Consider the following 115,343-nt stretch of genomic DNA (forward strand, 5'->3'; position numbering starts at 1 on the left):
ATCGGCCGCGTGATCCAGACCGTCGGCCTCGGGCCGCACCGCCTGAACCGGCAGATCCGCCCGAAGTGGTTCTTCGAGCGTGAAGCATACGGTGGTATCATCACCGATATCGCCAGCCACCAGATCGACCAGTTCATGTTCTTCACCGGTTCGACCGAAGTGGAGATCGTGGCCGCCACCGTTGCCAACTATGCCAACCCGCGCGATCCGGGCCTGCAGGATTTCGGCGAAGTGGTGCTGCGCGGCGACAAGGGCCACGGCTATATCCGTGTCGACTGGTACACGCCCGATGCGCTGCCGACCTGGGGTGACGGCCGCCTGACGATCCTCGGCACCGAGGGCTACATTGAGCTGCGTAAATATGTCGATGTCGGCAACAAGGAAGGCACCGACCGCCTCGTTCTCGTGAATGGCGATCGCTGCGAATATATCGACGCCTCTGGTGCTGGTCTGCCCTATTTCGGCCGCCTGTGCGACGATATCCGCAACCGCACGGAAACGGCGATGACGCAGGAGCATGTGTTCAAGGTATGCGACCTGTCGCTGCAGGCGCAGGCCAAGGCCGAGGGAGCTTCGAAATGATCGGTGTTGCCATCATTGGCGCCGGCATCGGCGCCCAGCATCTGAGCGGCTATCGGGCCCTGCCGAAGCGCTTCGTCGTCAAGGCGATCTGCGATCTCGATCTGGAGCGCGCCCGTTCCGTGGCGGGTGAGGATACGTCCATCCGCCTGACGACCGATCTCGATGAGGTTCTGGCGGATGAGAGCATCCAGCTGATCGACGTCTGCCTGCCGCCGCACCTGCATTTCCCCGTTACGCTGAAGGCGCATGCGGCGGGCAAGGATGTGGTCTGCGAAAAGCCGCTCGTCCGCTCGCTTGAAGAGGCAAATGCGCTCATCGACTCCGTTAAAAAGACCGGCCGTGGCGTGTTTCCGGTCTTCCAGTACCGTTTCGGACATGCGATGCGGCAGCTTCGTGCGCTCATCGATGCAGGCCTTGCGGGCAAGGCCTTCGTCGCGAGTTCGGAAGTTCACTGGAACCGTGGCGCCAGCTATTACGACATTCCGTGGCGCGGCACCTGGAAGGGTGAATGCGGCGGCGCGATCCTCGGTCACGCCATCCATGCGCATGATCTTCTCTGCCACGTTCTCGGCCCGGTCGAAGAAGTTTTCGCCATGGCCGATACGCGCGTCAACAAGATCGAAACCGAAGATTGCGCCGCACTCAGCTTCCGCATGAAAAGCGGCGCGCTGGCGACGAGCTCGGTGACGCTCGGTGCCGCCGAAGATACGTCCCGCCTGCGTTTCTGCTTCGAAGGCTTCACCGCCGAGAGCGGCACGCTGCCCTATCGCCCGGCCGAAGACACATGGCGTTTCATCGCCCGTGCACCCACCACGCAGGACCAGATCGACGCCGTTCTGGCAACGGTGGCCGATGGCGAAAACGGCTTTGCCGGTTTTGTCGAAGCGATCGCTGACGCGATGGAAGGGCGCGGCGGCAAGGAAGTGACCGTCAATGACGGCTTGCAGTCCATCGAACTCGTTACCGCCATCTATCGCTCGGTCAGGGAAGGAAAGCCGGTCCGCCTGTCCTATGCCGCTGAAGGCGAGTGGATCAAGGGCTGGGCTCCGCGCACATCCGCCAACGCATAATCATCTAAGGGAGGAAAAGAGATGATCGGTAAATACAGCATGGCATTGGCGCTCGCCATTGGCGCGGCGTCCTTTGCAGGCGCCGCCCAGGCGGCCCAGGAAGTGCGCTTCACCTGCGCTTATGACGGCAACGGCTGCGAAATTCTGAAAGACATTCTCGCGCGTTACGAAAAGCAGCATCCGGACGTAAAGATCGTCACTGACGTCGTGCCCTACAAGGCGCTGCTGGAAGGCCTGCCCGTGCAGCTTGCCGGCGGCAGCGGCCCGGATTTCGCAACCGTGACCGACCTTGGCGGTCTCAACCGCTATTATCTCGATCTCACGCCCTATGTGGACGCGAAATATTGGGAAGACAATTTCTCCAACGTGCTGAAATGGTACCGCAGCGGCCCTGACGACAAGGGCATCTACGGCATGCATACCCAGCTCACCATCACCGGCGCCTTCATCAACCGCACTTTGTTCGATCAGGCCAATGTCGCCGTACCCGGCAAGGATGCAACGCTGGACGACTGGGCGAAGGCCGCAAATGCCGTCGCCAAGGCAACCGGCACGCCTTACCCGATGGCCATCGACCGTTCCGGCCACCGCATTGCCGGCCCGGCCATTTCCTATGGCGCGAAGATTTTCGATGCTGATGGTAAGCCCATTCTCGTCGATGAAGGTTTCACGACCTTCGTGAAGAAATTCGTGGAGTGGAACAAGGACGGCACCATGGCGCGTGACGTCTGGGCCGGGCAGGGCGGCAATACCTATCGTGACGCCGCGCAGGAATTCATCAACGGCCAGCTCGTCTATTATTATTCGGGCAGCTGGCAGACCGCGCGCTTTGACAGCCAGGTCGGCGATGCGTTCGACTGGGAAGTCGTGCCGCAGCCCTGCGGCGGCGCTGCCTGCACCGGCATGCCGGGCGGTACTGGCATTGTCGGCTTCAAGCAGACCAAGAACCCGAAGATCGTTGCCGACATCCTGAACTTCCTCGCTCAGGACGAGAATTATCTCGACTTCACGGTTCGCACCCGCAACGTTCCCGCCCATAAGGCCGTGGCTGACAAGGGCGTGACCTATACTGGTGCGACGCCTGCGACGCAGAAGGCCATGAACGCCTGGCTGGACCAGATCCCCGGCCTCAGCCCGATTGCCTATACCTATCAGGGTTACAAGAACAATCGCGCCATGTTCAACATCTCCGTACAGCGCATCACGCAGGCCATCGTCGGTGAAAGCACCGTTGATGAAGCCATGGCCCGTGCGAAGACGGACCTCGAGGAAGCGTTGAAACAGGCGAAGTGATCCATCGCCTTCCGGCGCGGCGCATGCCGCGCCGCGCCGGATCGAAGGAGGACCCTCATGTATAAATTTCTTGCGCCCGTCATGGGCATCGTCGAACTGCCCTTTGCCTTCCTGCAGAAGGTTCTCGGCCATCGGCGGATCGCCTGGGTGTTTCTTACACCCAACCTGATCCTGTTCGCGGTCTTCGCCTTTCTGCCGATTGTGCTGAACATGGCCTATTCCGTGACCGGCAGCGAACACATATTGCTTTCCGAACGCCCTGCCGTGGGCGGCGAAAACTTTTCGGTCCTTCTTTCCTGTCAGAATTACCTCGACCCCAATTCCTGTCAGCGCGACCTGTTCTGGCGCTCGGTCTGGAACACGGTTTTCTTCGTGGTGCTGCAGGTCGGTTTCATGGTCGGCTTCTCGCTGATCACGGCCATCGTGCTTAACCGCGATATCCGGGCGCGCGGGTTCTTCCGCGCCGTCTTCTTCTTCCCCGTGCTGCTGTCGCCCGTCGTTGTGGCTTTGATCTGGAAGTGGATTCTCCAGCGTTTCGGCGTTCTCAATGCGGCGATGGAGGGGCTCGGCCTCGGCTCGGTCGACTGGTTGCTCGAAGCCAACCTTGCCTTCGGCTGGTCGGTCTTCTTCTCAGTCTGGGCGCATATGGGTTTCTACACGCTCATTCTTCTCGCCGGCCTGCAGGCGATCCCGCGTGATGTCTATGAGGCGGCGCAGCTCGACAAGGCAAGTCCGTGGCGCATCTTCCGGCGCATTACGTTGCCGCTGCTTGCTCCCACCATGCTCGTCGTTCTCGTCCTGTCGCTCATCAAGGGCGTGCAGACCTTCGATGAAGTCTTCGCCTTCACGGGCGGGGGCCCGGGTTCGGCGACCACCTTCATCATTCAGTTCATCTATCAGACCGGCTTTGCCGGGACGCCCCGCAATTTCGGGCTGGCGGCTGCCGCTTCGCTGCTGCTCGCCGTGGTGCTCGTGGTGCTGACCGCCCTGCAATTCCGGGCAAACAGGAGCAAGGTCGATGGCTAGGATTGGCGCATTTCTGACCCGTACGCGCGGCCGAAACGGCAAGCTGCACTGGACCGACTGGCTATCCTACGCCTATCTCGGCGTGGCCGTGCTGATGATGTTTGGTCCCGTCGTCTGGCTCGTGCTTTCCTCGTTCAAGACGGAGGCCGATCTCCAGCGCTTTCCGCCGCGCCTTCTGCCTTACACGCAGGAAACCGTGGTGGTGGACGGGCAGGCAGCGCCGCTGCCGGCCTATGTCGACAAGGATGGCCGCAAGTTCGGCATGGTTCGCCGCATCGGCCTCGTGGCCCAGGTGGTTGACCCCGCCAAGCCAACCGAAGTCCTGAAGATGCCGTTCAACGAGCTGAAGCCGGCTGAAAAGGTGGCGCTGGCCACGGAAAACTACACCGAGCTTTTCCAGCGCTTCAATTTTCCGCTCTATTTCTGGAACTCGACCTTCATCACGGTGACGTCAACTCTCATCATGCTGATCGTCAATTCCATGGCGGCCTTTGCACTCTCGAAATACCAGTTCAAGGGCAGAGGCGTGGTGCTGGCGCTGGTTGTCGGCACGCTGATGATTCCGCAGACCGTCGTGCTGGTCCCGCTGTTTCTCATCACCAGCCAGCTCGGCATGATCAACAGTCTCTGGGGCGTCATCATTCCAGGAGCGGCGACACCCACAGGCGTCTTCCTGCTGCGGCAATATATGCTGACGATCCCGGATGAAATCCTCGATGCCGCGCGCATGGACAAGGCCAGCGAGTGGAAAATCTACTGGCGCATCATCCTGCCGCTTTCGGCGCCGGCGCTTGCGGTGCTGGCGATCCTTGCGATCATGTGGCGCTGGAACGACTTCCTCTGGCCGCTGATCGTTCTGACGCGCAACGACAACTTCACCCTGCAACTGGCGCTCAACTCCTTCCAGGGGGAGATGACGACGGAATGGAGCAATCTGCTGGCCATGACGGTGCTGACACTCGCCCCGATCGCGCTGGTCTTCATGTTCCTGCAAAAATACATCGCCACCGGCATTGCATCGACTGGCGGCAAATAATCCTCAGGGAGGAAACACGACAATGGCAAGTATAGAGCTTCGTCAGGTCAAAAAGGCTTATGGTGCCCTCGATGTGATCAAGGGTGTCGATCTCGATATCAAACACGGCGAATTCTGTGTTTTCGTTGGCCCTTCCGGCTGCGGCAAGTCGACCCTGCTGCGCATGATCTCCGGCCTCGAGGAGCTGAGTGGCGGCGATATTGTCATCGGCGGTGATGTGGTCAACACGGTCCCGGCCGCAGATCGCGGGCTTGCGATGGTGTTCCAGTCCTATGCCCTCTATCCGCATATGACGGTGCGTGAAAACCTGTCCTTCGGGCTTGAAAATATCGGCACTTCCAAGAAGGATATCGCCGAAAAGATCTCCCAGGTTTCCAAGATGCTGCAGATCGACCAGCTTCTGGACCGGCGTCCCAAGGACCTGTCGGGCGGCCAGCGCCAGCGTGTTGCGATTGGCCGCGCCGTCGTGCGCGAGCCGCGCGTCTTCCTCTTCGACGAGCCGCTCTCCAACCTCGATGCGGAACTGCGCGTCGATATGCGTGGCGAGATTTCCAGCCTGCACCGGCGGCTCGGCAATACCATGATCTATGTTACCCACGATCAGGTGGAAGCCATGACCATGGCCGACAAGATCGCCGTTCTGCGCGCCGGCAGGCTCGAGCAGTTCGGCGTGCCGCTCGATCTTTACAATCGCCCGGCCAATCTCTTCGTGGCGGGCTTCATCGGCTCGCCGAAGATGAACTTCTTTGCCGGTGAAGTGACTTCGGATGCAACGCCGTCCCTGAAGATCGCGACCGGCGAATTGATCCCGCTACCGCAGGCGGGCTTTTCCTATAAGCCCGGCCAGAAGGTGACGCTCGGCGTCCGGCCGAACCATGTGGAGCCGGGTGATGGCGGCGCGCTGACCATGTCCGTGCGCACCGCCGAACAGCTGGGCGGCGAATCCTATCTTTACGGTACTCTCGGGGATGGCACGCGGGTGACGCTGCATCTTTCCGGCCAGACCTCGACATCGGCGGACGAAGTCATCCGCCTGTCGGCGCCGCTGGAACATATCCATCTTTTCGATACGACGAGCGGGCTGACGCTCCGGCAGGACTGACAGGCTTTTGGCGCAACCCGCAACGCAGGACCATTGACATGACCGATAAAAAACTCCGCTCCGACCGCTGGTTCGCACCCGATGACCTGCGCAGCTTTGGCCACCGCTCTCGCATGATGCAGCTTGGTTATGCGGAGGAGGATTTTGTCGGCAAACCCGTCATCGGTATCCTGAATACATGGTCGGAGCTGAACACCTGTCACTCACATTTCCCTGAAAGGGTGAAGGATGTGAAACGCGGCGTGTTGCAGGCGGGCGGCTTCCCCGTGGAGATGCCGTCGCTTTCGGTGGACGAGAGCTTCACCAAGCCGACATCGATGCTCTACCGCAACATGCTGGCGATGGAGACGGAAGAAATGATCCGCTCGCATCCGCTCGACGGCGTGGTGCTGATGGGTGGTTGCGACAAGACGACACCCGGCCTCGTCATGGGTGCGATCTCGGCCGGCGTGCCGATGATCTATCTGCCTGCCGGCCCGATGCTGCGCGGCAATTATGCCGGCAAGGTGCTGGGTTCCGGCTCTGACGCCTGGAAATATTGGGATGAGCGCCGCGCCGGCAACGTGACCGACGAGGAATGGCGTGGTGTACAGGGCGGCATCGCCCGCTCCGCTGGTGTGTGCATGACCATGGGCACCGCCTCGACCATGACCGCCATCACCGACGCCCTTGGCCTCACCCTGCCGGGAGCCTCCTCCATTCCGGCGGTGGATGCCGAACACCAGCGCATGTCGGCAGGTTGCGGCCGACGTATCGTGGAGATGGTGACCGAGGAGCTGACGCCGGACCGCATTCTGACCGCGCCTGCGTTTCGCAATGCTGCCATCGTCGCCATGGCTACCGGTTGTTCCACCAATGCCGTCGTGCATCTGATTGCCATGGCGCGCCGTGCCGGCGTGCCGATGACGCTGGACGAACTGGACGAGCTTGGCCGGGTAACACCGCTCATTGCCAATGTCCGCCCCTCCGGCAAAGACTATCTGATGGAGGATTTCTATTACGCCGGCGGCCTGCGGGCACTGATGAAGCAGCTCGAAAGCCGTCTCGACTGTTCGGCGCTCACCGTGACCGGTCGCAGCATGGGCGAAAATCTCGAGGGTGCGAAGGTCTATAATGACGATGTCATCCGCTCGCTCGACAATCCGGTTTATGCCGAAGGCTCGCTTGCGGTGTTGCGCGGCAATCTCTGCCCTGACGGTGCCGTCATCAAGCCTGCCGCCTGCGATCCGAAATACCATGTTCACGAAGGCCCGGCGCTGGTCTTCGACAGCTATCCGGAAATGAAGAAGGCGATCGACGACGAGAACCTCGATGTCACGCCGGATCATGTTCTGGTGCTGCGTAATGCCGGTCCGCTCGGCGGTCCCGGTTTTCCGGAATGGGGCATGCTGCCTATCCCCAAGGCGCTGATCAAGAAGGGCCATCGCGACATGGTGCGGATTTCCGACGCCCGCATGTCCGGCACTTCCTATGGGGCCTGCGTGCTGCATGTCGCGCCGGAAAGCTTCGTCGGCGGCCCGCTGGCGCTCCTGAAAACCGGCGATATCGTGCGTCTCGATCTGCCGCAGCGCCGGCTTGACATGCTGGTCAGCGAAGAAGAGATCGGTCGCCGCCGTGCCGGGTGGCAGGCGCCCGCGCCGCGTTATGAACGCGGTTATGGCTATCTCTTCTCCAAGCATGTCACGCAGGCCGATCAAGGTTGCGATTTCGACTTCCTGCAGACGGATTTCGGCCGCACCGCCGGCGAGCCCGATATTTTCTAAGGACGCCATCATGTTGAAGCGATTGCTCATCACCGGTGCTGGCGGCAAGCTGGGCAGCATGCTGCGGGGGCGGCTTGGCCATGTCGCCGAGACCATCCGCCTTTCTGATATCGTTGATCTCGGTTCACCCGCGCCTCATGAGGAACTCGTTCGTTGCGCGCTTGAGGACGAGCAGGCGGTTCATGATCTCGTGGGGGGCTGTGACGGCATCATCCATCTCGGCGGTGTTTCCGTCGAGAAGGCTTTCGATCCGATAGAGGCGGCCAATCTGCGCGGGCTCTACAATCTCTATGAAGCGGCGAGGGCACATGGCCTGCCGCGCATTGTTTTTGCTTCCAGCAACCACACGATCGGTTATTATCCGCAGGGCAAGCAGCTTACTCCCGAGACACCCTTTCTGCCCGACGGCCTCTACGGTGTCTCGAAGATTTTCGGCGAGGCGATGGCGAGCCTTTACCACTCCAAATTCGGCCAGGAGACGGCCATCGTCCGCATCGGCTCCTGCGAAGCAAAACCCACGAACTGGCGAATGTTGTCGACCTGGTTCAGCCATGAGGATTTTGTCTCGCTGATTGAGGCCATATACCGCGCACCGAAACTCGGCTGCCCGGTCATCTGGGGCGTTTCCGCCAATGACGACAGCTGGTGGGACAATTCGCACGTGGATTTTCTCGGCTGGCAACGGCGCGACAATGCTGCGCGCTACCGGGCGGAAATCGAGCGCGATGTGCCGCGACCCGATCCCGAGGCCGCAATCGCAAAATATCAGGGCGGCATCTTCATAGACGAGCCCATTCACAAGACATGAAACACATCCATCCGGTCATTGCGAGGAGACTAAAATGAACAGCGAAACGCGGGAAAAACTGATGACGATTTCCGTCGCCACGCTGGCGACAGCGCTTTACAAGCGCGGCCTGCGAAACCAGGTCATACAGGGCGTACATCCGCTCGGCTATAAGGGCACGAACATGGTCGGCCCGGCGTTTACCCTGCGCTACATGCCGGCCCGCGAGGACCGCAACCAGCTCGTCGAATTCCGTAACCCTGCACATCCGCAGCGGGTGGCGATCGAAACCTGCCCTCCGGGTCATGTGATGGTGATCGACAGCCGCAAGGATGCGAGCGCTGCCTCGGCCGGCGATATTCTGGTAACGCGCCTTATGGTGCGCGGCGGTGCCGGCATCGTCAGCGACGGCGGTTTTCGTGATGCCGCCACCATCGCCGAACTGGATATTCCGGCCTATCACACCCGGCCTTCCAGCCCGACCAACCTTACCAAGCATGAAGCCATCGAAATAAACGGACCTATCGGCTGCGGTGACGCCCCGGTCTTTCCCGGCGACATCATCGTCGGCGACGCCGATTGCGTCATCGTCATTCCCGCCGGCATTGCCGACGAGATCGCCACCGAGGCGGTGGAAATGACGGCTTACGAGGACTTCGTGGTGGAGCAGGTGAAGGCCGGCCAGACGATCATCGGGCTTTATCCCTGCACCAAGGAAGAACATCAGACGGCTTTTGCCGAATGGCGCAAGAAGAACAATCGCTGAGCCTCACAGCCAGCCCAGTGCTTTCGCCGCGCGGATCGCTTCCGCGCGACGTTTGCAATCCAGCTTGCGGAACAGGTTGCCGAGGTGAAACTTCACCGTCACTTCCGAGATATTGAGCGTCTGGGCGATCTTCTTGTTCGACATGCCGCTGGCGAGCAGTTGCAGCATCTGCGCTTCCCGCTGCGAAAGCCCGCCATGCAGGGCGCGCGCCTGCGGCGAATTCACTGAAGCGGCGAAAATCGACAGCGCGGTGCGGACATCGGACGAGGTTTCGATGAAGCTGCGGATGCGGCGATTGTTCAAAAGCGGCGACAGGAAGACGCGCTCCTCCGACAGGACGCCATTGCAGCCAAGACGGGTTGCCGATTCAAGAGCGGTGAGGATATGGGCGCGTGCGGCGGCGTTGTCGCGGCGCTGGTGCGCGGCATAGCTCTGCCAGATCCTCAGCGCGACCTTCTCACGATTGGTGACCTTGGGATTGGCGATCATCGCGTCGATCTGCCGGGAGAGATAGGCGCGCGGCGTGAAAAGATGCACCGCATCGCGCAGCCATGCCATGACATAGGCGATTTCGTCCCGGCGTGTCAGCCGGGAAAGATCCTCATGCGCACTTTCCACCCAGTTGCGGCCCATCGGCATGCGGATTGCCGAAAGCGTCGCGGCGGCATCCGCCCAGCGGTTGGCGTTCTGATAGGCGAGGGCCGTCCTGATTTCCATCATCGCATGGAATTGCAGCCCTTCCGAAAGATGGATCCACAAGCCATCGAGAAAACCGGGGCGAACGGTCATCGGAAAATGATCGATCAACACCTGTGAGGCGTAAAACAGGGCAAACTGCATCAGGCTCGGCCAGATCTCGGCAGCGGCGAAGTGATCGAATTCGTGCTCGACGAAATGCAGAAGGTCGCGCGGCTTTCCCGCCTCATAGGCAAGGCAGGCTTCCGCCAGCCGCAACATCCGGAACTCCTGCACGGCATCATGCGGCACCTGTTCCAGCCGTGCGCGCGCCTCCTGCGCCGCCCGGCGGGCCAGAAGCACATCACCGCTCATCAACCGCAGCACGATCTGGTGAAGATGGATGAAGAACTCGAGCAGGGGCTGCCCGCCCATCTTGCGCAGATAGATGAGCGCGCGGGCCGCTGCCGCCTCCGCCTCGCGGAAATTGCGGCGGCGGATTTCGAATTCCAGCAGCGCATTGTAATAGGCCGCCCATTTGCCGTGGTCGTCCATGGGATAATCGGCCATGAACTCGGCGAGACGCGTTATCACCGCGTCATTGGGGGTCAGATCCTCGGCAATCATCAGGTTCAGCCGGAAGGTGCGGGCGGCGAAGGAAAACCGCGAACCACGGGCAAGCACCTTCAGCGGATCGAGATAATCCGATCCGAGGCTTTTGCCGAGCAGATGGCGCACGCGTTGCAATTCACCCTGTTTCAGCAACGCGCGGGTGACGGCGAAGAGCACGGTTTCGTTCGCTGCGATCATATCTTGCGAAAACCGCATGATGATTTCGCGAAACCGGTCGACGCTGCTCCTGTAGATCAGCTCACGGCCATCGGCGCGCTCGAGGATTTGCGCGGCATGGGTCTCATAACCGCGGTCCAGCAGCATGGCCATGGCGGCCAGCGAACGCCCTGCCTTTTCAAACGCCGATGCGACCTCCACCACGGCGCTGCCGGCCTGCAATGTGGCGAGGCGTTCTTTTGCCGCGACCGTCAGAAGCCTTATCAGCGTGCGGTGATTGTCTGGCTTTCCCGTCAGAAAGGGCGGCAGAAGCCTGGTCCAGTCCGCATCGGGCTCTGCAGAGGGATTTTCGAGCCAGAAGGACAGTTCGACCGTTTGGGCAGGGGAAAGATGCGGCAGATAGCTTTCCCGCAGGTAGTCGGCGCATAGCATTTCATCCGGCAGGCGCGCCAGCGACAGAAAGGCCGGCCATCCCGCATAATCCTCGAGTGCCAGATGCTTCTGTTCGGGCGGAAGGCCATCCGCCTCATCTGGCCGTAGGGCCAGTTCGTCCGCCCCTATGGTGAGCGAGCCGCGATGCAGGATGTGCCGCGCCATGCCGCTGATCCGCTGGTCTGGCCGGCAGGCGATGACGACGAAACGCACCGACTCCAGAATGGGGGCGGGCATGCGTACCGCCCGTGCAAAGACTGGAACGTCCCAGAGCAGACAGCCATTTGTCACGTCGTCGCCTTGAGGCTGGTGCGTGCGGCATATCTGCGCTCCCAGTTCTTTTGCTAACATCTCCAGCAGCACGCTTTTTCCGGCACCCGCCGGCGCGCGCACAAACACCACGCCAGCGGTTTCACTGGCAATGCGGTGGCAGAGGCGGGGGCGGGGCAGGAGTGTCATCGGGAAAGGGATAGGGTATCCAGATATAAAAACCTATACTCATTCTTCAAAAAACTATACCTTTCGGCAATTGTTCAAACCGACATGTGGTGAAAACTTGTGCTCAGGCAACTGATGCACAAGGAACGTTCCACCTATGCAGCAACATCCGCTGGTCGCGATTTTGAACAGGCTCGGCGCTTTCGTGCCGGTCATGATCGCCCTGTCCATCATGATTTTCGCTTTGGCCCGTGTGGTGCCGGGCGATCCCGCCCGCATGGCGCTGGGGCCTGCGGCAACGCAGGAGCAGGTGGATGCGCTGCGCGGCGAGATGGGTCTCGACGAGCCGCTGGCCGTCCAATATCTCGACTATATCGGCAACGCCCTGCACGGTGATCTCGGTTTCTCGCTGGTGTCGCAGCGTCCCGTTACCACCGATCTGGCGCAGACCGTTCCGGCCACCGTCGAGCTGGTGCTGGTCTCGGTCATCTTCATGTTCGCCGTCGCCATTCCGCTGGGTGTTATCACCGCGCATTATCGCGACCGGCCGCTCGACCATATCGGCCGCATCCTCTCGCTCACCGGGGTAACGATCCCGAGCTTTCTCTTCGCCATCACGTTGCAATTGCTGGCCGCCCGGTTTCTCTCCGGCTGGCCGATCATCGGCAGGCTTGACCACGGGCTTGGCTGGCAGGGTGGCCCGACGGGCTTCATCCTGATCGACGGCACGCTGGCCGGGCGTTTCGATGTGGTGCTGGATGCGCTGAAGCATCTCGCACTGCCGGCCTTTGCGCTTTCCATGGCCGGCATCGGCCAGATCACCCGCATCACCCGCTCCTCGATGATCGAAAATCAGCGCAAGGACCATGTGCTGACGCTCCAGAGCTTCGGCGTGCCGGAACGGGTGATCATCTTCCGTTACCTGCTGAAACTCTCCTCAATCGCGCCGCTGACGATCATGGGTCTCGAATTCGCGTCGTTGATCGGCAATGCCTTTGTGATCGAAATGGTCTTCGCCTGGGGTGGGTTTGCCTCCTACGGGCTGAACGCCATCCTGCAGAAAGACCTCAATGCCGTGACCGCCGTGGTGCTGGTGGCCGGCCTGTTCTTCATCGTTGCGAACCTGATCGTAGATGTCCTGATCTCGATCATCGACCCGCGCCTGCGCCGCAAGGAGGCTCGCTGATGGCTGATATGAAAATGCTCGAACCCACCGATCGCGGTTTAAGCGCCGGTTACATGATGTGGTATCGCTTCAGCCGCAATCCGGCAGCCGTCATCGGCTCGCTGATCCTGTTATCGGTGCTGGTGCTGGCGGTCTTTGCGCCCTGGCTCACGCCCTATCCCAAACATATCGGCGCCGTCGTCGATTTCCGCGCCCGCCACATGCCGCCGGATCTGGAACACTGGTTCGGCACTGACAAGGCGGGGCGCGATATCTTTTCCCGCACCATCTTCGGGCTGCGTGTTTCTCTCCTTCTCGTCATCGGCGTGCTCGGCATTTCGGTTCCCGTCGGTACGGTTCTTGGCCTGATCGCCGGCTATTTCGGCGGTTGGACCGAAAAAATCATCAGCGGCCTGACGAATGTGATGCTGGCCATGCCGCCTCTCGTCATGGCGCTGGCGGTCTCCAACCTCTTGGAACCGACGCTGACGAACGCCATGATCGCGATCACGCTGCTATGGTGGACCTGGCACGCGCGGCTGATCTATTCGGTGTCGAAGTCCATCGCCTCTGAAGACTACATCGAAGCCGCGCGTCTTGCCGGCGCCGGGCCGCTGCACATCCTCTTCCGCGAAATCCTGCCCAATTGCGTCTCGGTCATATCCGTCAAGACGACGCTGGATGCGGCTTTCGTCATCCTCTTCGGTGCGACGCTGAGCTTCCTCGGTTTCGGCGTTAAGCCGCCGACGCCCGACCTGGGATCGATGGTTGCTGACGGGCGCCAGTTCATGCCGGATTTCTGGTGGGAAGTCCTCTGCCCCGGTGCGGCCGTGCTTTACGTGACGCTGGGTTTCAACCTGCTGGGCGACGGCCTGCGCGACATGTTCGACGTGGAAAGCTAAAACCATGACTGAACCGCTTCTCAAGGTCGAAAACTTCAACGTCACCTTCACCAATTACGGCCGCACCCGGCAGGTGCTGCGCAATGTCGCCTTCACGGTTGCTGCCGGTGAGCGTGTGGCGCTGATCGGCGAAACCGGATCTGGCAAGTCCGTCACCGCCAAAGCGATCATCGGCACCCTCCCGAAGAATGCAGCGATCACCTCCGGCGCCATCATCATCGATGGCCGCGATGTGCTCGCCATGCCGCGCAGGGAGCGTGAGGCGCTGAAGGGCACGGCGTTTTCGTTGATCATGCAGGACCCGCTGTCCTCCTTCAATCCGGTCTTCAAGATCGGCACGCATCTCGACGACGTCATGCGCTTTGCCGACAAGCGCGATGGCATCAATTCGTCGAAGGCTGCGCGTCGCACCCGTATCGCAGCGGTGCTGCGCCGGGTGCAACTTGCCGATACCGAGCGGGTGATGAATGCCTATCCGTCCGAGCTTTCGGGCGGCATGCGCCAGCGCGTGCTGATCGGGCTTGCCCTGCTGCACCAACCCAAGCTCCTGATCGCCGATGAACCGGGCACGGCGCTGGATGTTACCACGCAGGATGAAATCCTTAACCTCATCAACCAGTTGGTCGCCGAAGAAAACATGGCGCTGTTGATGATTACCCACAATCTCGGCGTCGTGCGCAAGGTAGCGGACCGGGTCGTGGTCATGCACCACGGCGACATTGTCGAGACCGGTCCCTGCACGCAGATCCTGCATGCTCCTGCCGAGGATTATACGCGTTCGCTGCTGGATGCCGTGCCGCCGCTTTATGGCCCGCGCGTCACCGATCTGGCGCAGAGCGAGCGCTCGCCCATCGTCACCATCGAAGGGCTGAACAAGATTTACGGCAGGCGCAACGGTTATCATGCCGTGCGCGATGTGAACCTGACGCTGAAGGAAGGCGAGGTTTTCGGTCTGGCGGGCGAATCCGGTTCCGGCAAGACGTCGGTTGCCCGCATGATCATGGGCCTTTCGCGTCCCACCTCCGGCAATCTCGTCATCGACGCCCCGGCGCCTGAGCGCGGCAAGCGGCTGACGCAGATCGTCTATCAAAATCCAGGCACCTCGCTCAATCCGAAGCGCACGGTGAAACAGACGCTTGCCCTGCCGCTGAAATCCATCGGCATGGATGGGCAGGCGCGGGAAAGCCGGATGCAGGAATTGATGGGGCTGGTGCGGCTGCCGCAATCCTATCTCGGCAAATATCCGCATGAGCTTTCCGGTGGGCAGAAGCAGCGCGTGGCGATTGCCCGTGCGCTGGCCGCCGAGCCGAAAATCCTGATCCTCGATGAGCCGACGGCAGCGCTCGATGTTTCGGTGCAGAAGACGGTGATCGACCTTCTGTTGCAGCTGCGCGAGGAGCTTGGCCTGACCTATCTGATGATCTCGCACGACCTGTCGCTGATGCGCAATTTCTGCTCGCGCATCGCCGTCATGCTGCGCGGCGAGATTGTCGAGGAGGGCGTGACGTCGGCGGTCTTCGCCGAGCCGGCCCATCCCTATACCCGCGCCCTGATCGCGGCCATCCCCGTCGTCACCGACGAGGAAGAACGTCTCAAACCCACCGTGACCGAGGAAGAGCGCATGCGCTTCCTCGTAAAAACGACTGATTGATGAAAGAGGAGCCTGACGTGTATCGCGTTGGAATTGACGTCGGCGGCACGAATACCGATGCCGTTGTGTTGCAGGATAAAACCGTTCTGGCGGGGGTGAAGGCCTCCACGACAGAGGATGTGACGTCCGGTGTCATCGAAGCCCTTGAAAAGGTCATCGAGGCGTCGGGCATCGACAGGGCGCGCATCGGCGCCGTGATGATCGGCACCACGCATTTCACCAATGCGGTGATCGAGCGCCGGCATATGGACGAGGTGGCCGCCATCCGTCTCGGCTTGCCGTCCGGCGCCGGCCTGCCGCCCATGGTCGACTGGCCGGATGATCTCCGGGAAATCGTCGGCAACCACGGTTATCAGGTGCGCGGCGGATACGAATTCGACGGTCGTGAAATTTCAGCCCTCGATGAGGACGAGATCGTCCGTATCGCCGCCGATATCCGCGCCAAGGGCCTGAAGGCCGCTGCCGTCACCTGCGTTTTCAGCGGCATCAACGATGCGATGGAACTGCGGACGAAGGAAATCCTGCAGGAGCGTTGCCCCGGCCTGCCGGTTGTCATGTCCAAGGATATCGGCCGCCACGGTCTGCTCGCTCGCGAGAGCGCGGCGATCATGAATGCCAGCCTGTTGTCGCTTGCCGACCGCACCGTCGCGGCTTTCGGTGAGGCGCTGAAGGCGGCGGGCATCACCTGCCCGTTCTACATTACCCAGAACGACGGCACGTTGATGGCGGCGGATGTGGTGCGTGGCTTCCCCGTGCTCACCTTCGCTTCCGGCCCGACGAATTCCATGCGCGGTGCGGCTTTCCTTACCGGTCTCAAGGATGCCGTCGTGGTGGATGTCGGCGGCACCACCTCCGATGTCGGCTCGCTGTCGCATGGCTTTCCGCGTCAGGCTTCCACGACGGTGGATATTGGCGGTGTGCGCACCAATTTCCGCATGCCTGACGTCTTTTCCATCGGTCTCGGTGGTGGTTCGCTGGTGGTCATGGGCGACCATGGGCTGACCGTCGGCCCGAAATCCGTCGGTTACCGCGTTCGCCGCGATGCACTCTGCTTCGGCGGCTCGACCCTGACGGCAACCGATATCGCCGTTGCCTCCGGCAAGGCGGATGTGGGTGAGAAGGCGCTGGTCTCCAGCCTCGACAAAAAGCTCGTGGATGCGGCGGTCGACAAGATCAACGACATGCTCGAGGCCTGCGTGGAGCGCAGCCGCATCTCGTCGTCACCGGTGCCGGTGATTGCCGTTGGCGGCGGTTCCATCCTGATGCCGGATCGTATCGGTGACCTTGAGGTCATCCGGCCCGAGAATTTCGCGGTGGCCAATGCCGTCGGCGCGGCAATCGCGCAGATCAGCGGCGAGACCGACCGGGTCTTCTCGCTGGTGGACGGACGTACCCGCGAGAGTGCACTGGCAGAAGCAGAAGCCGAGGCGCGCGAGAAGGCGATTGCGGCCGGCGCGGTCGCCGAGACGCTGGAAGTGATTGAGCGCGAGGATATGCCTCTTGCCTATCTGCCCGGCAATGCCACCCGCATTCATGTGAAAGTTGTTGGAGAAATGGGAGCCAACCATGGCTGAGACACGCAAGCTGAAATATGACGAAGCGGCATTGCGGACGCTGACGCGGGAAGATCTCGACGCGCTGGAAATCGGTGCGGGCATTCTCGGCACTGGCGGCGGCGGCAATCCCTATCTCGGCAAGCTTCTGGCGTTGGAAGCCATGAAGGCCGGTTACGAGATGAAGATCCTTGCCACCGATGCCATCGAACCGGATGCGCTCTGCATGTCCATCGGCGGCATCGGCGCACCGGTCGTTGGCGTCGAGCGCATTCGCGAAGGCCGTGAGGGCCTGCGTTGCCTGCGGGCGATGGAAGAGCTGATCCGCACCCCGGTCGATGCCATCGTCTGCGAGGAAATCGGCGGTTCCAACTCCATGAATCCGCTGGTGACAGCGGCGCTCGGCGGCCTGCCGATCCTCGATTGCGATGGCATGGGACGGGCATTCCCGGAAATGCAGATGACCACCTTCTCCATCTATGGCCACAGTTCCACACCGTCGGTGATGTGCGATCTGCATGGCAATGCCGTCATTTTCAGCCACGCCGTTTCCGAGGTCTGGCACGAGCGTATGGCGCGCGCCTGCGTCGTTTCGCAGGGCGGCGGCGCAATGCTGGCGACCGCGCCGATGCAGGCGCATTACGTGCACCAATACGGCATTCCGAAAACCTACACCAAGGCGATTGCCATCGGTGAGGCAGTGATCCGCGCCCGCAAGCAGCAGGAAGACCCGATTGCCGCGGTCTGCGCACTGGAAGGCGGAAGGCGCATCTTCAACGGCAAGATCACCGATCTGAAGCGCCACCTGCGCGGCGGTTTTGCTGTCGGTGATCTCACGCTCTCCGGCTTCGATGATTGCGCCGGCCAGACGGCGGGCGTCGCCATTCAGAACGAATTCCTGCTGTTTTCCCGAGATGGCAAGGTGGAAGTGACGGTGCCCGACCTGATCGTCCTGCTCGACGTCGACACGGGTTATCCGATCACCACCGAAGTGTTGCGCTACGGCCAGCGCGTGGCCGTCATCGCCATCCCCTGCCACGACCTGCTGCGCAGCGCCCGCGCGCTTGAGGTCGTCGGGCCGGCGGCATTTGGCTATCCGGATATTCCTTTCTCACCGCTGCCCGTCCCGGTCAGCAAGGCTGCCTAACCATAAGCGGGGCCAATGCTCCGCAATAAAGAGGAGAACGATAATGAAAATGCCTGTACTTGCTTCCCGTCTCGCCGCGCTGGCGCTCGGCACGGCGCTCGCGTTGCCGCTTTTTTCTTCTGCAGTCCTTGCGGAAGACAAGGTGTCAGTTGCAGTCAACACCATGCAGATATTCAGCTCGCTCGACCCCGCGAAGGTGACCGATTACACCGGCTACATGGCCATCGTGAACATGTATGACGGCCTGACCACGGTGAACGCCAAGGGCGAAATCGTGCCGCATCTGGCGAAATCCTGGGATATTTCGCCAGACGGCCTGACCTACACCTTCCACCTGCGCGACGACGCGAAATTTCAGGATGGCACGGCGGTAAAGGCTGCCGATCTTGCCTGGTCGATCCAGCGTCTGCTCGGCATCAACAAGGGCCCGTCGAACCTCATCGTCGGCGTGCTGAAGCCCGAAAACGTCACTGCGCCTGACGATGCCACGCTGGTCATGAAGATCGAGCGCCAGTTCTCGCCCTTCATGGCGGCGACGCCGCTGATGATGGCGATGAACAAGACGCTGATCGAAGCCAATGCCAAGCCCGAAGACAAATGGGGTGAGGCTTATGTCGGCGAACATTCCGCCGGTTCCGGCCCCTACAAGCTGGTCAGCTACAACCGCTCGGCCGATATGGTCATTGCCCGCAATGCCGATTATTTCCTCGGCTGGACCAAGGGCAAGCCGATCGATGAAGTGCGCTTCGTGCAGACCAGCGACGACGCCACCGTAAAGGCGCTGGCGGAAAAGGGCGAACTCGGCCTTTCCTCGCACGGACTTGGCAACGATACCTATGAATCCATCGGCCGGATGAAGGGTTACAAGCTGATCCAGACCCGCACCGCCGGCGGTTTCGTCATCAAGCTCAATACCAAGGTCTATCCGACCGACGACGTGCACGTGCGCCGCGCCATTGCCTATGCGACCGACTACAAGACGATCCAGGAAGTGATCTATCCCGGTTTCGACATGAAGGGACCGCTCTCCGACGCCTTCAAGGATGCACATAACAGCGATATCCAGCCCGGCGTCTATGATCTGGAAAAGGCCAAGGAAGAACTGGCGAAGTCGAAATATGCCGGCCAGAAGATCACGCTCGTCAACAGCTATGTCGCTTCGCTGGCCTTCGAGGCCGAAGTGGCGCTGCTTTTGCAATCCAGCCTCGAGCAGATCGGCATCACGCTCGATATCAAGCCCGAGCCGTGGAACCGCATTGTCGAGCTGTCCTCCAAGCCGGAAACGACGCCCGCATCGACGCAGGTGAACATCTCGCCGACCTACCCGTCGCCGGATGCGATGTTCTACAACCAGTACCATTCCAAGGCCTCCGGCACCTGGATGTCGATGGAATGGCTGCAGAGCGCGGAAATCGACGGGCTGATCGACAAGGTCCGCGCCACCACCGATGTCAGCGAACAGAACGCCACCTACAAGGAGCTGCAGACGAAGATCGCCGATCTTCAGCCTGACGTCTGGGCAGTTGCACCGAACCGCCGTTATGCGGCGAACAAGTGCCTTCAGGGTTACGAGTTCATTCCCATGCAGAGCTGGGATCTGAATTTCTCCAACTTCCATTGGGACTGCAAGGCGGAGTGATCTCCGCCTGATGAAAACCGGTCTCGCCGCAGGGCGGGGCCGATGAGACTTGGAACTTCAAAGGGAAGGAGCATCGCTTGCGCCGGAAAGGCTGCGGCATGCCCGAGGATGACGCATGATCCAGGAATTTTCCGAAGACGATATCGAACCTCTGGCCACCGGCGCCTGGATTCTGGGAACGGGCGGCGGCGGCAACCCCTATATCTCGACGCTCAACCTGCGCCGTCTTTATGCCGAGGGCAGGCGGGTGAAGGTCATGGATCCCATGGCGCTTGCCGATGACGACATGGTTGCCGTTGTCTCCAAGATGGGGGCGCCGCTTGTCGGTCAGGAGCGGCTGGGAGATCCCGTCCATCTCGCCCGCGCTGTCGAGGTGATGGAGGATTATCTCGGCAAACCGTTCCGGGCGATCATGAGCGTGGAAATCGGCGGTTCGAATGCGCTTTCTTCCTTCCTAGCCGCTGCCATGCTCGACCGGCCGGTCGTTAATGCCGATGCCATGGGGCGCGCCTATCCCGAAGCGCAGATGACCTCCTTCGCCATCGGCAACCTGCCGATGTTCCCGCTGTCGCTGGTCGATGTGCGCGACAATGAGGTGATCGTCACGCGGGCGGCTTCGTGGAAATGGATGGAGCGCATCTCGCGCAAGGTCTGCACCGAAGTCGGCTCCACCGCCGCCACCTGCAAGGCGCCACGCACCGGCAAGGAAGTGAAGGAATGGGGCATTCACTACACCGTCACCAAGGCGACCGAGCTCGGCCGCGCGGTGATGGCGGCGCGTCAACGCCATGACGACCCCGTTCAGGCGGTTCTCGACCATGAGGGCGGCAAGCAGCTGTTCCGCGGCAAGGTGGTGGATGTGGCGCGTGAAACCACCGGCGGCTTCCTGCGCGGCAGCACCACCATTGAAGGCATCGATGCGGATAAAGGCTCGCGACTGGAACTCGCCTTCCAGAACGAATGGGCGGTCGCCTTCCGTGATGGCCAGCCGGTTGCCATGACGCCGGACCTGCTCTGCCTTCTCGACACTATCTCGGGCAGCGCCATCGGCACGGAATCTGTGCGTTATGGCCAGCGCGTCACGGTTATCGCCCTGCCGGCGCCGGAACTTTTGACGACACCTGCCGGCATCGCCGCCGTCGGCCCGCGTGCCTTCGGTTATGACATTGATTTCAGATCGGTATTCCCATGAAACGCATCGGTATTGACGTTGGCGGCACCAATACGGACGCCGTTCTCATCGATGGAGACACGATCGTCGCCTCCATCAAGGTTCCGACCACGCAGGATGTCCTGTCCGGCGTCAAGGCGGCGCTCGCCCATGTGGCGGGCCATGTCGGCGCGGCGGACCGGCCTATCGACGCGGTGATGATCGGCACAACACATTTCACCAATGCGGTGGTGGAGCGCGCCCGGCTGGAGCGGGTCGCCGCCATCCGCATCGCGCTGCCGACCGGTTCTTCGCTGCCGCCGATGTGCGACTGGCCTGGGGATTTGCACGAGGCCGTCAATCCGCTGATCTTCATGGTTCATGGTGGCCACGAATATGACGGAAGCCCGCTGGTGCCGATGATCCCGGATGAAATCCGTGAGGCGGCAATGAAAATCCGCGATGCGGGCATCACCTCCATCGCCATTTCGGCAACTTTCTCGCCGTTGACGACGGAGTGTGAGGTGCGGGCGGCGGAAATCGTCCGTTCGGTCATTCCCGATGCACGCATTACGCTCTCCCATACGCTTGGCCGTATCGGGCTTCTGGAGCGGGAAAACGTCGCCCTCCTGAACGCAGCGCTGCAAACGCTCGGCAAGACCACGGTTCAGGCATTTTCGGATGCGCTGCGCGAAGCGGGTGTGAAGGCGCCGTTTTATCTGACCCAGAATGACGGCACCGTGGCGCTTGCGGATGTGGCCGCCGCGAACCCCGTGCACAGCTTCGCTTCCGGCCCGACGAACTCGATGCGTGGTGCGGCCTTCCTCACCGGTCTTTCCGATGCCATGGTGGTGGATGTCGGCGGCACCACCTCCGATATCGGCTGCCTTGTCGGCGGCTTTCCGCGCGAGGCGAACAATATCGTTCATATTGGCGGGGTACGCACGCTCTTCCGTATGCCCGATCTTCTGCCGATTGCGCTCGGCGGCGGTACTATCGTCGACCCTGAGACGGGCAAGATCGGCCCGCGCTCGGTCGGATATCGCATCCTGACGGAAGCCCGCGTGTTCGGCGGCGAGACGCTGACGACATCGGATATCGCCGTGGCCGCAGGCTTGATCGAGATGGGCGACAAGGATCGTGTGAAAGACCTCGACCCGGCATTCGTGCAGGCGACGCTTTCCCGTATCCGCGACATGGTGGCCGACAGTTTCGACCAGATGAAGACGTCTGCGGAAGATGTGCCGCTGGTTGCGGTCGGCGGCGGGGCGTTTCTGATACCGGAGCGGGTTCCGGGCGCATCCGAGGTGTTGCGTGTGGAAAATGCCGGCGTTGCCAATGCGCTGGGTGCAGCCATGGCGCAAGTTTCGGGCGAAGTGGATCAGGTCTTTTCCGGCTTGAGCCGCGACGAGGCCCTTGCGAAAGCAGAAACCGAAGCGCAGAACGCGGCGGTCGCTTCGGGCGCGGAGCGGGCGAGCCTCAAGACGCTTGAGGTGGAGGATATTCCGATCGCCTATCTGCCGGGCGGCGCGCGGCGGGTGCGGGTGCGGGTCATCGGCGATATCGCCTTTCATTGATGGTAAGAGGCCCTGCTTGTGGCGGGGTGACAGTGGAGTGAGGACATGACGAAGATCGCATTGGCCATTCACGGCGGTTGCGGCGTGATGCCGGAACACAGCATGACGCCTGCGGAATGGGAGGCGGCGCGCGACGATCTGGCGGCGGCCTTGCGGGCCGGTTATGGCGTGCTGAAGGCCGGTGGAACCGCGCTTGAAGCGGTTGAGGCGGCGGTCGTCGTCATGGAGGACAGCCCGCATTTCAATGCAGGCCATGGGGCGGCGCTGAACGAGAACGGCATTCACGAACTCGACGCCTCGATCATGGACGGTAAGACGCTGGCGGCGGGCGCAATCAGCGCGTCACGCGCCATCCGAAACCCGGTAAAGGCGGCCCGCGCGCTGATGGTGGATGAACGTGCTGTCTATCTCACCGGCGAAGCGGCTGACCAGTTTGCGAAAGAGCAGGGGCTTGCCACCGAACCTCAATCCTATTTCACCACGCAAAAACGTCTCGAGGCGCTGGCGGCCATGAAGGTCCATGCCGCCGCTGGAACGGAAGCGACGGAAAACGAAAAGCACGGAACCGTCGGCGCGGTGGCGCTCGATGCGGCCGGGCATCTTGCAGCGGCGACCTCCACCGGCGGCTATACCAACAAGCCAAACGGCCGGGTGGGCGACAGCCCGGTGATCGGGGCCGGCACCTATGCGCGCGACGGTGCCTGCGCGGTGTCCGGCACCGGCAAGGGTGAGTTTTTCATCCGTTATGTCGTCGGCCACGAGATCGCGTCCCGTGTCGCCTATCTCGGGCAGGATCTGGAGACTGCGGCCGGCGATCTCGTCCATAAGGATCTGGCGCCTTACGATATCGGCGCCGGTCTCGTCGCGATAGACGCCGAAGGCGGCATATCCGCACCCTACAATACGCCTGGCATGTTCCGCGGCTGGGTGACGCCCTCCGGAGAGGCGCGTGTTGCCACCCACGACAGGGTCTATGAGGTGGAACTGTAAGCGGCGGCCAGACGGGGCCGCATGACGGTGCTAAAAAAACCGGTGACATCAAGCGTCATCGGCGGCAAAACGTCTGAACCGAAACCGGCTCGTCCTTTCACCCATGGTGCTTGCCTCATGAATATCAAGCAGCTCGAAGTCCTGCGCACGCTTCTTTCCACCGGCTCCACCATCGCCACCGCAAAGGCCATGGGGCTCAGCCAGTCCGGTATCAGCCGGCTTCTGGCGCAGCTTGAGGCGGACCTTTCGTTGACGCTGTTTGCCCGTGACAAGGGACGGTTGATCCCAACGCCCGAGGCCGCACTTCTTGCCCGCGATGCGGAAAATGTGCTGCTTGCCGTTGATCGCATGTCCGGCCACGCCGAGGATTTGCGCAACGGCGCTGCCGGCCCGGAGATCGTCCGCATCGGCCTGCCGAGCAGCATGTGGGAGAATTTCGCGCCCGCCATGCTGATTGACTATGTCAGGGATTTTCCCGGCGTTCGCATCGAGACTTTTTTTGAAACGACGACCGCCATCAACAAGCTTGTCGGTGAGCGGGTGATCGATCTCGGTTTCCTGCGGATGGAAGGCGAGATTGGCCCGGGCATCGATGTCGAGCGTGTCGCGACCGGCAAAAGCGTCTGTGTGGTCCGGGAGGATCATCCCTTGGCCAAACTCGACGAAATTACCGTCAAGGACCTGCGCAATGTTCCGCTCATTTTGATTGGCCGGCAGCGGCCGAACCGCATGGCGCTCGATCAGGTCTTCAAGAAGGCCGGCGTCAAGCCGATGGTGAAGATCGAGACCCACACCAACAGTTCCGCCTGCGCCTATGTGGCGCATGGGCTGGGGGTGACGATCATCAGCAGCTTTTATGCCAACCTCTACCGGCATCTTCCCGTTGTAGCCCGGCCATTCGTTCCGCAGGCGACGCAGGAATTCGGTCTAGCCCGCGCCTCCGGTGCACCGTTGTCCATCGCGGCACAGGCGCTGAGCGATGCCTTGAAGCGGGAAATCCAGCTTTCGCAAAAAATCGACTGAAAACGGGATTTTGGGCGGGAAATCTCATTGTCCTCATCAGGATGAAACGCGCCGCCATTCTGCATAGATATATGACATTTACGCATAATATTGCGCCTTATTTATCAATCCGTCATAGTCACCAGCAACGAAACCGATAGAGGCGGGATATCATTCCCCGCCATCAATCGTGGGGAACCGATGATAAGATTCATACTGAGCCGTCTTTTGATGGCGCTGCCGACGATCGCATTCGTGTCGATCACGGTTTTCGCGCTCATCCGCTTCATTCCGGGCGATCCGGCTGCCCTGATGCTGGGCGACATGGCGCAACCGGAACAGATCGAAGCCATGAGGACCGAACTCGGCCTCGACAAGTCCATGCCGCAACAATTCGTCATCTGGGCGGGTAATGTGGTGCAGGGCGATTTCGGCCGCTCCATCGTCAATGACGAGGCGGTGCTGCCGCTGGTCGTCTCGCGCTTCCTCGTCAGCGCCGAGATCGTCGTCGTCGCCGTGCTGCTCGCCAGCCTGATTGCGGTTCCTGCGGGCGTGATCGCCGCCTGGAAACAGAACAGTCTGACCGATCTAGCGCTGGTGGGAACGGCGACGCTGCTGCTGTCCATTCCGACATTCTGGCTGGGTCTGCTGCTTCTCCTGTTTTTCGGCCTCAAGCTCGGCTGGTTGCCGGTGCTCGGATATGTGTCGATCAGCGAAAATCTCGTCGGCGGCATGCTTTATCTCGTCCTGCCCGTCATGACGCTGGTGATCCATGAAATGGGTGTGCTGATCCGCATGGCGCGCGCCTCGACGCTGGAAGTGCTGCGGCTGGATTACATTACCCATGCCCGCGCCAAGGGCCTTTCGGAAAGCGCGGTTCTCTGGCGGCATGCTTTCAAGAACGCCTTTGGTCCCACCTGGACAATGATCGGCCTTATCCTCGGCAATCTTCTCGGCGGCATCGCCGTCATCGAGACGGTGTTCACCATTCCCGGTCTCGGGCGGCTGATGGTCGACAGTATTTTTGCCCGTGACTATCCCGTCATTCAAGGCTGCCTGCTGTTCGTCTCGCTGTCCTATGTGCTGGTCAACCTCTTCGTCGACCTGCTTTATCCCCTCTTCGATCCGCGTGTGGTTGCCGAATGAAAAAGTTCACACTCAACGGGCTTATCGGCGGCTTTCTCATCGCCCTCCTGCTCATCACCGCCGTGACCGGCCTGTTCTGGACACCCTATGATCCGATGAAGCTCGGTTTCGCCTCGCGTCTCGCCGCGCCCGGCCCAAGCCATCTTCTCGGCACCGACGAATTCGGGCGCGATGTTTTGAGCCGCCTGATGGTCGGCGCGCGTGCCAGCGTCTGGATCGGTTTTCTGACGGTCAGCTTCGCGACAATCTTCGGTACGCTGATCGGCCTTGTCAGCGGTTATGCGCGCGGCTGGGTGGACGGCGTCATCATGGCCATCAACAATGCGCTCTTGGCCTTTCCGGGCATTCTTCTGGCGCTCGGCCTGCTCGCGGTTTTCGGCGCCAACCAGTATGGCATCATCTTCGCACTCGGCATCGCCTATACGCCATCCATGGCCCGCGTGGTGCGCGGTGCCGTGCTTTCTCTGCGTGAGCGGGAATTCATCGAGGCGTCGCTGGTAATGGGCAATGGTGAGATCTACACCATGTTCCGCCACATCCTGCCCAATTGCATCGCGCCGATCACGGTTCTTGCCACCTCCATGTTCGGCTGGGCCATCCTTTCGGAAAGTGCGCTGTCCTTCCTCGGCCTTGGCGTGCCGCCGCCGGCGCCCACCTGGGGCAACATGCTGGCCGCCGGCCGGCCCTTCATCCAGCAGGCCGTGTGGCTCGGGCTTTTCCCCGGTCTCTGCATCGCGCTGACGCTGCTTGGCATCAATCTTCTGGGCGATGCCCTTCGCGACAGGCTTGACCCGCGCATGAGAGGTCTCAAATGACAGACACTACACTTCTCACCGTTCGCGGCCTTTCGCTCGAAGTTGCCAGAACCGGCCACCGGGTGGTCAAGGATGTCTCCTTCGATATTGCTGCGGGCGAAATCTTCGGCATCGTCGGCGAAAGCGGCTCGGGCAAGACGCTCGCAACCCGCGCGCTCATCTCGCTTCTGCCTCCGGCTATCGCCGTCACCGGCGGATCGATCATCTACAAGGGGCAGGATGTCATGTCCCTGCCGGTGAAGGATCTCCGGCGGCTGCGCGGCGCGGAGATCGGCGTGGTGTTTCAGGAGCCGATGACCTCGCTCAACCCATCGATGACGATTGGCCGGCAGCTGGAGGAAGGGCTGATCCTTCACACGAAGTTGTCGCCCGAAGAGCGCCGCGAGAAAATTCTCGACATGCTGCGGCGAGTGGGCATCCGCGATCCCGAAGGCGCGCTGACGGCCTATCCGCACGAGTTTTCCGGCGGCATGCGCCAGCGCATCATGCTGGCCTCGGTGATGCTGCTGAAACCCGCTTTGCTGATCGCCGACGAGCCGACGACGGCGCTTGACGCGGTCATCCAGCGTGATGTCATGGAGCTGATGGTGGAGCTGACGCGGGCGGAAGGCACGGCCGTGCTGCTCATCAGCCACGATCTACCGATGGTGGCGCGTTATACCAGCCGCATCGTGGTGATGGAAAAAGGTGCGATCGTCGAGCAGGGCCGCACCGAAGACCTGCTGGACGCGCCGCAGCATCCCTATACCAAAAAGCTGCTTTCCTCGCTGCCGTTCCGCGGCGAGCCGCGCGCCATCGACACGTCCAAGGCGCCGATGGTTTCGGCCCGCGATATCGTCGTCGATTATGCCGGCCGCAAGTCCCTGCTGAAGAAAGCCAAGCCCAAGCGGGCGCTGCACGGCGTCAGCATCGATATTCATGAGGGTGAGGTCGTGGCGCTGGTCGGCGGTTCCGGTTCCGGCAAGACCACGCTTGGCCGCACCATTGCCGGGCTCGTGCAGGAGAGCGAAGGGCATATCCGCTTTCAGGGGCGGGAGCGCAACGAGGACTGGAAGGACTATCGCCTGAATTGCCAGATGGTGTTTCAGGATCCCTATTCCTCGCTCGATCCGCGCATGACCATTCTGGCACTGGTAGAGGAGGCGCTGCGCCTCGTTCCCGGTCTCGATCAGGCCGCCAAGCGCAAGCGGGCGCTTGAAACGCTGGAAGAGGTGGGGTTGGACGCGGATTACGCGACCCGTTACCCGCACGAACTTTCCGGCGGCCAGCGCCAGCGCGTGGCCATTGCCCGCGCCATCGCCCGTCGTCCGCGGTTCTTGATCGCCGACGAACCGGTCTCCGCGCTCGACGTGACGGTGCGGGCGCAGGTGCTCGATCTCTTTTCCGATCTGCAAAAACGTTACGGTTTTTCCTGCCTGTTCATCAGCCACGATCTCGGCGTGGTGGAGCAGGTGGCGGACCGTGTCGTCGTCATGCAGGACGGCCGCATCATCGAAGAGGGTGACCGCGACACGATTTTCGACAGCCCGAGAGAGGCCTATACGCGCCGGCTGCTCTCGGCCATTCCCGCCCTCGACCAGAATGAAAAGGGCGGCGTGACACTCAAATGGCGTCTGGAAGATGAAGTTTAACAGGAAGATGACAATGACCGTGGCTGCCCAACTGAATGCGATCTGTGATGCACAGCCTTTCGTGACGCGCTTCATGGTGCGCAATCTCCTGACCGGCGAAGAGATCGGGCGGGGAGAAAACGAGGAGACGCCATCGGGCAGCACCCGCAAGACGTCGATCATGATGGCGGTGCTCAAGGCCGCAAGCGAAGGGCGGATCGATCTCGACCAGCCCGTCACCTATGAAAAGCGGCTGGCGGAAGAGGTTGCGAGCGGCATGTTCCGTTATATGACGCCAGGTATCGTCATTTCGCTACGCGATGCCGTCGCCGGCATGATGGTGCTGAGCGACAATGTCTGCACCAAGATGGTGCTGGAACGGCTGACGCTGGAAGAAGTGGATGGCTATTGCAAGGCGCTCGGCATGGCTAACACGCACCACCGTTTCCTCATTCCGCCGCTGGCGCTGGCGGCTGACCATCCGCTGAAAACCGTCACCACCACCTCGGCGGCGGATCAGGTGCTTCTGCTGCAAATCATCCTCGATGCCCAGTCCTCACCGGAGGCGCAGGCAAAGCTCGGTTGCAGCCCGCAATTGTGCGAATGGGCCATGCAGACGCTGAAAAACCAGATTTTGCGGTATGGAATTCGCTCCCGCCTGCCTTTCGAGGCCGTGGTGGCCAGCAAGAGCGGCCGCGGCAAGCGCGGTCGCATGGATGCCGGCATCGTCTACAGAAATGGCGCGCCGTCCTTCATTATCACCACCTATACGGATGAGGTGCCGCAGGTGATGCCTGATGGCACTCCGGGATACACCATCGCGCTCGAAACGATCGGCCGGCTGGCACAAGGCTGCTGGGACGGGTTTTAATCAATCACAATCAACGACAACAAAGAGGGTAGAACAGTGAAAAAACTTCTTCTCGCAGGCGTTGCCCTGCTCGTGACCGCCAATATCGCGGCTGCACGCGATATCACCATCGCGCAAAGTTCGGATCTGCGCAGCAACAATCCGGGGGTGAACCGCGACGGCAATACGGACGGGGTGATCCTGCACATCGTCGAGGGCCTTGTCGGTTATAACAATGCCGGCGAGGTGAAGCCGCTGCTCGCCGAGAGTGTCGAGGTTGCGCCTGACGGCCTGACCTATACCTTCAAGCTGCGCAAGGACGTGAAATTCCACAATGGCAAGCCGCTCACCGCAGAGGATGTCGTCTGGAACTGGACACGTTACCTGAAGCCGGAAACCAAATGGGCGTGCCTCAACGATTTCGCGGAAGGCGGGGCAGCACACGTCACCGGTGTCAAGGCCAGCGATGCATCCACGGTCGAGATCACCCTTGAAAAACCCTCCGCCGTTTTCCTCGGCCTCATGTCGCGGCCGGAATGCGGTTATACCGGCATGATCTCGCCGGAATCGGTTGCTGCTGATGGCAACTTCGTCAAGCCGATCGGCACTGGGCCGTTCCAGTGGGACGAGTGGAAGAAGGGCGAATATATCCGCCTCGCCAAATTCGCCGATTATGTTTCGCCGGCAAATGACGGCAAGCCGGATGGCATGGTCGGCTCCAAGCGGCCGCTCGCCGATGGCATCAAATTCATGGTCATTCCCGATGCCTCGACCGTGAAGGCGGGGCTTGAATCCGGCGTGCTCGATACGGCCGAGATTTCTCCCGATCTCATTCCTGAGTTCAAGACCAACGACAAGATGCAGCTCATCGTTGCCCGCAACAACGGCAAGAACCTCTTCTACATCCAGACCCGCGACAAGGTTCTGAGCAATCCCGGCGTACGCCGCGCCATGGCGATGGCGCTCGATCTCGATGAACTGGTCGCCGCCGCATCCAACGGCACGGGTGAGGCGAACGGTTCGATGGTCTCACAGGACTCGGTTTATTATGACGAGGCCCAGAAAAAGCGCCCGGCCTATGATGTCGAGGCTGCGAAGAAGGAGCTGGAGGCCGCCGGTTACAAGGGCGAGCCGATCTCCATCATCGCCAACAAGCGCGGCAACGTGCCGAGCTTCCCGGCCGCCGTCATGGCGCAGGCCATGATGCAGCAGGCGGGTCTCAATGTGCAGATCGAGGTGCTGGACTATGCCACGCAGGTGGATCGCCGTCGCTCCGGCAATTATCAGGTGATCTCGCAGTCGGTCGCCCCGCGTCTGGACCCGGCGCTGATGTATGCCTTCTATGTCGGCAACAAGGACAAAAACGCCTCCCTGATGTGGGACGATCCGAAGGCGATCGAGCTGATGAAGGCGGCCTATGTTGAGGCCGACCAGACGAAGCGCCAGAAGATATTCGACGAGTTTCACGAACTGATGCTCAAGGAAATGCCGGGCATCTTCCTTTACGACATGGTCGATGTCTGGGGCGCGACGAAGAAGTTGAAGGGCCAGCCGGTCTGGCAGTCGAACGCCCGCCTCTGGGAAGTCTCGGTCGACAACTGATCCACTATCGCCCGCGCCGGAGGCGGACCCCGGCGCGGGCTTTCCATCATAGAGCGTAAGGATTTGGCGGTGCCTCCGCCGAAGTGCTTGCGCGTGCCCGCAAAGGGCGGAAATGCGAGGACAAGCCATGAACCGTGATGCCGTGATGTCGATTGCCGCCGAAGTCGAGGCCATGAAGCCTGATTTCACCACCTTGAGCGACAGCATCTGGGATTTTGCCGAGCTGAAATTCGAAGAGCAGCAATCCGCCGGCGTTCTGGCAAAAGCGCTTGAGGAAAACGGCTTTGCGGTTCGCCGCGGCGTGGCAGGCATGGACACGGCCTTCATCGGCGAATTCGGCAGCGGCAAGCCGGTCATCGCTTTCCTCGGTGAATTCGATGCGCTGGCCGGCATGAGCCAGCTGGCCGATGTGGCACAGGTGCAGCCGCGCGAGGCGGGCGCCACAGGCCATGGCTGCGGTCACAACTTGCTCGGCGTCGGCTCGCTGATGGCCGCCATTGCGCTGGCCCGGCATCTGAAAGCCAACAATCTGCCCGGCACGGTGCGTTATTACGGTTGCCCCGGCGAGGAGGGCGGTTCCGGCAAGACCTTCATGGTGCGCGCCGGCCTGTTCGACGATGTCGATGCGGCGCTGACCTGGCATCCGGCACCCTTCAACGGCGTGCGTTCCACCAACAATCTGGCCGTGCTGGAATATTTTTATCGTTTCAAGGGTGTTGCAGCCCATGCCTCCAATGCCGCCCATCTCGGTCGTTCGGCGCTCGATGCCGTTGAACTCATGAATGTCGGCGTCAACTTCCTGCGCGAACACATGCCGCAGGATTGCCGGGTGCATTATGCGATCACCGACACCGGCGGCAAGGCGGCGAATGTGGTGCAGGCGAAGGCGGAAGTCCTCTATCTGATTCGCGCGCCGGAAATGCGCCAGGCGCTCGACCTCGCAGCAAGGGTGGATAAGGTCGCGCGCGGCGCGGCGATGATGACCGAAACCGAGGTGGAGATCGTCTTCGATACCGCCTCCACCAACCTTCTGCCCAACATAACGCTGGAAACGGCGATGCATGAAAACATGGTGACGCTTGGCCCCATCGCCTTTGATGAGGCGGATATCGACTTCGCCAAACGCATACAGGATACGTTTACCGAAGAAGCGATCAAAAGCAGCATCCGGCTCTACCAGATAAAGGGTGACGTCTTTTCCAACCGGAAGGTCGACGGATCGACGCCCCTGCATCTCGGCCTGCGTGATTTCGAGGGCGAGTCGCATTTTCGGGCGGGTTCCACCGATGTCGGCGACGTCAGCTGGATCACGCCGACGGCGCAGTGCTGGACGCCGGCCTGGGCGATCGGGACCAATCCGCATACCTGGCAGGTGGTGGCACAGGGCAAAAGCCCCGCCGCCCACAAGGCCATGGCGCATGCCGCCAAGACGCTGGCATCGACCGGTCTTTCGTTGATGACCTCGCCTGAACTGCTTGCCAGCGCTAAAAGGGAATGGCGGGAAAAGACGGAAGGCAGCGACTATGTCTGCCCCATTCCTGCGGATGTGATGCCCGGCTCGCACGGGTAGGCCGCGCTTGCGGCGACGTCCGTCTCGGCGGCGAAGCGCCCGATATTGACGGCAGACCTTGCACCCCGCTCGACATCCTCCTCTGGCTCGTTCCGAGCATCCATAATTTCAACGGCTTATGGATCCCCGCCTCAAGGGCGGGGATGACACGGGAAAGATTTGGCACGCCTTTCGGCATCTGGTCTCAGTACCCGGTTCTCCTTAAAACTCCCGTCATCACCGCCTTGTGTGCCGCTTCGCTGTCAGACCGCGAAGAAAACATTGACGTTCGAACCAAAAATGGAATAAATATATCGAACGGCAGAAAATCGGTTTCATTATTCCGTTTTCTGGATGAGGTAGCGGCGGGCTTTCGGGTCCGCTTCCGGCTGGGAGAGGTGGCGCCGGACACCATGGAGGAGAAAAACAATGAAGAAGCTTATCATCAGTGCGGCCATGTCTGTGCTTCTGGGCACGGCGGCACATGCGGAGACCGTCGGTGTTTCGATGGCCCTGTTCGACGACAACTTCCTGACCGTGCTGCGCAACGGCATGCAGGATTACTCCAAGGAACTGAAGGGCGTTACCCTGCAGGTTGAAGACGCTCAGAACGACGTTGCCAAGCAGCAGAGCCAGATCCAGAATTTCATCGCTTCCAAGGTCGATGCGATCATCGTCAACCCGGTTGATACGGATGCGACGGCGGCCATGTCGAAGCTTGCCGCTGAAGCCAAGATTCCGCTGGTCTACGTCAACCGTCAGCCGGTAAACGTCGATACCCTGCCGGACGGACAGGCATTCGTCGCCTCTGACGAGACCGTGGCCGGCACGCTTGAAGCAAAAGAAGTCTGCCGCCTTCTCGGTGGCAAGGGCAAGGCCGTCATCATGATGGGCGAGCTTTCGAACCAGGCGGCACGCATGCGCACACAGTCTGCAAAGGATGTTTTGCAGACCGACGAATGCAAGGGCATTTCGGTTGTTGAAGAGCAGACCGCCAACTGGCAGCGCACGCAGGGTTCCGACCTTGTCACCAACTGGCTCTCCAGCGGTATCGAATTCAACGCCGTTATCGCCAACAATGATGAAATGGCGATCGGCGCGGTTCAGGCGCTGAAAGCCGCCGGCAAGGACATGAAGGACTATGTCGTTGCCGGTGTTGACGCCACCCAGGACGCTCTTGCTGCCATGCAGGCGGGCGATCTCGACGTGACTGTTTTCCAGGATGCTGCCGGCCAGGGCAAGGGCGCTCTCGACGCGGCGCTGAAGCTCGTCAAGGGCGACAAGGTCGACAAGAAGGTCTACATTCCCTTCCAGCTCGTCACGCCTGAGAACGTCAAGGATTACGTGGCCAAGAACTGACGATCCCGTTTCGGCATCTGCGCTCGATTGAAATAACATCGGGAGCAGGTGCCGAACCCGGACGCCAACCGAAGGCCCAGCCTGCGGGCTGATGTGGAAAATATAATTTCAGTGAATTCAAAGTGTTACAGCGCCCATGCCTGTCTTTGTTGACACGGCGCTGTAAGCCTCCCCGGAGGAAGGCCGCGATTTCGCAGGCCCAATTTCCGGTCATTTTTGTCTATTGTGGAGGGTGAGATGGTCGTCAGTCCATCGACAATGGCCGCGGTGCGCGCCAGCGGCGCCGTGCCGAATGCAGAATTTCTTCTGGCAGCGGACGGTATACGCAAGGAATTTCCCGGCGTCGTGGCGCTTGATGATGTGTCGTTCCACCTCAAGCGCGGCACCGTGCATGCGCTGATGGGCGAGAACGGCGCCGGCAAATCGACGCTGATGAAGATTCTCGCTGGTATCTACCAGCCGGACATTGGTGAAATCCGCCTGAAAGGTGCTCCGATACGCCTCGATTCCCCACTCGATGCGCTCGAAAACGGTATTGCCATGATCCATCAGGAACTCAACCTGATGGCCTATATGACGGTGGCCGAAAACATCTGGATCCGCCGCGAGCCGAAAAACCGGTTTGGTTTCATCGACCATGGTGAAATGTATCGCCGCACGGAGACGCTGCTTGAAAGGCTCGGCATCGACCTAGACCCGGAAACACGCGTCGGCGAACTGTCGGTCGCGAGCCGTCAGATGGTCGAGATCGCCAAGGCAGTTTCTTACGATTCCGACGTTTTGATCATGGACGAGCCGACATCGGCGCTGACCGAGCGCGAGGTCGAGCATCTTTTCCGAATTATCCGCGACCTCAGGGAACGTGGTATCGGCATCGTCTACATCACCCATAAGATGAACGAGCTGTTCGAGATTGCCGACGAATTCTCCGTTTTCCGCGACGGCAAATATATCGGCACACACGCGTCCACCGATGTGACGCGTGACGACATCATCCGCATGATGGTGGGCCGCGAAATCACGCAGATGTTCCCGAAGGAAGAGGTTCCGATCGGCGATGTGGTGCTGTCGGTCAAGAACCTGACGCTTGATGGTGTGTTCCATGATGTGTCGTTCGATGTCCGTGCCGGCGAAATTCTGGGTGTTGCTGGTCTTGTCGGCTCGGGACGCTCCAATGTTGCCGAGACGGTGTTCGGCGTCACGCCTGCCTCCTCGGGTACCGTTGCAATCGACGGTAAACAGGTTGCGATCGACAGCCCGACAGAGGCCATCCGCCACCGCATGGCGTTCCTGACCGAGGACCGCAAGGATACGGGATGTCTGCTGATCCTCAATATTCTGGAGAACATGCAGATCGCCGTCCTGCAGGACAAATATGTCGCCAACGGCTTCGTGCAGGAAAGCGCCCTTTCGGATGCCTGCGAAGAGATGTGCCGCAAGCTGCGGGTCAAGACGCCGCATCTATACGAGCGTATCGAAAACCTGTCCGGCGGTAACCAGCAGAAGGTGCTGATCGGCCGCTGGATGCTGACCAAGCCGCGCATCCTCATTCTGGATGAGCCGACGCGCGGCATCGATGTCGGGGCCAAGGCGGAGATTCACAAGCTGGTTTGCGAGATGGCGCGCCAAGGCGTCGCCGTCATCATGATTTCCTCCGAAATGCCGGAGGTTCTGGGTATGAGCGACCGTGTCATGGTCATGCATGAAGGTCGAGTGACGGGTTTCCTTGACAGAAGTGAAGCCACGCAGGTGAAGGTGATGGATCTCGCATCGCGGTGAGGCGCGCCGGGATTTCTCGAGGAGGAATGATTATGAATACGAACGCCACCGCCAACGCAGAGTTGGATGCAAAATCCGGACGCAAGCCGCACAGGCGCATACCGCCGGAAGCCAATATCTTTTTCGTGCTGATCGGCATCGCGCTGGTCTATGAAATACTCGGCTGGATTTTCATCGGCCAGAGCTTCCTGATGAACCAGCAGCGGCTGACGATCATGATCCTGCAGGTGTCAGTGATCGGCATCATCGCCGTTGGCGTGACGCAGGTCATCATTACCGGCGGCATCGACCTGTCCTCCGGTTCGGTTGTCGGCCTGACGGCGATGCTGTCTGCCAGCGTGGCGCAATCTTCCACCTGGCCGCGGGCGCTTTATCCTGGCCTCACCGACCTGCCATTCTTCATACCGCTCGCTGTCGGCATATTGGCCGGGGCTTTGGCCGGGTTCATCAACGGGCAGCTGATTGCGCGCACGAAAATCCCGCCCTTCATCGCAACACTCGGCATGATGGTGACGGCGCGTGGTCTTTCCAAGTGGTACACGAAGGGCCAGCCGATCTCCGGCCTGACCGATGGCTTCAATTTCATCGGCACGGGCATCTGGCCGGTCGTCGTTTTCCTCGTCGTTGCCACTATCTTCCACATCGCGCTGCGTTACACGCGTTATGGCAAGTTCACCTATGCGATCGGCGCTAACCAGCAGGCGGCACGTGTTTCCGGTATCAATATCGAGGCGCATCTGATCAAGGTCTATGCCATCGCCGGCATGCTTGCTGGTCTTGCCGGTGTCGTCACCGCCGCCCGTGCACAGACGGCGCAGGCCGGCATGGGCGTGATGTACGAACTCGACGCCATCGCCGCAGCCGTTATCGGCGGCACGTCGCTTGCCGGCGGCGCAGGCCGCATCACCGGAACGGTCATCGGCACCATCATTCTCGGCGTCATGACATCAGGCTTCACGTTCCTCAGGGTCGATGCCTATTACCAGGAGATCGTCAAAGGCCTGATCATCGTGGCTGCCGTCGTCGCCGACGTCTACCGACAGAAGAAACGCGCAAAGCGCTAAGCACTCCTCCTCCCGGACTTGGGGCAAGCTTTCAGGCTTGCCCCTTTTTTATGCGCTGGCCTCGGAGACGCGGTTTGCGTTGGAGGGCAGGGGGCGATTTTTAGGTCTTGCTGTTTCGGTATTCGTGAACAGCCTTGCCGAAGGCCTCGAACAAGGCGCGCGATGGCGCATCCGTCTCGGCCCAATATTCCGGATGCCATTGCACGCCGACCGCAAAGCCCTTGGCCTCGATGACGGAAACGGCTTCGATGGTACCGTCGGCCGCCGTAGCTTCGACCTGCAGGCGCGGCGCGGTCTCGGCAATTGCCTGCCGGTGCAGCGAATTGATCTGGATTTCGCCCGACATGCCGAGGTGCTGCGCAATGCAGGAGCCTTCACGCACCTGCACCGGCTGGCGAATGGCAAAGGCCACGTCACGGTCGTCATGTTCGGGTTTGCGGTGATCCCAGATGCCGGGCTGCTCCTGAATTTCCGAAGCAAGCGTGCCGCCGAGCGCAACGTTTAATTCCTGAATGCCGCGACAGATGGCCAGCATCGGAATGCCGCGTTCGATGGCGCGGCGAATGAGCGGCAGGCTGGTCGCGTCGCGGGCGGGATCGAAGGGGCCGTCGCTTTCCCGTGCCTCTTTGCCGTAAAGGGCAGGGTGAACATTGGTTGCCGAGCCGGAGACGAGCAGGCCGTCTACCCGGTCCAGAATGGCGTCGATCTCGTTACCGTCCTCGAAAGCCGGAACGATGAAGGACATGACGCCGGCAACCTTCAACGCTGCGGAAAGATACTGGTTCTGCGCGGCGTGCCAGTCGGCTCCGGCGAAATGCCTTATGTCGGCGGGAACGGCAATGATGGGTTTTGGCATGATGGCTCCGGGACGAATCTCCGAAATTTGTGCGACTGCAGGTGAGCCAAGTCAAGCAGGTGTTTTGCGTTTTGCCGGTATTGGATGCGCCTAAAGTATAAGGTGGCGCGAGGATATTTCAGTTGCAAATAAAATACGAAGGAGACTTTCCGAAAAGGCCGGTTTTCCGCGATTAATTCTCGTCGCGGGCGCTTGTCAGCCAGGCGGTAACCGTGCTTACTTTGCTGTGATGCCTGAACAGCAAGAGGGGAATTCAAAGCTGCGGGCAGCGTTCATATCTGGGAGGATATAGATGGATCGCCGTTCCTTTATGAAAAAAGGTGCGCTTGCGGGAGCCGCGACGGCTCTGGCCGCGCCTGCCATTGCACAGCAGAATACCAAGATCACCTGGCGTCTGACGTCGTCGTTTCCGAAATCGCTCGACACCATCTATGGCGGTGCCGAGGATATTGCCAAGCACGTTGCCGCCGCAACCGACGGCAATTTCACCATCCAGCCCTTTGCCGCCGGCGAAATCGTGCCCGGCCTGCAGGCGGCCGATGCCGTGTCATCAGGCACGGTGGAAATGTGCCACACTTGTTCCTATTATTACGTCGGCAAGGATCCGACCTTTGCCATCGGCACGGCGATACCCTTCGGTCTTAACGCCCGCCTGACCAATTCCTGGTTTTATGAAGGCAATGGCAACAAGCTGCTCAACGAATTTTACGCCAAGCACAATCTCTACGGCATGATCTCCGGTAATACCGGCGCGCAGATGGGTGGCTGGTTCCGCAAGGAAATCAACACCGTCGAGGATTTCAAGGGCGTGAAGATGCGCATTGCCGGCCTCGCCGGCAAGGTGGTGGAAAAGCTTGGCGTCGTGCCGCAGCAGATCGCCGGCGGCGACATCTATCCGGCACTGGAAAAAGGCACCATCGACGCTGCCGAATGGGTTGGTCCCTATGACGACCACAAGCTCGGTTTCTACAAGGTTGCGAAATATTATTATTATCCGGCCTTCTGGGAAGGCGGCCCGGTCATCCATTCCTTCGTCAATCTGGACAAATGGAACAGCCTGCCGAAGAACTACCAGACGGTGTTGCAGGATGCCTGCGCCTTCGCCAACACCAGCATGATGGCGAAATATGACGCTAAAAACCCGACGGCGGTGCGGCAACTGGTGGCTGAAGGGGCTGTTCTGCGGCCGTTCAGCCAGGAAATCCTTGAAGCTTGCTACAAGGCTGCGCTGGAAGTCTATGCCAATATCTCGGCATCCAACCCCGACTTCAAAAAGATTTACGAGGACCAGGTGGCCTTCAAGCGAGAGGGCTATCTGTGGATGCAGCTTGCGGAATATACGTTTGATACATTCATGATGATTCAGCAGCGCAACGGAAAGCTCTGATCTTTCGGTAAAGGCGGACCGGCAGAAAGCCCCGGGGACTTCGGTCTCCGGGGCTTTTTGTTCTTTAGCGGGAATTGCGGCCTCGTTGGCCTGTCACCAGGCATTGTTCAATTTGCGGCATCCGCGTGCCTGATGCCTGGATGGGCAATGGTCGGCGCAGCGTTTCGCGGATCGCTCTCGATCACCGCCGCGCTGCGCCGGCCGTGCTTTTATGGCCCGATCTTGGGTGGCTGGCTAAGGTCGGGTTGGGTCGGCGCGGGCTGCTGAGGTTGCGGTTCGCCCAAATTGAGCGGTGGCAAACCGAGTGCCGGTGGTGCCGCCGGAGCCTGGTTCTCCTGGCCGGATGGGGCTGGAGCCGGCCCGCCGAGGTTGAGCGGCGGCAGACCCATGGATGGCTGTTGCTGAGCACCGCCGCCGAGCGGAGGCAATGACAGGCCGTTGCTTCCCGGCCCGCCGGGTATCTCGATCTTGATGGTGCTGGGATCAACGCTGGTGTGGCCACTCTTGTACGTCAGGACCAAACCGGGGAATGCGATGACGACCAGGATCATCACAAACTGGATGACGATGTAGGGGAATACACCCTTGTATATTTCCGTTGTTTTCACGCTGGGCATTTTTTTGCCCGTTACCTTGTCCACCCAGGTGGAGTTGGGCGCGATTGAGCGCAGGAAGAAAAGCGAAAAGCCGAAGGGCGGGGTCAGGAACGAGGTTTGCAGGTTGATGCCGAGAATGATGCCGAACCAGACGAGATCGATCCCGAGCTTGTCGGCTACCGGGGCGAGCAACGGCACCATGATGAAGGCGATTTCAAAGAAGTCGAGAAAGCAGCCCAGAATGAAAATGATGATCGTGACAACGATCAGGAAGCCGTATTCCCCACCGGGCAGGGCAAGCAGCAATTCCTCAATCCAGACATTGCCGTTGATGCCATAGAAGGTCAGGCCGAAAACGCGGGCGCCGATGAGGATCATCATGACGAAGGCGGAAAGCTTCGTCGTTGCATCCAGCGCATTCTTGACGATCGCAAGGGAAAGTCTGCCTTTGGCGAGCGCGAGGATAAGCGCGCCGGTTGCGCCCATCGCGCCGCCTTCGGTCGGCGTGGCAATGCCGAGGAAGATGGTGCCGAGGACCAGGAATATGAGTGCCAGTGGCGGCACCAGAACGATGATGACCTGTTCGGCGAGACGAGAAATGACCTTCTTGCTGGCGGCGCTATTAAAAATAGCAACGAGATAAACCGCAAATACGGCGAAGGCGAGCGCCGTGACGAGCCGCCATTCCGGGCTTGTTATGCCGCTGAAGAGCACATGCATGCCGAGGAAATAAAGCGCCACTGAAAGTGCGATCATCACCAGCAGCGAAGTAACGCCGTTTCCGAGAGTGCGGGCTTCCTTTGGAAGCGCGGGCACGAGCGCTGGTTTGAAAATTGAAATGGCGAAGATGTAGGCGCAATAGGTCGCGACGATCAAAAGCGCGGGGTAGAGTGCGCCGACATACATGTCACCGACCGAACGGCCGAGCTGGTCCGCCATGACGATCAGGACGAGAGACGGCGGGACGATCTGGGCCAGTGTTCCGGAGGCGGCGATCGTGCCCGCGACGAGCGGACGGTTATAGCCGTAACGCATCATGATCGGCAGCGAGATAAGGCCCATCGCCATGACGGAAGCCGCCACGACGCCGGTGGTGGCGCCGAGCAACGCGCCAACGAGAATGACCGCATAGGCGAGGCCGCCACGGATCGGACCGAAAAGCTGGCCTATCGTATCGAGAAGATCCTCCGCCATGCGGGAACGCTCGAGAATGATGCCCATGAAGGTGAAAAATGGGATCGACAACAGGGTATCATTATACATGATCCCGTAGATGCGTTCCGGATGAGATTGCAATAATGGCCAGAAGAGGCGGATTTCCGGAGAAATCCACGATAGCTCCACGCCCAGAGCGAAATAGATGAGGCCGCCGGCGGCCAGGGTGAAGGCAACGGGATAACCGAGCAACAGCATCAGCATCACGCTGCTGAACATGACCAGCGGCAGGTTGTGCGCAATCAAGTCTATCATGTCAGTTCCCTGCCGTGCCGTGGGTTTCTGTTTCGGAATCGGACAGCACCGTTTCGCGGGGATCATCAATATATCCCGCAATCACTGCATATCGCTTGATGATTTCCGAAAACGCCTGAAGCAGAAGCAGAGCAAAGCCCAGCAGGACAACAAGTTTTGCGGGCCAGATGATCAGCCCGCCGGCGTTGGACGACATTTCTCCGGATTTGAAGGAGACCCAGAACCACGGCCATGCCAGATAGGTCATCAATCCGGCAAATGGGACGAGGAAAATGATGTGAAGCACGAAATCGACGATGTCGCGCGTGCGCTTCGACCATGTGGACGACAGGATATCGATCCTTACATGTTCGTTTTTCAGAAGCGCGTAAGCCGCCGCCAGCATGAAAACGGTGCCGTAGAGATACCATTGCACCTCGAGCCATGCGTTTGACGACATGTCGAACATCTTGCGCACGACGGCATTGGTGGCGCTGATCAGGACGGCTGCCAGCAACAACCAGGACACAGACTGACCGATAACCGTGGTGACCGTATCAACGGCCCGGCTGATTCCCAAAAAAATTTTCACTTTCCCCTCCTCAGGACCAGATACAAGGTCCGGACCGCGGCTTTTTTTAGTGGCGGTTTATTGAACTTGCCGCCAAGCAAGTTCGTTTTTTGTTGTTTGCAGGTGCTTATTGAACCGCTTTTCAAAAAGCAACTCAGAACGGTATGGTCATCCTCCGAGAACCCCGTATGGCAAGCACTTGCAATGATTTATCGTGCACTGATTTTGCCTTGGGCGCTACAGCATGGCCCTTCTGCTGCGGATTAAAATTCGTTTTTCCACGGATGTCGGAACCAACCGCGCGGGTTGATGATCCATTGCACTTTTCAGCGACTTCATGTTACCTCTGGCTCCGGAGAATCCGGCGTATGCCCGTGATCGCGGGCAGGCCAAGTTCCCTCGCGATACGGGAATGTCGGATGGAGCAAAAGGGGAAGCGGAATGAGCGAACACCACACAGGCCCGGTCGAAGTTGGTGCCGAGATGAATTACGCCGAGCATGAAAAGACCTATAACGGTTTTCTGGCTTTGACGAAATACGGCACCATGCTTCTGTGCGTGCTGATGCTGGCCATGGTCGCTGGTTTCTTCGCGTCTGCGGGTTTTCTTGGCGGTCTTATCGTGTTTCTCGTGCTTTCTGCCGCAGGCTTTATTCTGCTGCGCTGAACGATCTCCTTCGCGAGCGGTTTCCCGGTGCGGAAACCCGGTGACGCCGGACATCGGAAAGGCCAGCCATGAAACGCCTGATATCCTGCCTGATCCTGTTTGCGGCGCTTTCACAGCCCGTTCTGTCGCGGGATCTTTTGCCGTCTGAGCAGGACAGGCTGCATACGCAGATTGAACGGTTCAGCGCCGCCTTGAACGGACAGGATTTCGAAACCGTCGGCAGGACGGTACCGCCCAAAATCTTCGAATTTATCGCAAGCGATGCGGGCGTGACCGTCGAGCAATTGCGCAGCGCCTTGACGACGCAGATGCAGATGGCGCTCGCGGCGGTCAAGATAACCGAATTCACCATGGATAAAGGCGCGATCAGCGTTGAGCAAACGCCTGATGGAACGCCCTATGCGCTCATTCCGACAAAGACGGTGATGGAAACCGGCGGGCAGACGATCGAGGCAAAATCCCATACACTGGCCTTGATGGACGGCACGGACTGGTATCTGCTACGTGTGAGCGATCAGCAGCAGGTCACGATCCTGCGAAAAGTCTATCCGTCCTTCGCCACGGTGGAATTCCCTGACGATTCCATGCAGCCGGTGAAATAACCCGCATATTGCTGTCAGTGCAGCTTTGGGACGGGCTCCTCGTTCTTCGCTTACGAAAAACGCCCGGGTCGGAAAGGATCGACCGAAATCGTGGTCTCCTCGCCGTTCGCCAGCTGGGTCACGAGGCGGGCAGTGGCAGCTGATTGCGTCAGTCCCAGATGGCCATGGCCGAAGGCGTAGATGACGGAGGGTGTGGTACGCGCGGTGCTGATGACAGGAAGACAGTCCGGCATTGACGGGCGGAAACCCATCCATTGCGTTCCGCCTTCCATCTTGAGACCCGGCAGGAAGCGCCCCGCCTTTTTCAGCATCGCTTCCGACCGTTTGAAGTTCGGCTCCAGCTCCAGCCCACCGAGCTCGACCGCGCCGCCGACGCGGATGCCTGAAGAAAGCGGTGTCACGACAAAGCCGTGATCGTTGAAATAGAGCTGGCGCGTCAGGTTGAAGGCGCTTGCGGGCAGGGTGGTGTTGTAACCGCGCTCGGTTTCCAGCGGCACGATATTGCCAAGCGTCGCGGCAAGTTTTTTCGACCAGGCGCCGCAGGCGACTACCACCCTGTCGGCATCGATCTTGTCGCCATTTTCCAGGGTGACGATCGTGCTTTCACCAACGGCGTCGATGCGTTCCGCCTCACCCTTGCGCAGGCTTGCGCCGCGGGCAATCACCAGATCGAAAATGGCACGGGTGAAATCAAAGGGGTCGGAGACCTGCAGGCCATCAGGGGAGAACATGGCATGGCGGAACTGCGGGGCAAGGCCCGGCTGCAGTTCGTCTATTTCATTACGGCCGACACGCTCAAAGGAGAAACCCGCGCGTTGCTTCTCATCCCAGTCCCTTGCCGCGGCATTCAAGCTTGCTTCGCTGTCATAGAGATCGAGTGTACCGGTTTTTGAAACGAAGGATGAAAGCTCCGGCATGGCGGCGACATGCGCCATTTCATTGGCTGCCAGCCGGTTGATCTCGCTAAGTACCCTCAGCCCATGACGAAAGTTGCGCTCGGCGCTGGCACGCCAGAAACGCCAGAGCCAGGGGGCAATCTTTGCGACATAAGCTGGTGGCACGCTGAGCGGGCCGAGCGGATCGAAAAGCCAGCGTGGTGCTTTCTTCATGATGCCGGGTGAGGGTATGGGGATGATTTCCGGAAAGGCCAGGATGCCGGCATTGCCGGAACTTGCGCCTCGGGCAACTTCGCCGCGTTCCAGAAGAACAACCTCACGTCCGGCATTTTGCAGGTAAAGCGCCGCCATGGAACCGATAATGCCGGTGCCGATCACCAGCACGTCGCATTTCAGGGTTTTGGTCATTAGCGCTCCTGCAACACAAATCTTTCAAGCCCGCCATAACAATGAATGCGGTTTCAATGAAAGGCCGCATTGCGCCCCAGCCGCAGAAATATCAGCACTGTGGCAAATAAGCGGTCCATATCTGAGGAGATGCCACATGCTGGAGGGTTAGGGCCTCTCGGTTTTTTATCAGCAGATTCGGCCTTTGAGACGATGGTTATAACTCATCATTAATCGCTATTTAACGGTGTCCCGCTAGTTTGCCTGCGGGCAGACCGATCGGTTTCATCTCTTGTTTATTCAGGGTTGAGGAGGTCCGCAAACTGGTCATTGTTGGGGGTTCGAAAGCATGTCTCACTTTTCTAAATTTGGTTTGGATGCATCTGCAGTGCTGGAAGCCCTGAACCGCTCACAGGCCATCATCGAGTTTGATCTGACAGGCAAGGTCCTCAAAGCGAACGATAATTTCTGCAAGGCCATCGGCTATAGCCAAAACGAGATCGTCGGGCTCCATCACCGCACGTTCCTTTCCGCCGAAGATGCGGCGTCTGCGTCGTACAAGGCTTTCTGGGAAAAACTGTCGCGCGGCGAGCACGACAAGGGGCAATATCGCCGGCGTGCAAAAAGCGGCGCGGATATCTGGATCGAAGCCTCTTACAATCCGGTTTTTCGTTTCGGCAAGCCCTACAAGGTGGTCAAGATCGCGACCGACATTACGGCCATCAAGCGCCAGAGCGCCGATGACAACGGCAAGCTCGCGGCACTCTCCCGTGCCCAGGCCATGATCGAGTTTTCGCCGGATGGAACGATCCTCAGCGCCAACGAAAATTTCCTCGAAGCGATGGGATATCAGGCGCAGGAGATCATCGGCAAGAACCACTCCATGTTCTGCGAACCTTCTTATGCCAGGTCGACGGAATACCGCACCTTCTGGGAAGAACTGCGAACCGGCCGTTTCTCCACCGGCCAGTTCATGCGGCTTGGCAAGGATGGCAAACGCATCTTCATCCAGGCATCGTATAATCCAATCCTCGATGATCGGGGGCAGGTCTTCAAGGTTGCCAAATTCGCCTTTGACGTGTCGGACCGGGTGCATGCCGTGGAAGAGCTCGGCGCGGCGCTTGAGCGGCTTTCCCAATGCAACATCCGCGTCACGCTGGACAAGCCGTTCGTCGGCGAGTTCGAGGGGCTGCGGCGGGACTTCAACAAGTCCATCGCGGAATTCCAGAAGACGCTGGAGAATGTTCTCGGCCAGACCGGTGACCTGACCCGCAGCAGCCAGGAAGTGAGCGAAGCCTCCGTCAATCTTGCCGAGCGCTCCCGCGAGCAGGCGGTGGCGCTGGAAGAGACCTCGGCAGCGCTTGAAGAGATAACCGCGACGGTTCGCTCGTCCACCGAGAACATGAAAGAGACGCGCAAACTCGTGCAGAGCGCGCGGACATCCACGGTAGCCTCCACGGAAGTGGTCGAGCGGACGGTGGATGCGATGCAGCGCATCGAGACGGCATCGCGCGAAATCAGCCAGATCATCGGTGTTATCGACGAGATTGCTTTCCAGACCAACCTTCTGGCGCTGAATGCCGGCGTTGAGGCGGCGCGGGCGGGTGATGCCGGCAAGGGCTTTGCCGTGGTGGCGCAGGAAGTGCGCGAACTGGCGCAGCGTTCCGCCAATGCCGCCAAGGAAATCAAGGCGCTCATCAACAATTCCGGCAGCGAGGTTCTCGAAGGCGTCAGGCTGGTCGGCGAGACCGGCGAGGCGCTGAAGCAGATCGACGCGCTGGTCAGACACATCGACGGCAATGTCGAGATGATTTCAAAGGCGGCCGACGAACAGGCCGTTGGCATCAGCGAAATCAACAAGGCGGTCAACCGGCTCGATCGGATGACGCAGGAAAATGCGGCGATGAGCGCGCGCACCACCGCAATCAGCGCCACGCTGGCTCAGGGTGCCGATGTGCTTGCGCAGCTTGTCAGCCTGTTCAAACTGAACCGTCGTAACGTTCAGCGTGAAGACGGATCGTCCGTCCGGTCGGAATTTTCAAATGCCGGCCGGCGCGATCAACAGGCGGGGCGCGCTGCGGCGTGACAGGGCAGGGCATCTGCCCGCCCTGACTTGTCTATGAGATTTGGTGATGCGGATGCCTCCGGTCAAAGGCGTCCGCGCGCCGTTATGCCCGCAATGCCGGACGGTCGATGCCGAGATGGTCGCGCAGCGTCGTACCCTCGTAATCCCTGCGGAACAGGCCGCGCTCCTGCAAAAGCGGCACGACTTCGCGGTTGAACTCTTCCAGCCCGCCGGGGAAGAAGGGCGGCATGACGTTGAAGCCATCGGCGGCGCCATTTTCAAACCATTGCTGCATTCGGTCGGCCACGTCTTTCGCCGTGCCCATGACAATGTGGTGGCCGCGGCCGGCGGCGACACGCAGCGCGAGTTCGCGGATCGTCAGATTCTCCCGACGCGCCAGCTCGGTCAGCAGTTCGGCGCGGCTGCGCAGCTGGTCGGAGATCGGCAAATCCGGCAACGGGCCGTCGAGATCGTATTCAGTAAGGCTGTGGCCGATGCGTTCCTCAAGCAGTGGCATGGCGTTCTTGATGTCCGTCCAGCGGTTCAGTTCCTTCAGCTTTTCACCTGCCTCTTCGAAGCTTCTGCCGATGATCGGCATGAAGCCCGGCATCACGGCCACACTTGCCGGATCGCGGCCGAATTTCTCCACGCGGGCTTTAAGGCTCGTATAAAAGGCCTGTGCTTCGGAAATCGCCTGCTGGGCGGTGAAGACGATATCGGCGGTGCGGGCGGCGAGATCCTGTCCCGGGCCGGAAGAACCGGCCTGAATGAGCACAGGGTGCCCCTGCGGCGAGCGCGGAATATTGAGCGGTCCCTTGACCGTGAAATATTTGCCTTCGTGATTGAGGATATGGACCTTTTCCGGATCGACGTAACGGCCTGCCTGCTTGTCCTTGACGAAGGCGTCGTCATCCCAGCTGTCCCACAGGCCACGAACGACATTCACATATTCTTCCGCCACCGCATAACGCTCGTCATGCTCAGGGTGGTCCTTGGAGAAGTTTGCCGCCGTGCGGGCATAAGAGGTGGTGACGATGTTCCAGGCCGCGCGGCCGTGGCTGAGATGGTCGATGGAAGCGAAGGCGCGGGCGGTGTGGTAGGGCTCGCCATAGGTGGTGGAGGCGGTGGCGGCCAGCCCGATCTTGTCGGTGACCATGGCAAGGGCTGACAGCAGGGTCAGCGGCTCGAAGCGGGCTATCATCGAGGGGTGGGCGTCGACGCCGCTGGTCAGGCCGTCAGCGAGGAAAACCATGTCGAACTTCGCCGCCTCGGCCATTTTCGTCACACGGGTGAGCAGATCGAAATTCTCGCTGCCAGCTTCCGCATCGGGGTGACGCCAGCCGGAAACGTGGTGCCCCGCGCCCTGCAGGAAAAGGCCGAGATGCATTTGTCTTTTGCGGGTCGTAGTCATGGGGTCATGCCTTCATGTCGGTCGAGTTATATTTCAGTTGCCAGAAGCGTTTCGAGCTTCCTGAGATCGGCTGCGGTTTTCATGGATCGCACCAGTGCCGGAATTTCGGCGAATTTCTTATTGCCGCCAGTGGCATCGGCGAATTTCTCCGTTGGATCGTCGATGCCGGGCAGGCCGTCGATGCGGCGTGACAGCAACGTGCCGTCTTTCTTTGTCACATCGATAACCACGAAACGGGTGGTCGGATCGGGGGACAGGCGACGGGCTGTTTCATCATGCCGGCGCGAGACTTTTGCCGAAAGTGTGAGCAGGTCGGCGCGTGCCGGGCGCTCGTCGAAATGGCCAATCCCGAGTGCTCCATCCGCAAGCGCTGCGGCAAAAACATATTCGGCGCTGAAGCGCGCATCGATGCCGGTCGTGGGCGTGGCGGGGCCGACGAGGGCCGCATCGCCGCCCGGCGGGAAGGTGATGATAACAGTTGCGATCTCGTCCGGCGTCAGATCATGCGCGCTGCGCAGTGCCAGCGCACCGACAGCGACGGGGTGGGCGGCGGTGCAGCAGGGAAAGGCCTTGAGCGTCAAGCCGGGCGAGACGATCTGCCAGGGTGCGCCCCAGCCAGACAAGACCCGTTTTGGTTGCTCTGCACCGAAGGCGAAGGCGGAATAAAAGCCGATGGGGTTTTCCAGAAAATCCGGCGCGCCCTGAAACCCTGACCGCGCCAGCCGCGCGGCGGTGAGGCCGGCGCGGGTGGCGAGCCCGGCATGCAGCGGCTTGGCATCGAACCCGAATTGCAGACGCAGCCCGGCCGATTGCGTGGCGGCGAAGCCAAGCGCGACGGCTGTGGTCTGCGGATCGAATTTCAGAAGGTGGGCGATGGCAGCGGCAGCGCCGATAGGGCCGAGCGTCGCGGTGGCGTGGAAGCCGTTTTCGTAATGTTTGGTGCCAAGCGACAAGCCAATCCGCGCCATCGTCTCCAGCCCGACAATATAGGCGGCGATGAAGGCATCCGCCGTCGAATTCTCCTCGACAGCAACGGCCAGAAGTGCGGGAATGATGGCGACGGTGGGGTGACCGCGCACGCTGCCATGCACATCGTCATAATCAAGCACATGGCCGGAATGGCCGTTGATGAGGGCGGCCGTAAAGACATCGGTGCGCAGATCGTGGCCGATAATGCCCGCCGTGCCTGAGGTGCCCGAGGTAAAGCTGTCGATCAGGATTTTGGTGCTTCTGTCGGCAGCACCGCCCAGTACGCAGGCGAAAAAATCGATCAGCGCCGTGCGGGCAATCGTCACGGCCTCATCGTCGCGCAGCGGATCGGAAGCGGCGATGGCTTCGGCCAGATGAAGGGTGAGTTTTTCCTCGGCGGCCATGGCGTCAGATCCCTTCGCCATCATTGAGCCGTGCCGCCTGTCCTCCCAGACCCTTGACGAAGGCGTTGATGCGCGGGTTGGTCGACTTGTAGAAGATATGGTCAGGCGTGCCCTGGTCAACGATCAGGCCATTTTCAGTGAAAACGATATTGTCGCTGATTTCCTCGGCAAAACGCATTTCGTGCGTGACGAGAATGCTGGTCATGCCGTCATTGACGAGATCGCGGATGACGGCGAGCACTTCGCCCACGGTTTCCGGATCGAGCGCGGAAGTAACCTCATCGAACAGCACCAGTTCCGGCCGCATGGCCAATGCACGGGCGATGGCCACGCGCTGCTGCTGGCCGCCGGAAAGCTGGCCGGGATAGGCATCGACTTTCTGGGAGAGGCGTACTTTTTCCAGTAGTTCACGGGCGTGGCGTTCTGCTTCCGCCTTCGGCGTGCCGAGGATTTTGATCGGCGCGATGGTGATGTTTTCCATGACGGTCAGATGCGGGAAGAGGTTGAACTGCTGGAAGACGATGCCGATGCGCTTGCGCAGCGCTATGCGCTCGGCCTCGGTTTTCAGCAGGTCGACACGGGTGCCGCCGACGGTGATCTTGCCGGATTGCGGAATGAGCAGGCCGTTGATGCAGCGCAGGATCGTGGATTTGCCGGAGCCGGAAGGGCCGATGATGGAGACGGCGTCGCCCTTGTTCACCGTAAGATCGATGCCCTTCAGAACCTGATTGTCACCGAAGGACAGGTGTATGCCTTCCAGTTCTACCAGAGCTTTTGCGTTGGTTTGTGGTGCGGGTGCGGACATGGCTTGTTCCAATCAGCGGGAAGCGAAGCGCCGCTCGAGGCGCTGCGTGAAACGGGAGACGGGATAGCAGAACAGGAAGAACGCCATCAGAACGGTGAGATAAACGACGACGGTGAAGTCATTGCGCTGCACGGCCGTGCTGGCGTCTGTCGCGGCATGCAGAAGCTCATGAACGCCAACCAGCGATGCAAGCGCCGTGCCCATGGTAATGGAGGCATAAAGGTTCATCCATGGCGGCAGCGAACGTTTCACGCATTGCGGCAGGATGATCCAGCGCAGCGTCTGATTGCGCGAAAAACCAAGGCCCTGCGCGGCCTCCCATTGCGCGGTGGGGATGGATTGGATGGCGCCGCGGGTGATTTCGGCGATATGGGCGCTGGCCGGAATGGCAAGCCCGACCACGGCCTTGATCCAGTCCGGAAACGGAATGTAGTTGCCGAAGGCGACGATCTCGAAGGGGAAAATGTAAGTCGCGGCGAAGATCAGCACCAGATGCGGGGCGTTGCGGAAAATCTGCACATAGGTGAGCGCCGGCGCCCGCACCAGACGATAGGGCGCAAGCTCCATGATGCCGAGCAGGACGCCGATGAAAGTACCGATGGCGATCGCCAGAATGCTGATCAGCACATTCATGGCAAAACCCTTGGCCAGATAGGGCAGCCATTGCAGCAGCACCTGGCCGAGCGAGGGATCGAGAACCAGCCATGACACGACGGCAATCAGCACGCCGAGCAGCAGAATGGTGCCGAAGGGCAGCTTTTTTGCCGCCCGCGTTTGAGAAACCACCGCGCTCATTGACCGAACCCCGGAACCGCAAGACGTCGCTCAAGCCAGAGACCGGCCCTTGCGACGATGAAATTGATGACGCTGAAGAAGATCAGAATGACGAGCATCAGCTCGACCACATTGTCGCGCTGCGTCCAGATCAAGATCGAGGCATAGGTGATTTCACCGACCGCAATTGCCGAGCCGACCGTGGTGAGCTTCACCAGATTGACGAGGTTGTTGATGATGGAGGGCAGCGCCGTGCGGATCGCCAGCGGAAACTCCACGTAACGCAAAACCTCGAAGGAGCTGAAACCGATCGCACGTGCCGCCTCGATGGTGGTGGCTGGAACCGCCTCGATGCCGCCGCGCAACGCCTCCGCATGGAAGGCGGCAATGTGCAGGCCGGTAATGGCGACGACCCAGAAGAAGGGCGTCAGCGGGTTGTTCTGCGCGCCGCCCAGCACGTTGGAAATCAGCATGTTGAGCACGAGGAAACCGCACATCAGCTGCACCAGCGTCGGCGTGTTGCGCGTCAGTTCCACATAGGCGCGCACCGGGCCGGCGAGCCATACTTTGCCTGACGTCAGCATGGCCGCGAAAATGAAGCCGAAGATGAGGCTGAGCGGCAAGGTAACGGCGACGAGGATGAGCGTCATCTTCATGCCATCAAGCCAGATCTGAACCTCGTAACCGCTGTTCAGAAAATCATAGTTGAGGCCGAGATGCGCGGCGAGTTCAATGAAGCGCGCTGTAAATGAATCCTGCATCGGAAATCCATGCTGTTATCGCGGAACCGCTGGGTGGGCGGCGCCAGAATGGCCTGCCTTGTTATAAAGCAGAAAAGAACGGCAGGCGAAACCGGCCGTTCCTGATGGTCATGGGAAACCATTCCGCCTGTTCGGCATCATCCTCACCCTTCGGTGAGGACAGGCATGGAACGGAGAGACCCTGCGCCTGGCTTATTGCGCGGCGGAAAGCTTCTTCTGCTGCTCTTCCATGTAGCCGATGCTTGGCAGGCGGTTTGCCTTGGCGAATTCGATCATTTTGCCGGAAGCGTGCAGCTCCTTGACGATCTTGTCCAGAGCGGCCTGCGTGTCAGCCTCACCCTTGCGCAGCCAGATCACGGAATCGGAAGGGATCAGGTCGGTGGGGATAAGAATGCCGTAATCCTTCCACTCGTCGGCGCGGTCCTGCAGCATCAGGCTCAGCGTGCCGTTGACGTGAACGGAAACATCACAATTGCCGCCCTTCAGCGCCAGCAGCGATTCCGGCTGGCTCGGCAGGGCCTTAACCTGTGCGCCATATTGCTCGATCAGCGGCTGGGTGTAGTTCGAGCCTTGCGAAACGCAGGCGATCTTGCCCTTCAGGTCTGACCAGTCCTTGATGCCACTGTCCTTGCGGCCGATGGCGGCGCCGCCCTGGCGGTCATAGGGGGTTTGCACGTAATCGAGGGTTTTGGCGCGTTCTTCGGTGTATTGCATGTTGGCGATGAGAATATCGACCTTGCCCTGCTGCAGGAACTGCACGCGGTTGGGCGGGGTCACGGTTTCGGTGACCAGCTCAACGCCGAGGCCGGCGGCCAGCGCCTTGGCGACATCGATATTGAGGCCCTTCTGTTCCTGCGTCTTCGGATCGATGAAACCGAAAGGCGCGCCGGAGAGGATGACACCGACGGTGAGCTTGCCGCGACCCTTGATACGGTCAAGCGTTGCGTCCGCATGAGCGGCAGAGGCCATCGAAGCGATGACGACGGTTCCGGCGATGAGTTTTGCGGCAAATCTGGAAAAAGAGAGGGCCATGGGTATTTCCTTTTGATTGTAGATGGAAACTACATGAGGCACCCGCCAAGAGCGAGAATTGGCATTGCGCAAAAAATACTATGAATAAAATCGTGTTCCAATAAAGCTTTGATCGCGAAAAAATATCCTAATAATCTAGAATTGTAGAATCCTGTTCTTTCCGCCCGTTGCTGTTTGCCTATCCGTCAGGGGCGGGAGAGTAATCCGGATGTTGCTGAGGACCGGATGGCCACATGCGGAGCGAGCGCGTGCCGCTTGTTTCTTCTCCCCGAGGGGGAGAAGGTCGCGGCAGCGGGATGAGGGGGCAAGGGTCGTGAGGTACGGCAACGTTGCCCCCTCATCCGACCCTTCGGGCCACCTTCTCCCCGGCGGGGAGAAGAAACAAGTGGCAACGTTTCGCGCCGTCGTCACCGCCCGGCATTATAGGCTGCAATCGCCGCCATGTTGACGATATCGCTGTCCTTCGCACCCATCGAGGTGATCTGCACCGATTTGTCGAGACCGACCAGAAGCGGGCCGATGACGGTTGCGCCGCCCAGTTCCTGCAGCATCTTGGTGGAAATGGAGGCGGAATGGATGGCGGGCATGACCAGCACGTTGGCCGGGCCGGAAAGCCGGGCGAAGGGATACTGGCTCTGCATGCGATGATGGTTGAGCGCCACATCGGCAGACATTTCTCCGTCAACCTCGAAGTTGACATTGCGCCGGTCGAGGATTTTCACCGCCTCGCGCACCTTGTCGGACCGTTCGCCGGTTGGCTGGCCGAAGGTGGAATAGGCAAGCATCGCCACACGCGGCTCGTAGCCGAAACGGCGGGCGAGGCCGGCCGCCTCTTCGGCGATATCGGCAAGGTCTTCGGCGGACGGCATGTCATGCACGGCGGTATCGGCGACGAAGACGGTGCGGTTGCGCGAAACAACCAGCGAAACGCCGATGACGCGGTGGCCGGGCTTGGTGTTGATGCAGCGGCGGATATCTTCCAGCGCCGTGGAATAGTTACGGGTAACGCCGGTTACCACGGCATCCGCATCGCCCATCGCCACCATGCAGGCGGCAAAGTGGTTACGGTCATTGTGGATCAGGCGTTGCACGTCGCGCAGCAGGAAGCCGCCGCGCTGCAGCCGCGCATAGAGATAATCGACATAGGCATCGACGCGGCTGGAGAGGCGGGCATTGGTTATCTCGATATTGGCGCGGTCGAGATCGATGCCGGCACGTTCCGCATTGGCCTTGATGATATCGTCGCGGCCGAGGAGGATGGCCGTGCCAAGACCTTGAGCGGTAAACGAAATTGCCGCACGCATGACCTGTTCTTCTTCCGCTTCGGCAAAAACGACACGCTTCGGCGAGCGGCGCACGCGCTCGTAGAGACGCTGCGTCGTCGAAGCCATTGGGTCGCGGCGGGCGGATAGCTCGCGGGCATAGGCGTCGAGGTCAGGCAGTTCGCGCTGGGCGACGCCGGTTTCGATGGCTGCTTTCGCCACGGCCACCGGAATGGCCGAGATCAGACGCGGATCGAAGGGAACGGGAATGATATATTGCGGCCCGAAACGCGGGCGATTGCCCTGATAGGCGGCTGCGACGTCATCAGGCACGTCCTCACGGGCAAGATCGGCCAGCGCCTGCGCGGCGGCGATCTTCATCGCATCATTGATCTGCCGGGCGCGCACATCGAGCGCGCCGCGGAAGATATAGGGGAAGCCGAGGACGTTGTTGACCTGGTTCGGATAATCCGAGCGCCCGGTCGCCATGATGGCGTCGTCGCGGATGCGCGAGACTTCTTCCGGCGTGATTTCCGGATCGGGATTGGCCATGGCGAAGATGATCGGCTTCGGCGCCATGGAACGGATCATCTCTTCGCTGAAAGCGCCCTTCTGGGAGAGGCCGAAAACGACATCCGCACCCTTCATGGCTTCCGCCAGCGTGCGATCATTGGTCTTGACCGCATGGGCGGATTTCCACTGGTTCATGCCTTCGGTGCGGCCCTGATAGATCACGCCCTTGGTATCGCAAAGCGTGATGTTTTCGGGGTTGAACCCCATGGCCTTGATGAGGTCCATGCAGGCGATGGCCGCGGCGCCCGCGCCATTGCAGACCAGCTTCGTAGTCTTGAAATCGCGGCCCGTCAGTTCGATGGCGTTGATGAGACCGGCGGCGGCGATGATGGCGGTGCCGTGCTGGTCGTCATGGAAAACGGGAATGTCCATCAGCTCGCGCAGGCGGCTTTCGATGATAAAACATTCCGGCGCCTTGATGTCTTCCAGATTGATGCCGCCGAAGGAGGGGCCGAGGTAGCGCACGCAATTGATGAATTCATCGGCATCTTCGGTATCGACCTCTAGATCGATGGAATCGACATCGGCGAAGCGCTTGAACAGAACCGATTTGCCTTCCATGACCGGCTTGGAGGCGAGCGCGCCGAGATTGCCGAGACCGAGGATCGCGGTGCCGTTGGAGATGACCGCCACCATGTTGCCGCGCGTCGTATAATCGTAAGCACTCGCCGGATTTTCGGCGATGGCTTTCACCGGTACAGCCACGCCAGGCGAATAGGCAAGCGACAGATCCCGCTGCGTTGCCATCGGCTTGGTCGGGGTGATTTCCAGTTTCCCCGGTCTGCCTTGCGCGTGGAAATCCAGGGCTTCCTGATCCGTAACCGATGTTCTGGTGCTGGCGGGTTTTGGCGTGTCGGACATGGGCTGTGTGCGCTTTCCTGTCGTTATCAGTATAAAAATATTCGTTGTTGTTATGGTATTTTTTGCACGCCTGCCAAGCGTTGAATGTTGTTCAGTGCAGCAAATTTAAGCGTGATGAAATTTGCGGCCGATTCAATCGATTAAGTCAATATTCTTCACCCGGCGCGGGGTCGGCCGGTTCGATCGATCATCATTCAGGCTGCAGATGCGGCCTTCGATACTCCGCGATATTTGGTGCCGGCGCGGATGGAACCTCACAAGCCACCTCGCGTTAGCGGAAGGAGCCCGCAGGCAATCCACATGCCCTTCAGCTGCCCCCGCCATCCGTTCACCAAGCTTTCACAGGGCGAATTTATGAGCTTGTGCTTGTCTGCCCGTGAACCGATGATGGCAGCATTGGCAAAAATGTATATTGTCCGGCGCGCCGGGAAATTTTTTAGAGTTGGAAAGGTTTTATTGTGAAGGAACACTCTCGAAAGATCACGCCGGTTCTTCTTGCAGGCGGCGCTGGCTCTCGGCTCTGGCCTGTTTCGCGCGACCAGTTGCCCAAGCAGTTCCAGCCGCTGGTCGGCAATCTTTCGACCTATCAGCAGACACTGATGCGGGTGGGCGACAAGGGGCTTTACGCCGAGCCGCTTGTCATCACCAACGAGGATTTCCGTTTTTTCGCCCGCCGTCAGGCAGAAGAGATCGATCTGCCGGCAACGGTGGTGCTTGAACCTGCCCGCCGCGACAGCGCCGCCGCGATGGCCGCTGCCGCCGTGCTGGCGGAGCGCCGCGAACCCGGATGTCTGGTACTGGCGCTTGCCGCCGACCACGTGGTGCTGGATGCCGACAAGTTTTCCGATGCCGTGAAACTTGGCGCCAAGGCCGCCGATCAGGGCAATATCGTCGTCTTCGGTCTGGTGCCGACCGAGCCGCGTACCTCCTACGGTTATATCAAGCCGGGTGAGGCGATCGACGGCGAGGCCGATCTCAGCACCGTCGATGCCTTTGTCGAAAAGCCGGATGTAAAGACGGCGATTTCCTATCTGGAAAAAGGTTATCTGTGGAACTCCGGCAACTTCCTGTTCCGCTCCGACGTGATGATCGCCGAACTCAAGGCCTTCGCGCCGGAAATTCTGGCGGCGGTGACGCAGGCGGTCGAGCAATATGAAAGCGACCTAGGTTTCGTGCGCCTGCATCAGGCAAGCTTCGAGGCCTCGCCGAAAAACTCCATCGATTATGCGGTTATTGAAAAAACCAAGCGCATGGCGGTGGTGCATGGCCATTTCCGTTGGTCGGATATCGGCAGCTGGGACGCGATCTGGGAGATTGCCGACAAGCACGGCAATGACAATGCGCTCGAGGGTGATGGTGTGTTCATCGATTCCGAGGGCTGCCTCATTCACTCCACGCAATTGCTGACGACGGTGGTGGGCGCCAAGGATCTGGTGGTGGTGGCCACCAAGGATGCGGTTCTGGTGGTGCCGAAAAACCGGGTGCAGGATGTGAAGGGTCTGGTGGAGACGCTGAAGGACGGCGACCATGCGCCTCAGACGCAGGCGCACAAGCGCGTTTATCGCCCCTGGGGTTATATCGAACACATGTATGTGGATAAGCGTTACCGGGTTGGCCACATCACGGTCGATCCCGGCCACCGCATCTCGTTCCAGAAACATTATCACCGCTCGGAACACTGGATCGTCGTCAAGGGAACGGCGACGGTGACGATTGGCGAAGAGACGAAGCTGCTGACGGAAAACGAGTCGGTTTATATCCCGATCGGCCAGCCGCACAGGCTGGCCAATGAGGGGCAGATCCCGCTAGAATTGGTCGAAATCCAGACCGGGGCCTATATCGGCGAGGATGATGTCATCCGCATCGAGGATGATTACAAGCGAGACTAGATGTTGTGGGCTAAGGCTATATTCTAAAAGCCAAAAACGGCGGTCGTGCAGACTGCCGTTTTCCGTTCAGGATGCGAGCGCATTCACGCAATGGGCGAAGGCGTGGGAAAATATTGCTGCCTCCAGTCCCCGACGCCAGAACAGCCACCCGAACAACAGGCCGGGGATAAAATTGGCGAGCAGGATTGTAATGATCAGCGACGGCTGCGGCTGCGCGGCAATCGTGAACAGAAGCGGCAGATGACCGGCGGCGAAGAGGGCGGCGGCCAGCACGATGGCGGCCCATAAAATGGCCGGTCGGACTTCACCCTTGCCGCTCAAGCGCCAGAGTGCCCATGCGAAAAATGACATCAGGCCCCATCGGGTCAGCAACTCTTCCGTTATGCCGCCGTAAAGAATGCGGGTTGTCAGCGGAACGGGAAAAGCGGTCATCTTTGCCATGGTCACCGCATCCGTGACCGATGGCAGGATTACCCGCGCATAGGTGATCATCAGCAGGCTGACGGCGAGACCCACCAGCAGTGCGGGCGGCATCTGCCTTTTCAGTATTGTGCGGAGGTTGCCTCCCTGCAGCCAGGCATCGACCAGCGGCGCGCCAAGCCCAGCTTTTGCGGCCAGAGCCTGGCCGACCGAGACTGCCGCAACGGTCAGAATTGCCGGCTGGATCAGCATCAACAGGCGCATCGCGAGTGAAAGTTGCATTCCCGGCGCAAGCTGCTCGAAACCCGCCAGTAAAAGCGATGCCACACCGGCCAAACCGATGAGCAAAAGAATATGCCAACGTTTCATGGTCATTCTGCCCGCTTTACCTTGTTGCTCACCCGGTCTTGTGCCGGTGTCCGTCCCGATACAGTAGAGGATGGGCATTGCCGGTAAGTTACGCGGCTCGCTCCTGCGTTTCGCCCGGTCGTTCCGCATTTTCCGGCCGTTCGAAACACCTCACAAGAAGGATGGTGAGATTCGTATCTCGGGCGGTTGCCTAATCAAAAATCTTCGCATACGTTCCAACTGCAACGTTTCAGTGAGGGAGGAGACTCATGCGAATGCGTGTTATTTCTGCGGCCTTTTTGGCCAGTGTTATGATTCCAGCGGGTATTGCCGGGGCCACCGATCTTGAGGTGACCCATTGGTGGACATCGGGCGGCGAAGCCGCAGCGGTGGCCGAGCTTGCCAAGGCTTTCGATGCCACCGGTAATAAATGGGTGGATGGCGCGATTGCCGGTTCGGGCGGCACCGCCCGTCCGATCATGATCAGCCGCATCACCGGCGGCGACCCGATGGGCGCAACCCAGTTCAACCATGGTCGGCAGGCGGAAGAGCTGGTGCAGGCCGGCCTGATGCGCGACCTGTCGGACGTTGCCGAAAAGGGCAAGTGGAAAGAGGTCATCAAGCCGGCAAGTCTGCTCGACAGCTGCACCATCGACGGCAAGATCTATTGCGCACCGGTCAATATCCATTCCTGGCAATGGCTGTGGCTTTCCAACGAAGCCTTCAAGAAGGCGGGCGTCGAGGTTCCGAAGAACTGGACGGAATTCGTTGCAGCCGCACCGGCGCTGAAAAAGGCCGGCATCCAGCCGCTGGCGCTCGGCGGTCAGGCATGGCAGGCGAACGGCCTGTTCGACACGTTGACGCTTTCGATCGGCGGCAAAGACCTCTATCAGAAGGTCTATGGCGACAAGGATGCCGAGGCGGCAGCCGGGCCGGAGATGGCGAAGATTTTCGCAGCGGCCGTCGAGGCTCGCGATATGGCCAAGGGCACCAATGTTCAGGACTGGAACCAGGCCACCAACATGGTCATAACAGGCAAGGCCGGCGGCCAGATCATGGGCGACTGGGCGCAGGGCGAATTCCAGCTTGCAAACCAGAAAGCGGGTACGGATTATTCCTGCCTGCCGGGTCTCGGCCTCAATGACTATATCACCACCGGCGGCGACGCCTTTTATTTCCCGGTCCTGAAAGACGAGGCGAAAACCAAGGCGCAGGACGTGTTGGCCGAAACCATCGTCGATCCGAAAACGCAGGTCGCCTTCAACCTGAAGAAGGGCTCCTTGCCGATCCGCGGCGACGTCGATCTCAACGCCGCCAATGACTGCATGAAGAAGGGTCTGGCAATCCTGGCCAAGGGCAATGCGCTCACCAGCACCGACCAGCTGATTTCCGCCGATACGCAAAAGCAGAAGGAAGATTTGATGGCGGAATTCTTCGCCGGCTCAATGTCTGCGGCAGATGGGCAGAAGCGCTTTGCGGACCTTATCGGTTCAGCTGACTGATTGTGATCTCTCCGGGTTGGGGAGCGGTTCGCCGCTCCCCGCTCCAACGTCCGGTCCGTGCAATAATCACCAGTGCGGGCAGGGGTTTCATGCGGTAGGGCTTTTGCCTGACCGTTGACTGTAACGTTACAGGAGGAGGTAACATGGCAGGTCAAACGCGCTCCAGGCGTCCCAATCAGCTTTTTCGCAATCTCAATTCCAAGATTGCCTCCATTCCCATGATATTGACCGCCATGGTGATCTTCCTCGGCGGCACGGTCTGGACGGTGATTTATTCCTTCACCAATTCCAAGCTTCTGCCGCGGGCAAGCTTCATCGGTTTTGACCAGTATGAGCGGCTGTGGGCAGCACCACGCTGGATTGTTTCCATCCAGAATCTGGCGATCTACGGCGTTCTGTCATTGATCTTCAGCCTTGTCATCGGCTTCGTGCTGGCGGCACTGATGGACCAGAAAATCCGGTTCGAAAACACCTTCCGCACCATATTCCTTTATCCCTTTGCGCTGTCCTTCATCGTTACCGGCCTTGTCTGGCAATGGCTGCTGAACCCGGAATTCGGCATCCAGTCCGTGGTCCGTTCGCTCGGCTGGGAAAGCTTCACCTTCGATCCGCTCTATAATTCGCAGATCGTCATCTACGGCATCCTGATTGCAGCGCTCTGGCAGGGCACGGGGCTGGTCATGTGCCTCATGCTGGCCGGTCTTCGCGGTATCGATGAGGATATCTGGAAGGCGACGCGCGTCGACGGCATTCCGATGTGGAAGACCTATATCCTCATCATCATTCCGATGATGCGACCGGTTTTCATCACCACCCTCGTCATCATCGCCAGCGGCATCGTCAAGGTCTACGATCTTGTGGTGGCGCAGACCAGCGGCGGGCCGGGCATCGCGTCTGAAGTGCCCGCGAAATATGTCTATGACTACATGTTTCAGGCGCAGAATCTGGGGCAGGGCTTTGCCGCCTCGACCATGATGCTTCTGACTGTCGCGATCATCATCATTCCATGGGCCTACCTCGAATTTGGAGGCAAGAAGCGTGGCTAATATCAGCACATTAAACACGGTCGTGGCCGCCACCGATGCGGTTGCCAAAGACCTTTCCGGCCCGCGCGGCAGGAAGCCGAGAAAGACCTTTTCCCGCCGCAACATCATTCTTTACGGCACACTGTTCGTCGCCGCCGCCTATTATCTGCTGCCGCTTTACGTGATGGTCGTCACCTCGCTGAAGGGCATGCCGGAAATCCGTCTCGGCAACATCTTTGCGCCGCCGGTGGAAATCACCTTTGAGCCCTGGGTGAAAGCCTGGGCGAATGCCTGCACGGGCTTGAACTGCGACGGGCTGTCGCGCGGCTTCTGGAACTCGGTGCGCATTCTCGTGCCTTCCGTCGTCATTTCGATCGTTGTCGCTTCCGTCAGCGGCTACGCCATGGCCAACTGGAAGTTTAGGGGATCGGAGCTGTTTTTCTCGATCCTCATCATCGGCGCTTTCATTCCCTATCAGGTGATGATCTATCCGATCGTCATCGTGCTGCGGGAAATGGGCGTTTATGGCACGCTGACCGGCCTCGTCATCGTGCACACCATCTTCGGCATGCCGATCCTGACGCTATTGTTCCGCAACTATTTCGCCTCGTTGCCGGAGGAGCTGTTCAAGGCGGCGCGCATCGATGGTGCCAATTTCTGGCAGATCTATTTCCGCATCATGCTGCCCATGTCGCTGCCGATCTTCGTTGTGGCGATGATCCTGCAGGTGACCGGCATCTGGAATGACTTCCTGTTCGGCGTGGTGTTCACGCGGCCGGAATATTACCCGATGACGGTGCAGCTCAATAACATCGTCAACTCCGTGCAGGGCGTGAAGGAATACAACGTCAACATGGCTGCCACCCTTCTGACGGGTGCCGTGCCGCTGATCGTTTATTTCGTCTCCGGCAGGCTATTCGTGCGCGGCATTGCCGCAGGCGCAGTAAAAGGTTGAGCTATATGAATAAAAGCGTTTCCATCCGCGATCTTTCCCTGTCCTTCGGTGCCGTTACCGTGCTGAAAGACCTCAATCTCGATATTTACGACGGTGAATTCCTCGTGCTGCTCGGCTCTTCCGGCTGCGGCAAGTCGACGCTCCTCAACTGCATTGCGGGCCTTCTGGAACCGACCGATGGGCAGATCTTCATCAAGGACCGCAACGTCACCTGGGAAGAGCCGAAGGATCGCGGTATCGGCATGGTGTTCCAGTCCTATGCGCTTTATCCGCAGATGACGGTGGAGAAGAACCTGTCATTCGGCCTTCAGGTCGCGAAGGTGCCGAAGGAGGAAATCGAGCGGCGTGTGAAACGGGCGGCCGGCATCCTGCAGATCGAACCGCTGCTGAAGCGCAAGCCGGCCGAGCTTTCCGGCGGACAGCGCCAGCGCGTGGCGATCGGACGGGCGCTGGTGCGCGATGTGGATGTGTTCCTGTTTGACGAGCCGCTCTCGAACCTCGATGCCAAGCTGCGCTCGGAACTGCGTGTCGAAATCAAGCGGCTGCACCAGTCGCTGAAGAACACCATGATCTATGTGACGCATGACCAGATCGAGGCGCTGACGCTCGCGGACCGCATAGCCATCATGAAAAGCGGCGTCATCCAGCAGCTCGCCGATCCCGTTACCATTTACAACAAGCCGAAGAACCTCTTCGTCGCCGGCTTCATCGGTTCGCCATCAATGAATTTCCTGCGCGGCGAGCTGATCGAGAAGGACGGCAAGGTCGTCTTCACCACCAATGGCGTCACCTTCTCGCTGGACGGATATCAGCCGGAGGCGCCGCTTGCAGCCGGCCGCGCCGTGGTTCTCGGCGTGCGCCCCGAACATGTGCGGGTCGATGCCGATATCGTCGCCGGTGAGGTGCATGAGGCGATCGTCGATATCGAGGAGCCGATGGGCGCCGACAATCTGATCTGGCTGAAACATGCCGGCCATACGATGTCCGTGCGTGTCGGCGGCCACAGGCGGTTTTCGCCGGGCACCAAGGTTCGCCTCGGCCTCGACCTGACCATGGCCTCGTTGTTCGACGCCGAGAGCGAGGATCGGCTTTAGAGGCTCGATAATTCCCCCACACACAATCCCAAGACCCCACATCTCTATGGAGGAGACAATGACAGAACTCGGTTTTCAGCTTTACAGCGCCCGCAATTTCCAGCCTTTTTCCAACATTCTGAAGAAGCTTTCGGCGGCGGGTTACAAACAGGTAGAAGGTTACGGCGCCATGTATGCGTCGCTGGATGATGCCGGTTTGAAGGCTCTGCGCGCCGAACTCGACGCCAACGGTCTTTCCATGCCAACAGGCCATTTTGGCCTCGATCTTCTGGAAGGCGATCCGAAAAAGGCGCTCAATATTGCCAAGGTTCTGGGCGTGGAGGCGATCTATTGCCCTTACCTGATGCCCGACCAGCGCCCGGCGGATGCCGCAGGCTGGTTCGCCTTCGGCAAGCGGCTGCAGGAAGCCGGCAAACCCTTCGTCGATGCCGGGCTTAACTTCGGCTGGCATAACCACGACTTCGAGTTCAAGGCGCTTGCCGATGGTTCCACCCCGCAGGAGCAGATTCTTGCCGGTGGACCAGACCTGAAGTGGGAAGCGGATATCGCCTGGATTATCAGGGGCAATGCCGATCCGCTTGCCTGGATCGAAAGCTATGGCAAGCGCATCACCGCCGTGCATGTGAAGGATATCGCACCATCAGGGGAAAACGCGGATGAAGACGGTTGGGCGGATGTCGGCCATGGCACGGTTGACTGGAAGGTCCTTGTCGCCGCGCTGAAGGCGAAATCCGCCACGAAACATTTCGTGGTTGAGCACGACAATCCGAAAGATATCGACCGGCTGATCACCCGCTCGATCGCATCCTTCAAAACCTACTGAGTTTCAATTTTCGGAGTTTTCATCATGGCCAGGGATCTTGGCGTCGGCATCATCGGATGCGGCAATATCTCGTCTGCTTACTTTTCGCTGGCGCCGCTCTTCAAGGGCATCAAGGTGCTCGCCTGCGCCGACCTAAACCGCAATGCGGCGGAACTGAGGGCGGAAGAATTCGGTGTCGTCGCGCAGTCCATCGAGGAACTGCTCGCCAACAAGGACATCGACGTGGTGGTGAACCTCACCATTCCCGCCGCGCATTTTCCGGTATCGAAAGCCGCCCTGGAGGCTGGCAAACACGTTTATTCGGAAAAGCCGCTGGTGCTCTCACTGGAAGAAGGCGAGGAATTGCGGCGCATCGCCCGCGAAAAGAAGCTTTCCGTCGGCTGCGCACCGGATACCTTCCTCGGCGGTGCGCATCAGCTTGCCCGGCAATATATCGATGACGGCAAGGTAGGGCGCATCACGTCAGGCACCTGCCACGTGATGAGCCCCGGCATGGAAATGTGGCACCCCAATCCGGGCTTCTTCTTCCTGAAGGGCGGCGGGCCGATCCTCGATCTCGGTCCCTATTACGTCGCCAACCTCATCAACCTCATCGGCCCGGTCAAACGTGTCGGGGCGTTGACGACGATGGCGAACCCCACCCGCACGGTGACCAGCCAGCCGCTGAATGGTGAGATCATTCCGGTCGAAACGCCGACCAATATCCACGCGCTTCTGGAATTCGTGAACGGAGCGACGATCACGCTTTCAGCCAGCTGGGATGTGTGGTCGCATCGCCACGCCAATATGGAGCTTTACGGCACGGAAGGCTCGATCTACGTGCCGGACCCGAACTTCTTTGGCGGCGTGGTCGAAGCCAGTGGTCGCGACAAGAACATCCAGCCGCTGGAAGACTGGGCGCATCCCTTCGGCATTGCCAATCAGGAAAGCCCGAACGGCCCGCGCGCCAACTACCGCACCGCCGGCCTTGCCGATATGGCGATTGCCATCCTTGAAGGTCGTGATGCCCGTTGCTCGCTCGATCGCTCGCTGCATGGCATCGACGTGATGACCTCGATCCTGAAGTCCGGCGAGGAAGGCCGCTTCATCGAGATGACGACGACCTGCACCCAGCCTGCGGCACTTGGCATAGAAGAGGCGCAGGCGCTGCTGCGTTGACGCGTTCATTATCAGGAATGCGGCGAGGGCGACTTCGCCGCTTTCCTGTTTTTGCTGCAGCCCTTCACAATCCCTTCGCTTTGGTTTAAAGCCGCGCCGTATCCGGTCGCAGCCCACCCGGTCAAAACAAGGGATCCAAAATTATGAAAACCATCGTCATCTGCTCCGGCGGATTGGACTCCGTTTCGCTTGCGCATAAAATCGCGGCGGAACACGAACTTCTCGCTCTCGTCTCCTTCGACTATGGCCAGCGCCACAGGAAGGAGCTGGACTTCGCCGCCGATTGTGCCAAACGGCTCGGCGTGCCGCATCATGTCATCGACATCAGAACCATCGGCGCGCATCTCACCGGTTCGGCGTTGACGGACGACATTGCGGTGCCGGATGGGCATTATGCGGAAGAGACCATGCGCTCCACCGTGGTGCCGAACCGCAATGCCATCATGCTCACCATCGCCTTCGGCCTTGCTGCCGCGCAGCAGGCGGATGCCGTTGCGATTGCCGTGCATGGCGGCGATCATTTCATCTATCCTGATTGCCGGCCGGGCTTCATCGACAGCTTCAATGCCATGCAGGCGCATGCGCTGGAAGGTTATGCCGATGTCGCCCTGTTTGCGCCCTATGTCACGGTTTCCAAAGCGGCAATCGTTACCGATGCGGTGAAATACGGCACGCCGTTTGGCGAAACATGGTCCTGTTACAAGGGTGGTCTCACCCATTGCGGTCGTTGCGGCACCTGCGTTGAACGACGCGAGGCCTTTCATCTGGCCGGTGTTACCGATCCGACTGATTATGAGGATCCGGACTTCTGGGTAGCGGCCACCCATGCCTTTGCGGCACAGGAGGTGCGCTGATGTTCCGCATTACCAAGGAATTTCACTTCTCCGCCTCGCATCAGCTAAAAAGCCTGCCGTCCGATCACCAGTGCAACCGTCTGCACGGCCATAATTACATCGTTGAGGTCGAATTATCGGGCGAAGCCCTGAACGAGCACGGTTTCGTGCGCGACTATCACGAGCTTTCGCCGCTAAAGCGTTATATCGACGATCATTTTGACCATCGCCACCTGAACGACGTTCTCGGCCATGATCGGGTGACGGCGGAATGCCTGGCGAAGCATTTCTACGACTGGTGCAAGGATCGCCTGCCGGAAACCAGCGCCGTGCGGGTGAGCGAAACCGCCAAGACCTGGGCGGAATATCGGCCGTGACGGCGGCTGCACAAAAGATTGCAGCGAAGGAAACCACGATCCGCATCAGCGAAATCTTCGGTCCGACCATTCAGGGCGAAGGCGTGCTGATCGGTCTGCCCACCGTTTTCGTGCGTACCGGTGGCTGCGATTACCGCTGTTCCTGGTGCGATACGCTGCATGCGGTCGACAGCGCCTATCGCGACACATGGAAACCGCTGTCGGTCGAAGCGATCTGGCAGGAGGTACGGCGGCTTTCCGGCGGCGTGCCGCTGACGGTGTCGCTGTCAGGCGGTAATCCCGCCATCCAGCCGCTGGGGTCGCTGATCGCAAAAGGGCAGGGCGAGGGGTATCGTTTCGCGCTGGAAACGCAGGGCAGCATCGCCAAAGACTGGTTTGCCGATCTCGACCATCTGGTTCTGAGCCCCAAGCCGCCATCAAGCGGCATGGAAACGGACTGGCGGGCTTTCGAAGACTGTCTTGCCGGCGCCGGCGATGGACCGCAGGTGGCGCTGAAGATCGTGGTGTTTGACGATGCGGATTATGCCTATGCCAAGGCGGCATCCGCGCGTTTCCCGCATCTGCCCGTCTATCTCCAGCCCGGCAACCACACCCCGCCGCCGCCGGATGACGACGATGCGCGCGTGGATATCGACGGGGTCATGGACCGGATGTTGTGGCTGGTGGACAAGGTCAGCGAAGACCGCTGGTTTTCCGCCCGGGTGCTGCCGCAGCTGCATGTGCTGCTGTGGGGGAATAAGCGCGGCGTGTAGATTGTGCGGGAGTGAAATTCCACGCCGTAGTCCGCGTCTTTAAGAAAGCGCATAGCGGATTGAGTGAGCGGGTGCCACTTACTTCTTCTCCCCGCCGGGGAGAAGGTCGCGGCAGCGGGATGAGGGGGGCCAACGTCAGCGATATTCGGGGAGCTTGCCCCCTCATCCGACCCTTCGGGCCACCTTCTCCCGGCGGGGAGAAGAAACATGCGGCAACGTTTTGCCGCATGTTGTTCTTTCGCATCAAGCCGAAACAGCCACTTCACGCCTCTCCCGATCCGCGATGATCGACAGATCGAGCACCTTCTGTAGATTGGCGGCATGACGGAAATCCGGGTCGGCGGGGCCGCCTTCCATGACGGCCCTGGCGAATTTTTCGTAATTCGTCGGCACGGGGTCGACATCGATCGTCTTCCAGATCGCCTTTTCCACATCCTCGCCGATGCAGGCGCGCAGGCTGGAATAGTCAGGCGTGTGGATGACTTCGAGCGCGCCCTTGTCGCCGTGGATGTGCAGGCGAAGTTCGTTTAGATGGCCCGTCGCCCAGCGGCTGGCATGGATGACGCCCATGGCGCCGTTTTCCAGCTCGGCGGTCATGGTGAAGCTGTCATTGGCGTCGAGGTCGTAGACGCCAATCTTGTTGCCTTCATATTTGTCGAAGGTTTTCAGCCGCGTGAAGATGCGTTCCACATCGCTGCCCGCGCCGTAAGATGCGAAGTCGAGAATGTGGATGCCGACATCGCCCAGCACGCCGTTCGAGCCATGTTTGGTGGAAAGTCGCCACAGCCACTTGCTCTCCGTCATCCAGTCGCCCCAGGCCTTGGAAACGAGCCAGCTCTGGAGATAAGAGGCTTCCAGATGCCGCACCTTGCCGATCTTGCCTGAAAGCACCATCTCGCGCGCCGCCTGCAAGGGGGCGACGTTGCGATAGGTGAGGTTGACCATGGCGACGAGGCCGGCCTTTTCAGCGGCATCGGCCATTTCGGCGGCCTTGGCGTAGTTTTCCGCCAGCGGCTTTTCGCAGAAGACATGCTTGCCGGCCGCGAGCAGCTTCAGGCTGGTCGGATGGTGGATCGCGTCCGGCGTGACATTGGCTGCCGCATCGAATTCACCCCAGGCAATGGCGTCATCCAGCGAGGTGAAGGAGAGCGGTATGTTGTGGCGGAGCGCAAAGCCCCGCACCACCACATCGTCCACATCCACCGCTGCGACGAGTTCGACGCCGGGGATCTGCGAGAAATAAGTGGCATGGTTATTGGCCATGCCGCCGGTTCCGAGAATGAGAAGTCTCATGGCTTGTTACCTGTAACCTGCTTCGCCTGCCTTGTGCAGCTTGGGGCCGCGTTCCTCGATCGGCTCCAGAGCCTTGTCGACGGGAACATTGGGGGCGTCGTGAATGCTTTTCAGTGCGCCAACCGGATTATAGGCCCATTTCACCGAATTGCTGATGACCTTCTGGACATTGGCATCGTGATAGGTGGGATAGGTCTCGTGGCCGGGGCGGAAGTAGAAGATGTTGCCTGCGCCACGACGCCAGGTGAGGCCGGAACGGAAGACTTCACCGCCCTGGAACCAGGAGATGAACACCGTTTCCAGAGGCTCCGGCACGGAGAACTGTTCGCCATACATTTCTTCGTTTTCCAGCTCGAAATGCTCGGGCAGGCCGGCTGCAATCGGGTGGCGCGGATTGATGGTCCACAGGCGCTCGCGTTCACCCGCCTCACGCCATTTCAGCGCGCAGGGCGTGCCCATCAGGCGCTTGAACGGCTTGGAGAAGTGGCCGGAATGCAGGACGATCAGGCCCATGCCTTCCCAGACGCGCTTGGCGACACGCTCGACGATTTCATCCTGCACCGCGCCATGATCCTTGTGGCCCCACCAGACCAGAACATCGGTCTTGTCGAGGCGCTCCTGCGAAAGCCCGTGTTCCGGCTCCTGCAGCGTGGCGGTGGTGGCGTTGATCTCGGGGTTCTGGTTCAGCGCGTCGGCAATGGTGTTGTGCATGCCGTTTGGATAGATCGAACGCACCGTCTCATTGATGTGTTCGTGGATATTTTCGCCCCATACAACGGTGTTGATGGTCATTGTCATGCTCCTCGGTGAAAGCCGGGACCTTGGGTGAGCCCGGCGAAAGTGAAAAATTCAGGCGGCACCCCGGGCAGGGTTGCGGGCAAGCGCCCGGCCTTCGGCGTCGAAACGGTGGATCTGCGCCGCATCCGGCACGATGGCGATACGTTCGCCGGCCGTGCGGCCGGTCACGCCCTCTTCGCGAACGACGACGGGTTCACCCGCGCCGATCTCGACATAGATATAGCTGTCCGATCCCAGCATTTCCGAATGCACGATTTCGCCGCTCCAGCCGCTGCCATCTGTGGCGATGGTGATGTGTTCGGGGCGGATGCCGATGGTTTTTGCGCCTTCGGATTCGGCATATTTGCCAGACAGGAAGTTCATCTTCGGCGAGCCGATGAAGCCGGCGACGAAGGTGTTGACAGGGCTTTCGTAAAGCTCCAGCGGCGTGCCGATCTGCTCGACCCGACCGTCGCGCAACACACATATGCGGTCGGCGAGCGTCATCGCCTCCACCTGATCGTGGGTGACGTAAATCATCGTCGTGTCATGCATCGAGCGGTGCAGCTTGGCGATTTCCAGACGCGTGGCGACGCGCAATGCCGCATCGAGGTTGGAAAGCGGCTCGTCGAACAGGAATACCTTGGGATCGCGCACGATGGCGCGGCCGATGGCGACACGCTGGCGCTGGCCGCCGGAAAGCTGCTTCGGCAGGCGCTCCAGATAGGGCGTGAGCTGCAGCATCTCGGCTGCTGCCTCCACGCGCTTCTTGCGCTGTTCCTTGTCCGCGCCCGAGAGTTTCATGCCAAAGGCCATGTTTTCGAACACGGTCATATGCGGATAAAGCGCATAGGACTGGAAGACCATGGCGACGCCACGCTTGGCGGGCGGCAGGCGGTTCACCGTCTCGTTGTCGAAGGAAAGCGTACCACTGGAAATTTCCTCCAGCCCACAGATGAGGCGCAGAAGCGTGGACTTGCCGCAGCCGGAGGGGCCGACGAAAACCATGAATTCGCCGGAGCGGATATCCATGTCGATGCCCTTGATGACATCGAAGGCGCCGAAGGATTTGCGAAGATCGCGCAGTTGAATGGTGGTCATTTGGTTTCTCCTAGCCTTTGACGCCGCCGGCGGTGAGGCCGGAGATGATGCGTCGCTGGAAGATCAGAACGAGGACGACGAGCGGGGCGGTGACGATGACCGACGCGGCCATGATCGTTCCCCACGGGATTTCGAACTGCGAGCCGCCCGACAGGAGCGCTATGGCGACGGGCACCGTGCGCTGCTCGTTCGATGAGGTGAAGGTGAGCGCGAAAAGGAATTCGTTCCACGCTGCGATGAAGGCGAGAAGCCCTGTCGTGACGAGTGCGGGCCACATCAGCGGCATGAACACCTGGGTGATGATGACCCATGGCGTCGCGCCATCGACAATCGCTGCTTCCTCGATCTCGATCGGCAGGTCACGCATGAAGGTTGTCAGCACCCAGACCGTGAAGGGCAGGGTGAAGATCATGTAGGAAAAGATCAGCGCCAGCGGCGTGTTGAAGATGCCCGCCCAGCGGATCAGTTCAAACAGGCCGGCGAGAACGGCGATCTGCGGGAACATCGAAACCGACAGGATGGTGAGCAGCAGCAGCGAGCGGCCACGAAAGCGGACGCGGGCCAAGGCATAGGATGCCGTTACCGCAAGGAACAGCGACAATATGACGACGGAAGATGCAACGAACAGCGAATTGCCGAGATTGCGCAGGAACGTGCCGTTGCCGATGACGAAGCTGTAATTGGTCAGCGAGAAGTCACGCGGCCAATAATTGACCTGGAACAGCGCCGAGCCGGATTTCAGGCTCGTCAGGATCGCATAATAAAACGGGAATACCGAAATCACCATGATGATGGCGACCAGCGCATAAAAGGCGGTGGTTTTCAGGATGCTGGGCAGGGTCATCGCGCGGCTCCATCGGTGTTGACGCGCCCGAGCCACATGTAAATCACGGTGATCGAGGCGATGATGAGGAACAGCATGGTGGACGCGGCAGCACCGTAGGAGAACTTGTCGAAATCGAACAGGTTCTCACGTGCCAGCACCGACATGGTGCGGGTCTGGGCGTTGTTGGGCGTCAGGATATAGATGAGGTCGAAGACGCGCATCGCATCCAGCATGCGGAAGATGACGGCAACCATGAGGGCCGGGCGGATCATCGGCAGGGTGACGCGGAAGAACACCTTGACCGGATGAATGCCATCCACCTTGGCTGCCTCATACATATCCTTCGGCACCATTTGCAGGCCGGCGAGAATGAGCAGCGCCATGAAGGGCGTTGTCTTCCAGATGTCGACAATCAAGACGGCGACCATCGCGGTTTCCGGATTGGCGGTCCAGGCGATCTTGCTGGAGATCAGCCCGAGATTGAGGAACAGGTCGTTCAATATGCCGAACTGGTCGTTCAGCATCCATGCCCACATCTGCGCAGAAACGATGGTCGGAATGGCCCAGGGCACGAGAATGGCGGCACGCACGAGGCCGCGTCCCTTGAATTCGGCATTCAGCACCAGCGCGACGATGAGGCCGAGTACCGTTTCGAGGCTGACAGAGACGACGGTGAATTTTAGCGTGTTGAGAACCGCGCCCCACCATGCGGGATCGGCAAGCAGGCCGCGGTAGATGGTGCGGCCGCTGCTGAGCGTGATCCATGTCAGGTAATTCTTGAGGCCGACGAATTGCGCACCTTCGAGATTGGTGAGCGAGGCGTCGGTGAGGCTGAACCAGACGGTGCGCACGAGCGGCCAGCCTGCCACCAGTGCCAGCACCAGAAATGTGGGGGCAAGAAACAGCCAGGCGGATTTCAGTCGTTCCGACTGCAGGTCGGAGCCGGTGCTGGATGCCGCGACCGGCCTTTGAAGGGCGATGTCGTTCATGGGGATATCTCGCGGTTGGGGCGCGGAAAACGATCAGACGAGACCGCCTCCCGCGCGGGCCGGATTACCAGCCGTTGCCTTTGAGATCGGTCAGTTCAACCTCGAGAAGTTCGAGATTTTCCGCCGCCGTACCGTTGCCAGAGAGCGTGTTGTGCACGGCGCCCCAGAACTTGGCCGAAACCTCGTTGTATTTTACCTTGGCCGAGGCGGATGGACGCGGAACGGCGGTCTGGAAGATCGGCTTCCATGTCGGCATGAAGGGCTGGGCGGCCGCGACATCCTTGTCGTCGTAAAGCGAGGCGATCGTCGGCATGTTGGAAAGCTGGATTGCGCGCAGCTTCTGGGTGTCCTTCGATGCCAGGAATTTCACGAGCTGGATGGCCGCTTCCTGATCGTCGGAATATTTCGAAACGGCGAGGTTCCAGCCGCCGAGTGTCGAGGCAGGGGCTTCACCTTCTGCACCGGCCGGAAGCGGGGTGACGCCGAACTTGTCTTTAATGGCGCTGTCGGCGCCGTTACCGAGCGCATAGGCATAGGGCCAGTTGCGCATGAAGACGGAATTGCCGGTCTGCCAGACGCCGCGCGCTTCCTCTTCCTTATAAGCAAGCACGCCCTGCGGCGCGATGGTGCCGACCCAGCCCTTGGCTGTTTCGATGGCGGCTGCAGCCTTCTCGTTGTTGATCGAGATATCGCCGTTGCTTTCGACGATATGGCCACCGCCGGCGGAGGCGATCCATTCCAGCGCGTTGCAGGTCAGGCCTTCATAGGCGCTGCCCTGGAAAACGAAGCCCCAGAGGTCCTTCTGTCCGCCCTCGCGTTCCTTGTCCTGAATTTCCTTGGCGGTCTCGCTCAGTTCCTTCCAGGTTTTCGGCGGCTGCTTGCCGTATTTTTCCAGAAGGTCCTTGCGGTAAAACAGCGCCGGTGCGTCGGTGAACATCGGCATGGCGACGAGCTTGCCGTCAACCGTCTGCGAGGCGACGATGGAGGGGAAATGATCGCCGATGACATCCTTGGTCGCTGCGGTCAGATCCACGAATTGCTCGGCCAGCTGCGGCGCCCAGATCACGTCGGTCTGGTAGACGTCGACATCCTTGTTGCCGGCGGCAAGCCAAAGCCGGTACTGGCTGAACTGCTCGCTTGATGATGACGGCATGGTGACGAGATTGACCTTGTGGCCGGTTTCTTTCTCGAAGGCGGCGATGCGTTCGCGGAAGAACGCGACGTTCTTGCCGGTCGAATTGGCGGCGATCGAAAGTTCAGCTGCCTGCGCGGAAACAGCTGCAGAAAACACCACTCCACACAGGAACAAAGTCTTCATGGAAATATTCATTGTCAAACTCCTCCGTTGACGCTCCCGACTATCCTCAAAATTGAAAGCGCTTTTGACTGACGGAAAGCTCGCAAAAGCTAGACAATCTGTCAATACTCTTTCTAATTGAGCGAAAATTGGGGGTTTTCGTCTGGAATTTTTCGGCTTTGCCTTTCAGGAAATCCAACTGTAAGGTTTCAGTTGAAAGAAAATTGAAATCGTTTTCAATTTTTGTCGGCTTGAAAAATCCGCAGCGGCAACGCATGCAGGGGCAAATTGGCAAAAAATATGAAGCTCAAGGAATTCGCAGAGAAGGTCGGGCTGTCGCCCACCACCGTCAGCCGGGCGCTTGGCGGCTATCCCGAGGTGCGCGAGGAAACTCGGCAGCGGGTGATGGAGGCTGCGCTGAAATACGGCTACCGGCCCAATGCCAACGCGGTGCGGCTGGCAACTGGCAGGGCGGGTGCCATCGGTGTCGTCATGGGTCGTTCAGGCGGCGGGCATTTCTTCTCGGAATTCATGGGTGGAATGGCGACCCGGCTGGAAGGGGAAGAGACCGACATCCTCGTCAGCGTGACTGTCGACAATGACCTTGACGAGGAACTGGCGATTTTCAGCCGGCTTGCGTCGAGCGGACGGGTGGATGGCATCATCGTGCATTCACCGCGCCCGGAGGATGAGCGCGTTGCGCTGCTCAACCGTCTGGGTGTGCCGTTCATCGTGCATGGCCGCTCGAAGACGCCCTTCGAACACGCCTGGCTCGATATCGACAATCATGACGTGACCTATCGTCCGACGATCCATTTTCTGGAGCGTGGACACAGGCGGATTGCTCTCATCAACGGTCCGGTCGGCCGTACCTTCGTGCAGGATCGGGAACAGGGTTTTCGCGATGCGCTGGCGACCCACGGCATCACGCCGGATCCGCGTTTCATGATCAGCGAGCATTTCAGCGAGGAGACGGCTTTTCGCTTCGCCCGCTCGCTTCTGGAGCAGACACCGCGTCCGACGGCCTTCGTTGCGGGTGCGATGATGACGGCGCAAGGTGTGTATCGCGCGGCGACCCAGTTGGGTCTGACGATCGGCAAGGACGTCTCCGTCATCGCCCATGATGACGTGTTTCCCTATCTCACCCCGGGAAGCATGATGCCGCCGCTTTCCACCACCCGCTCCCCCATGCGCATGGCCGGCATGCGGGTGACGGACCTGCTTTTGCAGATCATCGGCGGCAGGGCGGTGCGCGAAGTGCAGGAATTGTGGCCGGTGGAACTGATCCTGCGGGAGTCGGTTGGGCCTGCCTGAGCTTGTCGGCATAGCTCACTGATTCCACTCCATTTTGTGAACGTCAGTTGATAACGTTCGCCTTTCGTCATCTATACGGCGGCGACATCTCATGTATAATCGAAGCAGTCGTGTTCGTTATGGAACAGGACTTGGGCCGGCGCGTTGAGGGGACGTGTCGAAGGAGGACGACGGATGTTTGAATTTTTAAAACCGCAACAGCAGCCTGTGATTGATGATGTGGAAGCGACCGGCACCTACGCCGACGCGCTGCTCAATGTTCCAAGCCCGGAACTGACCCGTTCGACAGCCCGTGAGCATGGCCATGAGGCCCATTCCCGCGATTATTGCGAAAACCGCGATATTTCCCGTAGCGCGCTCGGTTTTGCCTGAGCCGTCAAAAAAGCTTCTTCAAAAAACGGAACGGACGGCCGGTCCCGGCGTTTTCCCTGTACAACCACGGGGCGGCGCAACCGGACCGGAGGGACCTGATCGGCATATGACCGATGGGCGAATTTGTGCGTTGCGCCGCCTGAATGGCGACGGCGCACGCGCGTTGTCCCGATAGATGAAAGCGCAATCTGTTTCGGATCGCGCATTTATATCAGGAGGCCGCGATGTCGACCGTTCCCGTCGAACCCTATCCCGAACCACCAATGCCGGTGCCGCCGCAGCCGGATATTCCGCCGATGGAAGAGCCGGAACCCGACAGGCTGCCGGATGAAATTCCGACCCCCAATCCCGACGAAAACGATCAGCCGCCAAAAGTCCTCTAGATGGCTTTATTCTCGGAGTTTTCGAACTTCTTGCTGATGAACACCGAGCCTGCAAGCCCGAAGCGCCATGGATAATCCACAGCGCGGCTGATGCCGATGCGCCTGCCGCTGGTAACCGCTGCGGCTTCCTTCGGCAACCGCAGAAAAAACGGAGGGGCGTCGAGCGGCATGCCGTCCATGTCGCCGGTAATCGCCATGGCCTGACAAAGCCTGCCGGGGCCGGAACACAGAAGTTTTGGCTTATCGGTTCTCCGCCGCAGTTTCATCATGTCCAGGCCGGTCAGCGGTTCGATCGCCCGCAGAAGCACGGCAGAGCCGGGCGCACAGACGAAATTTGCGCACCAGTGAATACCATAGGACCGGTAGACATAAAGATGGCCAGCCGGGCCGAACATTGCCCTGTTGCGTGGGGTCTGCCCGTTGAAGGCGTGGGATGCCGGGTCGTCCGGATGATAGGCTTCGGTTTCCACGATGATGCCGCCGGCATTGCCGACGCGAAATTCCGCACCGATGAGCGCACGGGCCACATCCAGCGCGTCACGCTTGAAGAAATTCGCCTGCATTTCCGGGCTAAAGGCCTGATTCATCTGGAACCCCTTCCGCTCTGCCATCGTTGTGAATTCAGGTTTCAGTGTTACCGCATCGGCTGGATAAGCCGATACTTTTCAAATCGGAGGGCATGTCATGCAACTTTCCACGACCTATGTAAAACGCAATAACGGCGTCATATCCGTCGAGTTCGTCGGCAGCGACGGCGACCAGGTCTCCGTCCGTCTCGCCGATGGACTGGAAGGGATCGATGATGCAGAGGCCATCAAGCGCGCCAGTGCGGTGATGGTTCAGCTGACGGCTTTCGGCACCCGCCACGGCGCTGATGCGTCGTCGCAGTTTTCCGCGCTTGGAACGGCGCAGGGTGATGGTCCGCATGGTCAGGCAAGCGCCCGCACCGCGAAGGATCGCGATATTCTGGAAGAGGAATTGGACGAGGGACTGGAAGACAGCTTTCCAGCCAGTGATCCGGTTTCGGCCACCGTCACCTCGATAGCCTCGAGAAAAGGCGGGGTGTGACATTGGCTCATCGCAAAGTTGCTCTCGTCACCGGCGCAGGTTCCGGCATCGGACGTGCCGCCGCCCTTCATCTGGCTGCGGCAGGTTTTTCGGTTGGCTTGCTCGGCCGCACCGAATCCGAATTGCAGGCCGTGGCCGAGGAGATAAAGACCGCATCCGGCTCTTCCAAAGTTCTTCTCGCCGATGTTTCGGACGAGGCGGCCATGCGACACGCGGTCGCAGCGCTCGTGGAGGATTTCGGTCGCCTCGATGTCGTGGTGGCGAACGCTGGCGTCAACGGTGTCTGGGCGCCCATCGATGAGTTGAAGCCTTCCGAGTGGGACGATACGATCCGCATCAACCTGCGCGGCACCTATCTCACCGTGCATGCCAGCGTACCGCATCTGAAGGCGGCCGGTGGCGGCTCCATCGTGATCGTCTCCTCGATCAACGGCACCCGCACCTTTACCTCCCCCGGCGCTACCGCCTACTCCGTGACCAAGGCGGGGCAGCTTGCCATGGCCCAGCAACTGGCGCTGGAGCTTGGGCGTCACCGCATCCGCGTGAATGCCGTGTGTCCGGGCGAGATTGAAACGGCAATTGACGAAAACACCGATATACGCGGACGCGAAAAGACCGAGGTGCCGGTTCGTTTTCCAGCTGGCGATATTCCCGTGACCGGCGGCGTGGCGGGGTCGAGCGACGATGTCGCCGCGCTGATCGGTTTTCTGGCATCGGACGCGTCGCGCCACATTACCGGCACACCGGTATGGATCGATGGCGGGCAGGGGCTGCTTCGATAAGTGTGTCCGTCTGCCCCGCTCCTCACGGGCTTGTGTCCTTATGATTAACGAAAGGGTAACGTCTGTTCACGAGACTTTGTCCATGTGCGAGGTTGCCGCGTTATGGCCACCTTCGCTAGTTAAGCGTCTGCCGGAAAGGCGGGCAAATCAGGCGAGCAGAACGATCCATGGACATGAAGGCATTGCTGGATTTCGCGGTTGCGGGGTTACGGCTGAAGGTGATGGCGGGGGTAAGAGTAGCTGCGGTCGTCGCGATCGGCGGCGGTCTTGCTGCGTGCACCTCCATGGGTCTCGACAGCGTCAAGAAGGACCCGCCGAAGCTGTCGTCCAAGATGATGGCGCAGATGTCTGCCAAGAGCATGCGGCCGGAAAGCCCGGTCCTCGTTCGTATTTTCAAGCAGGAAAGCGAGCTTGAGGTCTGGAAGGTCGACAAGACCGGAAGCTATGCGCTGCTGAAAACCTATCCCATGTGCCGCTGGTCCGGAAAGCTCGGGCCGAAGATGAAGACCGGTGACCGGCAGGCGCCGGAAGGTTTTTATCACGTCTCGGCCGGCATGCTGAATCCGAATTCGCAATATTACGTCTCCTTCAATCTCGGTTATCCCAACCGGCTGGAATCGGCGCTCGGTTACACCGGCGAAGCGCTGATGGTGCATGGCGCCTGTTCGTCGTCCGGCTGTTACGCCATGACCGACCAACAGGTGGGCGAGATTTACGCCGTCGTGGCGCGTGCGCTGCAGGGCGGGCAGGATCGTTTTCAGGTACAGGCCTATCCCTTCCGCATGAGCGCACGAAACATGGTGGCGCATCGCGACGATCCCAACATGCCCTTCTGGCGTACGCTCAAGGAAGGCTACGACTATTTCGAGGTGACGCGCCGCCAGCCCAAGGTCTCCGTTTGCGGCCGGCGATATGTCTTCAACAGCGAATTCGCCGAAGGCGAGCCTGCTGATCCTCTGGCGGCCTGCCCGCCAGCCACCAATCAGCCGGACCCGGCGGTGGCGTCGAAACTGGCCGAGGAACAACAAAAAATTGCCGCCGCGATGAACGAGGGAACTTCCGTACCTCTCAGCGCGTATGTAGACGGCGGCATGCATCCGAGCTTCCGTGCCATTCTGAAGTCCAGCGGCGCCAAGTCCATGGCATCGCAGGTTTCCGGCACGAAGTACCCTATCAGCCGCCCCGATGCGGCGCTGGCAGACCCCTTTGCCAGTGTGAGATGACGTAAATGAGGTTTTTCAATTGAACGAGACGACAACGACCCGGCGGGGTTTCCTGCTTGGAGCAGGTGGATTGGCGCTTGCCGGCCTTGCCGGCTGCAACACCACGGCGCGTGAAGCCGCACGGCCGGCCGCCCCCGCAGAAGATCCGATGTATGCGCTGATGTACGGCCCCAAGCCGGACGAACAGTTTCCGCTGCCGGAAATTCCCTATAAGCGGATTCCGCGCCAGTTCCTGCGGCAGATGGTGGCCAATCCCACGGGCGAGCGTCCCGGCGTCATCGTCGTCGATACGGCCAACCATTTCCTTTACCTCACCTATGAGAACGGTCAGGCCATGCGTTATGGCGTCGGCCTCGGCCGCGCCGGTTTCGAATGGGCCGGTCGCGGCGTCATCCAGTACAAGCGCCAATGGCCGCGCTGGACACCGCCCGATGAAATGATCGCCCGTCAGCCGGAGCTGGAGCCCTATAGCAGCCGCAATGGCGGCATGGAGCCGGGCCTCAAGAACCCGCTCGGCGCGCGTGCGCTTTATATCTTCAAGGACGGCAAGGACACGATCTACCGCCTGCACGGTTCGCCCGAATGGTGGACCATCGGCAAGTCGGTATCGTCAGGCTGCGTGCGCCTCATCAACCAGGATATCGTCGATCTCTATAATCGCGTGCCGGATGGCACGCCGATCGTGGTGACGGCGCTCGGCCCGGTGCAGCAGGGCGTGCCGATCGGCCAGGAAGGCGTGCCCGTTGCCCAATATGGCAATGGCGTTGTCGGCGACGGCCTGTCGCAGCCGGTTCAGACTTACTGATAGACAAGAATTTCCAGCCGCTGAAATCAGCGGCTGGAAACGATGGACGGATGGCAACGCAATGCTTCCGTCTCAGGCCACGTGACGGATAATGTCTTGGCCACCAACATCTTCCATATCCAGACGGAAACGTGAAACCAGCGCGCGCAGCTTTGCCGTTTCCGCGGCAAGCGTAGCCGAAGCTGCGGTGGATTGCTCCACCATGGCCGCATTCTGCTGGGTGGCGTGATCCATGGAGTTCACGGCCGCGTTGATTTCGGCGAGTCCCGTCGACTGTTCGGCGGCTGATGTCGCAATCGCCGTCATGTGCTGGTCGATGCCGGCGATGCGTTCGCCGATATCCTTCAGCGCCGTACCGGTATCGAGAACCAGCTTCACGCCGCTTTCCACTTCTGCCGATGATTGGCGGATATGGTCACGGATTTCGCTTGCGGCCTTTGCGGAACGCTGGGCAAGATCACGCACTTCCTGCGCCACCACGGCAAAACCTTTACCAGCCTCACCGGCGCGGGCGGCCTCCACCCCGGCATTCAGCGCCAGAAGATTGGTCTGGAAGGCGATTTCGTCGATGACGCCGATGATGCCGGTAATCTGTCGCGATGATGTCTCGATGCGGCGCATCGCCTCTTCGGCGTGGCTGACCACCTCGACCGATTTCAGGGCGCTATGGTTGGCGTCGGTGGCGGCAAGCCGCGCCTCAGACGTGCGTTTGTTGGCGTTTGAAACATTGGCCGTGATTTCCTCCAGCGCTGCGGCGGTCTGTTCGAGGGAGGCTGCCTGATTTTCCGTGCGGCGGGAAAGGTCAGAGGCGCCGGCGGCAATCTCGCGGCTGCTGCCGTCTATCGTGCCGATGCCATCGGAAATCGCAAACAATGTTTCGGCCAGCTGCCGGACAGAACTGTTGAAATCATGCCGCAGGGCTTCAAATTGCGGGGCGAAGGCCTGATCGAGCTGGAACGCCAGATCACCCGAAGCCAGCCGCTTCAGACCGCTAGCGAGGCCGGATGTGGCAATGCGCAGCCGTTCGGAAGCGTCCTCCTCGGCCTGCTGGCGTGCTGCTTCCTGATCGGCTTGCGCCTGCCGGCGGGCTGCCGCCGCCTGTTCTTCAAGCACTTGATTGGCGATTGCCGCCTGTCGGAATATTTCGACCGCGCCGGACATGGAGCCGATCTCGTCCTTGCGATCGATGCCGGAGGGTGGCTGAGACGTATCGCCGCCCGCCAATGTTTCCATGTTCTTTGACAATTGCAGGATGGGTTGGATAACCGATCTGCGGGTGAGAAGGAAAAGCCCGACGGAGAAGATTGCCGCCAGAACCAGCAGGACCTTCAAGGCAAGGTTGATGGTCGCCTTGGTCTTTTCGCTTTCGGCCGAGGCGGCATCGGACAGGGCCTCGATCTGGTCGCCGGCCACTTCCATCGCTTTTTCCAGCGCCGAGAATTGCCGCATGAACTCGGGCATCAGCTTGATCGCCTCTTCCGGGCGGGAACCCGCAAGGCCGACAACCGCATTGGCCGCTTCCATATAAGCGAGCAGTGGTTTTTCGACGCCATCAATCACGGCCTTGACGTTTGTGCCTGCTGACAGGGACCTGTTGGCCTCGATCATTTCGCGGAAGCTGGCTTCATGTTCGCCAAGGTCAGCCTCAACCGCCTTAAGGTCGAGGCCCATGCTGGCATTGGTGGAAAGAATGGCGGCAAGTACGTCGGAGCGCAATGCATCATGCATCATGTCCGCTTGCATGTGGTTGCGCAGCACTTCGGCCGAAAGTGCGACATATTCACTGTTACGGTTTAGCGTTTCCGTTGCCCACATGCCAACGCCCGTGGCGGCGCCGGTGATGGAAAAGATCGCAATGCTTGCCAATATTATCTTTTTCTGAATCGACGCCATGGAGACGTTCCCGCGCTGTTGGTTATACTGCAGAAAAATAATAGAACATGCTTAATAAATGATCTATGTGCGGGATGATTTTGATAAAAGCGAAAAAAGGCTGCAATTTGTATTGCAGCCTTTCCTATATTAGAAATTTATACTTTTAATTTGCGCGTTTCAGCGCGTCACCGAGGATCGAGACGATGTCGTCGAAATGGGGTTTTTCGGCAATCAGCGGCGGCGAGAGGGCGATGATGTCGCCGGTGACGCGGACAAGCAGGCCGCGCTCGAAGCAATCCACAAAGATATCATAGGCGCGCGCGCCGATGGCGCCGTCGCGCGATTGCAGCTCGATGCCGGCGATGAGGCCGATAGTGCGGATGTCGATAACGTTCGGCAGGCCCTTCAGCGAATGGATGGCGTCGTGCCAGACATCCTGCAATTCGGATGCGCGGGTGAAAAGGTCTTCATCGCGATAGATATCGAGCGCGGCAATGCCGGCGGCGCAGGCGACGGGATGGCCGGAATAGGTATAGCCGTGGAACAGCTCGATCTGGCTTTCCGGGCCATGCATCAGCGCATCATGCACCTTGCGGCTGGTGAAGACCGCGCCCATGGGGATCGCGCCATTGGTCAGCCCCTTGGCGGTGGTGACGATATCAGGCGTAACACCGAAATAGTTGCTGGCGAAGGATGAGCCCATGCGACCGAAACCGGTGATGACTTCATCAAAGATCAGCAGAATGCCGTGCTTGTCGCAGATGGCACGCAGGCGCTCCAGGTAACCCTTTGGCGGCACCAGCACGCCGGTGGAGCCGGCCACTGGCTCGACGATGCAGGCAGCGATGGTTTCCGCGCCATGCAGGGCGACCAGCCGCTCCAGATCGTCGGCAAGTTCTGCGCCGTGCTCGGGCTGGCCCTTCACGAAGCTGTTCCTTGCAGGATCATGGGTATGACGCAGATGGTCGGCGGGTATCTGCGGGAAAACCCGGCGGTTGTTGACGAGGCCGCCGACGGAGATGCCGCCAAAACCGACGCCGTGATAACCGCGCTCACGGCCGATCAGGCGGCTGCGGGTGCCCTGGCCGATGGCGCGCTGATAGGCGATGGCGATCTTAAGGGCCGTATCGACCGATTCCGAGCCTGAGCCGGTGTAAAAAACGCGATCAAGCTTTGCACCTTCAGGGCCGGGGGCGATTTCCGCCAGCCGCTCGGCGAATTCGAAGGCGACGGGATGGCCCATCTGAAAGGAGGGCGCGTAATCCATGGTCGAAAGCTGGTGCTTGACGGCGGAGGCGATCTGCTGGCGGCCGTGGCCGAGATTGACGCACCACAGGCCAGCCGTGCCATCGAGAACCTGGCGGCCGTCATTGCTGGTGTAATACATGCCCTCGGCGCTCGTCAGCAGGCGGGGATTGGCCTTGAACTGCCGGTTGGCGGTAAATGGCATCCAGTAGCTGTCGAGTGAGGTGGAATTGGATCGGCTGGGGTTGTCCATCATGGTTCTCCTGTTCGTTGCCGATGATTGAAAGCTATTTTTCAGAGTGAACAAGCCCTTTTCTCTCTGTGGCCAAGTCATTGAAAATGCTGTAGGCGAAATGCAGTGTTTTCGATATTTCGAACAACGGTAACGGGGGCGGCAGCATGTCGGTGGATATAGGCGGGCGTTTGCGCCATTTACGGCTGCGTCACAACATTTCCCAGCGTGAACTGGCAAAGCGCGCCGGTGTGACCAATTCAACGATTTCGCTGATCGAGAGCAATACCTCCAACCCGTCCGTCGGAGCGCTGAAGCGTATTCTGGACGGTATACCGATCGGCCTCGCCGAATTTTTCGCCTTCGAGCCGGAGACAAACCGCAAGGCCTTCTATCGGGCGGATGAGTTGGTCGAAATCGGCAAGGGGCCGATCTCCTTCCGGCAGGTGGGCGACAACGTCTTCGGCCGCAGCCTGCAAATCCTGAAGGAATGTTACCAGCCGGGTGCCGATACCGGCAAGGTGCCGTTGGTGCATGATGGCGAGGAGGGGGGCATCATCCTCTCCGGGCGTCTGGAAGTGACGGTTGATGAGGAGCGGCGGGTGCTGGGGCCGGGCGATGCCTATTATTTCGAGAGCCGCAGGCCGCATCGCTTCCGCTGCGTCGGTCCCGTGCCCTGTGAAGTCATCAGCGCCTGTACGCCGCCCACCTTCTGATTCCACAGCGTTCTGCTTGATGTGAGGGTTGCAGAGCACTCTGGTTATCGCAAGCGGAGCCGAATCCCGGTCGGGGCTCGAATATTTTGAAGATATTCTGCGGCTCCAGCGCAGTTTTTTGCCATTATTTTGCCGCTTTTGCGCCGCTCTTGCAATTTTTCCATCGCTTTTTCTTGGCGAAGGCCGAGTGTCGGGTAAAAAAATCCCGCCTAATATGTCAAATTTTATATGCATTGCCGCAATCTTGCTGCGGCGCAAAAAAAATTAATAGTCTGTTACACGCATGGCTGTTCTTGGCGTTCCTGTGTCATCCGATTAAGCCATAAGAAACATATAAGAAAAGACTGTAGGCGGTCGAAAATACAATACATGCCAGGAGGCCACCCATGCTCTACGCACATGGCCCTAAGCGCATTTGTTTCTTTTTTATGCAACGCTTAATATTGCCCGGAGGTTGATCGACCGCCGCCGCAAGAAATCGCATAGACGGTCATGGGCAATGTGCCTTACAAAAAATCCATTAGCATCAAATTCCGAACACAGACTTGTTATCTCCTTTAGACGGAAAGACGCGCCTTCGGGCACCGACCAATCGCAAAACATAAATGGAGTTCTCTCTATGAAGTCCGCGACCCAATCGGCTGAACAGACACTCAGTTCCGAAGATTTCGATGTCAGTTTCCCTATCGGGGGCATCGCAAAACGCAGCTTCGATATGGCATCGGCTGCACTTGCGCTGCTCATCTTCAGCCCGATTTTCCTGCTGATCGCCGCTCTGGTGAAATTTTCCGATCCCGGTCCGATCTTTTATGGTCACCGGCGTGTGGGACATAATGGCCGCTATTTCCATTGCCTGAAATTCAGGACGATGGCGATGAACGGTGACGAGATGTTGCGGCAATATCTTGCCGCCAACCCGGAAGCCGCCGAGGAATGGCGCGCGACCCGCAAGCTCAAGAACGATCCGCGTGTCACCGCGGTCGGCGCCGTGCTACGCAAGCTTAGCCTTGATGAACTGCCGCAGCTCCTCAACATCATACGTGGTGAAATGAGCGTGGTTGGCCCGCGCCCCGTCGTTGACGAGGAGTTGAGCTATTATGAAAGCGCTGCCGCTTATTATCTCAGCACCCGTCCGGGCCTGACCGGCCTGTGGCAGATCAGCGGCCGTAACGACGTATCCTACAAGACCCGCGTGGCTTTCGACACGCAATATGTGCAGAACTGGTCGATGCGGCAGGATGTCTTCATCATCGTCAAGACCATTCCCGCCGTGTGCCTGTCGCGCGGCAGCTACTGAAATCAATATTGAGTTCGGCTTTATCGATTTTCGTTTCGACACGCACCCGACCGGGATCCCAAGTCCGGTCTTCGGGTGCGTCATTGGTGCTAACAATAGCGGCCGCTTCTGCGGCGCTGCGCAGCCGGGCTTGCCCGGTTGCCTATCGTCTGATCGCCTGCATGGCGATCAGCAAACAGGGAGTCTCCCGATGAACGGCCTTTTTGCCACCCCCCGCCGTCCGCTTGCCGCCCTCGTGCTTGCCGCTTCCGTCGCCCTGGCCGCACCGCTCTCCGCAATGGCGGCAGAGGGTGGGCAATATAAGCTCGGCACCGCCGACAAGCTGCGCATCCGTGTTGCCGAATGGCAGCCGGCCGATGGCAGCATCCGCAACTGGGACGTCATCAATGGCGATTATTCCGTCGGCCCATCCGGCGCGCTGTCCTTGCCATTTATCGGCCAGCTGGATGTTTCGGGGAAAACGCCTTCGGAAGTCGGTGAGGCGATCGGCGCTCAGCTTCAGAGCAAATTCGCGCTTCGCAACCTGCCCTCGGCTTCCGTCGAAATCGCCCAGTTCCGGCCGATCTTTCTCAGCGGCGACGTGCAGACGCCGGGCGAATATCCCTATGCCGCCAATCTCACGGTGCTGAAGGCTGTCAGCCTTGCCGGCGGCCTGCGTCGCTCCGACGCCGGCCAGCGTTTTGCCCGCGACTTCATCAATGCGCGCGGCGATGCCGCCGTCTACGACAATCAGCGGGCAAGGCTGCTGGCGCGCCAGGCGCGGTTGATTGCCGAGGTCAAGGGCGATCAGGCCATCGCCAAGACGCCTGAAATGGAAAAGATCAGCGAGATCGATACGCTTCTCGCCAGCGAAAGCGCGCTGATGAAATCCCGCACCGAGCGTTATACGCTTCAGCTGAAGGCGTTGACGGATCTGCATGCCCTTTTGCAGAGCGAAGTCGAATCGCTGAATAAAAAATCAGAAACACAGAACCGCCAGCTCCAGCTCGCCAACGAAGACCGCGACCGCGTCAACCGGCTGAATGAACAGGGGCTTGCGTTATCGCAGCGGCGTATCTCGGCGGAAGAGCGCGCGGCGGAGGTGGAATCCACCCTTCTTGATATCGATACGCAGTCTCTGCGCGCCAAGCAGGACATCAACAAGGCGACCCAGGACGAGATCAACCTGCGCAACGACTGGGTGGCGCAGCGTTCCAAGGAATTGCAGGACACCGAAGCGGAACTCGACAAGCTCAATCTGCAGCTGACCACCAGCCGTGAATTGATGTCGGAGGCGCTGGCGCAATCGGCCGAAGCGATCCGCTTCGATCCGTCGGGCAAATCCGCGACCATCACCTATCTCGTGGTGCGTGAGGAAAATGGCAAGCCGAAGGAAGTGAAGGTGGAAGAAAACACCCTGCTTCAGCCCGGCGACGTCATCAAGGTTTCGTCCGAAATCCTGATGCAGTGAGGTTTGCATGCGGATTGCCAAATCGGCGCTGATCGATCCCGAACGCAATGAAATCTTCGGAATGGCGGCTATTGCGCTGTCATTCTTCGTGTTCGCCTATTCGTCGCGTTTCGGGCAAATCTCGGTTCTGGCCTATTATGGCATGTGGCTGCCGCTGGTGGTGGTCAATTACCGGCAGGTGCTCGGCAATTATCCGCGTTATCTGTGGATCTTCGCCTTCGGCATCCTGACTGTGCTGTCCAGCTTCTGGTCGGAGGCCGCGTCGGTAACCATGCGCGCCTCCATCCAATATATGACGCATATTGTCTGCGCCCTGATCGCCATGCGCGTCATCTCGATCCGCACGCTGACGCGCGGCGCGCTGATCGGCATCGCCGTGGTTCTGCTCTATTCGCTGCTGTTCGGCATCTATCTCTTCGATGCGCTGGACGGCACCTATAGTTTCGTCGGCGCCTTCTCATCGAAGAACCAGCTCGGTTTTTATGCCTCGCTCGGCGTCATTTTTGCCGCCGGCTCCGTGCTGGTCCTGAAACAGAGGGGCATCTGGCTGCCGATTGCCGGTGTTACCGGGCTCTTATCGGCCTATAGCCTCATCGCATCGCAATCGGCCACATCCACCATCACCACGGCGGCTGTGGTTGCGCTCATCATCGGCTTCATCCCGATCGGCATGCTGTCTCCCGCCAATCGCAAGATGACATTTTTCGTGCTTGGCGGCCTTGGTGCGCTGCTTGTGGTCGCCTCCCTGCAATTCGGCCTGCTCGATGCCATTCTCGGGGTTTTCGGCAAGGATTCGACGCTTACCGGCCGCACCTATCTCTGGCAGCAGGGCATAGAGGCGGCTAAACAGACGCCGATCCTCGGTGTCGGTTATCAGGGGTTCTGGGTGGCGGGTTTTGCCGATGCCGAACGGCTTTGGAACGACTTCTTCATTACCGGCCGCACAGGCTTCCATTTCCATAATACCTATATCGAGACGGTGGTAGAGAACGGCATCGTCGGAATGGTGCTGCTCGGCATGGTGCTTTACGGCACGCTGCTCGGACATCTGCGCTCGGTGCTGATGCGCAAGAGCGATCCGCAGGGCGTTATTCTTTTTGCGATCTGCGCGCTGTTCGTGGTGCGCTCCTTCGTGGAGATCGATATCATCTTCCCCTACCAGATCGGCTCGTTCCTGCTTTATTTCGCTGCGGGCAAACTGTGCCTGCCAGTGAAAGCGGCGCAGAATGGTGAAACTCACCCGGCGATCGGTATGCGGTTGCAGACGAGAGCCTAGAGGTAATCCGCCGAGACATGCGGGCTGGCGTGGATGAATTTCCACATGTCCTTGCTGACATCGACGATATCGGCAATCGACTTTTCCAGATGCTCGATTTCCTTCTCGTCCATGCGTTCAACCTTGCCGTAACGAACCTTGCTGTCGTCCTCCACCAGCCGCATCAGCTGGGTGCTGGCGATTTCGCCCTTTTCGTCGAAGGAATAGATGCAATGATTGTATTTGTTGCGCGTCCGCGCTTCTTTCTTCAGCCGCGCCATGATGGAGAGAATGGTCTTGCGGTCCTGCGTCGGCGTTGAGGGGAGTTTCGCCAGACGCTCGATGAGGTCCATGCGCGCCCGTGTGGTATTGAGCGTCAGAAACACGACGATCGCCGCTTCCTTCTCCACTTTCAGGAGATGGACGATCAGATAGATCATCAGGCTTTCGGTGTTGGTCCATACATAATTCAGCCTGCCGACCAGCAGCAACACATCCGACATCACCGCCATGCTGCTTCTCCCGCCCCGGCGAAATATATTCGGATATTATATGCTGAGCGCTGCGGAAAAGACAGTATAGGTTACTGATATTTCTTCATCTTTCCTTGAAGGCGCGAGACATGCTGTCGGAGATCGGCTTGGTCAGATATTCGAAGAACGTGCGCTCCGAGGTCTGGATCAGAACGTCGGCCGGCATGCCGGGCACGGGGTGGAAATTATGGACCTTGGCGATCTCGTCGTCGGAAACCTGCACGCGCACGATATAGACGTCCTTGACCTGAAGGCCGGCATTTTCCTCGATGCTGTCGGCCGAAACGTAAAAGACCTTGCCGTTCAGGACCGGCGTGGTGCGGCGGTTGAGCGCCGACAGGCGGATCGCGGCGGTCTGGCCCTCATGCAGCTGGTCGATCGAAGTTCTGAGCACCTGTGCTTCTAGGATCAGGGGAACATGGGCGGGCAGGATTTCCATGATCGGCTTGCCTGTGGTGATGACGCCGCCAGGGGTGTGATAATAGGCCCGCACCACGGTACCGTTGACGGGGGAGCGGATGACGGTGCGTTCCAGCACTTCGGCGGCGCCGCGCACCTGTTCCCGGACACTGTCGAGATCAGATTCCGCTGTTTCCAGCGCGTCGAGCGCTGCCTGCTTGTTGGCGTTGACGGCGATGACCGCTTCCTGCTTGAACTTGGCGATTTCCGCCTCACTCTGGTTCATTTCGCCGGTCAGACGGGCGATATCGCCCATGGCGTCGGCAATCGCGCGTTCCAGTGCCAGCATATCGGTCTTGCGGATGACGCCGTCCTTGGCGAGCCGTTCCTTGGAATCGCGTTCCTGCGTCAGAAGGGCGAGTTGCCGGTCGAAGGACTGTTTTTGCCCGTTATAACCCGTATAGCGGAATTCCAGAGAGCGGATGTTCTTTTCGATCAGGTTCAACTGCTCGTCGAGCTTGACGATCTTGCTGTGGAACACGATGTTCTGGCTCTGGATGATGGAGTTGATGTCAGGATCGCCGGCTTCCTTCATGACGATTTCCGGCACCTTGAAGCTCTTTTCGCCCTGCGCTTCGGCGCGCAGGCGCGTCACGATGGTTTCAAGGCGAAGACGCCGCAGCTGCAACATGCGCTCATTGGCAAGCGCCGTCGTCTTGTCGAGCGTCAGCAGTACGTCGCCTTCCTTGACCGTATCGCCCTCGCTGACCATCATTTCCTTGATGATACCGCCTTCCAGATGCTGGACGATCTTGTTGTTGCCGGTGGCGACAAAGCTGCCCTGGGCGATGATGGCGGAGGAGAGCGGTGCGGTGCCGGCCCAATATCCGAAGCCGCCGAAGGAGGCGAGCAGCACGGCAAGGCCGATGGAACTATGCAGGCGAATGGAGCGCGGCACCTCGCTGTACCATTCCAGCTGGCCCTGTGGTTTGATTTCGGCAATGGCGTTTTTCTTCTTGAACATGACGATCCTCAACCCTCGATCTGCGGGGACTGGTTGGCCGGACGGCCATTGCCGGAAAGCGCTTTCAGCACCTCGATCCTTTCACCGAACATGGCGAGCGATCCGTCCTTCAGCACCATGATCTTGTCGACACATTGCAAAAGTGCGGGGCGCTGGGTGATGGTGACGGTGGTGATGCCCTGTTTCTTGGCGTGCAGCAGCGCCTTGGCCAGCGCCTGTTCTCCTTGTGTATCGAGGTTGGAGTTGGGTTCGTCCAGCACCACGAATTTGGGATCACCAAAGAATGCGCGGGCAAGCGCGATGCGCTGTTTCTGGCCGCCGGACAGCGGCGCACCATCGGCGGCGACCACGGTTTCATAACCCTGCGGGAAACCGGCGATCAGCTCATGTACATCGGCGAGCACCGCCGCCTCGTAAATCTGCCGATCGTCGATGTCGTCGCGCATGCGGCAGATATTGGCCTTGATGGTACCGGGGAAAAGCTGCACGTCCTGCGGCAGATAACCGATGCTTTCACCGAATTGCCGCTGGTCCCAGTTGCGCAGGTCCATGAGATCGAGGCGCACATTGCCCGAGGTGGGCAGGATGGAGCCGACCAGCATCTTGCCGAGCGTCGTCTTACCGGAGCCGGAATTGCCGATGATGGCGAGCGATTCCCCCTTTTTCAGCGAAAAGGAAATGCCGTTCAAAATCACCTTCTTTTGCGGCGGCGGTACGAAGAGAATACGCTCCACATCGAGACGCCCCTCCGGATTGGGCAGGCGCAGGCGCGGGAAATTCAGCGGAGAGCTGATGAGAAGCTGCTTGATGCGGCCATAGGAGGCCGCGGATTTGTTGAACTGGTGCCACCCTTCAATCGCGCCTTCGATGGGCGCCAACGCACGGCCGGAAATGATGGAGGCCGCGATCACCATGCCGCCGGTCAGTTCGCCGGAAAGCGAGAGATGCGCACCCCAGCCCAGAAGCGCCACCTGGGTGATCATGCGGGCGGCCTTGGAGACGCCGGAGAACATGATGTTGCGATCCTGCGCCGCCACATGCGACTTCAGCGATCCGGCCGTTTCACGGCCCCACATCTTCACCGCCTCGGGTATCATGGCGAGCGCATTGATGATCTGCGAATTACGCGACATGGAATCGAGGTGGAAATTGGCCCGGCTCAGATAACCGGAGGCTTCGGAAAACTGCCTTGCGGTGAAACGTTGGTTCAGCCAGGCGATGATGAACAGCACGGCGCAGCAGACCATGATGATGATGCCGAGATGCGGATGGACGAGATAGACCACCACGATGAAGAGCGGCATCAGCGGTGCATCGAGAAATGCAATGAGCGTTCCCGACGTCAGGAAGGAGCGCAGCTGCTGCAGGTCCTGCAGGATCTGGTAGTCCTTGCCGTTGCCATGCAGGGATGCGCGGGCGGCGGCCGAAAGGATCGGCGCGCCAAGCTGCACCTCAAGCTCGACAGCGGTGCGCATCAGGATAAAGCGACGGATGGCGTCCATGAAAGCCTGCAGCAGAACCGCGCCAAGCACGGCCACCGTCAGCATGACAAGCGTATCCATCGAGCGGCTGGTCAGCACCCGGTCGGAAATCTGGAACAGATAAAGCGGGATGGCGAGCAGCAGAATATTGATGGCGATGGTGAACAGCATCACCACCACCATGTTGCGGCGAACGGCAGCGATGCCCTTGGCAAGACTTGCGGCGAAATTGATCGGCTCGCTGCGCTTGTGGAAGCCGCTCTGGCTTCCGCCGCCGCCACCTCCGCCTCCTCCGCCGCCATTGTCCGTCGGCTCCTTGCCGCCACCACCCGTCACTGGCCGGCGTTCGTTTTCGCGGATCGGACCGTCATTATTGTCGATGGTTTTGACGAAAGGCAGGTCTGTATTGTCAATCTTGGCCTGCGGTTGCGCCGGGGGGGCTGGCTGCCGGTCCGGCTGTGGTGCCGGTCTCACCGGGGGAACGTCCCGCAATTGTTCGGGATGTCCTGTTTTCGCAAGCGGTTCGGGTGGAGTTTGCGGGGGTGTTGGCTGGGTGGGGGATGCAATGGTTTTTGCCGCCTGTTCCGCACCGGATAATTGGCGCAGATTTTCGACGGCTTCGTTGATGGCTGAAATACAGGCGTCCGTCAGTTTGCTGTCTTCCGCTTCCTGATCCAGCGGCAAGTCCAGCGAGCGTCCGTCGGCAATCGTTTTCCTTGAGATATGATCCATTTTATATCGGTCCCCGGTGATCTTGCGGTGTTTGCGGGTTCGGCTATTGCGGTGCGTGTTTGCCGCCCCGCTCGCCGGACGTTACGCAACGACCGTCTGCATGACGTCGGATGGGTGGGCATTGGACCATGAGAGGTCGTGGCCGCCATTGATGACGCCGTCGGATTCGTTCTGGATGGTGGCGGGATCGTCGTGAAGAAAGGCGATGACCTCGTTTGCCAGCTGGCCGTGCTGCGTCGGCTGCGACGTGTCGTTTTCGATGATGCCGCCCTGTATCAGGATGGCATCGGAATAAACGCCGCCCGCGACATAGGTGGTCGAGCCGAAGCTGTCGTAATCGACGATCTGTGCGATATTGACGACGGCGTTGCTGCCGGTATCGATATGGACCGTGGCATTGTCGTTGTTTTCGAGGACTTTGGCGGCGGCCTGGGTCACGTCGTCGGAATCGCCGAGCACGCTCACCTGTTTGATGATGCTGACATCATAAAGGTTGCCGGTGATGTAAAGGACGTTCAGCCCCTGATAGCCGGCGAAGTTGGCGTCGTGGGCGAGCGCATCCGGCATGTTGGGATCGCGTTCGTTGATCGCGTTCACCGTCTGGTGCATATAGTCCGGCATGGTCTCGAAACGGTCATTGCTGCCGACATTGTGAATGCTGGCATCGTTCCAGAGCAGGTTATTGCCGGATTGAATGGTGGCGCCACCAGGCGCATCGGGATTGGCGCGAGCCCAGTCATTGTCGTAAAGCACGGCAATCTGGCTGATGAGGTTCATGTCCAGCACATTGCCGCCGACGATGATCAGATCATACTGCATGCCGATGCCGAGGAAATTGGCGATGTTGAGCGCGGCATTGCCGCCCGTCAAAAGGCTGACACTCGCACCCGAGGTGGTGACGGTCATCGTGTCATTGTCGCTGATGAACTGGTATTGTTCGATCCAGTGGACGAAGGACACATCCCCTTCCAGCACGCTGACGCGCCAGGCGGTGGGGAATATCGGCGGCTCGCCGCTCTCATGGCTGTCAGCTGCGGCATTTTCAGCGCCCGGATAGACACTGCGCTGAAAGCTGGCGATGTTGTAAGCGGCCGTTGCCGCCTGATCCTCCGAGTGCGTGAAGACGGAAGAAATCTCGTCCCGGTCGCTGTAGATATAGGCTTGGGTGATGGCGTCGATCTGGTGATAATCGCCCATGACGGCGGTGACAGAGGTCATGACGCCGGTATTGACCAGCGTGGCGATGTTGGCGACGACATTGGCGCCTGCTGCGATGTCGAGGCTGTTGCCGGCCGGGCTATCCTCATGCAGGGAAACGTCGCTTTTTTCCGGTGCCTCGGCGGGTTTGGCAATGCCGCGGTCCGGCATGAAGTCATCGAGCGTCGGCTTGTCGTAGGCCACCGCGCCATTGATATAAAGACCGTTGATATCATTGCCGGCCAGAACGAAATCCTGGTCCGCACCGGTGCCAAGCGAGGTAACGTCATTGTCGCGGGCGTGTTCGATATAGTCGTGCGCGGATTTGGCGAGCGCCTGCAAGGCGTCGTAGCTGTCGGTGCGCTGGAAGGTGGAAAAGGGCGTGAAGACGGCGGCTTCGTTGTAAAACTCGACGGTGCGCGCGGTCACGAAGGTCGTGTCGCGCGCCACATTCGGGCCGTCCGTCATGTTCAGATAGTCATCGTCCTGGAGAATATTGACCTGCGTAAGATGGCCGGCTACCGAGCCGGGACCGGTATGAACCACCAGTTCGCGCTCATCAAAGGAAAGGCGGCCGGGAAAACGGAAATGCGCGCCGGAAATATCGACCGGGATGGCATTTGCAAGCTGCTGCATGTCGTATTCGACAGCGCGGGCGAAATGCGGTCGCATGTAGTCGAAATCGTAATAGCCGGAGCGATATTTGACGCCGGGATCGTAATCCTCGAGCGGGACGTCGTAGTTTTTGTCGAGCAGCCTTGCTGCCTCATCCTCCGGTAACCGGTCAGGATCGGAATGCGCAGGGCCTTCGCTATAGTTGCTTCTCAGACGCGCTTCCTCGACCACCGTGTCGAACATGCCGATGAAATGCGCGATCATGTCGGAAATCTTGTCGATATGCATTGGAGGTCCCTCCCTGATCATCGCGGCAGAGCCTGAGGCTGCGCACGGCACCCGTCTCAGAGGCGGCGCTTCGTTTGCGCAGACTGGTCCTTCAACCGCGAACTGCACCGGCGGGTGCCGGTGCAGCTCTTTTCGTCAAGAGGTGGGTATCAGGAGTGATCCTCACCGACATCAGACACATGCGAGTTACCGCCTGTGATCGTGACGTCAACGGCATTGGAGAGCATGTTGGCGCCCTGCACCAGTTCCAGATGGAAGCCGGAATTTGCAAGGATTGCCGATGCATCCGCAGTGCTGGTGCCTGCTGCGTCGTCGCCGGCCTTGAGGTCCCATCCCTTGCCGTCCATGCCTTCCGCGCCATAGGCGTCGCCGGCATTGGCGCTCAGGTGGTTTTCCGCACCGCCATTCTGCATCTTGATGTCGTAGGCCTGATCCTGGTCTGCCAGGTGGTTGGCCTGCACCATGCTGAAGCCGGTGTCATTGCCGTCGCCGTTAAGCGAGCTGTTGAGGATGTTGTCGACATCGAGCGTGAAGGAGAAGTCGTCACCCAGGTTGAAGGTGAGGTCCCCGCCGGCGATGCCGAGATTGCCGACATCCTTGACGCCGGTGATGTTACCGAAGTCGTCATCCGACTTGTAGTAGCTGTCCGCGGAGTTGAAGCTGTCGGAGGTCGTCGTGGTCTTGGTGGAGGTGTCGTTGTCGGAATAGTTGGACGTTTTGGTGTCCGTATCCGTGATCGTCTTCACATTGGTATCATTGTCGCTGTACGACTTGCTTTCGTAGCTCCAGTCGTAATCGACCTTGATATCGGTGTTGGTTTCGGTGCTGGTCTTGGTGGTCGTGTCGTTATCGCTATAGGACTTGCTGTCATAGCTCCAGTCATAGTCGTTGTCGCGATTGTCGCCGTTATTGGCGGAAACATCGACCTTGGCGTCAACATCCACATTGGTGCTGTTGTCGCTGTTGTCGTTGTTGCGGTTTTCACCGTTTGCGGTGCCGACATTGCTGTCTTCCACCTTGGCGTCATTGGTCGAGGTGTTGGCGAAACCGTCGGCAAGCGCGCCGATCTTGGTGATGTCGTCGCCGGCCGGCTGTGGATTGTAACCCATTTCGATTTCCTCCGAAAAAGCTCGGAGCAGCTTTCGAAATCCCTCTCATCTCAAACGGGATTTTTTCGCGCTTGCTCCGTGTTGTACAAAGATTGATGTTTGCAGATGCACTCGGTACGTCTCATCTGCGGTTCGGCATCGGCCCGTGACCGGGCTCTTTTCGTTCAGCCCTTGTGCGCTACTCGATAAAAAGGCGCACAAATCCGTTCCTCGCTCCAAAGGGGAGCGCGGTGGCTTTCGTCTTTTCGTTTGCATGTTTTCTTGAAAAGGAACCGGCTTTAGCAAACACACGTCAAAGGCCGGGCTTGTCTTTCAATCAGCCGCCGTTCAGCGACGGTCAGACTGTGCCGCAGAAAAATCGCGCTTCCTAGATATCAATTCGGGTTAGCCATATCGGCACCTTTACCCCCGAATATATATGTGAGAGGGCGAATGCAGGCGCGCTTCCACCTCTGCCGCCGTAAAAAAACAGTAGCTTCGGCTACAGGAAGCGGCTTTTCGAAAAACATGGTTTATTTCGGAGAGAAGGGGCTTTTATCCCGAAACGGAACATCCGTGAGGCTCGTTCGGCAGGTAGGTATGCAAAGAGATCTCAACTAAAAGTTATATTTTCTCGGATTGCAAAACCGGAACGGACGCTTTTCCAACGCTTTTGTTCCTCGGGCGATTTCAAAGTGAATGATTCTTTATCACCGTAATCAATTTTGTATGCCTAATGTAAAAAATAACCCGTATGGGCCATTTATTTACACAGCTTTTCGTATTAGCCTCCTTAATTAACGGGTAATTAATGATAGTTGACATGGCTTCAGGGTCCAAATGTCCCTTGGGTTTTCAAGGGTAGCCTGACGAACGACATATCGCACAACCAAAAGAATGTAATGCGTAAGCGCTTTAGGGAGGCGTCAATGTTCATGGGAACTTCAGATTATGCGGCAAAACAAAAAAACGCCGTTTCACCTATAAATGGAACTTTATTGATCATAGCGGATCCGGACCTGTTTTCCGAGTGCCTCGTGGAGGCGCTGGGCAAAAAGTTCCCCACATTCGCGGTGGTGAGCGTTACTTCGTCGGCGACTATCAATGACGACTACGGCGCCAATGTCCGGCTGGTGCTGCCATATCGCATGTCGGGCGAGCGGCTCCACAATGTTCTTGCGGCAATCCGCGAGAAGCACCCGGATGCGCCGATCGCACTGGTGGTCGAAACCATCGACAGGTTTGAGGAACCGCTGAAGCAGCTGGTGGGAATGCGCGTCATCGATGGCGTGTTGCCGCTCAATCTGCGGCTTGACGTGTTCATGGCGGCGGTCGACCTTTTGATGAAGGGCGGAGAACATTTTCCCGCGGCTCTTCTCGGTAAGCTCACACCCTATTCCCAGGCCGTCAGCGGCAAGAGCGTTCAGAACAACGCCGTGATCGCCAACCGCGCCGACGCCCTTGCAGTAAACAGGGGCGAAATGGCGGCGCTGACGACGCGTGAGGTGCAAATCCTCGACCTGCTTTGCAAGGGTACGCAAAACAAGATCATCGCTGACAGGCTGCATCTGTCCGAGAACACAGTGAAGGTTCACGTTCGCAACATCTATAAGAAGATGAACGTGCGCAACCGAACGGAGGCGGCGTCGCGCTTCTTCAACAAGGGCGACGACGCTACCTTCTCCGGCTGGAAGAACTGAGGGTCAGGCAGGCCGAGGCCGCCCGGGCGCCAGTTTCCACCGATGTTCCTGCCTGAGACTTATGGTCTCAGGAAGCAGCGGGACTTCTGGCCAAATCCGCTCGGCGAGCAAATATAGGGAGAAGAACCGGAATAGGAATGTCGCGATATCGAAGGTGTCTCGGACGACGCGTCGGCAACAAGCGTCACAGCTGCATTGCCTGTCTTGTCGTAGCCGTAGGAGGCCTTGGTTGGAGCAACCCGCGTCTTCATTGTCGTCGCATCCGCTGATGCGGTCTTGATGAAAGCAGCGTCTTCGACCACGGCGCATGAGGCCGTCGCGAAAGTGAGTGCTGCAAGGGCTGCGGCAACGAGCGCAAAATGATTGCGTCTGGCTGCTTTGCCACTCTTGGAATAAGGCATTTCATTCATCGTGTATGTCCCCTGAAATCGACTGTCTGTCGCATCTTGCCGGGCGGTTTTGTCCCGGTGGACCGAGCCTTACAAAACCAGGATAGTCCCGACTGGTTGAGCGAAGCTTGCGCTAATGCTCAATAAGAAAGGCATAATGGAGGCGTAGTTAAAAAGTATTAAATCGAGGGCTATTTTTAGTAATTCAGGGTAATCAATTGTAATATTTCGATAAAATGAAGTTGACCTGTTTTTCGCCGCGCCTATCATAAAAGTTGAAAACTATCGAATCGAAATATTAAAACCTCCAGAAGAAATAAAAACCGGAGGATGATATTCAAGATACCGCACAATCGGGAGTTTGATCCAGTTCAAGGTGAATCAGCCGGGCTGATTCCTCATGGGGAGGAGTGTGTAATGCGTAATTTCGTTCCCAACGAGCATGATAATGGCGTCACAATCTACTCGGAATGGCGTCCTGGCCAGCGCGTTCTCGTCAATGGCGGCGCTGGTTTCCTTGGTTCCCATCTTTGCGAACGTCTGCTGGCCTGCGGCCACGAAGTGGTCTGTCTCGACGATCTCTCGACCGGACGGACGGCGAATGTGGAGCATTTACGGGACAATAAGCGGTTTTTGCTGGTCGAGCACGACGTGCGCAAACCCTATGACATCGACGTCTCGCTGATCTTCAACTTCGCTTCGCCGGCCTCGCCGCCGGATTACCAGCGCGATCCCGTCGGCACTTTGCTCACCAATGTGCTTGGCGCCGTCAATGTGCTGGAGGTCGCGCGCCGATGCGGTGCAACCGTAGTGCAGTCCTCGACGTCGGAAGTCTATGGCGATCCGCTCGTCAATCCGCAGCCTGAGAGCTATTTTGGCAATGTAAATACAATCGGGCCGCGAGCTTGTTACGATGAGGGAAAAAGAAGCGCCGAAACGCTGTTTTTCGATTATCACCGATTTTATGGCGTCGATATCAAGGTGGGGCGAATCTTCAACACCTATGGGCCGCGCATGCGACCCGATGATGGACGCGTGGTTTCCAACTTCATCGTCCAGGCGCTGAAGGGAACCGACATCACCATTTATGGCGATGGCAGCCAGACGCGCTCCTTCTGCTATGTTGATGACCTGATCGATGGTTTCCTGCGTTTTTCGGCCAAGCCGAAGGATTGCACGGGACCGATCAATCTCGGCAATCCGAGCGAAATTCCGGTGCGGCAGCTGGCCGATATCGTCATTCGGATGACGGGTTCCCGCTCGCGCATCGTGCATCTGCCGGCGGCGATCGACGATCCGCAGCAGCGCCGCCCGGATATTTCGCGGGCCAACGAGCAACTGAGATGGCAACCGCGTGTTCCGCTCGAAATCGGACTGGAAAAAACCATCGTCTATTTCGATGCGTTGCTGTCCGGCAGGAAAGTGGCGGAGGCCGTATGAGATGGCCCGCGCAATCCTCGTCACGGGCGGGGCCGGATTCATAGGCAGCCACATCTGCAAGGCGCTGGCAAAATCCGGCTTCAAGCCCATCGCATACGACAATCTCTCGACCGGCCATGCGGACGCGGTTCGCTGGGGGCCCTTCATCGAGGGCGACATTCTTGATCGTGGCCTGCTGAAGGCCACGCTCAAGGAATTCTCACCGGAATTCGTCATCCATTGCGCCGCCAATGCCTATGTCGGCGAATCCGTCGAAGATCCGCGCAAATATTACCGTAACAATGTCGGCGGTAGCCTTTCGCTGCTGGATGCCTGTCTCGATCAGAATATTGGCGGGCTGGTGTTTTCCTCCAGCTGCGCCACCTATGGCGTACCGCCGCAATTGCCGATCCGAGAGGAAACCGCGCAGATGCCGGTCAATCCCTATGGGCGCACCAAGCTGATTTTCGAAATGGCGCTTGATGATTACGCCGCGGCCTATGGCCTGCGTTTCGTGGCGCTGCGGTATTTCAACGCGGCCGGTGCCGACCCGGATGGCGAGCTTTGCGAACGCCACGAGCCGGAAACCCACCTCATCCCCAGGGCGCTGATGGCGGCTGCGGCGCGGTTGCCGCGGCTCGATGTCTTCGGTGCTGATTACGATACGACGGACGGCACCTGCATTCGCGACTACATTCATGTCAGCGATCTCGCCGATGCCCATGTGGCCGCCGTCAATTATCTGGCCGATGGCGGTGAGACGCTGCGCGTCAATCTCGGTTCCGGTCACGGCACCTCGGTTGGCGATATCATCCGGGCGATCCACCGCGTCACGGGGCAGGAAGTGCCGGTGCATTTCGGCGCAAGGCGCGAAGGCGATCCGCCGGCACTGTTCGCTGATATTGAAAGGGCGAGGCAGACGCTCGGCTTTGCGCCGAAACATTCCGATATCGATACGATCATTCGCACGGCCGGTCCCGGTTTCGGACTGGAGGTGCGGTCATGACGGTGCGCTCCACCCCTTCTGTTCAACCGGCACGTACCGCCGCAGGCGCATTGCGGATGCTCCCGGTCTTCACCGGCTGGAACCGCATGGCCTATCGTCTGGGCATTGGTGGCTGGCTGGTGACGCTTGCCTATTTCTGGGTGTGGTGGCTCGACCGTGACCGGGTGATAGACTGGCCCTATTATACCGTCGTTACGCTGACGCTGGCGTGGATCACGCTGCTGCCGTCCTATTTCATCTTCATTTTTTTGAACGCCAGGGTCGTCGACCGGCGCTCCCCTTTGCCCAGGGGCCGGGTGGCGATGGTCGTCACCAAGGCCCCATCGGAGCCTTTCGCCGTGGTGCGCAAGACGCTGCTGGCCATGCTGGAACAGAAGGGGCTGGAATTTGACGTCTGGCTCGCGGATGAAGATCCGGACGCGCAGACGCTGGCCTGGTGTGGTGCGCATGGCGTTTTCGTCTCGACACGAAAGGGTGTCGCTGATTATCACCGCAAGACATGGCCGCGCCGCACCCGCTGCAAGGAAGGCAATCTCGCCTATTTCTACGATCACTACGGTTATGACCGTTATGATTTCGTCGCTCAATTCGACGCTGATCACGTGCCGGAAGCGGATTATCTGAGCGAGATCATTCGTCCCTTTGCCGATCCGTCGGTTGGATATGTCTCCGCCCCGAGCATCTGTGATGCCAATGCCGAAGAAAGCTGGGCCGCGCGTGGCAGGCTTTATGCGGAGGCAAGCCTGCACGGCGCGCTGCAGCTCGGTTACAACAATAGCTGGGCGCCGCTCTGCATCGGCTCGCATTATGCCGTGCGCACCAAGGCGCTGCGTGAGGTAGGCGGTCTCGGACCCGAGCTTGCCGAGGACCATTCCACTACGCTTCTGATGAATGCCGGTGGCTGGCGCGGCGTTCATGCCGTCAACGCCATCGCCCATGGCGACGGGCCGTCGACCTTTGCCGATCTCATCGTGCAGGAATTCCAGTGGTCGCGCAGCCTGATGACCATCCTGCTGCAATATTCACGGCATTATGTGCCGAAGCTGCCTTTGCGGCTGAAGTTCCAGTTCCTGTTTTCGCAGCTCTGGTATCCGCTGTTTTCCGGCTTCATGGCGCTGATGTTCGTGCTTCCCGCTGTCGCCCTGATGCGGGGGCATGTGCTGGTCAACGCGTCCTATCCGGCGTTCCTGGGGCATTTCCTGCCCATTTCGCTGATCATGATCGTGTTTGCCTTCTTCTGGCGGGCAACAGGCGCTTTCCGCCCGCATGATGCGAAGCTTTTCAGCTGGGAAGGCATGGTGTTCCTGTTCCTGCGCTGGCCCTGGTCGCTGATGGGCGTTCTGGCGGCGATACGCGACACGATCCGTGGTGATTTCGTCGATTTCCGCATTACACCGAAAGGCACGCAGGCCAAACCGCCGCTGCCGCTGCGGGTGATCTTGCCCTACATGGTGCTGGCGGCGGTGAGCCTTCTCGCCATGGTGCTGGCGCCACGCGATAGCGGAGCGGAAGGCTTCTTCATTTTCGGGGCGATCAATGTGGCGATCTATGCGGGACTTTCCGTGTTTCTGCTCATTCGCCACGCAATGGAAAACGGCCTGCCGCGATTGCCGGCCATGCGCGGCGGCGCGACCGCTGCCGCCTGTTCACTGTTGCTCGTCGCCGGCAGCGCTGCGGAACTGAGTTCCCATGCGATTGGCGGCCTCGAAGCCCTGTCGCATGGACAGCCCTACGTCACCTTCACCGAAACGCGCTTTACGGTTGCCGGTGCGGGTGTGGAGGGTGCGAGATCGGTGCGCGTGAAGCTGCGCATCACCCTGCCGGGCTTGCCCGGTTATCGGGAAATGCAGGCGGAACCGGCCGTCGCACCGTCGCCGACAGTGGCAACCGGAGAAATTATGCTGGCCGACAATAGGGTCGGACAATAGAAGGAGGAGGCTGTGATGAGAACAACAATAAGCAACTGCGGATTCTCCGCTTTCGTACTCTGCCTTGCGGTGATCGCGCCCAGTGCCGTCCACGCCGCAGGCGGCACGAAGACGCCGAAACCGCTCAGAACCAGCGAAGTCGTGGAAATGTACTTCGACAAGACCTGGAAATGGGATACGGGCGGCGGACGCTTCATTGCCGATGGCCGCAAATTCATCGCCCTGACGGAAGAAAAAGGCAAAAAATCCGTCGGTGAGGGTATCTGGACCGTCGATGCCAATGGCACGCTGTGCATGCGCGCCACCTGGAAAGCCGATAATGGAAGCGGCAAGGCCGATACCTGCTTCGACCATGGCCGCATCGGCAAGGTGCTCTACCAGCGCAAGCAGGGCGGCCAGTGGTACGTGTTCCGGCACAACCCGCCAAGGCCCGGCGATGAATTCCTGAAACTTGTCCGCAAGGACGACGTCACCCCGCAAATCGCCGCCTATGGCAAGGCGATGACGGCGACGCGGTAGGGAGGAAAGTGTCATGCAGATAACAAGAAGAAAACTTCTCTTCGCAAGCGGGGCTGCCGTGGCTTTTTCAGCCAGCATGTACCCCATGTTCAAACTGGATGCGCAGGGTGTTGCACCCATGGGCGCCACGGGCATGAAAACGCTTGCCGACAAACGTCCGACATTGCATGCGGATGGTATCCGTTTCGGCGCTTACGATCCGCACGGTGATTTCACCGGACAGGCCGGGGTGGCGACGGAACATCTGTTCCTTCCCTGGGAAGACGTGGATCTCGACAGTCTCGCGCTCGCGGACGCCTATGCCCTGGAGCGCAAGCGCAATGTGCTGATCACCGTCGAACCCTGGTCATGGGACGTCAACTGGCGGCTCACCTCCGATGAATTGCGCCGCAAGGTGCTGGGAGGCGACTACGACAAGAACATGCAGGCGATAGCCGCACGCATGTCGGCGATGAAAAGCCCGCTGATCCTGCGCTGGGGACAGGAAATGGAAGACACGTCCGGCCGCTTCTCGTGGTCCGGCTGGAACCCGCGGGACTATATCACGGCCTATAAACGCATGGTGGACATGACCCGCAGGGCGGTTCCCGGCGTCAAGGTGATGTGGTCGCCCAAGGGGCTTGATGGCCTTAAGGCTTATTATCCCGGCGATAACTATGCCGATCTCGTCGGCCTTTCGGTCTTCGGTCTCGAAGATTACGACAAGATCGAATATGGCGGACCGAAGACCTTCTCCGATCTGCTGCGCAAGGGATACGGACTTGTTGAAACCTTCAACCGGCCGGTCTGGGTCGCCGAACTTGGTTATGAAGGCGGCGATTCCTATGTCCGTCCCTGGATGAACGACGTGACGCTGAAACAGGCGGATTTTCCGAAGCTGGAAGAGGTCGTCTATTTCAACGACAAGGATGTGCACCCCTGGCCGCACAATCTCGGCAAGCCCGACTGGCGCGTGGTGCGTCCGGCCAAGGCTTGATTGAGGCCGGAGCGGGCCGAGCGGACGCCCGGCCCGCTCGCCCGCCCGGACATTATCCGCTGACCGCCAGCACGGCCTCAGCCTCATAGATGGCGCAGACGATGTGATAAAAGGTGCTGGCCGGTGCCGGCTCGTCGAGCATCGGCCTGTCGGCCGGCCATTTGTCGAACCAGAGACCCTTCACCGGCGTGTCAAGGAATGGCTGCAGCGCACCGATGGCCCGCACGCCGGAGGCAAGGTAACGCTGCCGTTCCTCGCCTGAGGTGACGCTGGCAAGGCGCACCGCCGCTTTCAGCCATTCCGTCTGCGGCCACAGCCGCGCCAACCCGTCATGCACCGAAAAATCGTCGTAGAGGCTCATCACCGCCACCTTGCGGCGCGGGCAGATGCCATGCTCTTCGCCGATCGCAAACAGCCGTTTTGCCTTGTCGATCGCCTCGCCATTCCGGCGCAGGCTACCCCAGCGCACCAGAAGCCATGCCCATTCGAACTGGTGGCCCGGCTCCATGATCCGGCCCTTGTCGCTCTTATGCGGCGTCCAGTCATGCTCGAAAAATTCGCGCAAGCCACCATTGCCGCCATCGATGAAGCGGGTCAGCGCCAGATCGGCGATCTCGTCAGCCAAAGCCGTCCACGGACCATCCGGATCCTGCACCTCCCAGGCCAGCATCGCCTCGAACAAATGCATATGCGGATTGGAACAGAGCGGCGTGCGCGGCGGGTTTTCCTCCTCGAAACCGGCGACGGGATGTTTGTAGTCGCGCTTGAGGATGGCAAGAATATCCAGCGCCCGGCCGCGCATCTCGTCCTTGCGTTCGGGAAGGCTTGCGGCGGTCTGGGCGGCGGCGAAAAGCGCAAAGGCCTGATTGTAGAGATCGAAGGACGGATCGATCAGTCTGCCGGTCTGGTCGGCGAGGTTGCCGTAAAGACCGTTGTCGAGACGATAGACTTTTTCGAACCAGCCGAGGCCATGCAGGAGCGCGTCTTTCCATGGCCCCTGCCAGCCGTGCTGGCCGGCGGCGGCGAAACAATAGGCCTGACGCGGCTGAACCCGGGCACGGCGGTCATCGGAAAAAACCGGCTTGGCATCCTGGCCGAGACGTTCGTAAAAGCCGCCGTCGGGGCGGGCCGAACCCGCCTCCCACCACAAGGGCAGTGCATCCTCATCCAGCCATTTCCGTAATGTCCCGATTTCTTCGGCAAGCGCCTGAGCGGCACTCGGAAATTGCACTGTCATACGTCAACTCTCTGTTTTTACAGTTGAATTAAAAAATAGGTCAATAAAAATACGTGAATATGGAAGCAAGTAGACCATGGGACATATTGCGCTGCAACCGTAAAATCATCGACCTCACGCTGAGCCAACCCACATCAAGGCGATTGGTTCCACAGTCCTGTGTGGCAAATAGTGCGTCAACGGTGATTCGGAATCCATAAAGTGTCAGAAATTACAATGAAAATTTGAGATTGCTTATTCGTAGTCCTCACGTATTTCGTAGCAATGGTCTCGTCATTAGTGATTCGGCCTCTTTCTGATCTGCGTGGCGTTGGGGAAATAGAGGGGCACAAGGCAGTGAGATTTTCTGCCTATACTTCATTGCTGTTCTCCATTGTGGTTCTTTCGGGCTGCAATACTCCCGCGGGCGTTCGCTCGTTCGGGGGCGCACAGATGTTGTCTCCGTCCGAAGCGCTGGTTTTCCCGCCACCTGGTGGACCGGAAATCGTCACCGTGGTCAACCAAACCTATTCCAATGCGGTGGCGCAACAGATCATATTGCGATCCGAGGCTGCCACGCCCGGGCAGAACTACATCAAGGCGGAGTTTTTCGGCCCGCAGCAGGCCGGCGATACCGATCGCGACGCTCTTGGTTTCAGCGGTTTCCGGGCGGCCTCCGTCGCGCGGGAAATCCGTTCCGAGTTTCCGGGTCAAAACATCGCCATGTCGGCAAATTACCTGCAGAATGGTTATGGCGCGTTTTCCTATGCCGCCGGCAGCGGCCGTGGCGAAGATACCTGCCTTTATGGCTGGCAGGATATACGCTCGCCGGAAAGCATGCGGCAGGATTTCCGCAATCTCGGCCGCATCAAGGTGCGTCTGCGCCTTTGTCAGTCGGGCGCAAGCGTCGAGCGGCTGCTGGCGGTCATGTATAATTACACGATCACCGGCACCTACGCCTCGCCAAGCTGGAACCCTTACGGCACGCCGCAGGCGGTGGATAAAAATCTCGGACGGCCGGGCGATCCGGTCTATCCCATGAAAACGGATGATGTGCCGATGCGGCCCGGCGGCGAAGTGACTGCCAGCGTGCCGCCCCGGCCCGTTCGCCGCACGGCTGCCGTTGCACCGCCGGTGCAGCCGGAACCACAGCCGCTGCCGCCCGTTGCTGCTGTCAGTATTCCGTCACCCGCATCGGCTGGCGCGCCCGTTCAACCTGCACGACCAGCAGCAATGAGCCAGCGCGCTGAGAGCGGAACGGCAAGGAGCGGCGAGCAGCCATCGCAGGTTCCGCAGGTGTCCATTCCCTCGCCAGCATGCCTGGCTGGTTCGGGGGCGGCCCAGGGATGCAGATGATCACCGGGAATAAAGCGGAAATTCCGGGCCGAAATTCCGGATGGCGACGAGAACGGAAAGTTTCTGGATGAACAAGGCCATCACAGTCATTGTCTGGTTGCTTGTGTCGCTTTGCGTTCTGGCCATCATCACGATGCCGGTCAGTCTGCAGACGCATCTGGTCGCGACCGCGATCTCGCTTGTTCTTCTGGCGACCATCAAAGGGTTCAACGGGCAGGGGGCCTGGCGTCTGGTGGCGCTGGGTTTCGGCACGGCCATCGTTCTGCGTTACGTCTACTGGCGCACCACCAGCACGCTGCCACCCGTCAACCAGCTCGAGAACTTCATCCCGGGCTTTCTGCTCTATCTCGCGGAAATGTACAGCGTTTTGATGCTGGGCCTCAGCCTGGTCATCGTCTCCATGCCGCTGCCGTCGCGCAAAACGCGGCCCGGCTCGCCGGATTATCGGCCGACGGTCGATGTCTTCGTGCCGAGCTACAATGAGGATGCGGAGCTTCTGGCCAATACGCTGGCGGCGGCCAAGAACATGGATTATCCGGCCGACCGGTTCACCGTCTGGCTGCTGGACGATGGCGGCTCGGTGCAGAAGCGCAATGCCAGCAACATCGTCGAGGCGCAGGCGGCGCAGCGTCGTCACGAGGAGCTGAAGAAGCTCTGTGAGGACCTCGACGTGCGTTATCTGACGCGCGAGCGCAATGTCCACGCCAAAGCCGGAAATCTCAACAACGGTCTTGCCCATTCGACCGGCGAACTGGTGACGGTGTTTGATGCCGACCATGCGCCCGCCCGCGATTTCCTTCTGGAGACGGTTGGTTATTTCGAGGAAGACCCCAGGCTCTTCCTCGTGCAGACACCGCATTTCTTCGTCAATCCCGATCCCATCGAGCGCAACCTGCGCACCTTCGAAACGATGCCGAGCGAAAACGAGATGTTTTACGGCATCATCCAGCGCGGTCTCGACAAGTGGAATGGCGCATTTTTCTGCGGTTCCGCCGCCGTGCTGCGGCGCGAGGCACTGCAGGATACCGAAGGCTTCAGCGGTGTCAGCATCACCGAGGATTGCGAAACGGCGCTGGCGCTGCATTCGCGCGGTTGGAACAGTATCTATGTCGACAAGCCGCTGATCGCTGGACTGCAGCCGGCCACGTTTGCAAGCTTTATCGGCCAGCGCAGCCGCTGGGCGCAGGGCATGATGCAGATCCTGATCTTTCGCCAGCCTTTGTTCAAGCGTGGCCTCTCCTTCACACAGCGTCTTTGTTACATGTCGTCGACGCTGTTCTGGCTGTTTCCGTTCCCGCGCACGATCTTCCTGTTCGCGCCGTTGTTCTACCTGTTCTTCGACCTTCAGATTTTCGTGGCTTCGGGTGGCGAATTCCTCGCCTATACGGCGGCCTACATGCTCGTGAACCTGATGATGCAAAACTATCTCTATGGCAGCTTCCGCTGGCCGTGGATTTCGGAACTTTATGAATATGTGCAGACGGTCCACCTTCTGCCTGCGGTTGTGTCCGTGATCTTCAATCCCGGCAAACCGACCTTCAAGGTGACAGCCAAGGACGAATCCATCGCCGAGGCGCGGCTATCGGAAATCAGCCGCCCGTTCTTCGTGATTTTCGCGCTTCTGGTGGTGGCGATGGCCTTTGCCATCTGGCGCATCTACAGCGAGCCCTACAAGGCCGATGTGACGCTCGTTGTCGGCGGCTGGAACCTGCTCAACCTCATCTTCGCGGGCTGTGCGCTCGGTGTCGTTTCCGAACGCGGTGACAAGTCGGCATCGCGACGCATCACCGTCAAGCGGCGCTGCGAGGTCAAGCTCGAAGGCAGCGACGTATGGGTGCCGGCCTCCATCGACAACGTGTCTGTGCATGGGCTGCTGATCAATCTGTTCGACAGTGCCACGACCGTCGAAAAGGACACGACGGCGATCGTGAAGGTCAAGCCACACAGCGAAGGCGTGCCGGAAACCATGCCCGTCAAGGTGGTCCGGACGGTTCGCGGCGAAGGACTGGTGTCCATCGGCTGCACCTTCTCACCGCAGCGTGCCGTCGATCACCGCCTGATCGCCGACCTGATCTTTGCCAATTCCGAACAGTGGAGCGAGTTCCAGCGCGTGCGCCGCAGGAACCCCGGCCTCATTCGCGGTACGGCGATCTTTCTGGCCATATCGCTGTTTCAGACGCAGCGCGGCCTTTTTTATCTGGCAAAGGCGCTCCGGCCCGCCGCCAAAAGCGTCAAACCTGCCGGAGCTGTAAAATGACCGGCGGTAAAACGATCAGGGGTTCTCTGACAGCATTGATGTGGGGTGCCGTCGCAACCGGTGCCATGGCACAGTCCTCACCCTTTGATATGTCGCCCGAAAGGCCGGCGCAGACTGCCCCCGCACCAGTGCCGCCGCCCGCCATTCCACCAGCGCCCCGCCAGCCGCCGCCGGTCCAGCCTCCGGCCATACCACCGGCGCAGCCGCCCTTCGTGGTTCAACCGGCACCCGTGTCGCAACCGCAGCACCCTCCCGTCGTTCCGCCGGCATCAGCTCCGCCCGTTACCGTTCCTCCGCGTCAGGAGGGAGCAGGATCAGCCACGGTGCAGACCCCCTTATCCGCTGCTGATAGCCGCCGCCGATATATATTGCCCTATGAGAAGCTCAGCCTTTCCGGCGAGATGGACCGGCGGCAATGGGGCATCTATCTGACGCCCGAGCAGGCCAATGCCGCCGTTTCACTTAATATCGGTTATCAGAACGCCATCGTGGTCGCGCCTGAAAGCTCGAACTTCCAGGTCAGCCTGAACAATGTTCCACTGGATGTGGCGCGCATTGAAGCGCCTGACGGCGAGGGCAATGTCTCCCTGAAAATCCCGCCCGGCGTGCTGCAGGTCGGCTCAAACGTCGTGACGCTCGGTGTGCAGCAGCGACACAGGACCGATTGCACGATCCAGTCCACCTACGATCTGTGGACCGACGTCAACCCGGCCAACACCTATATCGGCTTTAATGCCGATGTTGCCGGCGCTTTCGCTAATATAGACGACATTCAGGCGACTGGACCTGATGGTAAAGCCACGACCTCGATCGAGATCGTCGCGCCGTCGCTCGGTAATCCGGCATTTGCGGATTCACTCCTGCGCCTTTCGCAGGCGCTGGCGCTTCGAACCCTGATGCCGAACCAGTCGATCCGCTTCGTGACAGCCCCTTCCACCGAGCGCAAGCCCGGAACGCTGACGGTTCTGGTGGGCACCGCCCGTGAGATTGCGGGTATCTCCGGCGCGTTACCGTCCGAAGCGTCGGCAGGCGCCTTCGCCGGATTTGGCAGTGCTGCGCCGGGCGGTTTCTCGCCGCTTTTCGTCAGCGGTCCCACTCCGCAGGCGGTGCAGGCGGCGATAGAGACACTGTTTTCTTCGATCTCGCGCGCCCCCGGCGCCCAGAGAACGGCTTTTTCGACCCGCAGCTGGCATGCGCCGGATGTTCCGCTCATCACCTCGGACCGCCGTATCGCGCTTTCCGAACTCGGCCTTGAGAGCAGCGAATTCGGCGGACGCCGTTTCCGCAACGAGTTTTATATCGGCATGCCAGCCGATTTTTATGCGTCAGCCTATGGCGAGGCATCGCTGCTGCTCGACGCCGCTTATTCCTCGCAGGTCTTGCCCGGCAGCCATATCGACATCTACGTTAATAACGAGATCGCTTCGACCGTGCCGATCTCCAACAATGGCGGCGGCATTTTCCGGCATCTGCCCATCAAAGTCACGATGCGCCACCTGAAGCCGGGACCGAACAAGATTACGATCGAGGCGGTGTTGATGACGGCGCAGGATCAGGCCTGCGCGCCGGGTGCGCCGGCCAGCACGACCCCGCGTTTTGCCCTGTTCGACACCACCGAAATCCATATTCCGGATTATGCCCGCATCGGTCGCAAGCCGGATCTCGCGGCGATGGCCGGCACTGGTCAGCCTTACAGGGCTGCTGGAGGCCCGGTCGCGCTTTCCCTCGACCGGTTCGATACTGACACCATGTCTGCGGCGGCAACTCTCGTCAGCCGGCTTGCGAGTGTTGCGGGACATCCGATCGACGTCGAGACCGTTGCCTCGCCTTTGGTCATCGGCGATCGGGACGCGCTGTTTGTCGGAACGATTTCGCAGTTCCCGCAAGCGTTGATCAGCCAGTTCAATCTCGTTCCCTCCAGCCAGATATCCTGGAAAGTGGGAACCGGCGTCCAGCCCTCCGCGCAAAACAGCGAAACCCTGTTCAACGACTGGCGGGAGAGGGTCGATGGCGGCGTCTGGGAGGGGCAGGTCTCGTCCTTTGAGGACTGGATGAAGCGGAATTTCGATCTGAGTTCGGATACGCTGCGTTTCCTGCCGGCTGCCGAGCAACCCTATGCCCCGCCTGCCAGCGCCTCCTTCATGCTGGCGCAGGGGCTCAGCCCTTCCGGGGAAGGCGTCTGGACGCTAGCCACCGCGCCGACGTCGGCAGAGCTTCTCGACGGCATGTCGGCGATGACGCGCGAGAACCGCTGGGGCGACGTCACCGGACGGGTCGCCGCTTACGACGTGGCTGCGGAAAAGGTTGAGACAGTCGAGGTGGAACGGCCGTATTTCTATATTACCGGGGCGTTTTCGCTCTGGAACTGGAGATTGATCGCTGCCAACTGGCTGTCCTCCAATGTGCTTTCCTATTCGCTGGCATTCATTGGCTTCGTGTCGCTTCTGGGCTTCGCCACGTTCGTGATGCTGCGCCTGATGGGACGACATCGATGATGGGCCGGATTTCGAAACTTGCCCGCATTATCTGCCTGTCCGTGATGGCGTTGGCGGCCGGCATCTCCGCCGGCCGCGCTGCATCGGTGTCGCCGGAGGCGTGGTCCGCGTATAAAAATGCCTTCCTTGATCCCGGCGGGCGCATCATCGATACCGGCAACGGCAATATCAGCCACAGCGAAGGGCAGGGTTACGGCATGTGGCTCGCCGTGCTCTCCGACAACCTTGCCGATTTCGAACTGATCTGGAGCTTCACCCGCACCGAACTGCTGGTGCGCGACGATGGGCTTTCCGCCTGGAAATGGGATCCGCGCACCCGGCCGCACGTCACTGACATCAACAACGCGACCGATGGCGATATCCTGATCGCCTATGCGCTGGCGCTCGCCGCCGGCCAGTGGAACCGGCAGGACTATGCCGAGGCATCCGCAGCCATCGCATCCGCCATCCTCAAGAAGATCGTGGTGCAGCGCGGCGGGCGAACGCTGCTTTTGCCGGCTGCCAGCGGTTTTGGTGAGGATGACCGAGGCGATGGCCCGGTGGTCAACCCCTCCTATCTCATTTTCGAGGCGTTTCCGGTCCTTGATCTGGTTGCGCCATCACCGCTGTGGAAAGCGCTCGCCGATGACGGCGTGGCGCAGGTCGGCGCTTTCGCCTTCAGCGACAGAAAGCTGCCGGCCGACTGGGTATCGGTGAAGACTAAGCCGCAGCCGGCGGCGGGTTTTCCTCCGGAATTCGGTTATAATGCGGTGCGCATACCGCTTTACCTCTCAAGGGCAAAAATGGGAGCGCCGGAACTGCTTGCGCGGCTGAAGGACGGCATGACGGTGGAAAGCGGTGCCGCAGGGACTTTCGACCTGAAGAGCGGAGCGGTCAAGGATGTGCTGTCGGACGCCGGTTATCGGGTCATTCCGGCGCTGGCAGCCTGCGTTGCCGGTGGCCCGGCCATTCCCGCCGAACTTAAAAGCTTCCAGCCAACACTTTATTATCCTTCCACATTGCATCTTCTGGCATTGTCGTTTCTGGCAAGAAATAACGGGGAATGCCGATGAACAAGCCACTGTCGACCTCGGCTCTCATCCTGCTTCTGATTGCGCTTGCCGCCTTCCACTGGCGCGACAGCATTCTTGGACGAGTGTCTGATGTGCACACCTCGGCGGTGGGCGACAACCGCGCGGTGCCGCGCATGTCTCCGGCAGCGGCCAATCCGGCGCAAATCAACGCTTTCGTCAAAAACCGAGAGATGGCGCAGCTGACACAGCCTGCCACGCCACCCGTGACCGTGCCGGCGACCGATCCGCCGCCGATGACACAGACCGGTGGGCAGACACCGCAGACACTGACGGCGCAGGCACCCGCATCCCGCTCGGCCCAGCCGGCCTCGGCCGATATGCCTGAAGTCGATCTCAGCGCATTGCGTTATTTCGCAGCCAGGGGCGATACCCAGCGCCTTCAGGCCGAAATTGCCCGGCTGCGCACGCTTTATCCAAACTGGACGCCACCGGCCGATCCTCTCGCCATTCCAGAAAATGGCGATCCGAAACTCGATGCCATGTGGCAGCTTTATACCGATGGCCGCTACGCCGAAGTGAGAAAGGCGATCGCCGACCGCCAGCAGGCGGAACCCGGCTGGCAGCCACCAGACAATCTGACGGGCATGCTTTCCCTTGCCGAGGCCCGCCAGCGGCTCGTCAATGCGTCTGATCTCAAGCAATATGCGACGGTGGTTGATGCGGCGGCAAACAATCCCGGCCTGCTGACCTGCAGCGAAGTCGATGTTTTATGGCGGGTGGCCGATGCATTTGCCAATACCGACCGCATGGGGCGGGCGCGGGACGCCTATCTCTACATTCTCAACAATTGCACGATGCCAAGCGACAGGCTCGCCACGGTGCAGAAGGCATCCGCGCTTTTGCCAGCGGAGATGATGAGCGAGCTGCTGGCCAAGGAAAAGCCCGGCGCCGACGGCCAGCTGGAATTCGAACCGGTCAAGAACGATCTCGCTCGCCAGTTCGTGGCAAAGGCGGGGGAGAAGGAAGGCATTTCCGTTCCTTCCGCTTACCTGATGCGGCTTGAAAGACTTGCCGAGACCGACAAGCTGGCCAGCGACGCCCTGCTGCTCGGCTGGTACAATATTCGCCAGAAGAACATGACAGAGGCGGAAAAATGGTTCCGCAAGGCGCGAGAGGAAGAAGACAGCGCTTCTGCCTCGCAAGGGTTGGCGCTGGCTTTGATCGACCGCAACGAGCCGCGTGAGGCCGAGGACGTCATGTATAAATGGCGCACCTCCTCCGATGACGCGCTCGCCACCTATCTTGCTGCAACGGCCAATCTTCTGGCGCTTGAACCGCCTGTCGTGCTGCCGGCGGATGTGCTGCAACGCATCGCCGCCGAAACGGTGGCGCGCAAGGATGCTGCGACGGCACAGCAATTCGGCTGGTATTCGCTCGCCTTCCGGCAGACGCCGCTTGCCTTGCAATGGTTCAGTACGGCGCTAGGCTGGAAACCGGATGACGAACCTTCGGCTTATGGTGTGGCGCTCAGCTATCATGACCTGCGCAATCTTGCCGGTCTGCGCGGCATCCAGCAGCAATGGGCAAGCCGCTCGCAGCGCATCGCCGATGTGGGAACCGCACGCATGGTGGACCAGTCCGGCCAGCCGATGGCGCCGGTAACCGCACCGCCTGTTGCCGCAGCCTCTCCGATGACAGCACCCGCGCCCTATGCGCCGCAGGCGGAGACGGGGGTGGTCTACAGCCAGGCAGCCGTTCAGCAATCGGCTTCGGAGCCTTCGCGCAAGCAGGCACGCCGCCCGGCGCAGGCGCAGCGGGAAGCCAGCGCCGCATCGCGCTCCCGTTCCTGCGCAGCCTATCCTGATCCGCAGCGACTGCCGCCGCAGCAGGCACTCGATCTTGGTTGGTGCCTGATGGAGACCAACCGGCCGGCGGAGGCCCTGAAAGCTTTCGAATCCGCCATTGAAGGTGGCCAGTCGACGGTCAAAAGCGATGCAGCCTATGGCCAGAGTCTTGCCTATCTGCGCATGGGGCTGACGGACCATGCGGCCGTTTCGGCGACGAAATCCCAGATGGAGCGTCCACGGGCGACGGAATTGCAGGTCTCGATCCTGGCGGACAGGGCGGTTTCAGCCTTCCAGTCGAAACGTTATGCGGAAACGCTTCTCCTGCTCGATCAACGGGCGCGGCTTGCCGATGAACGAACCGATTTGATGGTGCTGCGCGGATATTCCTACCTTGCCATGCGCCGCTATGCCGATGCTGCGCAGATTTTCGAAAGCCTGACGTCAATCGGCGATAAGGAAGGCATCAGGGGACTGGCCGCGGTCCGCGCGGCCAGACCAAGCAATGGGCCGCAGGGCGGCGGCTGACGGCGGCGGCGGCCAAGAGTGGCCGCTGCTTATTCCGCGTCGGTGAGATTGCGGATGATGCGCATGAAGATGCGTGCGCCGATATCGATCAGCTCATCCGGAAAGTCATAGTCGGGATTGTGCAGATTGGGGTAGTCCCTGCCAGCACCCAAAAAGAACATTGCCGATGACGAGACGGTGCGGAAGCGGCCGAAATCCTCGGAAGCGCGCATGGGCAAACCTTCCGAACCGTGGGAGATTTTCTCCTCATCCAGCGCCCGAAGAATGTGGTCGACCGCATCAGGCGCATTTTCGCAATGCAGGAAAATATCGTCGTAGGTGATATCGAGCGTCAGTTTCTGTTCGCCCGCCAGCTTTTTCGCGAGCGCTTCCGCAGCCGCGCAGAGCTTTTCCATCCGGTCGTCGGTGAGTGTGCGGAGCGTCGCCCAGATTTCCGCGTCGGCCGGGGAAATGCCGAAGGCCGCTTCGCCCATCACCGCATGGGTGATCGTCACCATCGAAAAATCGGGTTCTGGCGGAAAGCCGGAGCCGAGATCGGTCAAGGCCGGCATCAACTGCGATATTGCCCGCATCGGCGAAACGCCGTGTTCCGGCGAGGAGGCATGCGCCGTCTTGCCGGAGAAACGGATTTTAATGCCACGCGAGGCGCAGTTGACCGGCCCTTCCACGACGCTGACATGGCCGAATGGCAGGCCGGGGAGATTGTGCAGCGAGAAAGAATAATCCGGCTTTATCTCGCCAAAGCGCGGATCGGCGATGACGGCTGCCGCCCCTGCGCCGGTTTCTTCCGCCGGCTGGTAAAGGAGGATGACGCTGCCGGTTTGCGGTCGGTTGCGGGAAAGGCCAAGCGCTAGCGCCGTCAAAATGGTCGAATGGCCGTCATGGCCGCAAAGATGGCCCTTGCCGTCGGTGCCGGAGCGGTGGTCGGCCTCGCTTTTTTCGTGAATGGGCAGCGCATCGAGTTCGGAGCGGATCAGGATCGCCGGGCCGCTTTTGCCGCTGTCATAGACGGCTGCAACGCCATGACCACCCAGATCGGCGAGAAGCCGGTCGGGTTTTGCCTGTTCGAGGAAAGCGCGGATGCGCCCCGCCGTTTCCTTTTCTTCGCCGGAGATTTCCGGATGGCGATGCAGATCATGGCGAAGCTCGACGAGATCGAGCATGTCCTTATTGGTCAGAAACATAAAAATCCCTGTAAGTTGCGGTCGGCTTTCCCAGCCGCAACTTACAGATCATCGCCTTCAATGCAAAACCTTTGGCGGGTGCCAGCGTTTGCCCGTTGTCTTGGGCTTGGCGGCAAGGGTGATGACATCGGCAGGCAAAGCGGCCTTTGGTTTGGCCAGTTCCAGCCGTGCAAGGGCCGCGCGTGCTTTCTCGGCATATTCCAAATGTGCGGCGTCGTCCGAATGATAGTGCTGCAGCCTGTCGAGGATTTCAGCACCTTCCATCGCTCGTTCGGCGGCGATGAGGGCGACGGCGCATTTATAGAGCGCCTCGCGGTGGAACGGAGCGCGATTGGTCACCTGCCGGAAGGCCTCGGATGCCTCGTGATAATGTTGTTGCGCCAGCCGCGCCTCACCGATGCGCATCCAGAGCAGAACCGGGTCCTGACCGCTGGCAAGAAGCGCCAGAAAGGCGATTTCCGCCTCCCGAAACTCACCCCGGTCGAAAGTCAGGTTGGCGAGACCAAATTGCGCGCCGGAATGGTCGGGCGCTGCCGCCAATACCTGGGTGAAGGCGATGCTGGCGGCCGGTTTACTGCCGGACTTGTAAAATTTGAGGCCCTGTTCATAGACGAAACGGATACTGCGCGGATGCAGCGTGCCGCCGAGATTGTCGCCCGAGCGGGTGCGGAACAGCGTGCAGCTGAGCTTTTGCTCTTCCGGCCCGAAGAAATATTTATACGGCTCGTTGCCGCGCAGGAAGTCATAGGTTTTGAAACCCTGCTCGATGGCCCTGCGGATGCAGTGCCCGTGCAGCACGAGGCCGGGCGAGGGCGTCTTCCAGTTTTCGTCGCGGCCGGTGATGTAGAACAGCACCGACTTTTTCTGCCGGTCGATGATGTTGGCAAGCGCGCCCAGCGGCTGGTCGCCGAACCACAGGACAGGCACTTCCAGATCGCCACGGATATAAACATCCATCAGCATCTGTCGTGTTGCGCCGATCAGCAGTTCCGTGCGTTCCTTGCCCTTATGCGGCGCCCAGCGGATGCGCCAGAAGTCGAACAGGATGTCCATGTCCCGTTTGATCGTTTCTTTCGTTGCGAAAGTGATGCGATATTCATCGTCGCCCTCCACTTTCCGCAGAAAGCGCCTGAGCTTCTGGCGGGTCTGGCTGCTCATATGGCTGTCGAGATAGCCGTCGAAAGTGTCCGGCAGGCTGACGACCGGGCAGATGCAATTGTTGATGTTATAGGGGTTGGTCGGCATGTTGTCGCGGAACATGACAAGCGGCCCCTGAAGCGCACGGATCATCGCACTGTGCCGTTCCGGCGGGCCGGAGAGGTAATCGAGCTTGAGTTCGGTCCAGTTCTGCTGGCGAATGTAGGAACAGAAACCGGCGACGGCGTGATTTTCATAATCCGGCAGGGTGATGAAGCCGGTGTAATCCGCCGCCGCATTGCCGGCCATGACGATGCTGTCGTGGAAGCGGCCGGTTTTCTTGTCCGGCTCGGTGACGAGGCGCAGCGGGAAAAACGCCACATAGGGCGAGCCTTCCGGGCGTTCGCGCAGAGCCAGAATGAACCAGCGCTTGCGGCGCGGCATATAATCCCTGAGCCAGCCCCAGGAGAGGAAATGCCGCGCATGGGGATCGGCCATGAACACCGCTTCCCAGTTTTGCCGGATCGCCTCGAAACCGGCGTCGGTGTCGATGATGTCGATACGCATTCTTGCCCCCTCCCAATACAGATCACACATTCGGGAGGCTTCATTTTATGGGCAAACGGCTGGCTTCAAATATTCCCTTCGGGTGAAAGGCGCCCATCAAATGGGATTAACCCGTGGGGCGTTTGCCGCTGGGGCGCCGCGACAAAAAAGCCCTTGTCCACCGGTTGTAACTCTCTAACATGCGGGCTGAATGTTCGATCGGCTCAACGGTCCGCATGGCACGGGAGTTCTCATATGGCAGTTCCTTTTATGCTTCTGACCGGCGCCAGCCGTGGAATAGGACACGCCACCGTCAAGTTGTTTCAGGAGAAGGGCTGGAGAATCCTCACGGTATCGCGGC

96 protein-coding genes (2 of these 96 running past the window's edge) are annotated in these 115,343 nt (G+C 59.8%); 65 read left to right on the plus strand and 31 right to left on the minus strand.

Annotated elements, in window-relative coordinates; translation table 11 throughout:
* The 9 genes in view from AKG12_RS11955 to AKG12_RS11995 are tightly spaced (at most 57 nt apart) and all read left to right on the plus strand, a layout consistent with a single transcriptional unit that may run on beyond the window.
* On the plus strand, nt 1–582 hold the 3' portion of the coding sequence (locus AKG12_RS11955; protein WP_046801405.1) for a Gfo/Idh/MocA family protein. It extends 435 nt beyond the left edge of the window; the window shows 582 of its 1,017 coding nt (coding positions 436–1,017); the start codon falls outside the window, past its left edge; the stop codon is at nt 580–582.
* Complete coding sequence (locus AKG12_RS11960) at nt 579–1,652, plus strand: Gfo/Idh/MocA family protein (protein ID WP_052818959.1); 1,074 nt, start codon at nt 579–581, stop codon at nt 1,650–1,652. Before AKG12_RS11955 ends, AKG12_RS11960 begins: the two co-directional genes overlap by 4 nt.
* A gap of 21 nt (nt 1,653–1,673) precedes the next feature.
* Nucleotides 1,674–2,945, plus strand: coding sequence for an ABC transporter substrate-binding protein (locus AKG12_RS11965; RefSeq protein ID WP_052818960.1), 1,272 nt, complete (start codon nt 1,674–1,676; stop codon nt 2,943–2,945).
* Nucleotides 2,946–3,002: 57 nt separating this feature from the next.
* Nucleotides 3,003–3,971, plus strand: a complete 969-nt coding sequence (locus AKG12_RS11970; protein ID WP_052818961.1) for a carbohydrate ABC transporter permease — start codon at nt 3,003–3,005, stop codon at nt 3,969–3,971.
* Nucleotides 3,964–5,007 (plus strand): carbohydrate ABC transporter permease, encoded by a 1,044-nt coding sequence (locus AKG12_RS11975; protein ID WP_052818962.1) that lies wholly within the window; start codon nt 3,964–3,966, stop codon nt 5,005–5,007. The genes AKG12_RS11970 and AKG12_RS11975 overlap by 8 nt, the downstream gene beginning before the upstream one ends.
* A gap of 22 nt (nt 5,008–5,029) precedes the next feature.
* Nucleotides 5,030–6,109, plus strand: a complete 1,080-nt coding sequence (locus tag AKG12_RS11980) for an ABC transporter ATP-binding protein (protein ID WP_052818963.1) — start codon at nt 5,030–5,032, stop codon at nt 6,107–6,109.
* Nucleotides 6,110–6,147: 38 nt separating this feature from the next.
* On the plus strand, nt 6,148–7,872 hold the full coding sequence (araD, locus tag AKG12_RS11985) for an L-arabinonate dehydratase (RefSeq protein WP_052818964.1): 1,725 nt from the start codon (nt 6,148–6,150) through the stop codon (nt 7,870–7,872).
* Nucleotides 7,873–7,882: 10 nt separating this feature from the next.
* Nucleotides 7,883–8,680: an NAD-dependent epimerase/dehydratase family protein gene (locus AKG12_RS11990; RefSeq protein ID WP_052818965.1), complete on the plus strand. Its 798-nt coding sequence runs from the start codon at nt 7,883–7,885 to the stop codon at nt 8,678–8,680.
* A 34-nt stretch (nt 8,681–8,714) separates the two neighbouring features.
* Nucleotides 8,715–9,425 carry a ribonuclease activity regulator RraA gene (locus tag AKG12_RS11995; RefSeq protein ID WP_052818966.1) on the plus strand — a complete coding sequence of 237 codons (711 nt, stop codon included), beginning with the start codon at nt 8,715–8,717 and terminating at the stop codon, nt 9,423–9,425.
* Between the two features lie 3 nt (nt 9,426–9,428).
* On the opposite strand, the gene AKG12_RS12000 is transcribed toward AKG12_RS11995, so the two are convergent.
* Nucleotides 9,429–11,780, minus strand: coding sequence for a helix-turn-helix transcriptional regulator (locus tag AKG12_RS12000; protein ID WP_052818967.1), 2,352 nt, complete (start codon nt 11,778–11,780; stop codon nt 9,429–9,431).
* A gap of 136 nt (nt 11,781–11,916) precedes the next feature.
* Here AKG12_RS12000 and AKG12_RS12005 point away from each other — a divergent pair, with 136 nt between their 5' ends.
* The 19 genes from AKG12_RS12005 to AKG12_RS12095 all read left to right on the plus strand — a co-directional run bounded on the left by AKG12_RS12005 (nt 11,917) and on the right by AKG12_RS12095 (nt 36,309).
* On the plus strand, nt 11,917–12,945 hold the full coding sequence (locus AKG12_RS12005) for an ABC transporter permease (protein WP_052818968.1): 1,029 nt from the start codon (nt 11,917–11,919) through the stop codon (nt 12,943–12,945).
* Nucleotides 12,945–13,826, plus strand: a complete 882-nt coding sequence (locus tag AKG12_RS12010; protein WP_046801396.1) for an ABC transporter permease — start codon at nt 12,945–12,947, stop codon at nt 13,824–13,826. Before AKG12_RS12005 ends, AKG12_RS12010 begins: the two co-directional genes overlap by 1 nt.
* Nucleotides 13,827–13,830: 4 nt before the next feature.
* Complete coding sequence (gene nikE, locus AKG12_RS12015; protein ID WP_052818969.1) at nt 13,831–15,477, plus strand: nickel ABC transporter ATP-binding protein NikE; 1,647 nt, start codon at nt 13,831–13,833, stop codon at nt 15,475–15,477.
* 17 nt (nt 15,478–15,494) lie between these two features.
* Nucleotides 15,495–17,051 (plus strand): hydantoinase/oxoprolinase N-terminal domain-containing protein, encoded by a 1,557-nt coding sequence (locus AKG12_RS12020; RefSeq protein WP_052819079.1) that lies wholly within the window; start codon nt 15,495–15,497, stop codon nt 17,049–17,051.
* Entirely contained in the window at nt 17,044–18,177 is a 1,134-nt protein-coding gene (locus AKG12_RS12025) for an S-methyl thiohydantoin desulfurase family protein (protein ID WP_004438394.1), read from the plus strand. Before AKG12_RS12020 ends, AKG12_RS12025 begins: the two co-directional genes overlap by 8 nt.
* 43 nt (nt 18,178–18,220) lie before the next feature.
* Nucleotides 18,221–19,816, plus strand: coding sequence for an ABC transporter substrate-binding protein (locus tag AKG12_RS12030; protein WP_052818970.1), 1,596 nt, complete (start codon nt 18,221–18,223; stop codon nt 19,814–19,816).
* Nucleotides 19,817–19,931: 115 nt separating this feature from the next.
* Nucleotides 19,932–21,008 carry an S-methyl thiohydantoin desulfurase family protein gene (locus AKG12_RS12035; RefSeq protein WP_052818971.1) on the plus strand — a complete coding sequence of 359 codons (1,077 nt, stop codon included), beginning with the start codon at nt 19,932–19,934 and terminating at the stop codon, nt 21,006–21,008.
* Nucleotides 21,005–22,543: a hydantoinase/oxoprolinase N-terminal domain-containing protein gene (locus AKG12_RS12040; protein WP_052818972.1), complete on the plus strand. Its 1,539-nt coding sequence runs from the start codon at nt 21,005–21,007 to the stop codon at nt 22,541–22,543. The genes AKG12_RS12035 and AKG12_RS12040 overlap by 4 nt, the downstream gene beginning before the upstream one ends.
* Before the next feature lie 45 nt (nt 22,544–22,588).
* The gene (locus tag AKG12_RS12045; protein WP_052818973.1) at nt 22,589–23,533 is read left to right on the plus strand and encodes an isoaspartyl peptidase/L-asparaginase family protein; all 945 of its coding nucleotides are present in this window, start codon (nt 22,589–22,591) and stop codon (nt 23,531–23,533) included.
* A 117-nt stretch (nt 23,534–23,650) separates the two neighbouring features.
* A complete protein-coding gene (locus tag AKG12_RS12050; protein WP_046801479.1) occupies nt 23,651–24,556 on the plus strand; it encodes a LysR family transcriptional regulator in 906 nt (301 codons plus the stop codon).
* A 180-nt stretch (nt 24,557–24,736) separates the two neighbouring features.
* Nucleotides 24,737–25,681, plus strand: coding sequence for an ABC transporter permease (locus AKG12_RS12055; RefSeq protein ID WP_052818974.1), 945 nt, complete (start codon nt 24,737–24,739; stop codon nt 25,679–25,681).
* Nucleotides 25,678–26,496 (plus strand): ABC transporter permease, encoded by an 819-nt coding sequence (locus tag AKG12_RS12060; protein WP_046801390.1) that lies wholly within the window; start codon nt 25,678–25,680, stop codon nt 26,494–26,496. The genes AKG12_RS12055 and AKG12_RS12060 overlap by 4 nt, the downstream gene beginning before the upstream one ends.
* A complete protein-coding gene (locus AKG12_RS12065) occupies nt 26,493–28,127 on the plus strand; it encodes an ABC transporter ATP-binding protein (protein ID WP_046801389.1) in 1,635 nt (544 codons plus the stop codon). Before AKG12_RS12060 ends, AKG12_RS12065 begins: the two co-directional genes overlap by 4 nt.
* 13 nt (nt 28,128–28,140) lie before the next feature.
* Nucleotides 28,141–28,977, plus strand: coding sequence for a serine hydrolase (locus tag AKG12_RS12070; RefSeq protein WP_052818975.1), 837 nt, complete (start codon nt 28,141–28,143; stop codon nt 28,975–28,977).
* Between the two features lie 36 nt (nt 28,978–29,013).
* A complete protein-coding gene (locus tag AKG12_RS12075; protein ID WP_052818976.1) occupies nt 29,014–30,558 on the plus strand; it encodes an ABC transporter substrate-binding protein in 1,545 nt (514 codons plus the stop codon).
* Between the two features lie 127 nt (nt 30,559–30,685).
* A complete protein-coding gene (locus AKG12_RS12080; RefSeq protein ID WP_052818977.1) occupies nt 30,686–32,128 on the plus strand; it encodes a M20 family metallopeptidase in 1,443 nt (480 codons plus the stop codon).
* Nucleotides 32,129–32,536: 408 nt separating this feature from the next.
* Complete coding sequence (locus AKG12_RS12085) at nt 32,537–33,466, plus strand: sugar ABC transporter substrate-binding protein (protein ID WP_052818978.1); 930 nt, start codon at nt 32,537–32,539, stop codon at nt 33,464–33,466.
* A gap of 237 nt (nt 33,467–33,703) precedes the next feature.
* Complete coding sequence (locus AKG12_RS12090) at nt 33,704–35,245, plus strand: sugar ABC transporter ATP-binding protein (protein WP_052818979.1); 1,542 nt, start codon at nt 33,704–33,706, stop codon at nt 35,243–35,245.
* 32 nt (nt 35,246–35,277) lie between these two features.
* Complete coding sequence (locus tag AKG12_RS12095; protein WP_046801383.1) at nt 35,278–36,309, plus strand: ABC transporter permease; 1,032 nt, start codon at nt 35,278–35,280, stop codon at nt 36,307–36,309.
* Nucleotides 36,310–36,409: 100 nt separating this feature from the next.
* On the opposite strand, the gene AKG12_RS12100 is transcribed toward AKG12_RS12095, so the two are convergent.
* Nucleotides 36,410–37,165: a gamma-glutamyl-gamma-aminobutyrate hydrolase family protein gene (locus tag AKG12_RS12100; RefSeq protein WP_052818980.1), complete on the minus strand. Its 756-nt coding sequence runs from the start codon at nt 37,163–37,165 to the stop codon at nt 36,410–36,412.
* A 292-nt stretch (nt 37,166–37,457) separates the two neighbouring features.
* Here AKG12_RS12100 and AKG12_RS12105 point away from each other — a divergent pair, with 292 nt between their 5' ends.
* On the plus strand, nt 37,458–38,552 hold the full coding sequence (locus tag AKG12_RS12105) for a TRAP transporter substrate-binding protein (RefSeq protein ID WP_046801381.1): 1,095 nt from the start codon (nt 37,458–37,460) through the stop codon (nt 38,550–38,552).
* Nucleotides 38,553–38,761: 209 nt separating this feature from the next.
* Here AKG12_RS12105 and AKG12_RS12110 read toward each other — a convergent pair whose 3' ends face one another.
* Together AKG12_RS12110 and AKG12_RS12115 are read right to left on the minus strand one after the other, a co-directional pair.
* Nucleotides 38,762–40,618, minus strand: coding sequence for a TRAP transporter large permease (locus AKG12_RS12110; protein ID WP_052818981.1), 1,857 nt, complete (start codon nt 40,616–40,618; stop codon nt 38,762–38,764).
* Nucleotide 40,619: 1 nt separating this feature from the next.
* Entirely contained in the window at nt 40,620–41,189 is a 570-nt protein-coding gene (locus AKG12_RS12115) for a TRAP transporter small permease subunit (protein WP_046801379.1), read from the minus strand.
* A gap of 420 nt (nt 41,190–41,609) precedes the next feature.
* On the opposite strand from AKG12_RS12115, the gene AKG12_RS12120 reads away from it, so the two are divergent.
* Together AKG12_RS12120 and AKG12_RS12125 are read left to right on the plus strand one after the other, a co-directional pair.
* Nucleotides 41,610–41,834, plus strand: a complete 225-nt coding sequence (locus tag AKG12_RS12120) for an aa3-type cytochrome c oxidase subunit IV (protein WP_046801378.1) — start codon at nt 41,610–41,612, stop codon at nt 41,832–41,834.
* 68 nt (nt 41,835–41,902) lie between these two features.
* Nucleotides 41,903–42,436: a hypothetical protein gene (locus AKG12_RS12125; protein WP_052818982.1), complete on the plus strand. Its 534-nt coding sequence runs from the start codon at nt 41,903–41,905 to the stop codon at nt 42,434–42,436.
* 50 nt (nt 42,437–42,486) lie between these two features.
* Here AKG12_RS12125 and AKG12_RS12130 read toward each other — a convergent pair whose 3' ends face one another.
* On the minus strand, nt 42,487–43,740 hold the full coding sequence (locus AKG12_RS12130) for an NAD(P)/FAD-dependent oxidoreductase (RefSeq protein WP_052818983.1): 1,254 nt from the start codon (nt 43,738–43,740) through the stop codon (nt 42,487–42,489).
* A gap of 328 nt (nt 43,741–44,068) precedes the next feature.
* Between AKG12_RS12130 and AKG12_RS12135 the strand changes: the two genes are divergently transcribed.
* Nucleotides 44,069–45,805: a methyl-accepting chemotaxis protein gene (locus AKG12_RS12135; protein WP_046801375.1), complete on the plus strand. Its 1,737-nt coding sequence runs from the start codon at nt 44,069–44,071 to the stop codon at nt 45,803–45,805.
* 82 nt (nt 45,806–45,887) lie between these two features.
* On the opposite strand, the gene AKG12_RS12140 is transcribed toward AKG12_RS12135, so the two are convergent.
* The 7 genes from AKG12_RS12140 to AKG12_RS12170 form a co-directional block, all read right to left on the minus strand.
* Nucleotides 45,888–47,195 (minus strand): LLM class flavin-dependent oxidoreductase, encoded by a 1,308-nt coding sequence (locus AKG12_RS12140; protein WP_052818984.1) that lies wholly within the window; start codon nt 47,193–47,195, stop codon nt 45,888–45,890.
* Nucleotides 47,196–47,221: 26 nt separating this feature from the next.
* On the minus strand, nt 47,222–48,568 hold the full coding sequence (locus tag AKG12_RS12145) for an MmgE/PrpD family protein (protein WP_052819080.1): 1,347 nt from the start codon (nt 48,566–48,568) through the stop codon (nt 47,222–47,224).
* 4 nt (nt 48,569–48,572) lie between these two features.
* Nucleotides 48,573–49,373, minus strand: coding sequence for an amino acid ABC transporter ATP-binding protein (locus tag AKG12_RS12150; RefSeq protein WP_052818985.1), 801 nt, complete (start codon nt 49,371–49,373; stop codon nt 48,573–48,575).
* A gap of 12 nt (nt 49,374–49,385) precedes the next feature.
* Entirely contained in the window at nt 49,386–50,168 is a 783-nt protein-coding gene (locus AKG12_RS12155; RefSeq protein ID WP_052818986.1) for an amino acid ABC transporter permease, read from the minus strand.
* Entirely contained in the window at nt 50,165–50,908 is a 744-nt protein-coding gene (locus tag AKG12_RS12160) for an amino acid ABC transporter permease (RefSeq protein ID WP_052818987.1), read from the minus strand. Before AKG12_RS12160 ends, AKG12_RS12155 begins: the two co-directional genes overlap by 4 nt.
* A 192-nt stretch (nt 50,909–51,100) precedes the next feature.
* Nucleotides 51,101–51,940 (minus strand): transporter substrate-binding domain-containing protein, encoded by an 840-nt coding sequence (locus tag AKG12_RS12165; protein WP_052818988.1) that lies wholly within the window; start codon nt 51,938–51,940, stop codon nt 51,101–51,103.
* Between the two features lie 407 nt (nt 51,941–52,347).
* Nucleotides 52,348–54,636, minus strand: a complete 2,289-nt coding sequence (locus tag AKG12_RS12170) for an NADP-dependent malic enzyme (RefSeq protein WP_052818989.1) — start codon at nt 54,634–54,636, stop codon at nt 52,348–52,350.
* A gap of 458 nt (nt 54,637–55,094) precedes the next feature.
* Here AKG12_RS12170 and AKG12_RS12175 point away from each other — a divergent pair, with 458 nt between their 5' ends.
* A complete protein-coding gene (locus tag AKG12_RS12175) occupies nt 55,095–56,525 on the plus strand; it encodes a mannose-1-phosphate guanylyltransferase/mannose-6-phosphate isomerase (protein ID WP_052818990.1) in 1,431 nt (476 codons plus the stop codon).
* Between the two features lie 66 nt (nt 56,526–56,591).
* On the opposite strand, the gene AKG12_RS12180 is transcribed toward AKG12_RS12175, so the two are convergent.
* Complete coding sequence (locus tag AKG12_RS12180) at nt 56,592–57,314, minus strand: CPBP family intramembrane glutamic endopeptidase (protein ID WP_052818991.1); 723 nt, start codon at nt 57,312–57,314, stop codon at nt 56,592–56,594.
* Between the two features lie 248 nt (nt 57,315–57,562).
* Between AKG12_RS12180 and AKG12_RS12185 the strand changes: the two genes are divergently transcribed.
* The 9 genes from AKG12_RS12185 to queE all read left to right on the plus strand — a co-directional run bounded on the left by AKG12_RS12185 (nt 57,563) and on the right by queE (nt 65,812).
* The gene (locus AKG12_RS12185) at nt 57,563–58,795 is read left to right on the plus strand and encodes an ABC transporter substrate-binding protein (protein ID WP_046801367.1); all 1,233 of its coding nucleotides are present in this window, start codon (nt 57,563–57,565) and stop codon (nt 58,793–58,795) included.
* A 143-nt stretch (nt 58,796–58,938) separates the two neighbouring features.
* Entirely contained in the window at nt 58,939–59,841 is a 903-nt protein-coding gene (locus AKG12_RS12190) for a carbohydrate ABC transporter permease (protein ID WP_052818992.1), read from the plus strand.
* On the plus strand, nt 59,834–60,775 hold the full coding sequence (locus AKG12_RS12195; protein ID WP_046801365.1) for a carbohydrate ABC transporter permease: 942 nt from the start codon (nt 59,834–59,836) through the stop codon (nt 60,773–60,775). Before AKG12_RS12190 ends, AKG12_RS12195 begins: the two co-directional genes overlap by 8 nt.
* Before the next feature lie 5 nt (nt 60,776–60,780).
* The gene (locus AKG12_RS12200) at nt 60,781–61,869 is read left to right on the plus strand and encodes an ABC transporter ATP-binding protein (RefSeq protein WP_046801477.1); all 1,089 of its coding nucleotides are present in this window, start codon (nt 60,781–60,783) and stop codon (nt 61,867–61,869) included.
* Between the two features lie 58 nt (nt 61,870–61,927).
* Nucleotides 61,928–62,692, plus strand: coding sequence for a sugar phosphate isomerase/epimerase family protein (locus tag AKG12_RS12205; RefSeq protein WP_052818993.1), 765 nt, complete (start codon nt 61,928–61,930; stop codon nt 62,690–62,692).
* A 24-nt stretch (nt 62,693–62,716) separates the two neighbouring features.
* Complete coding sequence (locus AKG12_RS12210; protein WP_052818994.1) at nt 62,717–63,850, plus strand: Gfo/Idh/MocA family protein; 1,134 nt, start codon at nt 62,717–62,719, stop codon at nt 63,848–63,850.
* 143 nt (nt 63,851–63,993) lie between these two features.
* Nucleotides 63,994–64,704: a 7-cyano-7-deazaguanine synthase QueC gene (queC, locus tag AKG12_RS12215; RefSeq protein ID WP_052818995.1), complete on the plus strand. Its 711-nt coding sequence runs from the start codon at nt 63,994–63,996 to the stop codon at nt 64,702–64,704.
* Nucleotides 64,704–65,060: a 6-carboxytetrahydropterin synthase QueD gene (gene queD / locus AKG12_RS12220; RefSeq protein WP_052818996.1), complete on the plus strand. Its 357-nt coding sequence runs from the start codon at nt 64,704–64,706 to the stop codon at nt 65,058–65,060. The genes queC and queD overlap by 1 nt, the downstream gene beginning before the upstream one ends.
* Entirely contained in the window at nt 65,057–65,812 is a 756-nt protein-coding gene (gene queE, locus AKG12_RS12225; RefSeq protein ID WP_052818997.1) for a 7-carboxy-7-deazaguanine synthase QueE, read from the plus strand. The genes queD and queE overlap by 4 nt, the downstream gene beginning before the upstream one ends.
* Nucleotides 65,813–66,055: 243 nt before the next feature.
* Here the strand turns inward: queE and AKG12_RS12230 are convergent, their stop codons facing one another.
* The 6 genes from AKG12_RS12230 to AKG12_RS12255 form a co-directional block, all read right to left on the minus strand.
* Complete coding sequence (locus AKG12_RS12230) at nt 66,056–67,105, minus strand: Gfo/Idh/MocA family protein (RefSeq protein ID WP_052818998.1); 1,050 nt, start codon at nt 67,103–67,105, stop codon at nt 66,056–66,058.
* Nucleotides 67,106–67,111: 6 nt separating this feature from the next.
* Nucleotides 67,112–67,897, minus strand: a complete 786-nt coding sequence (locus AKG12_RS12235; RefSeq protein ID WP_046801358.1) for a ThuA domain-containing protein — start codon at nt 67,895–67,897, stop codon at nt 67,112–67,114.
* Nucleotides 67,898–67,954: 57 nt separating this feature from the next.
* The gene (locus AKG12_RS12240; RefSeq protein ID WP_052818999.1) at nt 67,955–68,983 is read right to left on the minus strand and encodes an ABC transporter ATP-binding protein; all 1,029 of its coding nucleotides are present in this window, start codon (nt 68,981–68,983) and stop codon (nt 67,955–67,957) included.
* A 10-nt stretch (nt 68,984–68,993) separates the two neighbouring features.
* Nucleotides 68,994–69,827 carry a carbohydrate ABC transporter permease gene (locus AKG12_RS12245; RefSeq protein WP_046801356.1) on the minus strand — a complete coding sequence of 278 codons (834 nt, stop codon included), beginning with the start codon at nt 69,825–69,827 and terminating at the stop codon, nt 68,994–68,996.
* Nucleotides 69,824–70,798 (minus strand): carbohydrate ABC transporter permease, encoded by a 975-nt coding sequence (locus AKG12_RS12250; RefSeq protein WP_046801355.1) that lies wholly within the window; start codon nt 70,796–70,798, stop codon nt 69,824–69,826. Before AKG12_RS12250 ends, AKG12_RS12245 begins: the two co-directional genes overlap by 4 nt.
* Nucleotides 70,799–70,862: 64 nt before the next feature.
* Nucleotides 70,863–72,128 carry an ABC transporter substrate-binding protein gene (locus AKG12_RS12255; RefSeq protein WP_046801354.1) on the minus strand — a complete coding sequence of 422 codons (1,266 nt, stop codon included), beginning with the start codon at nt 72,126–72,128 and terminating at the stop codon, nt 70,863–70,865.
* A gap of 267 nt (nt 72,129–72,395) precedes the next feature.
* Between AKG12_RS12255 and AKG12_RS12260 the strand changes: the two genes are divergently transcribed.
* The 3 genes from AKG12_RS12260 (at nt 72,396) to AKG12_RS12270 (ending at nt 74,164) form a co-directional block, all read left to right on the plus strand.
* Nucleotides 72,396–73,409, plus strand: a complete 1,014-nt coding sequence (locus tag AKG12_RS12260) for a substrate-binding domain-containing protein (protein WP_052819000.1) — start codon at nt 72,396–72,398, stop codon at nt 73,407–73,409.
* 174 nt (nt 73,410–73,583) lie between these two features.
* The gene (locus AKG12_RS12265; protein ID WP_035243556.1) at nt 73,584–73,781 is read left to right on the plus strand and encodes a hypothetical protein; all 198 of its coding nucleotides are present in this window, start codon (nt 73,584–73,586) and stop codon (nt 73,779–73,781) included.
* 224 nt (nt 73,782–74,005) lie between these two features.
* Nucleotides 74,006–74,164 carry a hypothetical protein gene (locus AKG12_RS12270; RefSeq protein ID WP_052819001.1) on the plus strand — a complete coding sequence of 53 codons (159 nt, stop codon included), beginning with the start codon at nt 74,006–74,008 and terminating at the stop codon, nt 74,162–74,164.
* Here AKG12_RS12270 and AKG12_RS12275 read toward each other — a convergent pair.
* Nucleotides 74,161–74,751, minus strand: coding sequence for a DNA-3-methyladenine glycosylase (locus AKG12_RS12275; RefSeq protein ID WP_052819002.1), 591 nt, complete (start codon nt 74,749–74,751; stop codon nt 74,161–74,163). The genes AKG12_RS12270 and AKG12_RS12275 overlap by 4 nt on opposite strands.
* A gap of 97 nt (nt 74,752–74,848) precedes the next feature.
* Here AKG12_RS12275 and AKG12_RS30720 point away from each other — a divergent pair, with 97 nt between their 5' ends.
* From AKG12_RS30720 to AKG12_RS12295, 4 genes are all read left to right on the plus strand, one after another.
* Entirely contained in the window at nt 74,849–75,232 is a 384-nt protein-coding gene (locus AKG12_RS30720; RefSeq protein WP_052819003.1) for a hypothetical protein, read from the plus strand.
* Nucleotides 75,229–76,014, plus strand: coding sequence for an SDR family oxidoreductase (locus AKG12_RS12285; RefSeq protein ID WP_046801349.1), 786 nt, complete (start codon nt 75,229–75,231; stop codon nt 76,012–76,014). The genes AKG12_RS30720 and AKG12_RS12285 overlap by 4 nt, the downstream gene beginning before the upstream one ends.
* 167 nt (nt 76,015–76,181) lie before the next feature.
* Nucleotides 76,182–77,237, plus strand: coding sequence for a L,D-transpeptidase family protein (locus AKG12_RS12290; protein ID WP_052819004.1), 1,056 nt, complete (start codon nt 76,182–76,184; stop codon nt 77,235–77,237).
* 19 nt (nt 77,238–77,256) lie between these two features.
* On the plus strand, nt 77,257–78,042 hold the full coding sequence (locus AKG12_RS12295; RefSeq protein WP_052819005.1) for a L,D-transpeptidase: 786 nt from the start codon (nt 77,257–77,259) through the stop codon (nt 78,040–78,042).
* A gap of 72 nt (nt 78,043–78,114) precedes the next feature.
* On the opposite strand, the gene AKG12_RS12300 is transcribed toward AKG12_RS12295, so the two are convergent.
* Together AKG12_RS12300 and aptA are read right to left on the minus strand one after the other, a co-directional pair.
* Entirely contained in the window at nt 78,115–79,935 is a 1,821-nt protein-coding gene (locus tag AKG12_RS12300) for a methyl-accepting chemotaxis protein (protein ID WP_052819006.1), read from the minus strand.
* Nucleotides 79,936–80,080: 145 nt separating this feature from the next.
* Nucleotides 80,081–81,415, minus strand: coding sequence for an omega-aminotransferase AptA (gene aptA, locus AKG12_RS12305; protein ID WP_052819007.1), 1,335 nt, complete (start codon nt 81,413–81,415; stop codon nt 80,081–80,083).
* 146 nt (nt 81,416–81,561) lie between these two features.
* Here aptA and AKG12_RS12310 point away from each other — a divergent pair, with 146 nt between their 5' ends.
* The 4 genes from AKG12_RS12310 to AKG12_RS12325 all read left to right on the plus strand — a co-directional run bounded on the left by AKG12_RS12310 (nt 81,562) and on the right by AKG12_RS12325 (nt 86,133).
* Nucleotides 81,562–82,110, plus strand: coding sequence for a cupin domain-containing protein (locus tag AKG12_RS12310; protein ID WP_052819008.1), 549 nt, complete (start codon nt 81,562–81,564; stop codon nt 82,108–82,110).
* A gap of 619 nt (nt 82,111–82,729) precedes the next feature.
* Complete coding sequence (locus tag AKG12_RS12315) at nt 82,730–83,407, plus strand: sugar transferase (protein ID WP_046801344.1); 678 nt, start codon at nt 82,730–82,732, stop codon at nt 83,405–83,407.
* A gap of 190 nt (nt 83,408–83,597) precedes the next feature.
* Complete coding sequence (locus tag AKG12_RS12320; RefSeq protein ID WP_046801343.1) at nt 83,598–84,857, plus strand: polysaccharide biosynthesis/export family protein; 1,260 nt, start codon at nt 83,598–83,600, stop codon at nt 84,855–84,857.
* 7 nt (nt 84,858–84,864) lie between these two features.
* Nucleotides 84,865–86,133, plus strand: a complete 1,269-nt coding sequence (locus AKG12_RS12325; RefSeq protein WP_052819009.1) for an O-antigen ligase family protein — start codon at nt 84,865–84,867, stop codon at nt 86,131–86,133.
* On the opposite strand, the gene AKG12_RS12330 is transcribed toward AKG12_RS12325, so the two are convergent.
* From AKG12_RS12330 to AKG12_RS12350, 5 genes are all read right to left on the minus strand, one after another.
* Nucleotides 86,130–86,624 (minus strand): hypothetical protein, encoded by a 495-nt coding sequence (locus AKG12_RS12330; RefSeq protein WP_046801341.1) that lies wholly within the window; start codon nt 86,622–86,624, stop codon nt 86,130–86,132. The two genes, AKG12_RS12325 and AKG12_RS12330, sit on opposite strands and share 4 nt — an antisense overlap.
* An 85-nt stretch (nt 86,625–86,709) precedes the next feature.
* Nucleotides 86,710–88,068, minus strand: coding sequence for an HlyD family type I secretion periplasmic adaptor subunit (locus AKG12_RS12335; protein WP_046801340.1), 1,359 nt, complete (start codon nt 88,066–88,068; stop codon nt 86,710–86,712).
* Between the two features lie 8 nt (nt 88,069–88,076).
* Nucleotides 88,077–90,281, minus strand: coding sequence for a type I secretion system permease/ATPase (locus tag AKG12_RS12340; protein ID WP_052819010.1), 2,205 nt, complete (start codon nt 90,279–90,281; stop codon nt 88,077–88,079).
* An 81-nt stretch (nt 90,282–90,362) separates the two neighbouring features.
* Entirely contained in the window at nt 90,363–92,381 is a 2,019-nt protein-coding gene (locus AKG12_RS12345) for a hypothetical protein (RefSeq protein ID WP_052819011.1), read from the minus strand.
* A 149-nt stretch (nt 92,382–92,530) separates the two neighbouring features.
* Complete coding sequence (locus tag AKG12_RS12350; RefSeq protein WP_046801337.1) at nt 92,531–93,490, minus strand: hypothetical protein; 960 nt, start codon at nt 93,488–93,490, stop codon at nt 92,531–92,533.
* 908 nt (nt 93,491–94,398) lie between these two features.
* Between AKG12_RS12350 and AKG12_RS12355 the strand changes: the two genes are divergently transcribed.
* Nucleotides 94,399–95,169 carry a helix-turn-helix transcriptional regulator gene (locus tag AKG12_RS12355; protein ID WP_046801336.1) on the plus strand — a complete coding sequence of 257 codons (771 nt, stop codon included), beginning with the start codon at nt 94,399–94,401 and terminating at the stop codon, nt 95,167–95,169.
* A 59-nt stretch (nt 95,170–95,228) separates the two neighbouring features.
* Here the strand turns inward: AKG12_RS12355 and AKG12_RS12360 are convergent, their stop codons facing one another.
* Nucleotides 95,229–95,579, minus strand: a complete 351-nt coding sequence (locus AKG12_RS12360) for a hypothetical protein (protein ID WP_046801335.1) — start codon at nt 95,577–95,579, stop codon at nt 95,229–95,231.
* A 396-nt stretch (nt 95,580–95,975) separates the two neighbouring features.
* On the opposite strand from AKG12_RS12360, the gene AKG12_RS12365 reads away from it, so the two are divergent.
* From AKG12_RS12365 to AKG12_RS12385, 5 genes are read left to right on the plus strand one after another with little or no spacing between them, the layout of a single operon-like run.
* The gene (locus AKG12_RS12365; protein WP_052819012.1) at nt 95,976–96,998 is read left to right on the plus strand and encodes a UDP-glucuronic acid decarboxylase family protein; all 1,023 of its coding nucleotides are present in this window, start codon (nt 95,976–95,978) and stop codon (nt 96,996–96,998) included.
* A gap of 1 nt (nt 96,999) precedes the next feature.
* Nucleotides 97,000–97,983 carry a UDP-glucose 4-epimerase GalE gene (gene galE / locus AKG12_RS12370; protein ID WP_052819013.1) on the plus strand — a complete coding sequence of 328 codons (984 nt, stop codon included), beginning with the start codon at nt 97,000–97,002 and terminating at the stop codon, nt 97,981–97,983.
* Nucleotides 97,980–99,911, plus strand: a complete 1,932-nt coding sequence (locus AKG12_RS12375; RefSeq protein WP_052819014.1) for a glycosyltransferase family 2 protein — start codon at nt 97,980–97,982, stop codon at nt 99,909–99,911. Before galE ends, AKG12_RS12375 begins: the two co-directional genes overlap by 4 nt.
* A 15-nt stretch (nt 99,912–99,926) precedes the next feature.
* Nucleotides 99,927–100,430 carry a DUF995 domain-containing protein gene (locus AKG12_RS12380; protein ID WP_046801331.1) on the plus strand — a complete coding sequence of 168 codons (504 nt, stop codon included), beginning with the start codon at nt 99,927–99,929 and terminating at the stop codon, nt 100,428–100,430.
* Nucleotides 100,431–100,443: 13 nt separating this feature from the next.
* Nucleotides 100,444–101,406: a glycoside hydrolase family 26 protein gene (locus tag AKG12_RS12385; RefSeq protein WP_052819015.1), complete on the plus strand. Its 963-nt coding sequence runs from the start codon at nt 100,444–100,446 to the stop codon at nt 101,404–101,406.
* A 52-nt stretch (nt 101,407–101,458) separates the two neighbouring features.
* Here the strand turns inward: AKG12_RS12385 and AKG12_RS12390 are convergent, their stop codons facing one another.
* Nucleotides 101,459–102,643 (minus strand): AGE family epimerase/isomerase, encoded by a 1,185-nt coding sequence (locus AKG12_RS12390; RefSeq protein ID WP_052819016.1) that lies wholly within the window; start codon nt 102,641–102,643, stop codon nt 101,459–101,461.
* A 432-nt stretch (nt 102,644–103,075) separates the two neighbouring features.
* Here AKG12_RS12390 and bcsN point away from each other — a divergent pair, with 432 nt between their 5' ends.
* The 5 genes from bcsN to AKG12_RS12415 all read left to right on the plus strand — a co-directional run bounded on the left by bcsN (nt 103,076) and on the right by AKG12_RS12415 (nt 112,115).
* Complete coding sequence (bcsN, locus tag AKG12_RS12395) at nt 103,076–103,978, plus strand: cellulose biosynthesis protein BcsN (RefSeq protein ID WP_052819081.1); 903 nt, start codon at nt 103,076–103,078, stop codon at nt 103,976–103,978.
* 67 nt (nt 103,979–104,045) lie between these two features.
* On the plus strand, nt 104,046–106,235 hold the full coding sequence (gene bcsA, locus AKG12_RS12400) for a UDP-forming cellulose synthase catalytic subunit (protein ID WP_052819017.1): 2,190 nt from the start codon (nt 104,046–104,048) through the stop codon (nt 106,233–106,235).
* On the plus strand, nt 106,232–108,730 hold the full coding sequence (locus AKG12_RS12405) for a cellulose biosynthesis cyclic di-GMP-binding regulatory protein BcsB (protein ID WP_052819018.1): 2,499 nt from the start codon (nt 106,232–106,234) through the stop codon (nt 108,728–108,730). The genes bcsA and AKG12_RS12405 overlap by 4 nt, the downstream gene beginning before the upstream one ends.
* The gene (locus AKG12_RS12410) at nt 108,727–109,782 is read left to right on the plus strand and encodes a family 8 glycosyl hydrolase (RefSeq protein ID WP_052819019.1); all 1,056 of its coding nucleotides are present in this window, start codon (nt 108,727–108,729) and stop codon (nt 109,780–109,782) included. The genes AKG12_RS12405 and AKG12_RS12410 overlap by 4 nt, the downstream gene beginning before the upstream one ends.
* A complete protein-coding gene (locus AKG12_RS12415; protein ID WP_052819020.1) occupies nt 109,773–112,115 on the plus strand; it encodes a tetratricopeptide repeat protein in 2,343 nt (780 codons plus the stop codon). The genes AKG12_RS12410 and AKG12_RS12415 overlap by 10 nt, the downstream gene beginning before the upstream one ends.
* A 29-nt stretch (nt 112,116–112,144) precedes the next feature.
* On the opposite strand, the gene AKG12_RS12420 is transcribed toward AKG12_RS12415, so the two are convergent.
* A complete protein-coding gene (locus tag AKG12_RS12420) occupies nt 112,145–113,299 on the minus strand; it encodes an amidohydrolase (RefSeq protein ID WP_052819021.1) in 1,155 nt (384 codons plus the stop codon).
* A 57-nt stretch (nt 113,300–113,356) separates the two neighbouring features.
* On the minus strand, nt 113,357–115,003 hold the full coding sequence (locus AKG12_RS12425) for a GNAT family N-acetyltransferase (protein ID WP_052819022.1): 1,647 nt from the start codon (nt 115,001–115,003) through the stop codon (nt 113,357–113,359).
* Nucleotides 115,004–115,237: 234 nt separating this feature from the next.
* On the opposite strand from AKG12_RS12425, the gene AKG12_RS12430 reads away from it, so the two are divergent.
* A protein-coding gene (locus AKG12_RS12430) for an SDR family NAD(P)-dependent oxidoreductase (RefSeq protein WP_046800763.1) crosses the window boundary here: on the plus strand, nt 115,238–115,343 show its 5' portion. 629 nt of this gene lie beyond the right edge of the window; the window shows 106 of its 735 coding nt (coding positions 1–106); it begins with the start codon at nt 115,238–115,240; its stop codon lies beyond the right edge, outside the window.

The organism is Agrobacterium sp. SUL3, from assembly GCF_001263295.1.
GTDB classification, from domain to species: domain Bacteria; phylum Pseudomonadota; class Alphaproteobacteria; order Rhizobiales; family Rhizobiaceae; genus Agrobacterium; species Agrobacterium tomkonis.

Excerpts from the sequence above, each read along its gene's own strand:
- AKG12_RS11960 (WP_052818959.1), top strand. The coding sequence starts at position 579 with ATGATCGGTGTTGCCATCATTGGCGCCGGCATCGGCGCCCAGCATCTG.
- AKG12_RS11965 (WP_052818960.1), top strand. The coding sequence starts at position 1,674 with ATGATCGGTAAATACAGCATGGCATTGGCGCTCGCCATTGGCGCGGCG.
- AKG12_RS11970 (WP_052818961.1), top strand. The coding sequence starts at position 3,003 with ATGTATAAATTTCTTGCGCCCGTCATGGGCATCGTCGAACTGCCCTTT.
- AKG12_RS11975 (WP_052818962.1), top strand. The coding sequence starts at position 3,964 with ATGGCTAGGATTGGCGCATTTCTGACCCGTACGCGCGGCCGAAACGGC.
- AKG12_RS11980 (WP_052818963.1), top strand. The coding sequence starts at position 5,030 with ATGGCAAGTATAGAGCTTCGTCAGGTCAAAAAGGCTTATGGTGCCCTC.
- araD (WP_052818964.1), top strand. The coding sequence starts at position 6,148 with ATGACCGATAAAAAACTCCGCTCCGACCGCTGGTTCGCACCCGATGAC.
- AKG12_RS11990 (WP_052818965.1), top strand. The coding sequence starts at position 7,883 with ATGTTGAAGCGATTGCTCATCACCGGTGCTGGCGGCAAGCTGGGCAGC.
- AKG12_RS11995 (WP_052818966.1), top strand. The coding sequence starts at position 8,715 with ATGAACAGCGAAACGCGGGAAAAACTGATGACGATTTCCGTCGCCACG.
- AKG12_RS12000 (WP_052818967.1), bottom strand. The coding sequence starts at position 11,780 with ATGACACTCCTGCCCCGCCCCCGCCTCTGCCACCGCATTGCCAGTGAA.
- AKG12_RS12005 (WP_052818968.1), top strand. The coding sequence starts at position 11,917 with ATGCAGCAACATCCGCTGGTCGCGATTTTGAACAGGCTCGGCGCTTTC.
- AKG12_RS12010 (WP_046801396.1), top strand. The coding sequence starts at position 12,945 with ATGGCTGATATGAAAATGCTCGAACCCACCGATCGCGGTTTAAGCGCC.
- nikE (WP_052818969.1), top strand. The coding sequence starts at position 13,831 with ATGACTGAACCGCTTCTCAAGGTCGAAAACTTCAACGTCACCTTCACC.
- AKG12_RS12025 (WP_004438394.1), top strand. The coding sequence starts at position 17,044 with ATGGCTGAGACACGCAAGCTGAAATATGACGAAGCGGCATTGCGGACG.
- AKG12_RS12030 (WP_052818970.1), top strand. The coding sequence starts at position 18,221 with ATGAAAATGCCTGTACTTGCTTCCCGTCTCGCCGCGCTGGCGCTCGGC.
- AKG12_RS12035 (WP_052818971.1), top strand. The coding sequence starts at position 19,932 with ATGATCCAGGAATTTTCCGAAGACGATATCGAACCTCTGGCCACCGGC.
- AKG12_RS12040 (WP_052818972.1), top strand. The coding sequence starts at position 21,005 with ATGAAACGCATCGGTATTGACGTTGGCGGCACCAATACGGACGCCGTT.
- AKG12_RS12045 (WP_052818973.1), top strand. The coding sequence starts at position 22,589 with ATGACGAAGATCGCATTGGCCATTCACGGCGGTTGCGGCGTGATGCCG.
- AKG12_RS12050 (WP_046801479.1), top strand. The coding sequence starts at position 23,651 with ATGAATATCAAGCAGCTCGAAGTCCTGCGCACGCTTCTTTCCACCGGC.
- AKG12_RS12055 (WP_052818974.1), top strand. The coding sequence starts at position 24,737 with ATGATAAGATTCATACTGAGCCGTCTTTTGATGGCGCTGCCGACGATC.
- AKG12_RS12060 (WP_046801390.1), top strand. The coding sequence starts at position 25,678 with ATGAAAAAGTTCACACTCAACGGGCTTATCGGCGGCTTTCTCATCGCC.
- AKG12_RS12065 (WP_046801389.1), top strand. The coding sequence starts at position 26,493 with ATGACAGACACTACACTTCTCACCGTTCGCGGCCTTTCGCTCGAAGTT.
- AKG12_RS12070 (WP_052818975.1), top strand. The coding sequence starts at position 28,141 with ATGACCGTGGCTGCCCAACTGAATGCGATCTGTGATGCACAGCCTTTC.
- AKG12_RS12080 (WP_052818977.1), top strand. The coding sequence starts at position 30,686 with ATGAACCGTGATGCCGTGATGTCGATTGCCGCCGAAGTCGAGGCCATG.
- AKG12_RS12085 (WP_052818978.1), top strand. The coding sequence starts at position 32,537 with ATGAAGAAGCTTATCATCAGTGCGGCCATGTCTGTGCTTCTGGGCACG.
- AKG12_RS12090 (WP_052818979.1), top strand. The coding sequence starts at position 33,704 with ATGGTCGTCAGTCCATCGACAATGGCCGCGGTGCGCGCCAGCGGCGCC.
- AKG12_RS12095 (WP_046801383.1), top strand. The coding sequence starts at position 35,278 with ATGAATACGAACGCCACCGCCAACGCAGAGTTGGATGCAAAATCCGGA.
- AKG12_RS12100 (WP_052818980.1), bottom strand. The coding sequence starts at position 37,165 with ATGCCAAAACCCATCATTGCCGTTCCCGCCGACATAAGGCATTTCGCC.
- AKG12_RS12105 (WP_046801381.1), top strand. The coding sequence starts at position 37,458 with ATGGATCGCCGTTCCTTTATGAAAAAAGGTGCGCTTGCGGGAGCCGCG.
- AKG12_RS12110 (WP_052818981.1), bottom strand. The coding sequence starts at position 40,618 with ATGATAGACTTGATTGCGCACAACCTGCCGCTGGTCATGTTCAGCAGC.
- AKG12_RS12120 (WP_046801378.1), top strand. The coding sequence starts at position 41,610 with ATGAGCGAACACCACACAGGCCCGGTCGAAGTTGGTGCCGAGATGAAT.
- AKG12_RS12125 (WP_052818982.1), top strand. The coding sequence starts at position 41,903 with ATGAAACGCCTGATATCCTGCCTGATCCTGTTTGCGGCGCTTTCACAG.
- AKG12_RS12130 (WP_052818983.1), bottom strand. The coding sequence starts at position 43,740 with ATGACCAAAACCCTGAAATGCGACGTGCTGGTGATCGGCACCGGCATT.
- AKG12_RS12135 (WP_046801375.1), top strand. The coding sequence starts at position 44,069 with ATGTCTCACTTTTCTAAATTTGGTTTGGATGCATCTGCAGTGCTGGAA.
- AKG12_RS12140 (WP_052818984.1), bottom strand. The coding sequence starts at position 47,195 with ATGACTACGACCCGCAAAAGACAAATGCATCTCGGCCTTTTCCTGCAG.
- AKG12_RS12145 (WP_052819080.1), bottom strand. The coding sequence starts at position 48,568 with ATGGCCGCCGAGGAAAAACTCACCCTTCATCTGGCCGAAGCCATCGCC.
- AKG12_RS12150 (WP_052818985.1), bottom strand. The coding sequence starts at position 49,373 with ATGTCCGCACCCGCACCACAAACCAACGCAAAAGCTCTGGTAGAACTG.
- AKG12_RS12155 (WP_052818986.1), bottom strand. The coding sequence starts at position 50,168 with ATGAGCGCGGTGGTTTCTCAAACGCGGGCGGCAAAAAAGCTGCCCTTC.
- AKG12_RS12160 (WP_052818987.1), bottom strand. The coding sequence starts at position 50,908 with ATGCAGGATTCATTTACAGCGCGCTTCATTGAACTCGCCGCGCATCTC.
- AKG12_RS12165 (WP_052818988.1), bottom strand. The coding sequence starts at position 51,940 with ATGGCCCTCTCTTTTTCCAGATTTGCCGCAAAACTCATCGCCGGAACC.
- AKG12_RS12170 (WP_052818989.1), bottom strand. The coding sequence starts at position 54,636 with ATGTCCGACACGCCAAAACCCGCCAGCACCAGAACATCGGTTACGGAT.
- AKG12_RS12180 (WP_052818991.1), bottom strand. The coding sequence starts at position 57,314 with ATGAAACGTTGGCATATTCTTTTGCTCATCGGTTTGGCCGGTGTGGCA.
- AKG12_RS12185 (WP_046801367.1), top strand. The coding sequence starts at position 57,563 with ATGCGAATGCGTGTTATTTCTGCGGCCTTTTTGGCCAGTGTTATGATT.
- AKG12_RS12190 (WP_052818992.1), top strand. The coding sequence starts at position 58,939 with ATGGCAGGTCAAACGCGCTCCAGGCGTCCCAATCAGCTTTTTCGCAAT.
- AKG12_RS12200 (WP_046801477.1), top strand. The coding sequence starts at position 60,781 with ATGAATAAAAGCGTTTCCATCCGCGATCTTTCCCTGTCCTTCGGTGCC.
- AKG12_RS12205 (WP_052818993.1), top strand. The coding sequence starts at position 61,928 with ATGACAGAACTCGGTTTTCAGCTTTACAGCGCCCGCAATTTCCAGCCT.
- AKG12_RS12210 (WP_052818994.1), top strand. The coding sequence starts at position 62,717 with ATGGCCAGGGATCTTGGCGTCGGCATCATCGGATGCGGCAATATCTCG.
- queC (WP_052818995.1), top strand. The coding sequence starts at position 63,994 with ATGAAAACCATCGTCATCTGCTCCGGCGGATTGGACTCCGTTTCGCTT.
- queD (WP_052818996.1), top strand. The coding sequence starts at position 64,704 with ATGTTCCGCATTACCAAGGAATTTCACTTCTCCGCCTCGCATCAGCTA.
- AKG12_RS12230 (WP_052818998.1), bottom strand. The coding sequence starts at position 67,105 with ATGAGACTTCTCATTCTCGGAACCGGCGGCATGGCCAATAACCATGCC.
- AKG12_RS12235 (WP_046801358.1), bottom strand. The coding sequence starts at position 67,897 with ATGACCATCAACACCGTTGTATGGGGCGAAAATATCCACGAACACATC.
- AKG12_RS12240 (WP_052818999.1), bottom strand. The coding sequence starts at position 68,983 with ATGACCACCATTCAACTGCGCGATCTTCGCAAATCCTTCGGCGCCTTC.
- AKG12_RS12245 (WP_046801356.1), bottom strand. The coding sequence starts at position 69,827 with ATGACCCTGCCCAGCATCCTGAAAACCACCGCCTTTTATGCGCTGGTC.
- AKG12_RS12250 (WP_046801355.1), bottom strand. The coding sequence starts at position 70,798 with ATGAACGACATCGCCCTTCAAAGGCCGGTCGCGGCATCCAGCACCGGC.
- AKG12_RS12255 (WP_046801354.1), bottom strand. The coding sequence starts at position 72,128 with ATGAATATTTCCATGAAGACTTTGTTCCTGTGTGGAGTGGTGTTTTCT.
- AKG12_RS12260 (WP_052819000.1), top strand. The coding sequence starts at position 72,396 with ATGAAGCTCAAGGAATTCGCAGAGAAGGTCGGGCTGTCGCCCACCACC.
- AKG12_RS12265 (WP_035243556.1), top strand. The coding sequence starts at position 73,584 with ATGTTTGAATTTTTAAAACCGCAACAGCAGCCTGTGATTGATGATGTG.
- AKG12_RS12270 (WP_052819001.1), top strand. The coding sequence starts at position 74,006 with ATGTCGACCGTTCCCGTCGAACCCTATCCCGAACCACCAATGCCGGTG.
- AKG12_RS12275 (WP_052819002.1), bottom strand. The coding sequence starts at position 74,751 with ATGAATCAGGCCTTTAGCCCGGAAATGCAGGCGAATTTCTTCAAGCGT.
- AKG12_RS30720 (WP_052819003.1), top strand. The coding sequence starts at position 74,849 with ATGCAACTTTCCACGACCTATGTAAAACGCAATAACGGCGTCATATCC.
- AKG12_RS12290 (WP_052819004.1), top strand. The coding sequence starts at position 76,182 with ATGGACATGAAGGCATTGCTGGATTTCGCGGTTGCGGGGTTACGGCTG.
- AKG12_RS12300 (WP_052819006.1), bottom strand. The coding sequence starts at position 79,935 with ATGGCGTCGATTCAGAAAAAGATAATATTGGCAAGCATTGCGATCTTT.
- aptA (WP_052819007.1), bottom strand. The coding sequence starts at position 81,415 with ATGGACAACCCCAGCCGATCCAATTCCACCTCACTCGACAGCTACTGG.
- AKG12_RS12310 (WP_052819008.1), top strand. The coding sequence starts at position 81,562 with ATGTCGGTGGATATAGGCGGGCGTTTGCGCCATTTACGGCTGCGTCAC.
- AKG12_RS12315 (WP_046801344.1), top strand. The coding sequence starts at position 82,730 with ATGAAGTCCGCGACCCAATCGGCTGAACAGACACTCAGTTCCGAAGAT.
- AKG12_RS12320 (WP_046801343.1), top strand. The coding sequence starts at position 83,598 with ATGAACGGCCTTTTTGCCACCCCCCGCCGTCCGCTTGCCGCCCTCGTG.
- AKG12_RS12325 (WP_052819009.1), top strand. The coding sequence starts at position 84,865 with ATGCGGATTGCCAAATCGGCGCTGATCGATCCCGAACGCAATGAAATC.
- AKG12_RS12330 (WP_046801341.1), bottom strand. The coding sequence starts at position 86,624 with ATGGCGGTGATGTCGGATGTGTTGCTGCTGGTCGGCAGGCTGAATTAT.
- AKG12_RS12335 (WP_046801340.1), bottom strand. The coding sequence starts at position 88,068 with ATGTTCAAGAAGAAAAACGCCATTGCCGAAATCAAACCACAGGGCCAG.
- AKG12_RS12340 (WP_052819010.1), bottom strand. The coding sequence starts at position 90,281 with ATGGATCATATCTCAAGGAAAACGATTGCCGACGGACGCTCGCTGGAC.
- AKG12_RS12345 (WP_052819011.1), bottom strand. The coding sequence starts at position 92,381 with ATGCATATCGACAAGATTTCCGACATGATCGCGCATTTCATCGGCATG.
- AKG12_RS12350 (WP_046801337.1), bottom strand. The coding sequence starts at position 93,490 with ATGGGTTACAATCCACAGCCGGCCGGCGACGACATCACCAAGATCGGC.
- AKG12_RS12355 (WP_046801336.1), top strand. The coding sequence starts at position 94,399 with ATGTTCATGGGAACTTCAGATTATGCGGCAAAACAAAAAAACGCCGTT.
- AKG12_RS12360 (WP_046801335.1), bottom strand. The coding sequence starts at position 95,579 with ATGAATGAAATGCCTTATTCCAAGAGTGGCAAAGCAGCCAGACGCAAT.
- AKG12_RS12365 (WP_052819012.1), top strand. The coding sequence starts at position 95,976 with ATGCGTAATTTCGTTCCCAACGAGCATGATAATGGCGTCACAATCTAC.
- galE (WP_052819013.1), top strand. The coding sequence starts at position 97,000 with ATGGCCCGCGCAATCCTCGTCACGGGCGGGGCCGGATTCATAGGCAGC.
- AKG12_RS12375 (WP_052819014.1), top strand. The coding sequence starts at position 97,980 with ATGACGGTGCGCTCCACCCCTTCTGTTCAACCGGCACGTACCGCCGCA.
- AKG12_RS12380 (WP_046801331.1), top strand. The coding sequence starts at position 99,927 with ATGAGAACAACAATAAGCAACTGCGGATTCTCCGCTTTCGTACTCTGC.
- AKG12_RS12385 (WP_052819015.1), top strand. The coding sequence starts at position 100,444 with ATGCAGATAACAAGAAGAAAACTTCTCTTCGCAAGCGGGGCTGCCGTG.
- AKG12_RS12390 (WP_052819016.1), bottom strand. The coding sequence starts at position 102,643 with ATGACAGTGCAATTTCCGAGTGCCGCTCAGGCGCTTGCCGAAGAAATC.
- bcsN (WP_052819081.1), top strand. The coding sequence starts at position 103,076 with ATGTTGTCTCCGTCCGAAGCGCTGGTTTTCCCGCCACCTGGTGGACCG.
- bcsA (WP_052819017.1), top strand. The coding sequence starts at position 104,046 with ATGAACAAGGCCATCACAGTCATTGTCTGGTTGCTTGTGTCGCTTTGC.
- AKG12_RS12405 (WP_052819018.1), top strand. The coding sequence starts at position 106,232 with ATGACCGGCGGTAAAACGATCAGGGGTTCTCTGACAGCATTGATGTGG.
- AKG12_RS12410 (WP_052819019.1), top strand. The coding sequence starts at position 108,727 with ATGATGGGCCGGATTTCGAAACTTGCCCGCATTATCTGCCTGTCCGTG.
- AKG12_RS12415 (WP_052819020.1), top strand. The coding sequence starts at position 109,773 with ATGCCGATGAACAAGCCACTGTCGACCTCGGCTCTCATCCTGCTTCTG.
- AKG12_RS12420 (WP_052819021.1), bottom strand. The coding sequence starts at position 113,299 with ATGTTTCTGACCAATAAGGACATGCTCGATCTCGTCGAGCTTCGCCAT.
- AKG12_RS12425 (WP_052819022.1), bottom strand. The coding sequence starts at position 115,003 with ATGCGTATCGACATCATCGACACCGACGCCGGTTTCGAGGCGATCCGG.